Origin of the sequence: Dyella japonica DSM 16301 (assembly GCF_001010355.1) — a bacterium.
Lineage (GTDB): Bacteria > Pseudomonadota > Gammaproteobacteria > Xanthomonadales > Rhodanobacteraceae > Dyella > Dyella japonica.
The window spans coordinates 57,160-162,797 of record NZ_JPLA01000024.1 but is presented as its reverse complement, the minus strand read 5'-3'; the positions used below and the strand labels follow the sequence as shown (position 1 = coordinate 162,797).

Genomic DNA, 105,638 nt, shown 5'->3' with positions numbered 1-105,638 from the left:
CGGGCGTTCGACATCGCGCGTCGGCCCGTGTTCGTTTTCGGCGCCCACCGTAGCGGTACGACGCTGGTACGCGATCTACTCGACCATCACCCCGCCCTCTCGGTGCTGCCCGCCGAAGGCACCATGCTGACGAATTTCGCGTGGCACCTGAAACGGCTGGAGCCGGATCGATGGCTGCCATTTCTTGGCTGCGAGTGGTTGCGCAGGCTGGCGAACCCCATCAACCAGCAGCCCTACTGGCTGCTTGGCCGCTCGTCGACCGAAGACTCACCCTATGTTGAATTCGGTCGTGCGCTGCTCGCCTGGTGGCCCCTGGTCAGGTCGCGGCTCGCGCCTCGCACCACGTCCTGGCCGCTGGTCGCGATCGCGCTTGCCTATGCGCATGCCACGACCGGGTTTGGTGCCGAGTCGCTTTTGCACCGATGGGTCGAGAAAACGCCAACCAACGAGCGCCATCTGGCGCGCCTGATGGCCGAATTCCCTGAAGCGAAAATGCTCCACGTCGTTCGCCATCCCTTCGCGGTCTATGCGTCGAGCTGCCAGGCCCTGCGCAATGCCGGCCTCCCATCGCGCGAAGAGGCACGCATCCTGCGCCAGATGCGCTTGTCGTACCGGGAGGCGGCCCGTCGCTCCGATCAGCCGGCGTCGGACTCGTACCTGCTGGTGCGCTATGAAGACCTGCTCGAAGACACGGCAGGCGGGGTCCGCCAATTGGCCTCCTTCCTCGGCATCCAGCCACTGCCCGTCATGACCGAGCCAACCGCCAACGGCATACCCACGCCGAGCAACAGCTCGTTCGACAGCAACAAGGCGGCCGGAAAACTGGATCGCCGCCCGGCGGATGTCGCGTCCCACGCGCTCTCCGCGCGCGATCGCGAGCGACTGAGTGCGATTCTCGCCGACGATGCCGGCAAGCTCGGTTATCCCCTGGCGCCGCCGCCTGCATTGCGCCGACAACTGCTGCAAATCCGCACACGCAGCGGCTGGCTGATCGATCGCTTCAGGGCACGCTGGGTGCGCCTGCGATCCGCATATCAGAGGCCTTGATGCCCTGAGTTCGCGACCCACCGACCCGTGTAGGAGCGCACCCTGTGCGCGACCCGCCGCCCCGTGTAGGAGCGCACCCTGTGCGCGACCCGCCGACACGATGAGATGAGCAGTGATGATTGCGGTGCCTCTCGGCACCGCGTTCGCGCACAGGGTGCGCTCCTACTCGCCGATCTTCTATCTCACTACGCCCGACTGGAGGCGCCCGGTCGCAAGTAGACGATCAGGCAGAGGCAAATGAGCACCATCGCCGCGATGGGATGCCAAAGCGCGATGACGGCGGCCGCCACAAAGGTGGCCAAGGTGGCCAGCGCTCGTATCCTCATCACCCGCCGATCCGCGGTCGTGACCTTGTGCGCCCCTTGTCGATCGATCGCCTCCATGCACAGCATCACGTAGGTGACATTGATGAGGGCGAAGACCACGGCATAGAACAGCACAGGAACCGGTGCCAGGCCGGTGTCGGCGATCCACGCCGTGGTAAAGGGCACAAAGGACACGCTGAACAGGTGCGCAAAATTCGCCCATATCAACGAGCGCGAGGCCTCGGCGAGGTAGCGGCACACGTGGTGGTGGTTGACCCACACGATCGCGAGAAACAGATAGCTCACCGCATACGCGACACCCGCAGGCCAAAGCTTGCCCAAGGCCGCGAACGATGCCTCGTGAGGCGGACGCAGCTCAAGCACCAGGATGGTGATGATGATGGCGAACACGCCATCGGAAAAGATCACCAGCCGCTCAGGGCCCCTCGTGGGAACGGTCATGCAACGATCCTCGCGCGCCAACGCGTCCTTCGACTAGGCAATCAGTAAGCTTGCCGCCTGCGTAGAAAACCATCGACCGAGAACGGACCGGCGCCGCCGATGCACAGTGCCATCAATGCCGCCAGATAAAGCAGGTCGGTCTCATATCCCGGCTGACCAAAGTGTGCACCAGCGGCATCGTAGGACATCAGCTTGATCGAACTGAAGCCATTGGGCAGATGAACCGTGACGATGGCCACCAATAGCACGGCAATCATGGGCACGGCGGCAAGCGGCACGAACGCCCCGCACAGAACCAGCAGGCCGCCAACGATCTCGACCACGATGGTCGCCCAGCCCAACACCTCCGCGAAAGGCATGCCCATCGCATGCAGTATCGCGATAAAACCCTCCGGCCCGCGAGCCAGCTTGGCATAGCCGTGCTCGACGAAGCCAAACCCAACGATAAGCCGCAGCGGCAGCGCATACCACTGCGCGGGGATGGGCAGCGGCGAAATGGAATATTTGCGGAAGAAGGAAGAGATGAGTGTCAAAACAGGTTCCTCGATGCGAAGGACCGCCCTGCAATTCAGGGCGGACTCCTTGGTCCATTCGCCAGCGGGCCCCTTAGGGTTACAGCCATAGTAGAGACACCTGCCTCAACGCTGAACCGGCGACGCGCCTTGGGAATCCTCCCTGGCATTGCATTGCCAATCAGGGCCTTCGACTTCGTCCTCTGCTTCAGCCCTCCCTCACCACGTACGTATAGAACCGCACCCTGTCGCCTTCAGGCACCTGGTAGACACCCTGCACTTCATAGGAAAAACCGGGGAACCGGTTGCAGCTTTCTTCGAAGGCCAGGAAGTAGTCGATCATGGGCTGGGCGCGATCGTCGTAGCGCTCGCCTGGTATCACGATGCCAATGCCCGGCGGATAAATCAGGGCGAGCGTGGCTGCGATGCGGCCCTTGACCTGGTCCATCGGCACGAAGTCCACGCGGCCGCTGACGAGGGCTTCGTTCGCCTCGCGTGCCGACATGGCCTGTTCCGGGAACGATTCGTAGCGGAAGCTCAGGCGCTGCAATTCCTTGACGTTCTTTGATGCGTAGAACTCATGCATTTCCTGGGCGACCTGACGCACGGTGTAGCCGCGGTAGCGCTGCTGGTACTTGCGATAGAGGCCGGGCAGCACCTGATCGAGCGGGTGGTCTTCGTCGTAGTGGTCGCGGAAGCGCTCCAGCGCCGCGAGCAACATCGCCATCTTGCCCTCGCCCACGGCCGGCGTCATGAGGAAGAGGATGCTGTTGAGATCGTTCTTCTCCGGGATGACGTGGTTTTCCCGCAGGTAGTTGGCAATGACCGTGGCGGGAATGCCGCTGCTGGCATATGCGCCCGTCCTTGGATCGATGCCCGGTGTCGTGAGCATCAGCTTGGTCGGGTCGACCATCGCGGCATCGGCGCCCAGATGACGATAGCCGTGCCATGTCTCCTGCGGGTCGAGCTGCCAGTACTCCTGTTCCACGGCCAGTACATCGGTGGGCACGTCTTCCCACTTGATGCGTTCACCCTGGTACTTCACCGTGTCCGGCACGAACGGATTGAGGAAGCCGGCGAAGCGCTGGCGTATCGCCTTCCTGGCCTCGATGCCCAGCCGCACCATGTCATCCCACAGCACACGCCCTGCCTTGTCGGCGTGCATCTGCGCGTTGACGTCCAGGCTGGAAAACAGCGGGTAGAACGGTGACGTCGACGCCTGCAGCATGAACATCTCGTTGAAGCGCTTGTGGTTCACCCGAAATGCCTGTTCGCGGATATGCGCGTCGCGCACATGGATCTGCGAGGCCTGCGAAAAGCCCGCCAACTGCTTGTGCGTCGACTGGGTGGCGATGATGCCGGGGTCCTTGTCGGTCAGCGACAGGCTCATGCCGAAGTGATCTTTCATCAGCGGGTGGAACGCGCCAAAGCCCGCCCATGCCTCGTCGAAGTGGATGTATTCGCATAGATGGCCGATCTTCTCCAGCACTTTCTTCGCGTTGTACACGGTGCCGTCATACGTGCATTGCTCGATGATGGCCACGCGTATCGGCCGCTCGCGCTTCCAGGCATCGGTGTCCTTGAGACGCGGATGATGCTTGATCTTGTCGCGTATCGACTGCTCGTCGAACGCATCCCAGTCGATGGGACCCACCATGCCGAATCCGTTGCGATCGGCCTGCAGGTAGACGGGAATCGCCCCGGCGAAGATCAGCGCGCCGTGGTGATTGGACTTGTGATTGTTGCGGTCGAACAGGACGATGTCGCGACTGGTCAACAGCGCGGTATTGACCACTTTGTTCGAAGCCGAGGTGCCGTTGAGCACAAAGTACGTCCGGTCGGCCAGGAACACGCGCGCCGCGGCCTGCTGCGCGGCCAACGCGGGACCTTCGTGGATCAACAGGTCGCCCAGCGACACCATCGCATTGCAGATGTCATCGCGGAATACGTTTTCGCCCATGTGCTCGTAGAACAGCCGGCCCGCCGGATGGCGCATGAACATCTGTCCACCCTGGTGGCCAGGGCAGGCCCAGGTGCGGTTGGCATCGAAGTCGTACTGCATCAGCGTGCCGAAGAATGGCGTGAGCAGGCTCGACACATATTGCTCAACGGAGGCGACCAGGCGCTTCTCGTAGAAGTCGCGGCTTTCAAGATCGGCAATCACAACGCCGTCCAGCGACTTCAGGAACGGATCGTGGAAGGTTTCATCGTGGCGCTCGCTCATCATGAAGATGGGCATGCGCAAACCGCGCGCATCGCGCGTTTCAATCGCGGTTGGCGCCAATTCACGCGACACCACGATGGCGCCCAGATCGGCGCCGGATCGAATGGCTTCCGCCAAGTCCTGCGGCGCAACAGTCGCCGTCCGGAAATGCAGATCCTGCTCGATGATGCTGCTGACCTCGTCGCTGCGATCGCCTGCAACGAGGATGCGGAAATAATGGCTGAACGGGATGCTCATGACGACCACTCCCTTGTACGGGCGATAAAGGTCGAACCGCGTCTGCAGTGATTGCAGTGTCCAGAGAATGCAGGGGGAGTCTTCTACCCCGGCCTGCGCCGGCGATTGTCGGCGACATCGCGTGAATCGGTCGCGAAGCGAGCATGTCATGCATGCGCGTGCCTGCGATTGATGCCGACTCCCGGGCCTTGCAGAAGGCAACGCATGCACTACGGAGTGCAAACCACGCAGAACTACATAGGTAGGCGTGTGATCATGATCAATCGGAATGCACTAGTGCCGGCTAGCGTCCGAAGCCTGTCAATGCAACAACCAAAGTGGACTTAACTGCTGCATGCCGTTGCGGCCCGAGCTTAGTGGCTAGTGTCCCGCGATGGCTAAACAGGTTTTCCACTCCCCATCAGCTTGCTATCCCAACCCGCACGCTCAGCACCGGCGTTGTAGGCAGTACGAAAGAACGACAGCAGATCGCCATCCGGGTCTTTCGACTGGCGCAGATCGTCGTAATCCAGAATGAACTCGCCCATTGCCGAATCCCAACGGGCGCTTGCAGGGCTGATGTGTGCGTCTTCGATGCCCGCAGGTTGCGGGTAGGTAAACGAATAGAACGCCGGCTTGGGATAGGCGGCGCTGCCAGCCCACCAGCCCATCTCGATCAGCTCGGCGTTCATCGCATTGCGCCGGATGTAGTCGGACTTCGGCGGAGGTGCAACGGGCTTGCCGTTGTACATCACATCGCGGATGTCCAGCGTCCCCCACATCAGGCCGATGGGCTGCGTCTTGCCTTCGAAAGCACCTCTGAACACCTGCATCACGCGCTGCGTGCTCAGCATGATGCGCCACCAATCATGGGCCAAGGCAGGTTCGTAGGGGCGGCGCTCCTTATCCTGGTCGAAAGCAATGGGGTTGGCCACTTCCTGCGGCATCAGGTTGATCGATACGTCCACGCCCAACTTTTGCAGTAGATCGAAGAGACGTTGCACAAACTCCGCCACCGACATGGACGCCAGCTTGAAGCGCTCCACCCTGCCCCAGCTGGTGACGCCGATCAGCTCGTGAGAGATCAGGTCGATGTTGATCTCATACGCACCTCCCACATGGTCGATCGGCCCAGTGGTCAATCCCCGCGCACTCATCGCGATCACGATGGCGGACCATTGCGGCTGAAACGGCGCCTTGAGCTTCAACTTGCCGACGGCCTGCAGGCCCATATGCAGCAAATACTGCGTGCCGGCAAAGTCCGGATAGGAAAGTGCGGGCCACGGGTCGAGATGGCTATCGCTAGGGACAGACATGGCAGCGTCCTTATCGGAAGGGCGAGACATCGATGGCAACGAGACATCGCAGCGTTGCCCGGTCGACCGCTACGGCGAATTACGGCTCGCCACCCTGCTCCTGCCATTGCTTGAACTTCGCGCACATGTCCTCGGTCCAGCGAGGCTCGCCGCACGATGCCGGCGGCATGTGACCACTGACCACCGACTTATAGATTGCGTCGGCATGCTGGAAGACGCTGTCGCGATCACCCAGATCCATGCTCTTGATCATATGGGCGACATCCATGCCCGTGAACATGGGCAGGATATCGCTGGCGAAGCTCAGTTTGGCAGGCGCAGGCATATGTCATCTCCCAGAGGAAACACGAGGTGCCGGGCATTCCTGGCACGCCGACGCATGCTACGCCGCGTGACGTCAATGAGCTGTCGCTTGATCGGTGGCCGCGCCCTGCGCGCGGCCACTCTTCGTCGGCTTATTTGCCTTCGGGCACGAGATTGGCCAGCTTGCCCTTCTTGTCGAACTGGCAGGTGAAACTCTTCTTGCCATCCATGCCCGCATCAGCGACGCCGGCGATGGTGTAGCCAGCGTCAGCAGGTTGGATCGGCTGCAGCTGGATGTAGTCGTTCTTCACATCGAATTTCTTCGCGGCGGCATCCAGGCAATGCGTGGTCAATTTGCCGGGGTCGGGTCGATCGGAAGCAAAGGCGTGCGAGCTCAGGACAAGCGCTAGGGAAGCGGCCAGGAGCAAGGAAGAATGGCGCATGGGTCGATCTCCGTACAAGGCACAAGGCCGGATTCATTACCAGCCCGAGTTTGCCTTTCAATTCCTTGCGGTAGGATGAATCGCATGTGCGGACGAAACGTGTTAAAGCCAATTGTCGTCGTGAGCTGCGTGTCGAAAAATGGTGTAGATCATCATCTCCAGCCGCATTGCCAGTAAAAAAAGAGGATCGCATCAGCGATCCTCCCGTTGGAAAAGACGCCAGGAATTGACCCTGACACCTTTTCAAATTAGTGACGGCTTACAAATACTGCATGGTGAACACCATCGATGAGGTCGCCGTGCCAGGCTTGAGAACACCAGTTCGGTAGTAGCGTGCCTTCAAGGGAATGACGTAGTTGCCACCGGTGCTGGGGTTGTAGCCGCTAAATGTCTGGAACGTGGTCGTGCTCAGCGCGAATGGCGCGGTGCCTGCGCTATTGAGTAGCTGCACGCCTACCCCAGACGCCGAGGCATTGCCATCGAGCGACACCACGGACAACGCCTGGTTGACCACCGTCGTCTTCGGCTCGATACGATACTGGATAGCATTCATGCCAGCCGGACAATTATTGAGTTTGATATTGACGGCAACGGGCGTCGTCGTGGAGCCGATATTGGCCAAGTCGGTATCGTTCACATTGTGAGAGCCCAGATCCACCAGCACATCGGGGGTCGTGCAGGCGGCTGCTTGAATGGTCGCCGACGTAATATTGAAGCTGGCGCATGGAGCAGAGTCCAGAGGGACCACGCCTGATCCGGTGCTATACGGTCCGCCTGCCACAGCACATACCTGAGTCAACGAACCAGCGTAAGTCCTGCCACCGCTCGCCATTGGCCCGGCAATGCGTACTAGCCGCACGGCGGCTTGACCGCTAAAGCTGCCTGTAACCGGTTGGCCTTGATACACCCTGGTGTAACAGGGCGCACCTGTCCAGCCGGTAGTGGTGTTGGGTGTTTGTTGGCTAAGATCGTAATAGCGGGTACTGCTGCAGCCATATCCGCCATTATCGCTTTTGGAGATATACATGACCGCCATACCGATACCCGCCACGCCAGTACTGTAAAGATTGTAGTATCCGGTGTAGGAAGGATAGGTATTGTCGCTATAGGTTGTCCCTGCCGGCGCGATACTCGGTTTTTGCCCGGCCGTGCCGCGAGCATAGTAAGTATAGACATTGGGGTAAGGGCACGAATAGCTTGCAATGCCTGATCCAAGGATCCAGGGTGTGATTGGCTGACCCACTGCGAGGTCGCGCGGAACGACGATCGTCGCGGGCAGGTTGATCGCGTAGGTCCCGCCGCCGCCGGAACACGCCGCCGCCATCGCGCTATGGCTGCCGAGCAACAAAAGCATGAACGCAAGCAGCTGCATGAAAATGTTTCGGCAAGGCTTCGTGTTTGTATCATTCAACGTAGTCATTTCCATGTCCTCGATGCCTCACAGTCGTGAGGCGTGAGTTGAGTCATCCGCTAATCAGCGGCATACCGCATCGATGGCTTGCACGGCCGCACTTTCGCCCTTCTCGCGCGCCGGCAACTGATAGCTGACCTTGCACTGCTTGGCCTCGTCATCGCCCCAGCGCACCAGCAAGGTGCCGCCGTCTTCCGCGCCGCGCACAAACAACTGGCCGCCCTGGCCGACCATGCCCACGGTGTCGCCCTTCTCGTTGAGCACGTCCGCACCAAACGGCAACACTTCGCCATTGCCCTGCGTCGCACGAATCATCACGGCGCGACCGGACACCGTCTTGAACTTCAGTGGGATCACGGCACCGGCACGCGGCGCGGTCTGCTGACGCGTGGTCTGCAGCTCCACGTCCATCGACGTGCCCAGCGGGTCAAGCGTCACGTCGTTCATGCGGTAAGGCATGAGACCCGTGGCTACCGCATAGCCGCGACGGTCGATCCTGGACTGGCCGTTACTGCTGATCAGTGCGCCCTTGGCGTCAGGTGCTTCGACGATCGCAATCGGGCTATCGAGACTCAGCGACGGTGCCAACGTCACACCGCCCGGATGCACGACCACACCACCCGAAGCGCTGACGCCACCCTGCTGGTAGCGACTGGCGTAGGAGTAGTTGGCGTTGAGGTTGGCGTACGGCGCCTGCCAGCCCAGACTTGCGCTGCCCGTCGTCTGCGCGCCGTTCTGATCGTCGTAGCTCGCGCTGGCGTTGTAGTTGTACTGGCTGCGATCGCCAAAGCTGCCGGTGACGATGGCACGATCCGAATTGCCGGCGTAGTCGCTGTGCGTGGACGACAGCGTGAGGCTGGGGCGGTTGCGCGAGGGCGCGCCCAACGGGATGGTGACGTTGACGCCGAACTGGTTGTCGTAGCGGCTGCCCGCGTAGATGGGGCTGGACGAATAGGTTCGGCTGCCCGTCACGCTGTAGTTGATGCTGCGCCAGGCATTGGTGTAGCCCACCTGGTAGGTGGTCGCGGTGGACGCATTGTTCCAGTAGGTATTGCGCGAGCCGTTGAAATACAGCTGGCCCTTCTTGTCGCCAAAGTCCTGGTTGAGCGTAACCTGGAGGCGCTGTTTGGAACGGTAGGGCACACCCACGTTCACGTCGTGGCTGCGCAGGGTGGTCAGCGTGTCCTGGCCCTGCACCGCATCCTGCAGTGAGAGATAATCCGCGTTCGAATAGCGATAGGCGGCCACCGCGAAGGTGGTGCCGTAGGTAGGCACGTTCTTCGCGTAAGACAGGCGCGCGCTGTAGCCGGACAGCGATTCGGCGCCCGTGAAATTGGTGTGCGAATTGGTGATATCGACACCGAACGCACCAGCGGGTGTATTGACTGCCGCACCCACCAGGTAGCTCTTGTAAAGGGCACGATAGGTCGACTGCACGCCGCCGTAGACCGTCAGCCAGTTGTTGATGCCGCGCTGGTAGGTGCCTTCGACGAAGTACGGCTTGCCATTCAACAGCGAGTCGTTGCGGACCTGGCCATTGGTGATCACCCAGCGATCCATGCCCGGACGCAACAGCATCGGGACCGACGCGTACGGCACGACGAACGAATGAATGCTGCCGTCCGCTTCGTGGACGATCACGCTGATGTCGCCGCCGTAACCGGTGGCGTAGAGGTCATTGATGACGAACGGACCCGGCGCGACCGTGGTTTCGTACAGCAGGTTGCCGTTCTGGCGCACTTCCACACGGGCCTGCGTATTCGCAACGCCGCGCACCGTCGGCGCGTAACCCTGCTGCGAATCGGGCAGCATGCGGTCGTCACTGTACATGGTAAGGCCGCGGAACGACGTCGAGTCAAAATGACGCCCTGGGTGTAGCTGTCACCGATGGTGAGCTGCGCCTTCCACAGGTCGATGTCGTGCGAGGCCGTGGTGTTGACGTTGTTGTAGTGCGTGCGACCGGTGTTCTGGTCCCAGGTGATGTTTTCCTGGCTGCGCAGGCGCCATCCGCCGACGTTCAATCCGAGATTGACGCCCAGATAGGCATTGATGTTGCTGCTGTTGCTGCCGCTACGGGCCGCAAAGCTGTCCTTGATGACGGGTACGTACGCGCCGCCGGTGGACAACATGTAATTGCCGTCGGCATTGGCGCGATAGGTGCCGTCGGAGGCCAGCGCATAATGATCGCCGTTCTGCACGGTGATCTGGTTGCCGTCGGCCCCCAACGCGGTACCCGCGCCCAGGCCGCGACCATTGGGATAGTCCTGCTTGCTGGAGTACGCGTTGAAGTTGTAGCTGGCAACGAACGCGGTTTCGCCCTGATCCCATAGATCCGGGCTGACATAGCCGCGCGCGCGACGGTTCAACGAGGCCTGGGGTATCGACACGTCCAGGTGCAAGGTGCCCGTATCCATCGTTGCGTGGGCGTCAGGGCTGACCGCCTCGATGCCGATGCAGGCATTGCCGGGATGGACCACCGCCGGATCGAGCTTGGCAACATCCACGCCCATGCTGACCAGCATCTCGTACGAGAAGCACGGGCGGGCGATGTCACTGCCATCGACCGCAACAAATGTGACGTCCTGCACCGCCATGCGGATGTCGTTGACGTAGATGTCAACGCGATAGACGCCCGCCAATACGGGGTTTCCCCTCTCGAAACGCGAGACGTCCACGTTCTTCGAGCCACTGGTGAATGCGCTATTGAACTCAACCGCGCCACCAGCCGCAGGGTCAACGGCAGGGCTCGCCGCGGCAGGACTGGCCGCGCTCCAGCCCAGGCTGGGCAGCAGGCCCAGCGAGACGGCGACCAGCATGGCGAGCTGCTTGCGCTGCAAGCCATCCAAATTGTTCGGGCGTTCGTTATCCATAGTGAAGCAATGCCTAAGCTAAACGTTGTCAGGCGGTTGACGGTGACGATCCTTGCTCACCGAACCATGATTTCCAGCCAAATTTAGGGCGAACCATCCCGAGCACCTGTCGTAGGCGCTTCAAGACAAGAAGAGATGGACTAGCCGATGATCGCTAAGACGTGCGCTCTTCCTGAGGCCCACTGCGCATCAGCGAATCAGCGCGTAAAGGCGACGTCGTGTTTGTCGAAGCCGCCGAAATCATTGATGACATCGACGGTGAGCTTGCCGCCGGAAGCATCCAGGTTGCCGTTGAGCGGAAGCGTCGCGGTGCCTTTGGCAGGACACATGCCGCCCTTGGATTCGATGGTCTGCGGCACGGATGAGCCTTTGGCGATCACCGAACCGATATTCACGTTGAACGCCGTGGGGTTAGTGCACTGCGCCTCATAGCCATTGCCTTTGGCCACAACGCGCCAGGTGACCTGATCGGCCGCATCGAACGCATTGCCTGGCAAACCTTTGGGGCGATAGAAGATCTTCATGCGCGAACGTATGGCGAACTGCAGATAGTTGCCGGACTCCTCGCCTTCGCTGATCTTCGGTTTGGCGGGGATTTCCAGCACGTTGAGCCAGAACACGCTCTCGCGATCCTGCGGAAGATTCGCACCGGTAAACATGATGCGCAGCGTCTGACCCTTGCCGGCATCCACGCGTGCCATGGGCGGCGTGAGCAGGAAAGGAGCCTTGGTGGTTTCCGGACTTTCCTTCATGTCGCCGTCGTCGACCCATGACTGCAGAAGCAACGGCGTGGTGCCGTTGTTGACCATGCTGAGGGTGACTTCGCGCTGTTCTGCCGGGTAGATCACACGCGTTGCGTTTATCTGGATACCTGCGTAGGCACTACCCACCCCACCGATAACAAGGGCGAGCGCGCAGGTAATGCGGGCGAACTTATTCATGGCGTTTTCCAGCACAAGCATGGTTCAAAGAAGTGTTGTGTGTGGCGAGGGCGTCTAAACGCCCTCGCCTTTTGATGCACCAATCGCAGAGGATTAGTTGTACTGCACCGAGTACATCACGGCGGTCTTGACCAGACCCACGGTCGCAGCGCCACCGGTGGCGACGTACTGGGACACGTAGTTGAGCGTGGCCTTGCCACCCGCAACGGTAGCGACCGGCGAACCCGAGCTGGTCCACATGTTGACCGGCGAACCGTCAACGTTGAGCACGGCAACTTCCACATTCGTTGCCTGGCCGGCGCCGGACAGATTCTTGAGGCGGCCGGTGGCCGAATTGACCAGCGAGGCGCCGAGCGTGGTGCTGGCCGTGCCGTCGAAATGCAGGCTCACCTTGGTGCCGTCGGCGCAGGTGCCCGACGAACCGCCCGCAACCGTCAGCGTGAACGGATGGTCGCCGGCCTTGGCGCCGTCGGCGGCCAGCGCGGTGGCCTGGATCTTATCCATCTTGACGGTGATGTCCTTGGTGGCGCCGTCGGTGCCGGCACCGCCGGTCACGGTGCAGGTGCCGTCGGTGATTTCACCGGTAAAGGTGATCTGGCCGTCGGACGCGTTGGCGGACAGGGCGACGAAACCAAAGGTGGCTGCCAGAACGGCGGAGAAAAGAGTCTTCTTCATTTTATTTAGTCCTTGAGAATGTAATTGCCTTCCGGGGGATCAGCTGGAAACTTGTGTACTCGCCTCGTTGATCCGATTACCCACCAATGGGTAAGGCGCACAGCCTGCAAAGATTCGCTACTTGCTGGCGCCTTACATCTTCCTGAGCTCGCACGCCTAGCGGAATCAGAGCGCTCTCAAATTAACTGAGACCTTACAAATTGGGAGTAGTCATTACGCCCATGGCGAGCGTCACCAAGGCAGCCACAACGCGTGGTGTTGCGCCGCGTGCAAATGCCGTCAGGTATGCAGAAATCTGCTTTGCGGCTTGAACTCAATCGGGCGCAGGGCGAAGTCAGAGCTGCTTCGCCAGGAGAATCCGAGCCTGCTTAACCGCGAAAATTGAGAGGGTTCTGATGGCACCTGATGCGATGTTCGATGTCGCAGGTGGTCATCGTCATCGCGGCTTTGCGTGGACAGATTGGCGTCATCGAAGACAGCAATGCCGGCCTAGCTATCGACGAGGCAGAGCTGCCTTTCGATCTCCACGCCAACTGCACGCGCGAAGCTCTCCACCGTCTGGATCGTGGCGGTATCCAGTTGCCGCGGTTGCGGATCGACCGCGCACAAGGTGCCGAAGAATTCTCCGTAGGCACGATAGATCGGCACGGCGATATAACTCTCGAAGCCGTAGAGCGCCGGCGTGGGATGGCTGGAAAAGACCGGGTGCGTGCTCGCATGGTTGAACGTGACTGTTTGGCCATGCTGGCGGATGTCGTTGCAGATGGTGGTTTCGAGCACCAGGTCCTGCCCTGCCCGCAGGCCGAACTGGATCGCGTCGTAGACCGCGCATGCGGTCCATCGCGTGTCCGACACCTTGGCCACGGTGACGAAGCGCATGCCGGTTTCGCGCGATACGGCTTCGAGGATGGCGGCCACGCCAGGCATGCGCGCGATCAGGGCGACATCGCGATTGGTCGTCGCATTTTCTCCCTCACCGAGGCTGGAGCCAGGAGCCAGGCGTTCGCGCATGCGCCGTTGCAGGCTCAGGCGCGAGACGCGATGCACGAAGTCGCGCAGGTCGCTGGTGACGCTGCGCAGCTGCGCGGCGGGTCCTGTCACGACCAACTGGCGCGCATCGATGCGCACATCGTGCAGCTGGTGCAGCGCCTTGAACTCGTCGACTTCGGCGGCAAAGGCTTCGATCCAGTAGTGATCGGGCCTTGCATCGAGAAAGGCAAGCATGAGCGGCTCGGCCCTGCCCTCGCCATCGACGCAGGGTGCCGGCATGTCGAATCCCGCCACGGCCGGCGGCCACACGTATTCGGAAGCGTCCTGTGATGCCATGACGTCGCTGATTCCCCGTATGCGCCACCCGGGGATCAGTATGCGCCAAGTGATGACGGTGTGAGGTGCTACTAAGGTGTAACACCTGCGCTACCGACACCCCTCCGAGGAGGTTTTCAACAGCTGCAGGCTGGTCAAGCACTCCAACGACCCGTCATCCCTGCGAGGAGCTTTTCAACAGCCGAAGGCTGGTCAAGCAGGGATCCAGTGTCTTTGCTTCGAGTGACCCTACAGGCGCTGGATCCCTGCTTTCGCAGGGATGACGAGCAAAATGGGGACGCGGCGCCTAAGAGGCAGCAGCCACCGGCGCCGTCACCGGATGCAGGTCCTGCAAGGTGGTCGGCAACAGCTCGCTGATGGTGGGGTGGATGTGCACCGCGTGGGTCACCGTACGGTACGGCGCGTCGGCGTACATCACGTCGAGCAGGCAATGGATCGCCTCGTCGCCACTGGCGCCCAGGATCGCGGCGCCCAGCAGGCGTTCGCTTTGTCCATCGACGATGACCTTCATGAAGCCCAGCGTCTCACCCCGCTCGATGGCGCGACCCACGCGGGTCATCGGCCGCACGCCGACCTGCACGTCGTGGCCCTTCTGCAGGGCTTCCGTCTCGGTCAGGCCGATTCTTCCCAGCGGCGGATCGATATACAGCGCATAGGCGGTGATGCGGTCGGAGATGCGGCGTGGTTCGTTGTCCAGCACGTTGGCGGCGACGATCTCGTAGTCGTTGTAGGAGGTGTGGGTGAAGGCGCCGCGACCGTTGCAATCGCCCATGGCCCAGATGCCCTCGACATTGGTGCGGCATTGGTCGTCGACCACGATGTAGCCGTTCTTGTCCATCTTCACGCCCGCACGATCCAGGCCCAGGTCGTCCGTATTCGGACGCCGGCCCACGGCCAGCAGCAGGTGCGTGCCGTGCACTTTCATGCGCGGCTCGGCGCATTCGGCGATCACGCAAATCTCGCCAGCCGAACCCTCCAGCTCGATGCACTCGGCGCCCAGATGCAGCGTGATGCCTTCGCGCTCCAGGATGTCGACCACGGCGGCGGAGACATCGGGATCTTCGCGCGGCAACAGGCGCTGGCTGCGCTCCACGATGCTGACCTCGGCGCCGAAGCGGCGGAACATCTGACCGAATTCCAGCCCGATATAGCTGCCGCCCACGATCACCAGGTGCTTGGGCAGCTCTTGCAGTTGGAGGATGCCGACGTTGGTGAGATACGGCACCGTGCCCACGCCGGGAAAATCCGGTTCGACCGCGCGGCCACCCACGTTGATGAAGAACTGATCGGCCTCGATCAGCTCATCGCCGACCCGCAGTGTCCGGGGTGATTCGAATCGCGCATGCCCGCGGAACAGGCTGACGTTGGCCATGCCTGCCACCCAGTTCTCGACGTTTTCGCGCGAGCGTCCCGAGATGCCCTGCGTGCGCTTCCAAACCTGGGCCATGTCCACCGTGATGTCGCCAGTGCCCACGCCATAGTCCGCGGCGCGACGCCCCATATGAGCGACTTCCGCGCTGGCCACCATCGCCTTGGTAGGAATGCAGCCGGTGTTGACGCAGGTGCCCCCCATCAGCTTGCGCTCGATCAGGGCCACTTTGCGACCGGCAGCGCCCAGGCGTTGCGCCAATGACGGGCCGGCCTGCCCTGCTCCAATCACTACTGCATCAAATCGCTTGCTCATGACGGCGGCCCTGGAGATTTCGAAAAACGATAGCGTGGCACCGTGACACGTAAGGGCGCGTCAAGGATGGGGCTTGAATTAGCTCGTCATCCCTGCGAAAGCAGGGATCCAGTGCCTCTGCTCTTCGCGGCACGGAAGTCGCTGGATCCCTGCTTTCGCAGGGATGACGAGCGAAAAGATCAGTGCGCAGCCAAGCGTGCAGCGTGGATCGCCATGACGCGATTTTCCTGCGCCGGCAAAACGCGTGTCTGCAGCAACGGGAAGCATGGCGCGAGACGCGCCTTGACGCTGTCGCGCGTCGGCTCGTCGTGCTCGCCGATGCCGCCGGTGAAGACCAACAAGTCCACGCCTCCCAGCACCACCGCCATGCCAGCCGCAGTTCGCGCCACGGACACCGCGAACTGCTCCAGCGCCAGTGCGGCGAGCGGATGATTCTTCGCGCCGCGCAGTTCGCGCACGTCGGCGCTCAGGTCCGAAATGCCGCGCAGACCCGAGCGGTGTTCCAGCAGGTCGTCCAGCTCGCGGGGGCTGGTGTGTCCCTCGCGCAGCAGAAACAACATCACGCCAGGATCGAGATCACCCGGTCGCGTGCCCATCAGGATGCCGCCGGTCGGTGTCATGCCCATGCTGGTGTCGACCGAATGACCGTCGCGCACCGCGGTGAGGCTGGCGCCGCTGCCCAGGTGGGCAATGATCAGCCGTGCCGGCACCGGGCCAAGCTGCGCGAGGATCGACTCGCACGACAGGCCGTGAAACCCGTAGCGCTGCACGCCCTTGGCCAGCAAGGCGTGCGGCAAGGGCAGGATGCGTGACGTATCGGGCAGGTCGCGATGAAACGCCGTATCGAAACAGGCGACCTGTGCTGCCTGCGGCCAAACCTTGGTCGCATGCCTGACCCAGGCCAACGCGGCGGGTACATGCAGCGGCGCGAAGCTGGCGGCAGCCTCGATCTTCTCGATCACCGCGTGATCGATCAGACAGTGTTCCCGCAGCCATGGACCGCCATGCACGATGCGGTGGGCGACCGCATCGATCGTGGTGTGGGTCGCCAGTTTTCGCAGCGCGTCCCGTGCCGCCTCGTCGCCCTCGCCCGCCAGATCCTGTTCGACTGCGCCCGACTCATCGCGATAGCTCAGCTGCCGACGTTCGCCCCGCGTATCGATCTCACCCTCTGCGACCGCTTTCGGCTCACTCGAAGTCACGTCGTAGATGCCGAACTTCAGCGACGAGGAGCCGACATTCAGGGTCAATACCTTCATGCAGGCTGCCATTGCCAGTTGAGGATATCCGGCAGATCCACGCCATGCTCACTCACGTAGAGGCGATGGCGTTCGATGTCGCTCCAATAGCGTTGCGCCGCTTCAGCGCGCAAGGGCTCGAGCCCGGGCACGCGATTGACCACGTCGAGGGCGAGCTGAAAACGGTCGAGGTTGTTGAGCACCATCATGTCGAACGGCGTGGTGGTGGTGCCCTCCTCCTTGTAGCCGCGCACATGGATGTTGTCGTGGTTGTGCCGGCGATAGGTGAGCTTGTGGATGATGCCGGGATAGCCGTGGAAGGCGAAGATGACGGGCTTGTCACGCGTGAACAGGCGATCGAACTCGTCGTGATCCATGCCGTGCGGATGCTCGTCGGAGGTCTGCAGAGTCAGCAGATCGACCACATTGACCACGCGGATGCGCAGATCGGGGATGCGCTGCCGCAGCAACATCACCGCCGCCAAGGCCTCCACCGTGGGCGCATCGCCGGCGCAGGCCAGCACCACGTCGGGATCGTCGTCGCCATGGCCGGCCCAGTGCCAGATGCCGGCGCCGGCCGTGCAATGTGCGATGGCCGACTCGATATCCAGCCACTGCCAGTCAGGTTGCTTGCCGGAGATAATCAGATTGACGTAGTGGCGGCTGCGCAGGCAGTGATCGGCCACCGACAGCAGGCAGTTGGCATCCGGCGGCAGGTAGATGCGCACGATCTCGGCCTTCTTGTTCGCCACATGATCGATAAAGCCCGGATCCTGATGCGAGAAGCCGTTGTGGTCCTGGTGCCACACATGCGAACTGAGCAAATAGTTGAGCGAGGCGATCGGTGGTCGCCAGGCCATGGTGCGCGTGACCTTCAACCACTTGGCGTGCTGGTTGAACATCGAATCGACGATGTGGATGAAGGCCTCGTAGCAATTGAACAAGCCGTGTCGACCGGTGAGCAGATAACCCTCCAGCCAACCCTGGCATTGGTGCTCGCTGAGCATCTCCATCACGCGGCCGTCGGGCGCCAGATTCATGTCGGTATCGACGGTCTCGGCCATCCAGGCCTTCGGCGAGACTTCGTAGACCGCTTCCAGACGATTGGAAGCGGTTTCATCCGGACCGAACAGACGGAAGTTGCCGGCCTCGCGATTGAGCGCCATCACGTCGCGCAACCAGCGACCGAGATTGCGCGTGGCCTCGGCCTTGAGTGCGCCGGGTCGTTCGAAGCTCAGCGCATGGTCGCGGAAATTGGGCATGCGCAGCGGCCTGAGCAAGCTGCCGCCGTTGGCGTGCGGATTGGCGCTCATGCGTCGATGACCGGTGGGCGGCAGTTCGGCCAGCTCGTCGATCAGCGTGCCGTGACGATCGAACAAGGCCTGCGGCTGGTAGCTCTGCATCCACTGCTCGAGGATCTGCAGATGCCCCGGCTTGGACATGTCCGACAGTGGTACCTGGTGCGCGCGCCAGGTGCCTTCGACGGGCAAGCCGTCGACATAGGCGGGTCCCGTCCAACCCTTGGGAGAACGCAGCACGATCATCGGCCAACGAGGCCGGGCGGCAGCGCCCGCACCCGCACGACGGGCGCGACTCTGGATGCGCCGGATCCGCGATAGACAGGCATCCATGGCCGCCGCGAAGGCGACATGCATCTGGGCGGGATCGCTGCCCTCGACAAAGATCGGGTCATGGCCATAGCCCTGCAGCAGATACTTCAGCTCGCGATCGCCGATGCGCGCCAGCACCGTGGGATTGGCGATCTTGTAGCCATTCAAATGCAGAATCGGCAGCACCGCACCGTCACGCGCGGGGTTCAGGAATTTATTGGAGTGCCAGCTGGTGGCGAGCGGCCCGGTTTCCGCCTCGCCGTCGCCGATGATGCAGGTGACGATCAGATCGGGGTTGTCGAACGCCGCGCCATACGCATGCGACAAGGCATAACCCAGCTCACCGCCTTCGTGGATCGAGCCCGGCGTTTCGGGCGCCACATGGCTGGGCACGCCGTACGGCCAGGAAAACTGGCGAAACAGCTGATGCATGCCTTCGCGGTCGCGACCGACGTGCGGATACACCTCGGTATAGGAACCTTCCAGATAGCTGTTGGCGACCAGTCCGGGACCGCCATGGCCCGGCCCGATCACGTAGATCATGTTCAAGTCGTGCTGCCGGATGACCCGGTTCAGATGCACGTAGATGAAGTTGAGCCCGGAGGTGGTGCCCCAGTGGCCCAGCAGACGCTGTTTGACATGCTCCAGCCGCAACGGCTCTTCCAGCAGCGGGTTGTCACGCAGGTAGATCTGTCCGACGGTGAGGTAGTTCGCTGCATTCCAGTAGCGATGCATCCGGTCCATCAGGACGGGATCGAGTGACGGCATGGCGCGCATCCTTAGGTCCGGAACTCAAGGCCCCGGATCGTGCCAATCGCTGCGTGCAGGCGCCGTCATCAGCGCCCAGGGCGTCGCTTCAGCGCACCCTGGGCATCACATCGAGCTCGTTGGTGACTTCCTTGACGCCGTTGACCTGCCGCGTGAGCGTCTCGACCCGCAACGCCTCGGTATCGTTCTTGACCGGGCCGCGCAGCACCACGGCGCCATCGGAGACGATCACTTCCACACGATGTCCCGCATCCGACAGCGATGTGTCGTTGGCAAGCACCTTGCGCACGGCGGCCTGCAGCTGCGCATCGGCGGAGCTATGCACCTGCGATGCCGCCTCCTGTGGCGTGGATGCCTGAAAAGCCATTGCCGGGCCGGCAGCGAGCATCACCAACCACCCCATGACATGAGCTTTCATACGGTTGCCTCGTCGCTTATCGGGCGTGATCTGTGACTTTATTAATCGTCGGCCGCCGTGAAACGCACGTGCATTTTGCCTTTGGGGATCGCCGACCCGATGGCCACGGGATCACGGCACTAGCACGGAAAAAGACCGCCCCTACAAGAGGGGCGGTCAGACATCCCTGTTTTTTCTGTCCATCCAGTGACAGAACGCCATGTTTACAGGATTCGGCCTACAGGAAAATCGGATGTGTCTGAGATTTTCATGACCGCTACCTGGCGTAGGAAGCCATGGCGCCGTTGACCCAGCTGGAGATGCCTTGCGAAGCGCAGATCACGCAGCCCGACCGCTGACGCTTCCCGTGAGAGTCCTCTGATTTACGGCTGGCTTTCGCCGAATCATGCGCCGCACAAACTAAAGTGCTCGCAAGATCCTCACCGCGAAATGTTTTCTTATGTCTCTGCGTACCATCGTTGCCGATGACCATCCGATCGTTCGGGTCAGCGTCATCGCGGAAATCCAGAAGATCGCCGGCGTCAGCGTCGTTGCCGAAGCACACTCGCCGCAGGAACTGCTGGCGACCCTTGAGCGCACGCCGTGCGACCTGGTCATCACCGATTTCAGCATGCCGGGCCCGGCGGGCGACGACGGCATGGAGCTGCTGGAGCAGATCCGTGGCCGCTGGCCGGAGACCCAGGTGATCGTGCTCACCATGTTGTCCAACGCCGGCCTGCTCAATGCCATCCGCTCCAAGGGCGTTGCCGCCCTGCTGAGCAAGGCCGACCGGCTCGACGACATCGCCAGCGCGATACGCGCAATCAAGGCGGGCGAAACCTATATGAGTGCGTCCGTTGTGCGCCTGCTTGGGCTTGCCGCCGGCGCCGTGCGCCAAGACGGACTGCTCGCCCTGACCGAAAAGGAAATCGAAGTGCTGCGGCTGTTTGTCTCGGGCTCCACGATCTCGGAGATTGCCGCCAAGCGCGAGCGCAGCGTCAAGACCATCAGCCATCAGAAGATGAGCGCGATGCACAAGCTCGGCATCCGCAACGACCCTGAGCTGTACAACTACGCGCACGAACACGGGCTGGGCTGAGCACCGCGGTGACCCGCCGAGCGCAGGCTCGGCGGGTCTTCTGGCTTACTTGCCGAAGTCATACCCCACTTCGAGATACACCGAGCGACCCAGCGCGTTGTACAGGGTCACATCGTAGTACGGCCAGTTGCCGTTGGTCGTATCGGTCGGCGGACGCTTGTTGGCGATATTGTTGACCACCAGCGAGATCGTTGTCTTCGGCATGACCTTGTAGTTCACGCTGCCGTTGAAGGTGATCCACGGGCCGATGTTCTTCAAAGTGCCAATGGAGTTCCAGGAACTGCCGTTGCGGATGCCATACAGCGTGCTGCTCCACTTGCCGATGTTCCAGGTGGCCGTGCCGCTGACCCTGCTCTTGAATTCGTTCGAGTTGGCGCAGCACAGGTAGTTGGTCACCGGATCGCCGGCCTTTTCCTGATAGGTGTGCTTGAGCTCGTCGTAGTAGTCCAGGCTGAACAGGAAGCTGCCGATGGACGACGTCTTGAAGTGATAGTTCAAGCTGGACTGGATGCCGGTCTGGTATTCCGTGGCCACATTGATCGGATAGGTATCCACCTCCGATATGCCGCCCGGATTGACCGGATCGGTGGACGGCAGGCGCTTCACTTCGCCCAACACTTCGCGACAGGTCGGCGAGTTGATGTCGAACGCCTGCTCACCGTTCTCGGACGTGCCCAGGCGGCAGTTCGCTTCCTGCTGCAGGATCTCATCGCTGCTCAAGGTCACCACTTCGTTGGAGATGCGGATGGCGTTGTAGTCCACCGACCAGCTCAGGTTGTTGTCCGCGGTGGACCAGACGAAGCCATAGGTGAACGACTTGGCCGTGATGTCCTTGAGGTTGGTATTGCCCGAAGACACTGCCAGCATCGACGTGCCCGACTGCGCGCAGTCGCCGTAGTTCTGCGAGTTGTAGCCCTCCTGGCGGCACTTGTAGTAGTCGGTCGACTGCGAATAGCCGCTGCTGCGCGAGGAGAACAGATAGAACATGTCGGGCGCACGGAAGGCCGTGGCGTAACTGCCACGCAACAGCAGCGTATCGATCGGACGGTATTCCAGGCCGAGCTTGTAGGTGGCCTTGCCGTTGCCAGTGCCCGCGTAGCTGTACTTGTCATAGCGCGAGGACACGTTGGCGACCAAGGTCTCCAGCAACGGGATGCGCATCTCGCCGCCAAAGGCGTACTGGCTGCGCTTGCCCGATGCGGTGGTGCTGCCGGTCACGCCGCGGTAATAGCCTTCGGCAGCCGCCGGACTGGCCGAGCTGTTGTTGAAACGCTCGTTGCTGTTCTGCACGATGGCAGCGAAGCCCACGTCGCCCGCGGGGAGCGAGAACAGCGAGGTGGTGTTGGCGGTGAGCGTCTCGTTCTGAGTCCAGGCCATCGAGTCGGAGATGTTGGGCGCGGTGAACTGATCGTACTGGGCGCGCGTCAGCGGTTGATACAATCGATCTAAATTCGGCGCAAAAACGGGATAGCCTTCGGAGGTACCCAGCTGCGGCCCGAGGTAGTAGTCGTCAATGCCGTTGGCGGCGAGGAAGTCGGTCGACTTGCGCGTCACATTGGACTGCGAGCGGTTGTAGTAGCCGTCGTAGTTCCAGCTGGAGTTGCCGATGCTGCCGCGCACACCCAGGCTCACGTTGTAGGTGCGCGTGAACACGTGCTGGTCCTGCGCGTCCGAACCCACTTCTTCAGGCGCAAAGATGCGCTGCCATTCTTCGTACTGGCCGCTGGTCTTGTTGTAGAACGTGTTGTTCCAGAACGGACTGCCGCCGTTGTAGGTTGGATTGCTGTAGCTGTACAGCATGTCCGCGTACAGCTCGGCGCTGTCGTTGAGGTGATAGCGCGCGAACAGCGAGCCGTTCGCATCCGTGCTCTTGTTGGCCAGCGTGGCGTAGCTCACGTTGTTCGGGCTGCCGCAGTAGTAGCCCAGGCTGGAGCCGGCGCGGTAGCTGTACGCGGTGGTGCCGTTGTACAGGTAGCTCAGCGGCGCACAGGTCGCCGAACCCGGATCGATGTAATGCGGGTTGTCGCCTTCGGCCAGGCGCAGGAAGGTGCGCGACGGCACGCCGGGCTTGCCGGTCGGATCGTCGTTATAGGAGTCGATGTAGCTGCGCTGATAGGCCCAGATCGGGTCTTCCTTGGACAGCTGCAGGCCGCCGCTCAATTCGAAATCGCCCCACTGGTGACCCGAACTCAGCTGCAGTCGCTTGCTGGCGCCGCCGCCGTCGCTGTAGTCGCCATAGCGGAAGCTCACATGCGTGCCGTCGATGTGATCCTTCATCACGATATTGACCACGCCGGCGATCGCCGCCGAGCCGTAGATCGAGGACTGGCCGCCGGTCAGCACGTCGATATGGTCGATCAGACCCACCGGAATATTGGCGATGTCGGTGATGTTGTTGTTGCCGTTGTACGCGAGCGGGTAGCTCGCCATCGGCTTGCCGTTGAGCAGGGTCAGCGTAAAGCTGGGATTGAGGCCGAACAGGCTGACGGTCTTGGCGCCGGGCGTATAGCCACCGGTGAACTGCGGGTCCTGCACGGAGCCGTTGGCAATCGGCAGCGAACGCAGCGCATCGAACGTATCGGTAAAGCCCTGCTGGTCGATGTCCTTGGCGGTGATGGTGGTGATGGGCGAAGGCCCTTCGATCTGCGCGCGCGGAATCAGCGAGCCGGTCACCGTCACGGCTTCGAGTTTCTTGGTCTTCTTTTCATCGGTGGCCGTCGCCACGGGCGGCGTGCTGTTGTCCTGCGCCGAAGTCGACTGGGCGACGGGCGCGGGCGCGGCAACCTCGTTGTCCCCGGCCAGCGCCTGTCCAATCGACAAGGCCAGCAAACTGACTGCAAATGCACTTACAACGTGAGCTTTCATGAACAGTGGTTCTCCCCGGAATGTGCTCGCCGCCCGTCAAAGACGGCTTGCTAAGACAAACCTCGCCACCGTCGCTGGTGGACGGCAAAACGAAGACGCAAAACTCCCCTATGCCGCGGAAGTCAGCCTTCCGCGGTCCAGGCCTTTCCTTGCTGGATCAACTCAGGGTGTAGGCGCTAACCCAAGCCACTCCACCTCTGACAATGCAACGCCTTGCAAAGCGTCAACGTGTTCCGCACGCCACCGGTAGTGCGCGTAATTCCCCTGGTGCGCCACACCGAATGCGCGCGTCTGTCGACGCCATGGAAATGCTTCGCCGCGACGTTCATCCAGGGTGACCCAGTGAACGCCATCGGTTGAACCTTCAAACTTCCAACTCTTGGGATCGTGCCCCGCCTTCGCCGACGAGGTGAGCGTGTACATCGCGATTTCGCGCGGCTGCTCGAGGTCCAGTTGGACAGCGGGCTGCGAACCCTTGAGCGACGCCTCGGTATCAGAGGTGTTGTCGCTCAGCGCATGCGCGGCACTGTCATCGCTTGCGACCACGACGTGTGCACTCTTGCTGTCGGCAAGATCGACCAGCGGCGCGGGCGTCGCGGAACCGGACGTCTGCGATGGCAGGCGCGCGTCACCATCGGCACTACCCCACTGCGAGGGCGCTGCACCCATACGGAAGTCCAGCACCGCACCGTTGGCCAGATCGGCATGCGCCAGCCAGCTGCGATCGTAGGCCTTGCCGTTGAGCGTCATGCCCTGGATGTAGCGATTGCGATCGCTCACTTCCGGCGCACGGATATCGATGGTCTTGCCGTTGTCCAGATGGATGATCATGTGCGGGAAATACGGTGCGCCGATCGCATAGGTGGGCGTGCCCATGCGCAGCGGATAGAAGCCCGCCGCACTGAATACCCACCACGCGGACATCTCGCCGTTGTCTTCGTCGCCCGGATAGCCCTGGCCAATCTCGCTGCCCACATACAGACGCGACAGTGCATCGCGCACCTTGTCCTGCGTCTTCCACGGCTGGCCGACCAGGTCGTACATGTAGAGGATGTGATGCGAGGGCTGGTTGCTGTGGCCGTACTGGCCCATGCGCACGTCGCGCGCCTCGAGCATCTCGTGGATGATGCCGCCGTATTCGCCCACGTTGAAATCGGTACCGGCGTCGAAGAACGCGTCGAGCTTCTTGGCCAGCCCTTCGAGGCCGCCGTAAAGATTGGCCAGCCCCTGCCCGTCCTGCACGCCCTCGAAGGTCATGTTCCAGGCGTTGGTTTCGGTGTAATCGCCACCCCAGGCCTTCGGATCGAAACGCTCTGCATCGATGCGCCAGGACCCATCCGGCTTGCGGCCCACGAAGAAGCCGACGGCACTGTCGAACAGCTTGACGAAGTTGAGCGAGCGGCTGTGGAAATAACGGGCGTCGTCGGCGTAGTGCGCGGCATAGCTATCACCCGCCTCGTGGTTTGCCGCCAGCGTCTGCGCCAGTTCGCCGATGCCGAAATCATTGAGATAGCCGGCCATCGACCAGGACAGACCTTCGTCCGTGCTGTTGTCCACATAGCCATTGAACACCGAGCGCTCGATGCCCTTGCGGCCTGCGCCGGGTATCTCGCTCACCACGGTCGCGTCCTTGAGGGCTGCCTGATAAAACGAGTGCACGTCAAAATTGTGGATGCCCTTGTTCCAGGCATCGGCAAAAGCGACATCGGCACTGGTGCCCACCATCAGATCGGCATAGCCGGGTGAGGACCAGCGTGCGATCCAGCCACCATCGCGATACTGCTGCACGAAGCCGTCGATCATCTCGCCCGCCTGCGTGGGCGTCAGCAAGGCATAGGCCGGCCACGCCGTGCGGTAGGTGTCCCACAGGCCATTGTTGACGTACGGCTTGCCGGCGACGATGCGCGCGCCGGTCTGGGTCGGCGTATTGGCGCCGGTCGCTGCGGAGAACGGGCTGGCGTAGCGATAGTCCGGCTTCGCCGCCGTGCCGACGTTTTCGTAGGCCTCGTTGGGATAGAGGAACAGGCGATACAGGTTGGAATACAGCGTCACCTTGTCGGACGCGGCGGCACCGGGAATCTCGATGTGGCCAAGCATCTCGTTCCAGCGCGACGCGGCACGTGCCTGCACGCTGTCGAAGGTGTCGTTGTCGGCAATTTCCTGGGCGAGATTGCGCTTGGCCTGTTCCAGGCTGATCAGCGAGGTGGCGATACGCATCGTCACGGTTTTGTCCGTCGCCGTGTCGAAGCCGAACCACGCGCCTACGTGATCGCGCCCCTGCCCGCTCAGCCGGCCGCTCTCGGCAACCGGTCGATCAAAGCTCGCGTAGAAGAACAAGCGCGTCGCACCCGTGGACAGATGGCTGGCCACATCGGAATAGCCGCTGATGCTGCCGTGCTGCGCATCCAGCTCGATGCCGCCCTTGTCGTTGCGGTTGTCGAACACCAGCTGCGAGCGATCACCCTTGAAGGTGAAGCGCATCATGGCCGCGTGACTGGTCGGCGTCATCGCCGCGCTGATGCCGTTGTCAAAGGTGACCTGATACAGATCGGCGCGCGCGGTTTCGTGATCGTGGGTAAAGCTCAGCGAGCGCGCACCGCGATCGAGCGGCGGCGCACCACTGGCAACCGCGGCCGGCATGATCTGGAAGGTCTGGCGATCGCCCATCCACGGACTGGGCTCGTGACTCAGCGCGAACGCCTGGATGCGCGGATGGTTGTCCGGGCCGTTGCGGTCCTGGTATTGATAGATCCAGTCCGAGCCAGCCTGGGTCGTGGGCGTCCAGAAATTGAAACCATGCGGCAAAGCCACAGCGGGGAAATTATTGCCACGCGAGAAATGCGCGTTCGCATTGCTGCCGCGACGCGTGTCCACATAGGTGTTCGGTGATGCATCCGCCGTCGCGGCGACATCACCAAGACGAAGATCGTCGATATAACCGTGGAAAGCGTCCGTGCCCTTGGGCGCCGCCTCCACCAGCTCGATCGCGGCGACAGTCTTGCCGGCCGCCACCGCACCCACGTCGATATCCAGCGCATTCCACTGGTTGTCGTGCAACATGCGCGCCGCTCCCTGCGCGGATGCGCTGGCGGGCACGCGGTGCTGATCCTGGGCGTGCAGCGACGACAATCGCGTGCCGTCGGTGAACAGCAGATCCACCGCCACGTATTGCGCCAGGCCGCGGGCCTCTCCCGTCGGATCGGCGGGAAACACCACATAGGAAAGATGCGAGGCCGCCGTCAGGGGCTGCTTCGCATGAAACAGCACGATGCGACGTTCGTGCGTGTCGCTGACCGCGTCCGCGTCGTAGCGGAGGCTGCGTGTGCCGGTGAAACCGACACCCGGCTTGGAGGTGAGGGATTCCTCCTTGCCGGGGCCGGACACCACACTCATGCGCCAGCCTTTGACGCTGGCCGAATCGGGCTGGGCATCGCCGGTTTCGAACGAGGTGGCAAAGCCCTGGGGCGGCGTGGTCGCTGCATGCGCCGCCGACGCAAGGCCCAGGGCGACAGCGAGACTCATCAGCTGACGACGCATGCCCTGCGTCGCCGTGATGCCATGCATAGCCGTCTGCTTATTCATCCACACTCTCCGCCATCCAGTCCGCCCAAGGTTGGGTCACGCACGCTCGTTGCCGCTTACGCCTTGGGCGGCGGGAACGACGGCGGCGCCTTGGCGATGTCGCTGCCCCAGGCCTTATTGGCCTGCGCACCCAGGGTAAATTCAAGCTTGCCGCCATGCTCGGCGAAAACCGCCGGCAGCCACGGACTGTCATGCGACTTGCCATTGACGCTCAGCGACTGCACGAACGGGGTCTGCGCCGAGGCCGATGGTGCGGCAATCACCACGTCGCCCTGTGTGCGATGAATCACCGCATGGGTGAACAACGGGCTGCCGAGGATCAGCTCGGCGCGGCCCGGAATAGCCGGATACATGCCGAGCGCGGACCACACATACCAGGACGACATCTCACCCAGGTCGTCATTGCCGGGGATGCCTTCGGGCGTGTTCTTCCACAGCGTGTTCACTACGATGCGCACCGCTTCCTGCGTCTTCGACGGCTGGCCGACAAAAGCGTACAGCCACGGCGTGCCCACCGAAGGTTCGTTGTCGAGCTCGGCATGCAGCGGACCGGCTTCGGTCAGCGCCCACTTGCCCTTGTCGTCGTGGAAGAAGCGATCCAGCCGGGCCGATGCCTTGTCGATGCCGCCCATCTGGTCGAACAGGCCACGCACGTCGAACGGCACCATCCACAGATAGACCGCCGCGCTGCCTTCGACAAAGCCATCGTCGGCTTCGGGCTTAAACGCAGGCCAGCTGCCGTCGGCGTTGCGGTTCTGGATATAGCCGCCGTCCGGCGCCGCCTTCGGGTTGAACAGATTGCGCCAGTAGCCGGCACGGGTCAGGAATTGCGCTTCGTTCTTCTTGTCGCCGACGCGCGCCGCCAGCTGCGAGAGCGCAAAATCGGCCGTCACGTCTTCCAGCGTTTCCGCCGCGCCGCCCCAGGCATGCGAGGTGGTGGCGATGTAATGCAGCTTCAGCCACTGGTCGAGCGACGGACGCTGGCCCACGCACTCTACGTTGCAGCCGTCATCGGAGAGATCGTTGGCGGTCGTCTCGGTGGCGGCCTTGAGCAACGAGGCGTAGGCGCCATGCAGATCAAAATCGTGGCCACCAAAGGCATCGATCGCAGCCAGCGCCGGCACGGCCGGATCGCCGCTCATCACGTGCGTGCCGCCGTTGTTGTGCGTCCAGCGATCCCACTCGCCGTTATTCTGCTTGGCCTGGTTGAACAGCGACTGCGCGATGTCGCTGCCCACCTCCGGATACAGCCAGGTGACCAGCTGCAACTGCGAGCGGTACACATCCCAGCCGGAGAAGTTCGCGTACTGCACGCGCTGCTTGCCTTCGACGCGATGCACCTGCTGGTCGAAGCCGCGGTATTCGCCGTTGACGTCGCTGAACACATTGGGATGCAACAGCGAGTGGTAGAGCGCGGTGTAGAAGGTGGTGCGCTCATCGGCGCTGCCGCCGGTGATGGCGACCTTGCCGAGCGCATCATTCCACGCCTGGCGGGCCTTGGCCTGCACCTGCGCCACCGTCTGACCCGCAGGAATCTCCGCGGCGAGGTTGGCCTTGGCGTTGTCGAGGCTCACGTACGAGATGCCCACGCGCACGTTGACCGCGCCCTTGGCCGGATCAAAGCCCAACCACACGCCCGAGCCCTTGCCCGCGGTGGGGAAGCCCTTCGCGTCATAGCCCGTGCCGCCCTGTGCCGCCGTCTTGCCGGGCTGCACGTCACCGTCATGCCAGGCGCCGGTGGAGGCGAACGGCTGATCGAACTGCGCCACGAAATACAGCGTGTAGTAGCTGCGCTGATCGGCCTTGGCCAGATAGCCGCAGAAATTGCCGCTGGTCACCGAACCGGTGACCGTGTGCGTGGCGCGATCGATGCTGACATTCGCATCGCTGCTGCCCACTTCGGAATCGGAAGTACGGATCAGCAGATTGGCCGGCTTGTTGGCAGGAAACGCAAAGCTGCCGATGCCGCTGCGCGTCGCCGCTGCCAGTTCCACCTGCACGTCATTGGCCAGGCGCACGCGATACGCGCCGGCCGTGGACTGCTCGTTGGCGTGCGTGTAGTCGCTGGCGTAGGTGGCATCGGTGAGATCAGCCGACGGCGAACTCTGCACCGAGGTGGTCACCGGCATGAACGGCACATCGCCGCTGGCACCGGCACAACCGGCGCCGGAAATATGCGTGAGGCTCAAGCCGCGGATGCGCGGCGCGTCGTACAGATAGCCGCTGGGCGAAGCGGTGTGGGGGTGCTTGCCGCGCGTGTTCTCCGGGCTCCACTGCAACATGCCAAACGGAACCACCGCACCCGGGTAGGTGTTGCCGCCATGGCGGCTGCCGATCAACGGATTGACCTCGTCCGCCGGCTGACTCGCGCCCTGCGCGAGCAAGGGCGACGCGACCGCCATCGACACGCCACACGCCAACGCCGCGAACCACGCGCGCCGACGCCCCTGCCCAACCGACAAGCCCTGCCCCATGCCACCTCTCCCCGACGGACGTCTAGCCGTCTTCACGTATTTAGATCGATCTAAATTGAGCATCTAAAAAAAGGCCACGAAGTGATGGACCCGGTTCCCGGATGACAGCGACTTGTGCCTGTCCCCAACTCTAACCTGCTTTGCCGCCGGGATGCTTGCTGCAACGCAAAAGACTTTTGGCGATCACAACTTGGCCCGTTGCAAGATGCTGGCGCCGGCAGAGCCTTCGGCGATACATGAAATCGCGCGCCTTTTTCTTTCGGCATCTCCGCATATCGAGACGGACGGACACGCCTTCGCTGCGCATTACGATCAGGTGATCGAGCCGCGCGGCCCTAAATGTCGCCCCTGATCGAGAGCGGACCGTATCAACGTCCCCGCCCTGGCGTGACGCATGCTTTCGAGGGACGACCTTACGGGGAGGGCAACGCGCTTACCATGACATAGTAGCCATCGAGATCGATGAGCGAAAATTCCATGGTGCCAGTGGCTGGATTTTCGTTGGGCTCCTCGGTCAGCTGGTCGACCAGTGCACGAGCCCTGGAGAGCGCTGCGTCAAAATCGTCAACACGGAAAAAGAGAATAAGCCCGTTACCCGGCTTCGCCAGATCGGCGCTCGTCAGTGTGGGATGCTCATGCGCACCCCAAGCGTGGAGACACAAAAGAACCGCTCCATCGGTGTCGAGAATCTGGCCGAAATAGTCGTGGCCGGGTTCAGATGGTTCCTGCCCGAAAAGTGTCTGGTACCACTTGAAACTCGCAGCGACGTTCTCTACCCCAATGATCGTCCAGAGGCGTTTCATCGAAGGCACCTTCCAGCTCGTTGGTATGAGGCGGGTTTATGCCACGAGCAATGTCTGCTTGGGGTCGAAAGCGGACCTTACCGGTTTAGCAGGCTTGTTGCTGACCACCATACGGACATCAGACCGAGCGTCAGCGAGAACCACGCCTGCACTACGGTTGACCACGAGGCTTCGTCGCGCTTGCAACACACCGCCTGAAATCTCCGTGGCCCTACGTTAGCCAGAAAATAGACCGCCATCAAAGAGCCACAGAAGCCGAGCAGAGCCAACTTGGTGTCGCCGAAGGAAGGCAAGTAGCTACCGTTGCGTCCCGGATTCAAAAGCAGCGCGACGACCAAGGGAGCCCAGAAGAACGACACGGCGAACCATGTTTTGTATTGCCGCATTTCCCCTCCGCTTTCCGCCCACTCTGCCCTAGAAGACCCCACGCCGAAAAAAAACGGGACAGAGGTAGTTATCGTCAATTAACCGCCTCCGCCCCCTTTTGGGTAACGAAGTTATGGCTCGGACGGCTCCTCGGATGCTGCGAGAATGTCACCCCCTTTGGGGATCTGCACCAACGCAGCGGTCAACAAACCTGGCGACGACGTGGGCGGCAAGGCGAACGAGAGCGGCGCTCCGTTCCAAGTTCCCAAGTGAACGAGCTCGTGTACAACATTGCGATGTAGCAGCGTACGGCCACTGTTCTCCCCCGCACGAATATGGACACTGACCGCACGAGGGTTATAACGCACCAGCCACACGTCGCAGGGTGACGTTGCCTGGCCGGCGCCTATCGCAAGTTGGCCTTTGTCCCAACTCATGGAGGGACCGTGGCTGGAGGCGTGGTCAATGGCCTCGTCGAGTTGACGGCGATTCGTTCCCACCAGGTCGACCTGACCGTTGATATAGATCTGTGGCGTCCAGACGTTATCGTGCTTCTTGTCATGCGCGTAGTCCCACTGCCTTTGCGTATAGACGTCCCGAGCAAAAGTATCTTTCCAGCCGAGAGTGTCCCAATAGGTCACGGCGAAGGACAGCGCAAGAATCCCTGGCTTTCCGGCAATGGCATTGAGGTTGTCCTGCGCTGGTGGGCACGACGAGCAACCTTGGCTTTGGAATAGCTCGACGACTACCAGTGGTCCCTGCTGCGTCGGCGGCCCGTCCTGTGCGTGGCTTAGGGCTACGCCCCCTCCTACCCCGATGGTGGCGACAAGCAACTTGAGTAGAACCCGAGCAATCATGGCTACGCACCCCTCCGAGTCGATTGTCACGTCAGCTGCGCCTAGTGTGTGCCTGCGTAAGGTACTTCGTTGCGGCCGGGGGCGAAGTTACGGGGAGTTGGATACGCGAATCCGGCTGTAACGTGTAACGGCGTGTAACGGGGTCGGGTTCACTTCTCGCACCAAAAGCCGGGCCATCTCAATCTGACCCCGTTATTGGCCTCGATTCAACCTGTTCCTACACTCCTTCGGTCCGCTTCGAGTCGAAAGCGGACGTTAGCTTGAACCTTTCAAAGCGGCTACAGCGGGCTTGTAGCCTTGAGCCGCGGCCCGCTTCAACCAGAACTTTGCACGCCTCACATCGTCAGGGGACACTCGGGCATGAAGAAGCGCGTAAGCCGTGAACGCGCAGTTCGCGTCCCCGTTCTCCCCTCCAATGACTGCCCACCTCAGCGCCTCATCTAGATTGACGGTCACGTTTGAATAGAAGCGCGAAAGCCGAAGAGCTGAGTTACCCGATCCGTCGAGCGCCTGACCGGCTAGCTCCTGTACCTGAGAGGGTGTCAGGACAAACTCTTGCTCGGCAAATGTTCGCTCGGCAGCAATAAGACCTTGGGCGGGGCACACCAAGATCATCAAACCGAGCAAGAACCCATAGTGAAGCCGACGAATCACGGTCCATTCCTTGCGTAAAAGGGTTGTGGCTACAAACGAGGGGCTGGCTAATGTCCGCTTTGGGTCGGAAGCAGACATTGCGGTTCCTCAACCCACTACCCGACTGTCTTTAGCAGATTCATCGCTTCGCAGGATGCTGATGACATGCCTTGCCTGAAACCAGACTTCCAAACCGGGAGCGATGTCGTCAGTGCAACAAGGCTGGTTGTCCAACTCGCCGCGATACCATCCGTCGAGGCGCCCCGTTACTTGCACCCACATACGCTCGCCATGATCAAATACCTGGCCGTCTTCTTCCGCAACGCGGATGTAGAACCGGATTTTCGCCAGATCCCCGGGTCCAATTGACAGGCGGTCCGCTAGAGAGGGTATTGAGTACGTCTCCGGAGCTGCGGCGTGCGCCACCTCGCCGTCGTCGATCATCCAGCCGTCCACATCTATGGATGCAAGTCGCGGCAAGTTCATGAGGTATCCCCTTTGCTTGTGGCTAGGTCCGCTACGGGTCGAAAGTGGACATAGCTATCTGGCCTTTGCCACGATCAATTCTGGACCATCGCTCCAGTCAGGAAGTCTATCGGTCAGATGCACATGGTCGAAACCATCGGCCTCCATCTCGACCGCCAGATCCGCCAGCACTTTCGCAATGGCCCTCAGCTCTTCCGGGCTCGCCAAAATGCTCGCCTCAGCAAGCTCCAGCGGCGCCCCGCGACCATAGCTCCCTTCTTCATATCCAAACAGCTTCATGCCAGCCCCTGCTTTGCAATTTCAGCGTCCAAGAAAGGTCCGCTTTGGGTCGAATGCGGACCTTATGACGTTAAACAATAACTGGACCGCGCGCGTGCAGCGCCAAAGCTCCGGAAGGCGCGTAAACCGGGGCCCTTTCTCATTGCCTACTTTCTCTTCGGCAAACAAGAAAAAGTGACCCGACCCCGGACGGAGGACGGACGCCCGCGGCAGGCAGGTCAGGTCACGAAAATGCGACGACCGAAGACCGACGCTACTGGATGACCAGCTTCACTGTTGAGTAGCGGCTCCGGCCTGCGCCGGATGACGAGCTGAAACATTGCCTCACCTTGCATAGTTCCGTATCTTTGAACTACGGAACATCCATTCTCCCCTCCCCCAATCCCACCCATCCCAAAGAGACCCCTCCCCATGGAATACCGTCACTTAGGCGCATCCGGCTTCAAAGTCCCCGTACTCAGCTTCGGCACCGGTACCTTCGGTGGCAGAGGCGAATTCTTCGGCGCCTGGGGCAACACCGACGTGGCGGAAGCCAAGCGCCTGGTCGATGTCTGCCTCGATGCCGGACTCACCATGTTCGACAGTGCGGATATCTACTCCGAAGGCGCTGCCGAATCGGTGCTTGGCGAAGCCATCAAGGGTCGTCGCGATCGCGTGCTGATTTCGACCAAGGCGACCTTCCGCTCTGGCGACGATCCGAACGACGTGGGTTCGTCGCGCTTCCACCTGCTCAAAGCCTGCGACGCTGCGCTCAAGCGCCTGGGCACCGATTACATCGACCTGTTCCAGCTGCATGGCTTCGATGCGATGACGCCGGTCGAAGAAACGCTGTCGACGTTGGACGATCTCGTGCGCGCCGGCAAGATCCGCTACATCGGCGTCTCCAATTTCTCCGGTTGGCACCTGATGAAATCGCTCGCCGTGGCCGATCGTTACGGCTATTCGCGTTACGTGGCGAACCAGGCGTACTACTCGCTGATCGGTCGCGACTACGAGTGGGAACAGATGCCGCTGGGCCTGGATCAGGGCGTGGGCGCGGTGGTGTGGAGCCCGCTGGGCTGGGGCCGCCTCACCGGCAAGCTGCGTCGCGGCGCACCGCTGCCCGCCACCAGCCGCCTGCATAAGACGGGCGACATGGGTCCGCAGATGTCGGACGACTACCTCTATCGCGTGATCGATGCGCTGGATGAAGTCGCCGCGGAAACCGGCAAGAGCGTGCCGCAGATCGCGCTGAACTGGCTGCTGCAGCGTCCGACCGTGTCGACCGTGGTGATCGGTGCGCGCAACGAGGAGCAGCTCAAGCAGAACCTCGGCGCGGTGGGCTGGAACCTCAGCAAGGAACAGGTCGCCAAGCTCGATGCAGCCAGCGCCGTGACGCCGGCTTATCCGTACTGGCACCAGGCCGGCTTCCAGGAACGCAATCCCTCGCCGGTCTAATGCGCAACGCAAAGAGGCGCGCCATGCTGTGCGCGCCTCTTTGGCTACATCAGTGCGAATGCATCAGCTTGCGTGCAGCGCCGCGTCCACCATCGCCTGCGCTTCTTCCAGCAGGCGCTGCAGATGCGCCTCGTCCTTGAAGCTTTCGGCGTAGATCTTGTAGATGTCTTCGGTGCCCGACGGGCGCGCGGCAAACCAGCCGTTGGCCGACGCCACCTTGATGCCGCCGATCGAGGCGCCGTTGCCGGGCGCACGATCGAGCACGACTTCGATCTTCTCGCCGGCCAGTTGCGTGCTCTTGACCTGATCGGGCGACAGCTTGGAAAGCCTGGCCTTCTGCTCCGTATTGGCCGGCGCATCGACGCGTTCCGACAGCGGCGTACCCAGGGCACGCGTCATCTCGCGATACAGCTCGCCCGGGTCCTTGCCCGTGCGCGCGGCGATCTCCGCCGACATCAGCGCGGCGGCGATGCCGTCCTTGTCGGTGCTCCATACGCTGCCATCGCGACGCAGGAACGACGCGCCTGCACTTTCCTCGCCGCCAAAACCCAGCGAACCATCGAACAGGCCGTCGACAAACCATTTGAAGCCGACCGGCACTTCGTAGAGCCGGCGACCCAGCCGCTTGGCCACGCGATCGATCAAACCCGTGCTCACCAGCGTCTTGCCCACGGCGGCATCGCTGCGCCAGTGCGGACGATGGCGGAACAGGTAATCGATCAGCACCGACAGGTAGTGATTGGGCAGCAGCAGGCCGGTGCTGCGCGTCACGATGCCGTGGCGGTCGTGATCGGTATCGCAGGCAAAGGCGACGTCGTAACTGTCCTTCAGGCCGATCAGGCGCTGCATGGCGTGCGAGGAGGAAGGATCCATGCGGATCTTGCCGTCCCAATCCACGCTCATGAAGCGGAAGGTGTGATCGACCACATCGCTCACCACCGTAAGGTCGATGCCGTAGCGCTCGGCAATGGGCGCCCAGTAGTGCACGCCCGAGCCGCCCAGCGGATCGACGCCCAGGTGCACGCCGCTGCCGCGGATCGCATCGAAGTCGATGACGTTGGCCAGATCGGTGACGTAGGCATCGAGAAAATCGTGCTGATGCGTCGTCGATGCGCGCCTGGCTTCGGCGAAAGGCACGCGGCGCACATCGCGCAAGCCGTCTTCGATCAACGCATTGGCACGCTTCTGCACCCAGCCGGTGATGTCAGTGTCGGCCGGACCGCCATTGGGCGGGTTGTACTTGAAGCCGCCACCATCGGGCGGGTTGTGCGACGGCGTGACCACGATGCCATCGGCAAAGCCATGGCTGCGGCCGCGATTGTAGGTGAGGATGGCGTGCGAGATGGCCGGCGTCGGCGTGTATTCGCCGCCCTTGGAGACCATGGTCTCCACACCATTCGCCGCGAGCACTTCCAGCGCGCTTTCCAACGCGGGCTGCGACAAGGCGTGCGTGTCGATGCCGATGAACAGGGGACCGTCGATGCCCTTCCCCGCGCGGTACTCGCAGATGGCCTGGGTGATGGCCAGCACATGCCATTCGTTGAAGCTGCGCTCGAACGAACTGCCGCGATGACCGGAGGTGCCAAACGCGACGCGCTGGCTGGGCACGCCCACGTCCGGGCGCAGATCGGCGTATGCGTCACGCAGGCGACCCACGTCCACCAGTTGATGCTCAGGGACCAGCTTGCCGGCCAGCGGGCTGAGGCGGCTCATCGGCGCGTCCCGGCAGTAGCGGAACGGGCGAACGGGCACAGGCGGTAGGACATGGTCATGCGAGGGCGCATCCTGGTTCGACAGAAAGGAACCATTGACCCTCGTCGCGGCGTCGCGTGTCAAGAGCAAAACCACCGCAAATGCGGCTGCGGACGTGCATAACGGGTAAAACGCAGCAGCGCCTTCGGACGCCGTTCAGCGCAGCTGGCTGTCCTTGCTGCCGCGACGGTTATAGCCGCTGAAGGCGGCCTCTTCCTGGTCGTGCGCCGCCTGGCAGTTCACGCACAGGCGCACGCCGGGCACGGCCTTGCGCCGCGCTTCGGGAATGCTTGCGTCGCATTCTTCGCAGTGGGTGAGACCAGGACCGCTCTGCATGCGGCTGCGCGCACGCTTGACCGCGTCGTCCACGGTCGCGTCGATCTGGTCCTGTACGGCGCCATCGCCGGCCCAACCTGTTGCCATTGCTCTCGCCTCCCGGGCCACTCATGCGCCATCGGCGCCGGCCCTGCACATCCCCACGTGGGGGTTGAAAGCCGCGATCCCAAGCATACGCCTGGCCGGCTTGGGAGGCCCAGGTCAGTCAAAAACGCTTGCGCAGGAAATACCTCGCGCCGCCCACCGGATGATCGGGGATCTCGCCGAAGACGCTATAACCGAGTTTCTCGTAGAAGCCGCGAGCCTGGAACGCGAACGTGTCCAGCCAGGCGCCGACGCAGCCGCGCTCGCGGGCGATCTCTTCAGCGCGCAGCAGCAGCGCCGTACCCACGTCCTGCCCGCGCATGGACTCGGGGATACCGAGCAGGTCGATGTGCAGCCAGTCCAGCGCGGTTTCGCCCCACAGTCCGCCGATGGTGCGGCCTTGCGCGTCACGCAGCGCGATCACCAAGGGCTGGATATCGAGCGTCGGCACCTTGCTGAGGTTGTAAGCGCGCAGCGGCGCTGCGATGGCTTCGCGATCGGCGGCGTCGGGTGCGTCGACAGCGTGAAGTTCGTAGCTCATCGGCGCGTGGCATCCGGCGTCGCCGATGCCTGCGGCGGCGCGCTTGCTTCATTGATCTGGGCAACATCGTTGACGCCGTCAAAGCCACCACCCAGCGCCTCGATCAAGCGGATCGAAATATCGGCCTGCTGGCTTTCCAGCAACGCCAGGCGTTGTTGCGCGGTCAGCAGTTGCTGGCGGCTGGTGAGCGGCGTGAGCGGGCCCCGCAGCCCACCCTCATAGGCCTTGATCGCGTCATCCCAACTCTTCTGCGCATCGTCCGCCGAGCGCTGCTCCAGCACGATCTGCTGGCGCACGGAATTGAGCGCGGAGACCTGGTCGGATACCTCGTTCAAGGCACTGACCAGCAGGCTGTTGTAACGCGCCACCATGGCGTCGTACTCGGCATCGGCGCCCGCCAGATGCGCGCGGCGGCGACCGCCGTCGAACAGCGGTAGACTCAGCGCAGGACCGAACACGTACTGACGCGCCTGCAGCGACAACACATTGGTGCTGCCGCCCACGGCGATCAGGCCAGCCATCGCGCTGACGCTGATATTGGGCAGGAATTCCTTCTTGGCCGCGGTGACGTCGCGGTTGGCCGCTTCGATTTCCCAGCGCGCCGCGACCAGATCCGCGCGACGTCCGAGCAGATCCACCGGCAGCTTGTCCGGCAGCACGGCCGGGCCGCGATCGACCAGATGCGGCCGCTCGATGCTGAGGCCGCGATCGGGTCCCTGCCCCAGCAACACCGAGAGCGAGCTGCGCGCCGCGTCGATGGCGCGGTCGGCGGCGACCTTCTGCTGCTCGGCGCCGGCGGCCTCCGAATCGGCCAGATGCTCCTGCTGCGGCGTGCCGAGGCCGCCGCGCACCAGCTTGCGCGTAATGTCGAGCGAGCGGCTGGTGCGATCGCCTTCGGCATCAGCGACGTCTTTCTGTGCAAACGCATAGCCAAGCTGCACATAGGCGCGCGCCACGTTCACCGACAACTCGATGCGCGCCGCATGCGCTTCGATCTGTGCGGCGCGGCTGCGGCCCAGCGAGGCTTCCCACGCCGCACGCTTGCCGCCCCACAGGTCCAGGTCCCAGGAGAAATCGGCGGTGAGCGCCTTGCTCCAGGCGAACGTGCCGATCGCGTATTCGGGATAGATCGGGTTCTTCTTCGACAGATAGGCGCCGGTGATCGATGCGTCGAAATTCGACTGCGGCTTGCGCCCCGCGTTGATGCTGTCTGCCACGGCCTGCGCCTGGCGTGCACGCGCCTGCGCCTGCTCGAGGCTGGGATTGTTCCGCAGGGCCTCCTCGATCAACGCGGTGAGCTGCGGGTCGCCATAGGCCACCCACCAATCCTGCGCCGGCCACGCCGTGGGGCTCAGCTGCACATCGGCCAGGCTGCGTTCGGATTTCAGCGTGCCCGGATCAGTCATGCTGCCCGTGGTGTGCAAGCCGCGACTGGTGGTGCAGCCGGCAAGAACCAGGCTGAGTGCGATGGCGACAGGAAGGGCAAGGGAACGCATGGCGGGGTCATCCGGAAAGAGGAGCGCGAAGCTGCGCGTTGTCGCTGCCTGCCAATGCATGAGTCGACGGCAGGCGCGTACGCAACGTGCAGGAGCCTGCACGTATATGCCGATTATATCGCCCTGTCTCAAGCACGCGCAGCGCTGCGAGGCCGCGATAAACCACCGGACAGGGGCGACTTTTGTCCAATTGCCAGATCGAAGGCGCGTTGCATCGTGCTTGGCGTCGAGCGCAGCGACGCTTACGCTGCACCTCTGTGCTCATCGTCGTTAAGGATCAACAGCTATGTCCCATGTGTCATCTGCCAGCATCGTTTCCACCGACAGCCACTACCTTCATCACATCGACACCGCCCACTTCAAGCTGGACACCGATGAGCCGGTCAAGCTCGGCGGACAAGGCGCAGCGCCCGCGCCGTTTGATTACTACCTGGCCGCCCTCGCCGCCTGCACCGCGATCACCTTGCGCATGTACGCCGAACGCAAAGGTTGGAACCTGGGCGAGTTTCGCGCCGAGCTGCAGCTGGAGCGCGACGACGATGGTCGCCTGCACGTGATGCGGACGCTGCACGCCACCGGCGCGTTGAGCGATGAGCAATGGGCCCGCCTGCTGGAAATCGTCGCCAACACCCCGGTGACCAAGGCCATGCGCGAGGGCGTGAGCATCTCCAGCCGTCGTGGCGACGCCGCTTAAGCCCCTGATTTGTCGATCTGATCGTGAATTTGCGTGAACGGCGTCGCAAGTATTTGCACTGCGTCACACTGCGACACCCTTCACCAGAACATCACCGGCTTTTATGAGAGAGTCCGCGCTGGTGTCACACGGCCGCGCCTGATTGCAGAGTGAAAACGTGGCGCAGCCCAACAGGTGATTCAGGGCGGCAGCAAAGCAAACCGATACCCGACCTGATGATGGGGGTGCCGGTGCACGACGATATCGCACCGAGCACATAAACCCTGGCCCACGAGAGCCAGGGGAGTCACGGCAGCCAAGGGGAAGAACAGCATGGGGGAAGCTATCGCGCCACGCGCCTGGGGCCGTCATGTGGCTGTTTGCATGGCGTACGCCGTCAGCTATGCGTTGCTACGCGACGTATCCGTCTCTCACTGGAATCTGCCGGCCGGCCTGCGGGTCGCCTGCCTGTTGCTGTTTCCCTATCGCTATTGGCCCGCATTGCTGGTCGGCGAGATGGTCCCGGTCGGCTATCACGCCTGGCACTGCATGGCCGACTTCGGCTGGCGCTGGTCGGCACTGGCTGCGGTACCGCCGATCCTGCCCTTGATGGGCGCGGTGGCCTGGGCGCGCCGCCATGCGCGCCTGCTGCTCGGTGCACACCAGATCAACATGCCCATGCTGCTGGGCGTAATACTCGCTGGTGCCGTGCTCACGGCGATCGGTGACGCCTTGGTGCTGATGGCGGTGGAAGTGCCTGCTGGCGTGCCGCTGCCCCCGCTGGACGTCCAAATCATCTTTGGCTATTTCCTCGGCAATTATCTTGGCGCGCTAGCCATCGCGCCCACGGTGATTGCGATCTATCTGTGGCAGACGCGCAAGCCGGCCAATCTGCGCGATGCCGAGTTGTGGCGCAGCCGCCTGGTCAAGGACACCATGATTGGCGTGGTGACGCCTCTGCTGGTGCTGATGGGCCTGGTGTTCAGCAGCCAGGGCGACAGCATGCAGGTGTTTCGCATCGCCATGTTCCTGCCGGTGGTCTGGCTCACCTCGCGCCACGGCTGGCAAGGCGCGGCGCTGGGCGGCACGCTGGCCAGCCTGGCGGTGACCATGACCTCCTCGATCGTGCGCGACCCGGGCGTCATCCAGGCCCAGGCGCTGATCGCGTTCGCCATTACCACCTTGCTGATGCTGGGTTCACGCATCGCCCATCAGACACATGCGGAACAGGCCACGCAGATGGATACCTTGCGCGGCTTCCAGCTTGCGCAACAAGGCCTCTATCTGGAAGAGCTGCGGCTGCGCCAGGCGGCCGACACGCTGGAAAACATCGGCCTGACCATCCGCGACAACCACAACCGCCTGCTGGACCGTCTTCGACATGTGCTGCCCACCAGCGAAGAACGCAGCTACGCCAAGCAGGTAGCGCTCGCCCAACACGAGATGCATCGCCTCGCCAATGCGCTGTACCCGCGTGGCTGGCGCGAGCGCGGCGTGCCGGCCACGCTGCGCGAAGGGCCATTTGCGCAGGCCATCCAGATGGCGGGCGCCACTTACCAGTGTGAACTGTCCGGACGCGGCCTGAGCCAGCTGGCCCCCGACGTGCACATGGCGCTGTATCGGCTGGCCTGCGAAGTGCTGGTCCATGTGCTGTCGCGCGGTCCGATGCAGGATGTGCAGCTGCAGCTGCGCGGCGGACACACGCGCGGGCGACGCTGGGTGGTGATGCGCCTGGTCGGCACGCGCGGCATGGGTTACGCGACGCCCCACGCGGAGCTGGACGAGGAACCCTGGAAGCAGGCGATGACGCTGCTGGGCGCCAGCGGGCTGGGCATCTCCTCGATCCGCGACCGCACGCATATCTACGGCGGCGATGTGCATCTGCGCGACATCGGATCGAACGTCAGCGTGACCTTGCTGCTGCACGACTCGCTGCGCAGCAGCGCGATCCACCGGAGCGCTTCACGCTAGAAGCGCTCCGGGGATTTACCGCACGATCAATTGACGCGCGAGCTGCATTCCACCGGATCGTGGCAATCGCCGGACGAGGTGGTCGCGTTCTTGGTGGTGGCGGGAGCCTGCGGTGTCACCACCGCGTTGCTCGACGGACCCTGGAAACGCGAGCTACATTCGACCGGGTCGTGGCAGTCGCCCGCAGCGACATACGTAGCCGTCGAACCATCCGCCTGCGGCGCCACCAGCACCTTCACCGTGCTGTCCTGATAGACGATGTCGCCCTTGGTGTTGCCGGCAGCCGGCAGCGGCTCGTCAGGCGTGGCCACGCGCGCGGCATCGGAGCCCACCGGCAAGGCGAGGAAGCTGCCCGAGGCCGTGGCGAAGGCAGCACGCACCTTGCCGTTCAGATCGTTGATCTGCACATAGCGCACACCGTTGCGCTGGAACACATAGACATGCCAGTGCGGACTGGCGCTGACGTCCGTGGTGTTCGGCCAGGACTGGCCCAGGCCACTGGACGGCACGCTGTTGGCGGCCATCGCGCCCATCGATGTCAACGACATCGCCAAGGCGCCCAGGGCCAACCAACGAAACCGACGGTTCGATGCATGATGCATATGTTTTTCCTCCATGTTGATCCCCTATTCCGAGATGCCGGTGGCATCACTCAAGACCGATCATCACTGGCGCAGGCCGTTGCGGCGTATCGCCAGCCGGGAGACTCTGCACCAGTCTGCGCGCGGGCGGTAAGTGCCGGCAGCGCGGCGCGCGGCACGCTTTGGCGCGTCCGGTTGCGCTGCATTCATCGCTTTCACGCAATCGTCACAAAGTCACGCTAGCTTCCAGCGCACACCCTGGCTCATCAGCCGACGACCGCGTCGACGGCGCTGCGAGTGCACGTGACCGCCGATTCCACCACCGGCCTGGCGCAGTTGTTCGAAGAACAACACGACACGCTCAACCGCTATTTCCTCAAGCGCACGGCGCATGCATGGGATGCGCAGGATCTGGTGCAGGAGCTCTACCTGCGCCTGCTGCGCACCGATCGCAGCGGCGCCGAGCTGATCGAGAAGCCCGAGGCTTATCTGTTCACCGTCGCGGCGAACCTGGTCAAGGAACACGCCGCGCGCAAACAGCGCAGCCCCAAGACCGGCGATGAAGTGAACGACGTGCTCGAGCGCCTGTTCACGCCGTGCAACGCCGCCGCCGACGTGGATCGCGACCTTCGCCGCCAGCGCCTGGCTGCCGTGATCATGCGACTCACGCCCAAGTGTCGCGCCGCCCTGGTGATGCATTACCGCGATGAGCTGGGTTATCGCGACATTGGTGAACGACTGAACATTTCCACGCACATGGTGAAGAAGTACATCGTCAAGGCGCTGGCTGTATGCCGCGTCGGGATGGCGCGCTATGACTGAATTCGCCCGCCACCGCGAAGCCGCCGAGCGCCAGCGCCGCGCCACCGAAGAAGCCGCCAGCTGGTACCTGGATCAACAGGAAGGCTTCGACGAGACGCAGCAGCAGGCTTTCATGGCATGGCTGCGCGAGTCGCCGCTGCACGTCACCGAATATCTTGCGATGGCGCATCTGCACGGCGATCTTGGCGCCGCCAGCGCGCTCGACCCTTTGAATGAAGCCCAGCTTTGCGCGCTGGCCGCGGACGACGCCGCCGTGGTGTCGCTGCCCGTGCCGCGGCCTTCCAAGACACTGCCCACCGCCCAGCCTCGACCGCGCCGCATCGCCTGGCTTGCACAGGCAGCGGCTGTGGTCATGCTGGTGGCCACGGGCGTCGCCGCCTGGCTGCCGTCCGCGCCGCAAGCCTGGGACAGCTACGCCTCGGCCAAGGACGCCGTGCGCAGCGCCACGCTGGCCGACGGCACCGCCATGCAGCTCGATCGCGACAGTGTCGTGGTGGTGAGCATGGATGCCGGCTCGCGCCGCATCGATGTGCTGCGCGGCGGCGCCTTGTTCGACGTGGCGCACGATCCGGCGCGCCCGCTGCGCGTGCAGCTGGGTGCGAATGAGCTGCAGGACATCGGCACGGTGTTTGATGCGCATCACTCCGCCGATGGCGGCCGCGTCACCGTGATCAGCGGCAAGGTCAAGCTGTGGCAGCGCCGCGAGAAGTCGTGGACGCCGGAAGGTTTTGCGGATGAGCAGTCGCCCTTGGCGGAACTCACCGCCGGCCAGGAAGCGACCATGCACATGGATGGATCCTTGGACGTCGTCGATCACCACGCTGATCTCGCGCGCAGCACGCACTGGTTGCCGGCCGACATCCATTTCGAAAGCGCCAGCGTCGCCGAGGTCGCCCGCCGCTTCAATGCGTACAACAGCCGGCCCCTGGTGATCGAGGATGCACGCATCGGCGCCACGCTTATTTCAGGGCGATTCCACGCGCGCGACATGGATGCGTTCGTGGCCTACCTGCAGACCTTGCCGAATGTGCAGGTGATCCGCAGCGTGGACGATGTGCGTGTCGTGCGTTCGGTCGCCAGCTTGTCGCGCGTTCGCGCTGTAAGAAAAAATTCATGAAGAAAGCGGTACCCAATGGCTCCGCTCGGCACTCGTAGTGAGTCATGCCGCGGCGAGGAGTGAACTCCTCCCGCTCACATGTCACTCCATCGAAGGTCAGACGCACCATGCGGAAACTGCTTGCTCTCCAGATCGCGCTGCTGCTCGGCAGCACCTTGCCCGTTCATGCCTTCGCCCAGGCGCCCACGTCGTCAGCAGCGCCGGCGATTGCGCCGATGCCGCTCAATCAGGCGCTCGATCAGTTCTCGCGCAGCACCGGCCTGCAGGTGGTGTACGACCCCGCGGTGGCCGACAGTCTGCGCAGCAGCGGCGCCGCCGCCGGCGCCGACGCAAAACAGCAACTGACGCAACTGCTCAAGGGCACCGGCCTGAACTACCGCTACGTGACGCCCACCACGGTGACCATCGTGCGGGACCCCAACGCGGGAAAGGCCCTGGCCGCGGACGCTGACGCGTCGCGCGGCCTGCCGCCGATCAACACCAACGATGGCACGCGCGACCTGGCGCCTATCAGCGTGCACGCCAATGCAGTGGATACGCTTGCGCCAAGCGCCGCGCCGCTGGATGCGACACAGCCGACGTCCGTGATCGACGAGCGCTTCATTCGTGACGGCCTGCGCTTCAACGCCAACTTCGACGACATCATCAAGTACGCGCCCAGCGTCACCGTGACCTCGCCCGAAGGCCCGGGCTTGGGCAAGAACGAAGGCATCAGCATCCGCGGTTTCCAGGATGGCCAGTTCAACATCACCTTCGACGGCATTCCGTTCGGCGATGCCAGCGACCTGCATCACACCACCTCGGCCTACTTCAACAACCACGTGCTCGGCCAGGCGGAAATTGACCGCGGCCCGGGCGGCGGCTCCACCATCGGCAACGCCACCTTCGGCGGCACCGTGGGTCTGCGTTCGCGCGATCCCAGCGATGTATCGGGCATCACGCCCTATCTCACCCTCGGCAGCTGGAATACCCGCGCCGGCGGCGTCAGCGCGGACGAACAACTGGGCGACCACACCAAGCTGTTTGCCGATGTGTCCAAGGAAGCCAGCGATACCTATCTCAAGGGTACCGACGACAAGCGCGAGCACATCTTCCTCAAGACCATCACCGAGCTGGGCGCCAATACGCTGCTGACCTTCGTGACCAGCTACAACCGCGAGCACCAGAACACCGTGCAGGGCGCGACCAAGGAAGAGATCGACGAGTTCGGCTGGCGCTATGGGCTCACCAACGACCCGACCCTGCAGTCGTACCAGGGTTACAACAACGCCGCCTACTATTCGAGCTTCACCTACGTCGGCATCACCAGCCGCCTCGGTGACTGGGACGTGGACAACAAGGTCTACCTCAACACCTTCGATCACTGGGCGCGCAAGACCAGCGATGCCAGCGACAATGATCCGGCCGACAATGGCGTGACGTTCTACGACGCCAACGGCAAGAAGCTGAAGAAGGTCAACGCCGATGTGCCGGGCAAGCTGTCCGACTCGGGCTTTCATGCGTTCGGCGACGTGCTGCGCCTCGCCCGCGACCTGGGCCCCGGCTCGCTGCAGACGGGCGTGTGGCTGGAGCGCAACCTGGACGCGCGCTACCAGTATCCGATCGACGAGACGACCGGCCAGCTGACCGGCACCAAGTATGGCCCGACCTACAACTATCAGCTGGACGACCGCACCGACACCGTGCAGCCCTATCTGCAATACGACTGGAACGTCACCGATCGCTTCACGTTGAGCCCCGGCGTGCGCTATTCGGAAGTGACGCGCCAGCTGGACGCGCCGCTCAACAAGGTGTCGCCGCCGGTACCGTCGTATGCCGAGGCCACCTATCACGCCACCCTGCCCTCGCTGAGCGCGCACGAAAAACTCAGCGACGAGTGGAGCGCGTACGCACAGGTGGCGAAGGGATTTCTCGCGCCGCCCATCGACGTGATCGAAGTGAACGGCTCGCACGGACTCGATCCGGAGCAGACCACCAACTATCAGCTCGGCACCGCCTACGCCACGCGTGAATTCACCTTCGGCGCCGACGTCTACTACATCGACTTCTCCAACTACCTGACGACCACCGAAGTCGCCACCTCGAACGGCAACGAGAGCACCTACATCAACGCTGGCGGCGCCATCTATAAGGGCGCGGAAGCCGAAGCGACCTACGCGCTGACGCAGACGCTGAGCCTGTACGGCAATGCCAGCTACAACAAGGCCACCTACAAGAACTCCGACGTGCAGGTCGCCGCCACGCCCAAGGTCACCGCCGCGCTCGGCCTGCTCTACAGCAGCCCGCTGGGCTACTTCGGTTCGCTGATGGGCAAATTCGCCGGCGAGCAGTACGGTGTCGACAATGTCACCGACAGCAACGGCAATACGGTGTTCCACAACGACCAGCGCATCGGCGGCTACTTCACCACCGACGCTGCCCTGGGCTATCGCGCTGCCTCCGGCCCGTGGGGCGCCAAGGGTTATTCGGTGAGCGTGGACATCAACAACCTGTTCAACGTGCACAAGATCACCGCGTATGCCGGCACGCAGGCCGTCAGCGGCGCGCCGTTGTTCTTCGGACTGCCGGGTCGCGGCGTGTTCCTCGACTTGTCGGTGAAGCTGTGATGGGCGCGACGCGTTTGCTACTGTTGCGTGCCTGCCTGCTGGGTGCGGCGCTGGCGGGTTTGCCGGCGCTGGCGCAAAGCGAAGACGTGGCCGCCCGCATCATCGTGCTGCGCCACGGTGTGCGCTCGCCCACCAGTTCGCCCGAGGAGCTCGCGCCTTATGCCAGCCGTCCGTGGACGGCCTGGCCGGTCGCCCCCGGCGTGCTCACCGAACACGGTGCCAAGGGCATCAGCGCGCTCGGCCAGCGCATGGCGCGCATGCTGGCCGCCGATGGCCTGGGCCACGGCGGCTGCGACGATCCGTGGCTGGTGATCGCCGACAGCACGCCGCGCAATCGCGCCAGCGGCGCCGCACTGGTGCAGGGTTTGCAGCCCGCTTGCCACGCCGGCTATCTGGCGCTGGCGCCGGAGCAGAACAATGCGCTGTTCCACTTCGTCGGCAAGTCCGGCGCGAAGGATGACGACGCGGCGGTCGCACCGTCGACGTGGCCGCCTTCCGCCTTGGCGGAACTCCAGTCCGTGTTGCTGGGCTGCCGCGGCGACGCCTGCCTGCAGGAAGCGGGCAAGCAAGGTCGCAAGCTGCTGCTCGATCCCGCGCACGACGACGACGCGGCGCACGCCAAGTCGCTCAAGACCGCCGGCAGCCTCAGCGAAAACCTGATGCTGGAATACGCCCAGGGTTTTGCGCCGGCGCAGGTGGCCTGGGGCAAGGGTGACGCAACGACGATTGGCCACATCATCACGTTGCACAACCTGCAGTTCGCGCTGGCCAAGAAGAGCATGCCCGCCGCCGCAAAAGCAGGCTCCAACCTGCTCGCCCATATCATGGCCACGCTGCAGCAGGCAGCAGGCGTCAGCACCACCGTGGCGCCACTGGCGTCGGCCAGGACGCGCACCATCCTACTGGTGGGACACGACACCAACCTGGCCAACCTGGCCGGCGTACTGGGCGTTGACTGGCACGACGAACGCCAGCCCGACGACTACCCGCCCGGTGGCGCCCTGGTGTTCGACCTGCTGAAGCTCAAGGATGGCTACGCGCTGCGCGTATCCAGCTGGATGCCCACGCTGGCGGCGCTGCGACAGGCGGACTTCCACAACGAAAACGCCCTGGTCCGCCATGCCCTGCCCCTGGCGCCCTGCCACGGCCAGGACAGCTGCCCGCTGGCCACCGTCGCCGACTGGCTTAAGGGCCGGCTCGACCCGGCATCGATCGATCCGGCGATCCCCGCCATGCCGGTCAACCAACCCTGAACGGAAGGCCGCTGCCCGACGGCAGCGGCCTAAACCTTCATGCCCTCGCCGGCATCGGACCCTCCGTATGCGCGCCGCACCGGTCGCGCCCGGTCCGTCGAGGCAAGGATGAGAATCGCATTGATCGTGCTGTGCTGCGTGGCGGCCCTATGCGGCGCCCCAGCGGTTGCCCAACCGGTGCCGGGCGACCTGAAAGTCCATTGGGATGCCGGCGCGGCCGATTGCCAGGCGCATCCACCCCGCCCGCTGCAGGTCCACCGCTACGACGAGCGCACCTACATCCTGCGTGAGAGCCTGTGCCAGACCTACGAAGGTCCTTTCATCTACCTGCTGATCGGCTCGACCCGCGCCCTGCTGATCGACACCGGCGATGTCGCTGACGCCAAACAGATGCCGCTGGCATCGACCGTCCTCGGCTTGCTCCCCATGGTGAACGGCCGGCGGATACCACTGCTGATTGTTCATACGCACGGACATCTGGATCACCGCTCGGGCGATGTGCAGTTTGCCTCGGCGCCCGATGTGTCCATCGTCGGCACGGATCTGCCGCAGGTGATTGCCGGCCTTGGTTTCCAGCTATGGCCGCATGATGTGGCGCACATCGATCTGGGCGATCGCACGATCGATGCCATTGCCACGCCGGGCCATTACCCTTCGCACCTGTCGTTCTACGACGCAGCGACCGGCCTGGCGTTCACTGGCGATTTCTTCCTGCCTGGCCGGCTGATCATCGACGATCCGGCGGCGGACCGCGCCAGCGCCACGCGCATCAACGACTATCTGCGCGATCGGCCGGTGACGGCCGTGCTTGGCGGACATGTCGAACTGGACGCGCGCGGCCAGGTCGAGCCGATGGGTTCGAACTGGCATCCGGACGAAGCGCCCTTGCCGCTGAGCAAGCAGGACATTGCCGGCCTGCCCCAGGTGCTTGCGTCGTTCAATGGCTTCTACGGACAGTCCGGGCGATACGTGATGTACAGCCAGGCGCGCATGCTGCAGGTGATCAGCGTGGCCGGCATTCTTCTCTTAATCGTCATCGCGCTGTCCTTACGCTGGTGGTTCAAACGCCGACGTCACGCCCGCGCCGGCCACCCCTGAACACCTGCCAGGAGCGCTCCATGCGTCCATCGCTCCCGGCCGTCATGACGGCCATCCAGATCAGTGCGCCCGGCCCGGCGGATGTGTTGAAGCCGCTGCAGATGCCGGTGCCCGTGCCCCAATCCGGTGAAGTGTTGATCCAGGTAAGAGCGGCGGGCGTGAATCGCCCGGATGTGCTGCAGCGCCAAGGCAACTACCCGATTCCACCCGGCGCCAGCCCCCTGCCCGGCCTGGAAGTGGCCGGCACGGTGGCGGCGATCGGCGGGGGCGTAACGACGCATGCAGTGGGTGACGAGGTCTGCGCCTTGACCAATGGCGGCGGCTACGCCGAGTACTGCGTCGCACCCGAAGGACAGGTGTTGCCGATACCCCAGGGGGTGTCGATGCTGCAGGCCGCAGCGATCCCCGAAACCTTCTTCACGGTGTGGGCCAATCTCTTCCAGCTCGGTCACGCGCGGCGCGGCGAAGTGGCGCTGATTCATGGCGGCACCAGCGGCATCGGCACCACGGCACTGATGCTGTGCCGCGAATTTGGCCTGCGCGCCTTCGCCACCGCCGGCGGCATCGAGAAATGCGAGGCCATCCGCGAAATGGGCGGCGAGCCGATCAACTACCGGCAGGAATCGTTCGTGGAAGTGGTGCTTGCGCGCACCGAGGGACGCGGCGCCGATGTGATACTGGACATCATGGGCGCGGCCTATTTCGCCGACAACCTGGCCACGCTGGCGCGCGACGGACGTCTGCTGCTGATTGGCTTTCTCGGCGGCGGCATCGCCGAGCATGTGAACCTCCATGCCATCATGACCAAGCGCGCCGTGGTCACCGGTTCGGCCATGCGCCCGCGTTCGGCACAAGAAAAGGCGGCCATCGCCGCCTCGCTGAAGGAATATGTCTGGCCGGTGCTGGCGCAGGGCCGTTGTCTGCCGATGATTCACGCCAGCTACCCGCTCGCCCGTGCGGCCGATGCGCACCGCGAAATGGAAAGCAGCCAGCACATCGGCAAGATCGTGCTGGTGATGTGAGCCTTAGAAAGCTGCCATCTCTTGCTGAGCCAGCGGCAGCGGCGTGTGTCCATGTGCCGCTTCCTGCCATTCGCCCATCTGGCGACGCGCCTCGCGAATCTGCAGCTCGCCGGTCGGATGCCGGCGCAGCTGGGCGCGTAGCAGCTCGATCTCCTGCTGGAGCAACGCGTTCTGCTCGATCAGCTCGTCGCAGGCGCGCGATAGCAAGTCGTTGTCGCGATCCCATTCCATAAAGCACCGCTTGTCGTCATGGGGGTGGGATACAAACGTTGCCTCCGAGGCCGTTAATGCGCCGTGAGACTTTGGCTAAGTCCTTTGCGCGGCCTTGACGGACCTTGAGCGTAGGCTCGATGCATGGCCCATACGCATGCGCAGCTTGAGCAAATGTTGGAGGCACTGGACGAGTCCGTCCCGCGACTGGTGCAGACCACCCCGGCGCCGGGCGACTTCTGGAACAGCTTCACCCGGCTGGCCCAGGCCATCCAGGATCGCGCCCAGCCCAGCGACCGCGCCTGGGTGTGCGACCGGCTGGACGCCATCCAGGTCAAGCATCACCTGGTTCCGCCTGCCGATCAGATCTGATCGACCGCCTCGCTCACTGGCAGATCAGCACCGGAGTGTTACAGCAAAGCATCACTTTGTGCGGCACGCTGCCCAGCAGCACGCGCTCCAGACCCTCGGACCCGCGTGACCGCATCACGATCAGGTCGCAGTGATGTTTGGCCGCGGCAGCCACAATGGCCACGTCCGGACGCAAGTCGAACACGAACTCCGTTTCGCAGGGCACGTTCAGCGCGATGGCGCGCTTGGCCACTTCATCCAGATAGCTCTGCGCCCGCGTCTTGGCGACTTCGCGGTGGCAATCACTGTGCTGCAGCAGCTCGGACATGAAGGACACCGTGGACAGCGGCGGCATCACGTGCACGGCAAAGACCTTCGCCTCCAGCTTGGCCGCCAGTTCAATGCCTGTCTCCACCGCCTTCAACGCTCGCTCGGAACCATCCACCGGCAGAAGAATGTTCTTGAACATCACCTGGCCTCCCTTGGATTCCGGGTACCAGTTTAATCCTGTTGCGTTGCCCTGATGTGCAGAACCCGGCGGGCCCTCAACCCGCCGGATCCTCACCCTGTAGGAGCGCACCCTGTGCGCGACCACAACCCGCCTCACCCACCCCTCAAAGACTCAACTTCACGTCCGCCACAAACGTCCTCTGCGGAAACGGGTGGTACAGGTAGTACTTCTCGTTGGTGAAATTATCGATGCCCAACGACGCCGCCAGATGCTCGTTGATCTGGTAATGCGCGCGCACGTCAAACACCGTGAACTTGTCGAACGCGCCAAACACGTGCGGCGTGTTGTCGGAGTTGTCCAGCGTGGAGTACTGCTTGCCGCTGTAGCGCCCCGCCAGCGTGAACGCCCACTGCGCATCAGGCCGGTACGTCGCCACCGCCGTGGCACGCCAGCGCGGCACGTACGGCGCGTGCCTGCCCTCGGACGTGCTGCCTGTGGTGCTGACAAAACTGTCGTTGGACAGCACGGTGGAATCGACAAAGGTGACGCTGCCGGAAAGCTCCAGCCCGCGCACCAGCACGTTGTCCTTCTGCGCCACGAACTCGATGCCGCGATTGCGCAGCTCGCCCACGTTCATCACATAGCTCACCGGCACCGCCACGCTCGGCAGCGTGGCGGTTTGCGAGATCAAGGCGTCCTTCGTGTTCTCCTGGAACAGCGACACGCGCAGCATGCCCTGCTCGATCGAGTGCTCCACGGCCAGCTCACCGCTGCGCGCGGTTTCGGGCTTCAGGTCGGGATTGGGCACGCTGAAGGTGGAACCGGTGGACACCAGCTGGTACAGCTCGCCCACGGTCGGAAAGCGGATCGCCTTGGCCAGCGAACCGGTGATACGCCAGTTGTCGGCCACGTTCCATTGCAGCGTCGCCTTGGGCGAGAAGCCGTCGGCCTTCTCCACCGGCTGCTGCACCGCCGTCTTGCCGCTGAAGTTGTAGCCGTCGCTGGCTTTCCACCACTCGTAACGCCCGCCCAGGGTGAGCATCCAGTCCGGCGCGAAGCACCATTGATCCTGCAGCCACAGCGCCTGTGTCTGCGTCTTGCCGCGCCCCGTCGAATACAGCGTGGTCAGGCTGTCCGTGTCCTGCCAGTTGCTCAGATTGGTGGTGGGATTGTTCAGTTCGTACTGATCGGCATGCGCACCGATCGACACTTCATGCGCACCGCCGTATCCCTGCGGCCGCCAGATGCCGGTGGCATCGGCCGTCGACCACTGCGTGCCGCCGTAACTCGCCAGCCGCCCGTTGGTGGTCACGTTGGTGCCGCTGGTGACGCCTGCCGGCTGCCACTGGTTGTCCTTGAGAAAAGCGTAATGCGTGGCCACGAACGAGGCATCGTAGTCGCCCTTGGTATCGGACTTCAGCGACAGGCCCTGCATCAGGTGATGCGCGCTGAGCTGGTAGATGTTGCTGGCGAAGCCCGCAACCTTGCCGTAGGTCGGATTGCCCGCGCCGTCGGTCAAGTAGGTGTCCGTATCCGACTGGCCGTGATTGCTCCAGTAGCCGACCAGGTAACTCAGCTTCCACTGCGGCGTGATGTCGTAAGTCAGCTCGCCATTGAGATCGAGCATGCGCGTATGCAGCAGGCCGCCTGCCCCGTAGACATTCGCCACCTGCCCCATCTTGTTCAATGCGGGAATCGTGCCGCTGGTGCCCGCCGGCGTTGTGCCGCCGGTGATGATGGATAGCGGCTGGCTGAAGCTGTTGGTCGCGCTCGCGCCGAAGAACCAGCCGAGCTTGCCGCTATGCCCGCCGGCGGTGAGGCTGGTCTGGCTGGTGCTGAAGTGGTCGTGCGTGCCATACAGGTCGAACGACTGCACCGCCTCGGTCTGCTTGATGGTGACTTCGGTCTTCTCCGGCATGCGCGTGACGATGTGCATCACGCCGCCCATCGAGTTGCCTGCATAGGCTGCCGAATACGGCCCATACATCATGTCGATGTGATCGATCGCCTCCGGCGAGGTCATGCCCCAGCGCGGCGCACCGATCGTATTGTTGTTGGCGATCAGCGCCGAGATCGGAATATCGTCGATATAGACCAGAGTGCGCGCACTGGAATTGACGCCCCAGTTGCGCGTTGCCAGCACCGGCTGGGTGTCGCCGTAGTTGCGCTTGCGGATGAAGATGCTCGGCAGGTATTTCGCGGCATCCTCCACATCCACCGCATTGATGGTGGCTTCCACGCGCTCCGCCGGCACCGACGCCAGCGTGGCGGGAAAACCCGGCGCCGCCAGCTTCTGCGCGGCGGCGGTGACCTTCACCGGGCCAAGACTGGTGACATCGGATTCCGGAATCGGTGCGTCCGGCTGATTGCCGGGGCCGCTTTGTGCCCAGGCGATGGATGAAGCAAGCAGCGTGAGCGGCAATCCAAGAGCCGCTGCGCGCAGGTGAGAAAAGCGCATGACAAGACATCCGTTGTGGCCAGCGTCGCGAGGCGACGCATGGCTGGGGCGCGGGCAAGCACGAGGACGCAGGCACGTGCGCGCGATCCCGCGCGCCTACGCACCGTCCCCTGTGTTTGCCGTCGATAGCGATGGGCGCGCCAGACAGGCGCCCACCATCAAGCCGTCATCCCAGCTGGATGGACGGCGGTCCCCGCGGATGTGCGCTGAGCACGGGCTGCGCATGCCAGGTGACACTGGAACGCGCGACAGGTGCGACCGCCGGCAGCGGTGCGGCGAGCAGGAGAGCCAGCACCGCGCCCGACAGCAGCGGGGTATGGGCCAGCATCGTGCAGTAGGCGCAGTGGTCCAGATGCTGGGCCGGATCGCCCGGCATCTCCGGCATGCCGGGCATGCCAGCCATATGAACCATGCCAGGCATGTCTGCCATGCCGGACATATCGCCCATGCCCGGCATCGACGCGTGGTCCATGGCCGCATGGGCAGCCATGTCCGTCGACACCAGTGCGGGAAGCACGCGGGAAACCGTGGGCGCAGCCGCCAGAAGCCACATGGCGGCCACTGCCAACCATGCCACCAACCGTCGTGATGTCCTGCGCCGAATCAAACTGCTTCCCAACCCTTGAGTAGGCTCCAGAGATGATCGCATTTCGCGGCGCCCGTGGCACGCGAAACATGCTGCGGCGTGGCGTCACGCCACCTTGCGTTGTCGATCCATACCCGGGTCCGGCGTGGTTTATTCCCTGCCGCGGCGGGACCTACACGCCAGCAGACTCCCCCGACCTCGCGCCCTGACGTCGCAAGCCTGGGCCGCGTCATTTCCCCCGGCGCGCGCCTCGGCAGCGAACTTCGCCAGGTATCACCCATATCGAGCACATGGGCGCGATGAAGCCCGACAGCCTGCCGAAACCTGCTTTGTTATGTTGCTAAACGCCGCTACGCGTGGTGCCTGATGGTAGACGCGAGCGGCCTCGGCAATCCTGCCGTGAGTAACGCGGGCCGCATGGGCTGCCACCCATGACGACCCGCTCACCATCAACAACTAACGCAGGAAGTTGATCATGGCTGCGCCGGATCATACGGCACTCATTCGCCCGTTCTTCGCCATGGATGGCACCCTCACCGCCCCTCCCTCATGCCCGTATGTCGCGGGCACGAGGGAGTCCATGCAGCGCCCGCTCACCTCGCAAGACGGCATCTCGCAGGTAGCGGACACCCTCGCCAACCGCCTTGCCGATAGCCAAGCCCGCCTCCACGCGCAGTACCTCGAATGGCCCACGGATCCCAGCCGATGGCCGTTTCCCCGGGTCTACGCCGACGGCATCGGTACGGCGATCCGCCATTCGCAGCCATACTCCGGGTTACTCGATCGCATGCCGAAGTGAACGCACCGCCCTCTCGTTGAGCGTCCCCGCCGCCCATCGAACGCTGGCGTCGGCCGGTCCCGACCGGATGCCCTCTGACAGTAACAACAGATATTCACCGACACAGATGGCTGTAGTCGCCTAGCCAGCATGCCGCCGTGTCCGACAGGAAAACTCTTATGTGCCTCACCCAACTCGATCCGCGCCTGGATGTGGATCCCGACACCCCGCTGCGACGCCCCGGCGACGTACTGCTGCACGACTACATGCTGCCGCGCGATCTCAGCGCCGCCCAACTCGGCCGCCGCACCGGTGTGCGGGCCAGCCATCTCAAGGGCATCACCCTGGGCACCCGGCGCATCACGCCGGAAATCGCCCTGCGCCTGGCATGCGCGCTCGAACCCACCGCCTTCTACTGGATGGCCTTGCAGTGGCGCTTCGACCTGGAAAAGACCCAGCAGCAGCTCACCTCGCGGCGCGCCAGCCCTAAGCGGGCCAGCGAATAACCCTTACGCCTTGGTCTTGGCGGCTTTCTTGACGGCCTTCCTGGTCGCTGTCCTGGTTACCTTTTTGCTGACTGTCTTGCCAGCCTTGGCCGCCGGTTTTGCGGCAGCCTTGCGCGATGCTGGCGCCGGCTTTTTTGCCTTGGACTGGTTATAGGCAGTGGCCGCCTTCACCAGTTTCTTCAGGGCGGTCTTGTTGACCTTGTCGCCCTCGAGCAGATCGATGGCGCGCCAGGTACTGCCGCCCAGGCCGTTGTTGAACAGCTGATCGGGATCATCCAGCTTCGCGCCATGCGAGAAGGTGACCTTCACCTTCTCCTTGTGCGCATTGGCCACCGCGATGATGCCGTCGCGATACCAGGTGGGGCTGCCCATCCACTTCCATTCCTCCACGATCTCCTTGTCGGCATCGAGAAAGGCCTTGCGCACATCGGCCAGCGTCTTGCCACGCCAGTCCGTGATGCCTTCGATCAGTGCGTCGATGCGTTCCGATGGATTCATGGGGTCCTCCCGCTCATCAATGGATGGGCTGCGTGATCAGCGTAGCTGCTGGATACGAATCATGTTGCCGGCGGGATCGCGCACTGCACAGTCGCGCACGCCATAGGGCTGATCGGTCGGCTCCTGCACGATGTCCGCATCGCTCGCCTGCAACTTCTCGAACGTCCCGGCCAGATCCTTGGTGCCCAGCAGGATGATGCCGAAGGTGCCCTTGGCCATCATCTCGGCAATGGTGCGGCGCTCGTCGTCGGTAATGCCGGGGCTGGCTTCCGGCGGATACAGCACCACGTTGATGCCCGGTTGCCCCGCCGGCCCCACCGTGATCCAGCGCTTGCCGCCGTAACCCACGTCGTTGCGCACTTCGAAGCCCAGCGTGTCGCGATAAAAAGCCAGGGCGGCGTCCGGGTCGTTCTGCGGCAGAAAGCTCGAATGTATGGAGATATCCATGGCGTTCCTCTCGGTGGTGGTGATTGCGTGGCCTCAGTCTAGATCGGGCTCACCCGCCGATACTTCTCGATTCCTGATCGGCCGCGTCACCTGCCTGGCCACACACGACGGCATACCTGCCGTGGCCTGTGATTCCCGCCGTTTGTAGACGCCCGGCGACATCCCCACCAACTCCGTGAACCGCGTGGTGAACGTACCCAAGGACTGACAACCCACCGTGAAACAAACGTCAGTCACGCTCAGATCCCCACGCCGTAACAGCGCCATCGCGCGCTCAATGCGCCGCGTCATCAGATACGCATAAGGCGACTCGCCATAAGCCGCGCGAAACTGGCGACTCAGATGACCGGCAGACATCTGCACCCCGCGCGCCAACGCCTCGACATCCAGCGGCTCCGCATACTCGCGATCGATGCGGTCGCGCACGCGGCGCAGGCGGGCCAGGTCGTGCAGGTTGGCGGGCGTCGTGGTCACCCTGGGATCGTGGCACGGCGGGATGGGAGGCTCAAGCCGGGCGGCTCTCCCGCAACGACAGGAACGTCACGCGGGCGCCGAACTTTCTTCGGCGCTACCGCCATAACGCCATCGCCACCGCTGACCCCGCATTCACAATGTTGTGCGCGATCAATGATGGCTAAATGCTACGCGTAGATAGGCGAATGCACATCAAAATGCATCCGCCAACTCCCGCCAGACCAAACCCCTGCAAGCTACCCGTGCCACACGCAACTGAATATCGACGAGTAGCATTCCCAAGCCATCGAGGCCTATATTCGATCCATCGCAACCACCAAGATCGGTGCCGATATGCACCCCTGGGTCTCCTCGCTGATGGGCGGTGTCTTGATCGGCATTTCGGCGGTCTTGTTGATGGCGTCGATGGGTCGCATTGCCGGTATCAGCGGCATCGCCAGCAGTCTTTTGACCGGCGCACGGGATCGAAGCTGGCGCGTCGTTTTCCTGGTCGGCCTCGTTGCAGGGCCGTGGCTGCTATTTCTCTTGCAAGGCGAGAGCGCCATCGGCGTACCCGTGGTCTCGTGGCCCTGGATGGCGGCAGCGGGCTTGCTGGTTGGCTTTGGTACCCGGCTCGGCAGTGGCTGCACCAGCGGTCATGGCGTGTGTGGTGTGGCAAGACTGTCACGGCGGTCGCTGCTGGCCACAGCCCTGTTCGTCGCCGCCGGCATGGCGACCGTCTTCGTCATTCGACATCTGCTGGGAGGCCTGGGCGCATGAAGCTTGGCATCGCATTGCTGGCCGGCCTGCTGTTCGGCTTGGGTCTCAGCCTGGCAGGCATGACCTCGCCTGCCGTCGTGCTTGGCTTCCTCGATATCGCCGGCGCCTGGAATCCTCGCCTTCTCTTCGTGATGCTGGGCGCCGTACTTACAACGGCCATCGGTTACCGCTTGGTGTGGAGCGGTCCGCGGCCCTGGTTCGACGACGCATTCCACGTGCCTGATGCAACACGCTTCGATAAACGCCTGGTGATTGGCGCTCTGCTGTTTGGTGCCGGCTGGGGTATCGCCGGTTACTGCCCGGGGCCGGCGTTGGCGTCGTTGAGTGGCGGCTACGCGTCGGTGTTCGTGCTGGTGGGCTGCATGGTGTTGGGCTGGTGGCTTGGGGCGCGGGTGCCTGGGACTAAGAGCTGATTGGAAGTGGTCCCTGGCATCGTTCTTCCGCCGTAATGGTGAGGTTGATGCGGAAAGCCTTGCTGCTCAACTTGGCCAGATCCACCTCAGCGAACGCCCACGTCCAACCCTTGAACTCTTTGCGACGCCGCAATGACTCAACGGTGGACGGCTTCGGCACCGCCTCACCACGTTCGATGTAATCCTCCGGCAGCAGCATCGCCTCTTCGCCGTGGGTGATTGCATCGTCGATATGGTCGCCCTCGCTAAATGCCCCCCCGGAACATCCGGAACAACGACGCCAAAAGCGTACTTCTCGTCGCCGTACTCGATGGCAACGGGAAAACGCAGGGTCTAAGTCCTTCGGGCGCGAGATGCCAGCGACAACTTCACGACTTACACAGATCGATCGCACGGCCTACGCAGAAATTCGAAGATTGCAATTGACCCCGAGTCCAACAGCGACTGATTGTCCGAAAGCTCGGGGTGCCTCGTCCTCTCCATTCGACGCTCGCCATCCAAGTCCCCCGAGCATCGCGATGAATCCGCGGGCCCCATACCGTTTCGCTTCTGGTTGTTCAAACACAGCTGGCGATGTCACAGCGATACCTCGGGCCTGTACTCAGCCATTGGACAAGGAGAATGTTTGATGAAAATGAGGAATGTCATGCTTATAGGTTTAGCCTGCCTTGGAACGATCACTGCAGTGAATGCCTGGGTCACGCCTGCAAGCTCCAACGTCGCCTCCTATGGAAAGGTCGTCAACACATTCGATATTCCGCGTGGATCGCCCGAATACGACCAGATTCGCGCATGGCTTACTGAGGCAATCACTCGCACCGGCGATCGCGTTGGCTCTCCGACCAATCTCTCAAGCGACAGCCTCGGCGCCAACATCCACGTCCAGGTCGTGCATCAGGTCACCACGAAAGGGAGCGTCGCCGCCATGGGCGCGCCGATCATGCCACCCCCTCCCTGGACACCGGGGACGAGTGGCTACAGGGTTGGTGACTCGGCCATCGTCAGCCTCACGAACGGAGGCTGGACCCAGATGTGGTCCTTGTCGCTGCAAAACACCAGCACGGGTTTGATGTGGCTGACGACTGAATACCACGCAACGAGGGATGCTGTGGATCAACCGCCGTTGCCGCACTGAGGTTGCGTGACTGGGCGCCAAAGCTTCACCGGGAAACGGGACGTACTGAGCCAAAGAGAACGGAGGATGATTTGACTGCTTCCGTCTCCTGTTCCGGGATTGGGACACCAGCCGGATCAGGCCGCGCGCGGATGGATATGGGCTAGCGCATCACCCAACTGATCCTCAGCCGTTTCAATGTCGAACTGCTGCTGCAAATTCATCCAGAACGCAGCCGACGTGCCGAAGTAACGACCAAGGCGCAACGCCGTATCTGCCGTAATGTTCCGCTTGCAGTTGGCAATCTCATTTACCCGGGTAGGCGTCACCCCAAGCTCGCGCGCCAGCGCATTCGCCGAGAGTTCGAGCGGCTCCATAAATTCCCCGCGCAGGATCTCCCCGGGATGGATGGGAGGAAGTTTTTTCTTGGTGGTCATGGTTTTCACTCCGGCCTTATTCTGGTGCGAGCGCGATACTCTGATTTAAGCGAATGGGCGCCTGCCTAGTGGTAGTCACATATTTCTACGTCGTAAGCGTCGCCATCCCTCCAGCTGAAACACACGCGGTATTGAGCATTGACACGGATGCTGTGCTGTCCTTTGCGGTCGTCTTTCAGCGCTTCGAGTCGGTTACCGGGAGGCGATCGGAGATCTTCCAGCGTGGTCGCCGCATTGACCATGTTGAGCTTGATTCGCGCGGCGGCCTCGATGTTGACCCAGCGGCGCATCCTTGAACGACTAAATAGGGCTTCCGTGTCTTTGTCCGCAAAGGTCTTGATCATGGCTTATCGTATCCCGAGATGCGATATACTTCAAGGTTAGTGCCGCCAGCAAACAGCGCGGCAAGTGCCGGATGTCGTCGCGCCGAAATTTGGCCTAGCGAAATGGCGCCGTGCCCCATTTCATGCGCCAGCGTGCACGTTTTCAAGCGCGCGCACTACCTTCAGACCATCTTAGGGAATGCTGCTGACATTCGGCCAGCCTTGGGCCGTCATCCATCGCCTCGCCTAGGTGGACACCCATCTCACCGATCCCTGACAGACGATGCCAACCCTGCTTGTTAGGGTCAGTCAGTCATTCGCGCCGTCGTGTTGCACAGCCTCGCGAATGATCATGACCACCAGGTCATGAGGCGCGGGCCGTGAGTGCTACTAACACCCACGACCCGCTAACCATCAACAACTTTCTGAGAGTTGATCATGGCTACCCGCGATCATACGGTACGCATTCGCTCGTCCGTTCCCCCTGGCGACACCCTCACTCCTCCGCCTTACGACGCGCCAGCCATGGCGGTGGCACGGACCGAATCCCTGCGTCTTAGCACTCGCGGCGACATCGCCCTGGCGGTGCTCGCCCTCACGCGCCTGCGTGTCGACAGCGAGCAGTGCCGCCACGCGCAGGCGCGTGGGTTCCCCGGCAGAGCGCTGCCATGGCCGCTTCCCGTGGCCGTCACGGCCAGCCTGGGCGCGGCCATCCACTGCTTGCAGCGGCACGCCCGCCTGCTCGGTGACGAGCCTCGAGTGAACACCACACGCCTCCGATGATCACCATTTTGGCGCATCGGCCGGCATGGCGATGCGCCGCATTCGGGCGATCACCGACAAAGCTGCCAAGCATTCACTGACACGGAGCGCTGTAAGCGCCTATCCGCAGTGCGGCCGTGTCCGACAGGGAGGAACCACCATGGAACTGATCCAGCTCACCCCGCACTCGGAAGTGGACCCCTCGCAGCCCCTGCGAGCCCCAGGCGACATCCTGCTGCACGCCTACCTGATCCCAAGCGCCCTCAACCCCGCCCAGCTCGCCCGACGCACTGGCATACCCGCCAACGCCATCAAAGCCTTCATTGCCGACACCCACCCCATCACCCCAAAGATCGCCATCCGCCTCTCGCTCGCCTTCGACACCACCGCCTTTTACTGGCTGGCACTTCAGGCTCGATACGATTTGGAAAAGGCGAAGCCTGTGGTGCGCGCTTATCGTCCGCTCGTTGATTGAGCGGGTAACGCGGTGAGGTTCACCTACTCGTGAGTTTGGACTCGAGAGGTGAACCTGACCCCGTTTTTTTTGGAGCGCTTCGGTTCAAACGTGGAATGATTCAATCGCTAACGGAGACATGGTCCAGAAGGACAAAAACACCCAGTGTATCTCCCCGCTGCGTCATAGTAGTCGCCGTTATCACAAGGCCTCGACAGGGATAGCCGGAGCAACGGTCCTGGCTGAAGCTCGTTGATCCGAGTTCTGCTCCCGGTTCGCGAAGTACTGTGAATACGTCGCCATCTCTTTGTAGGAGGCCAGGTCAGCGAGGGTCTTAGAGGCGCATTTCAGGCGAATATTCATGAAGAAAAACATTCCAATCATCGCGGAGAAGAGTGCCGAGATGACAGAAAGCACCGCACCCTGAAGGGAAAACAGGGTGTTCCAAAATTCCGAAAAAGCGAGATCCGGCACCCAGTTGAGCCGCAAGGGCATGAAGCTGAGCGGATAGACAACACCCGCGAAGAACAGCGCCATGATTAGGATGAGCGCCGCTGTGATCACCCCGGACGATTCGGGATTGGCGCTGGCGGACTTTAGAACTTCGGACACTACCCTGATGTGGTGCCTAGCGTCGCTAAAAAGGGTGTCCATGTCTTCGCGTTCAGCACTTAGCTTTGGTTCTAGGAAATGCGCAGTACTGAGAAGGGGTGTTCTAGGCGCTACCGAATCAAATAGCGTGTGCGAACGCGCCAGGATTGAAGAGAGGGAAGCCAGTGCCTGGGCATCTTCGCGTTCCTTTTCGATGCGAGCATCCCGTTGTGACCTCGCGCGATCAATCAGCGCCACCGCATCAGCTCTCGCGATATATGGAGAAAACCGGACCTTGTCGTAGATGTCCTCAGAGTCCAAGGAGCCCCCGTCTTCCAGAATCTTGTTGACGTCCGCCACCGCATCTTCGTTCTTGTGTCGGTGGTACCACTCGAAGGACAGCCGGGCAGCGGCCTCGGCAATCTTTTGCCCTGAGGTCATCAACTCCTGCATTCGCCGCTGCCTCTCCGAGAACGTCGCTTGGTTCGCCAAAATTTTGGTGACAATGAAGGCACCAAAAATGCCGACGATTGCGGCGGCGGACTGGGCTGCCGAGCTGAAAAACCAATTCCAATCGACTGTATTCATCGACAACAAGCACCCCTGTTCGGATTTCTAGTGCGCCAGAAACGGCTCCCTTAGCCTGGCGACAATTGCAATTTGTCACCAGGCTAATGGGGGCGGGCTCACTTTTCAGATGGAAGTCCATCGATAGAAGTGAACCTGACCCCGTTTTCCGACCCCGTTTTCCTTGCGCGGCGTTTACTAGGCGCGAGGCGTCGCGGCCGAAGCATCAAGCATCGCCAAATCACAACCTCCGGGAGAAGGGACTCGGCGATGCCGGAAGCTCCGGCATGGAGACGTGCTCACCGGTGTGAAATTGCTTATTGCAAATGGGGCAATCGATGGAGATGGCACCCCATCGGTTGTGACGCTGTAGGACGGCCTTCGTCCCCTTGTCGAAGCATGGCTGACAAAGGTGGTGCACGGGCTGTTCCCCTTCGCCACAGCGGTAAACAAAGACTCCCGGCGACAGCTCGTGCAGATGGTACTTGCCGCGCTCAGCCAATGCTTCGTTTGCCTTGCGCAGCTCGTCCGACACTTCGCGGTATTTGGCCTGCAGCTCGTGCATTTGCGCACTGTGTGCAAAGAGGCTTTCCTGCGCCTTGAGGAGCTGGGAATTGATCTCTGCCACTTGCGCAGCCACTAGATTGAAGTCCCGGATGTCCTTCATTGCCTCGCCAAGCTGGCGAATGTGGGCGAGCGATGTAACAGCTGTATTGATCAGCGCAAGGTCCATGGCCGTTCCTGGCGATTCCCGAAAGTGCGCCAATATTAGCTCGGCATTGGCCGCCACAGCTTCCCTAAGCCGGGCCTGGTGAGCCGCTTACAGGCGTTGATGCATAGGGGTCGTATACACATGCCGGACGCGCTATCGCTAGGGTTTGATTGGCGGCGTATTCAATCGCACCACTAAAAGGGTACGTCCCTTCCGATGCGGAATGGTCCACTGTACTTATAGATGTCAAGAAATGCCTTTGCTAAACGGGCCCGAACTCGCTCATCTTGATTGGCCTCATCTATCGCAGAATCAGGTGCGTCCGTAAAAACGGCGACCTCCACACCATCGCTATTGTTTAGCAGATCGACTTCGTCGGCTGCGATTTTGCCGAGCTGATCCGCCCAAATGCTCAGCACCATGGCAGCTCTCTTCGCAAATACTGGCAGGAGAACCTTGCGCTTCGCAGAATCCGAGATCACCTCACTATAGAACTTAGAATGAAGCTCATTCAAATGCTTCGCAGAAGCAGAATGGGCCTCTCCGCAGGCGGCAACCACTTCCTCTATTGCCTCTGGAGAAACAAAGTTTATTCGCGAAAATTGCTCGTTCCTATTGATGATGTAGTGCGCAATGTATGGTTGACGATCGATGTCCCGAGCCACCGGCGGTTCGGCATCGTAGTCAACCTCGATCATGTCACCCTCCATTACCGAAAGCAGGCTGAAAACGTAGACTCGCGGTCTGTTCAGGCGATCGCCTAACCGATTGAGCTCATACGCTTGCGATTTCATGAGGGTAACAATAGAGGCGAAGAACGCGGAGTCATTGCCAGGGTTGTAGCTGGCGACTTCAGTGGAAGTACCGTTGCCCTTGTAAATCGGCACAAGCTCCTGAGTCGCGAACACCTCGCGCTTGGGGGCCTCCCACAAGAGTGGCGCTACCTTAGATAGGCTGGCCTGGTACGCGCGCTGTTCGTCATGCTTCTCTAGCATGTAACTCAGAGACGCAATGTTCGACCAGTAGTGAAGCGGAGCAAGATTCTTATTCGGGTTCTTTGTGATCTGCCTGGTGAGGAACGTCCACTTTCTGTCCGTGGTCTTCTTGCAGCTGACAATCACACCAGATACGACACTGAATTCTTTCGACTCGCTGACTTTGTAAGCGATCAGGTCGATCTCTCTCGCATCCCCCGACACATTGTCGACGTAGTACTTATTGGTGAACAGTGTCCAGCCGGCGTCTTGAAATGCTCGCCCGGTACGGTGCTCCAAAGGGAACCCTGTGCGCTCTAGCGCGTCGGCGATTAGCTGGCTGTCTTTACGCGGGGCGGATGCCATCACTTGGTCTGAAGCAGGGAGAGTGCCCCAACGCTATCGACAGGCGGGGAGCCTGTCGAGACCTCGGCGAATCGTTAGGCGGATTGTTGGGTTGACCCAAATAATCGCCACAACACATTGAAAATACTGATGTAATGGCGGAGAGAGTGGGATTCGAACCCACGGTAGGCTTACACCTACGGCAGTTTTCAAGACTGCTGCCTTAAACCGCTCGGCCATCTCTCCGTGTTTTGTGGGCCCGGGTTGCGCCCTAAGGCACTGGATTCCTGCTTTCGCAGGAATGACGAGCTTTCATGACGAGCTTTGAGGGGCGTCATCCTATCAGGAATGCGGTGCCGCTCCCTGCCCTTTTTTCGACAAGGCCATCATCGCCCACAGCATGATGGCCACCGGAACGGCCGCCCCCAGCAGCGGGAGCAGCAGGATTGGTTGGCGGATCACCATCGGCACCAGCTGGGTCGCGGCGGCGAAGGCGATGATGGCGAAGCGGAGGTTGCGGCTGTGGCGGGCGAACCAGAAGGAGCCCACCACCAGCACGGTGGCGATGGCGCTGAGCACCAGGTCCACCGTGGCCATGGGGAACATGGTGACCAGGCCGAGACGGGTGAGCAGTTCGGTCGCCAGGATCACCAGCAAGGTGTAGCTGGCGGCGAGTTCCACTTTGTCCCAGCGCTGGATGCTCATGTCCGATGCCTCAGGCGATCTGCGTGAGGTTGCGCAGGTACGGGCGCAGCACCTCGGGCACGGTGATGGAGCCGTCGGCGTTCTGGTAGTTCTCCATCACGGCGACCAGGGTGCGGCCCACGGCCAGGCCGGAGCCGTTGAGCGTGTGCACCAGCTCGGGCTTGCCGGTGGCCGGGTTGCGCCAGCGGGCCTGCATGCGGCGGGCCTGGAAGTCGCCGCAGTTGGAGCACGAGGAGATTTCGCGGTAGGTGTTCTGGCTGGGCAGCCACACTTCCATGTCGTAGGTCTTGATGGCCGAGAAGCCCATGTCGCCGGTGCACAGCAGCACCTTGCGGTACGGCAGGTTCAGCAGCTGCAGCACTTTCTCGGCGTGGCCGACCATTTCTTCGAGCTGGGCGTGCGAGTGCTCGGGCGCGGCGATCTGCACCATTTCGACTTTCTCGAACTGGTGCTGGCGGATCATGCCGCGCGTGTCGCGGCCGTAGCTGCCCGCTTCGGCGCGGAAGCACATGGAGTGCGCGGTGAGGCGCATCGGCAGTGCGTCCGCTTCGATGATGCTGTCGGCGACGAGGTTGGTGAGCGCCACTTCCGCGGTGGGAATCAGGTAGCGCTTGCTTTCGTTGACCTCGGTGGAGAACAGGTCTTCCTCGAACTTCGGCAGCTGGCCGGTGCCCTTCATGGTGTCGGCGTTGACGATCAGCGGCACGTTGCATTCGAGGTAGCCGTGCTCGCCGGTCTGCAGGTCGAGCATGAACTGGGCGAGTGCGCGATGCAGGTGTGCGAGCTGGCCGCGCAGCACGGTGAAGCGGGCGCCGGAGAGCTTGGCGCCGGCGTCGGCATCGAGCCAGCCGTGGCGGGCGCCGAGGTCGACGTGATCCTTGACCGGGAAATCGAACGTGCGCGGCGTGCCCCAGCGCAGCTGTTCGGCGTTCTGGGTTTCGTCGTTGCCCAGCGGCACGGACTCATGCGGGATATTGGGGATGCCGAGCGCGATGTCGGCGAGCTTGGCCTGCACGTCGGTCAGGGCGTGTTCGTTGGCCTTGAGTTTGTCGCCGATGCCGGCGACTTCGGCCATCAGCGGCGCGACGTCCTCACCCTTGGCCTTGGCCTGGCCGATCGCCTTGGACCGCGTATTGCGCAGGTTCTGCAGCTCCTGCGTCTCGGTGGACAACTGCTTGCGCTGGCTCTCCAGCGCCTCGATGGCGGCCACGTCGAGTTCGTAGCCACGGGTGTCCTTGAGGCGCGCGGCGGTTTCGGCCAGGCGCGAACGCAGCAGTGCGGGGTCCAGCATGATCAATCCAGATGAGGGGCTTGGAACCTTGGATTATCGCTGGGGGGCGTGCTGGGGGGCAATGTTGGCCAGAAATGAGGCCTGAGGCGGGTTGTGTCGCGCACAGGGTGCGCTCCCACAGAGGTTGCCTCCCACAGAGGTTGCCTCCCACAAGGATTACCTCCCACAAGGGCTGCCTCACCCTTGTGGGAGCGCACCCTGTGCGCGACTTGGGCTTGCCTCGGTCTACAAGCGAGACCGCTGCACACCCCTGCCCAGCCACCACGCCATCACCGCGCCGGCCAGCAGCCAGCCGATCACCTGTTCGATCAGGGCGGCCAGGGTGAAGTTGGTGGGGAAGCGGTACCAGTTCCAGTACGGCACCAGGGTGCTCAGCCAGGCGAACACCGAGGCCGCCAGGGCGATGCTCAGGCGGGTCATGAAGCTGAAGGCGGCCAGGCCCATCACGAAGGCCAGTGCGAGGGCGGACAAGGTGTCCGAAGCCCACTGCCGGGGCAGCTGGCCGCTCATATCGGAGAGGTCTTCGCCCTGGGGCATGTAGACGATGAAGGCGTACGGTGAGGTCTTGGTCTTGGCCGAATAGGCTTCCATCACGGCCTTGTCGCTCATCTTGGCGGGGTCGACCGAAGGAACAATATAGACGCCGGTCTGATCACCCAACCCGGGTCGCAAGCTGGCCAACACTGTGTCTTCAGCCACCGGCTGATGCATGCCGACATTACCCAGCCCCAGCGCCATATGTGCCACGGCGCCCCAGATAAACATCACGATCCCGCCCATCAGTGCTGCTACCAGTACTCGCATGGCTCGCTCTCCCTCGATACCTACGGTGCGGCGAATCTATGCCCGCCATGCGGGGTGCCGCAAGGTCGGTCGCAGCAGCGATCAGCCGGCACGTGATACCCCGACCGGAAGCGCGCCAAGGCGATGCATCTCCGGCTCATCCCATAGCGAGGGATCATCCAGGCAGGCCAAGGCGAACGCGTGCGCGTCGTCACCCCAGAACAGACGGCCATCCAGCGAAAGCGTCGGCACGCCGAATACGCCCTCGGCCATGGCCTGGTCGAAATTGGCGCGCAGCTGCGCCTTCACGGCCGGATCGGCGATTGCGGCGGCAGGATCGGCGATGCCCAGGCTAGCGGCCACCGGCGCCAGCGCGGCGATGCTGTCACCCGCATTTCCCTGGGCCCAGATCCAGTCGAAGATCGCATCCGTCGCGGCCACCGTGCTGCCGGCCGCGATGCACAGCCGAAGCGCAGCCAACGGATTGAACGGATGCGCCGGCGGAAAACGCAGCGGCTGGCCGTTCTGCCGTGCGCGCCACAGCGCATGGCGATAAGTGAATTCACGCTTGCCCGGGATTTCAGCCGGGCCCTTCTGGCCGTGCCGCTCAAGCACACCGGCGAACACGATGGGCCGCAAGGCCACCGGCCTGGACGTTGCCAGCCGTTTCACTTTGGGCCATTGCAGCCACGCAAACGGCGAGATGAAGTCGAAATACCAGGTGACGGACATGCTTCAACTCCACGTGCGGGAGGGTGGGTTTATTCGCCGCGCGCCTTGCGCCGCGCCGCGCGCAGGCCCAGCAGTTTCTCGCGCAGTTTCACTTCCAGACCGCGATCGACCGGCTCGTAGAACACAGTACCGTCCAGCGCATCGGGCAAGCATTGCTGATCGAGCGCCACGCCGCCTTCGCTGTCGTGGTCGTACTGATAGCCCTGCCCGTAGCCCAGGCCTTTCATCAGCTTGGTGGGCGCATTGCGCAGATGCATCGGCACCTCGAGCGTGCCGGTCTGCTGCACCACGGCGCGCGCGGCGTTGTACGCCTTGTAGGCGGCATTGCTCTTGGGCGCGATGGCCAGCCAGATGGCGAGCTGCGCGAGGCCCAGCTCACCTTCGGGACTGCCCAGGCGCTCATAGGTATCCCATGCATCCAGCGCCATGCGCCAGGCGCGCGGCTCGGCGAGGCCGACGTCTTCCACCGCCATGCGCGTCATGCGGCGTGCGAGATAGAGCGGATCGACGCCGCCATCGAGCATGCGCGTCAGCCAGTACACCGCCGCATCCGGGTCGGACGAGCGCACCGATTTGTGCAGCGCCGAGATCTGGTCGTAGAACTGCTCGCCACCCTTGTCGAAGCGGCGCGTGCGGTCGGCCAGCACCTGGGTGAGCGTGGTGTCGTCGATGCGGTGGTCTTCGGCCAGTTCCGAAGCAATTTCCAGCAGCGTGAGCGCGCGGCGCACATCGCCATCGGCTGCCTGGGCGATCAGCTTGAGCGACTCGTCGGCGACATCGAGCTGCATGCTGCCCAGGCCGCGCTCGTTATCTTCGAGTGCGCGCTTGAGCGCCATCACGATGTCGTCCACCGTGACGGCTTCCAACACGTGGACGCGGCAGCGCGACAGCAAGGCGGAGTTGAGCTCGAACGAGGGGTTCTCGGTGGTGGCGCCGACAAAGATGATCACGCCGCGCTCGATATGCGGCAGGAAGGCATCCTGCTGGGCCTTGTTGAAGCGGTGCACCTCGTCCACGAACAACACCGTGCGACGACCCTGCGCGAAATTCACCTCGGCCTCGGCCAGCGCCTTGCGCACATCGGGCAGGCCCGACATCACGGCGGAGATGGCGCGAAAATCCGCATCGGCATAGCGCGCCACCAGCAAGGCCAGCGTGGTCTTGCCGCAACCGGGCGGGCCCCACAGGATCATCGAATGGACGCGGCCGGCCTCCAGCGCGCGGCGCAACGCCTTGCCGGGAGCCAGCACGCGTTGCTGGCCCACGATTTCATCCAGGGTGCGCGGCCGCATGCGTTCGGCCAGGGGTTTGAGATCGTCGGGCTCGGCAAACAGGCCCGGCGCATCGAACATATCGCTGCGTGACATGCCGGGCATTCTAGGACATCGGGCCGCGGGGGCGGCATGCCCCCGACTGCATCAGGATTTCGATGCGCCCTCGCGCCCCTGGCGCAGCAGGCTGAAGGCCATGCCCGCCACCACCAGCGCGCCCAGCGTCAGCACCACCCAGAGCAAGGGCTTGGTCCAGTCGTAGGGCACCTTGGGCGCCTCCAGCGCCGAGGGGCCGGCTTCATCCGCGCGCGGGCCCAGCGATGCCAAGGGCGGCTGCCATTGCGCGCCGTGCTCGCTGCGCAAGCGGTTCAGGGCCTCGTTCACCGGATAGTCGCCACGCCGGGCCGCATGGCTGCCGGCGAGCAGTCGATAAGGTGCGCTGCCTTCGGGCAGGAACACGTACTGCGCCGGCAGCCAACCCACGCGCACCGCGGGCGGATCCGCTAGCGGCGTGTCGCTGTGCACGCGCAGATGCTGCACGTTGCGCTCGCCGATGGCTGCCGTGGCCTCGCCGCTCTTGCCGCCGGTGCGAACCAGGTCGAGCGCCGCCACTTCCATCCACGAGGACGCGCCTGCGCTCTGCACGAGCACATGCACGCGTGCGGCGTTGTTGGCCGCGGGCAACGCAACGATCACCGACTCGACCGGGAGCGTCGCAGGCAGCTCGTAGTCGTAGTCGGCCGCGCCCTGCCCGCTTCGCTTGGCCACCAGCCACTGCAGTTTCGACGCGCGCTCGGCAGCGGCGTCGGTGATGCTCCCGGACAGCTTGGCGATGGGCGCGTGGCCGGCGCTCCAATCCACCTGGCCATCGGCAAGCCGTACGCGGAAATAGCGATACGCATCGCTGCTCGCCACATCCGCCGCCAGCTGCTCGACCTCGTCCTGCTCGCCGTGCACACGGGTCAGGCTCAGATCCGTAGCGAGCAGGCTCCACTGGCGCAGATCGCTGCTGCCCTCCACCGTCACGTGCAGCTGGAAATCCTGGCTCAGCGAGGCCGGATCGAGCGCGAGTTGATCCAGGCTGATGGTGCGGCCCGCATCGATCAACCATGCATCCGGATGCTGCACGGGCGCGGCGCGATCGGTCTGGCTGATCACGATCCCGCCATCGGTATTGCGCTCCACCCTGACGCTATCGGCCAGGGCAGCCGACACCGGCAAGGGGAGCAGCCGTGCCGTCGTCTCAAAGCGATGACTGATGGGTGGCGACGGCGGCAGCGGTGCGAACGGCACGGGCCGCCCCAGTGCGTTGACCACAATCACATCGTGCAGATCGGCATTCGGATGGACCGAGGCGTAGACCTCGGGCGTGAACGCCACACGATAAGCTTCGGCCGACACCTTGGTATCGAGTGCAAATGCATAGGCGTAATCCGCGTTGCTGTCTGCCCGGGCCACGGCCACTGGCAACAGCAAGGCGAGCGCGATCCAACGCATATCAAGGCGCATGCCCGGTCTCCTCCATCGACGATGAACGGCGCGGCGGAGCCGGCGCCAGGTATCCAATCACACTGCACAACAGGCCGAAGGCGATGAACGAGCCGATGCCGAACAGATTGCCCAGCTGGCGACGGTCGATCAGGATCAGCTTGGCCAGCACCACACCCATCAGCACCGCGCCCGCCAGCCAGAACAAGCGGTGGCCATGGCGCGAGCCCCACACCCAGGCAAACAGGCCCAGCACACTCCACACCACGGTGAGCGACATCTGCGCAAGGCTGGAATCGGCCAGATCCCAGCCCCACGACACGCCACCGAGCTGATGTACGGCACGCAAGGTGAAGCTGGTCGCCAACGCCAGCAGGATGCCGCCCAGCACCGGGCCGCGACTGCGCCGCAACGTTGCGGGCAGCGAGGGTTCGGCCAGCCATGCGGCATAAGCAAGGGCGATCAACAGCAGCAGCAGCTCCAGCGGGTTGAGCAGCGGCACGTAGTGCAAGGGCGTTGCATCGCCTGCCTGGAACAAGGCCACGCAACCGACCACACCGAGTACCACAAGCAGCGAATACTTCAGCGGTGCCAGCCACAGGGGCATGACTTGCGCCATCGGCGCGGCGAACAGGCGGGGACGCGCATGCGCCACCGCGAACGCGATCAACAGCGGCGCAAAACTCAAGAGCACGCCCCAGCTATCGGACATCCAACGCAGGCGGTCCAACGACACCGCCACACCGACCGCTGCCAGCAGTATCCATCGCCAGAGCCACAGCCGGTGCGCCGTCGCGCCGGCCCACGCGGCGTCACGCAAGTTCATCAACGTGCGCCAGCCCAGGGCCCCTGCAAACAGCACGGACAGCAGATTCCAGCCGCGCCATGGCTGCTGGTGATAGCCGGCGGCAGCCAGAATCAGTAGCAGCATGGCTGCCATGAAGGCCACCGGCGTCCAGACCAGGGCTGCGCCAAGCTCCGCCGTGGAACGGTAACGCGCCGCTTCGGCAAGCGCCCACGCAGTGAATGCAAGCCACGCCAGCCACGCTGCAAACAAGCTCGTATCCGGCACGAAATGCGCGATCTCCTGCGCGCTGGCTGCCAACCACCAAAGCAGCGCCCAGGCGAACAACACCACCGAGCACACGCGATACAGCACGCGCCCCGCACTCCATCGCGAAAGCAGACCGCAGCTGGCGAAGCCCGCGAGCACGATCATCAGCGCACTGATGAATTCGCGATTGAGCACCGGCCATGCGCCGTAGCCCCCGTGCACGGACTTGTCGATCAGCAAGGCAAAACCGGCGAACAGTTGCAGCGCCACGCCGCTCCATGTGGCCAGCCAGCGCTGCTGGCGCAGGCCCAGCCAGATCAGGCCGGCGCCTTCGAGCGCAAAAATGCTGCCCGTCACATCGGCACGCAACGCCAGCGGCACGGTAAGCGTGGCCAGTGCCACCGCCAGCACGGCCCAGGTGTCGCGCAGCAGGCGCATGGCGGGTTGGCGACGGGAGACGTAAGCCACGCCCAGATAAATCACCGCGGCCACCAGCGTGGAAATCGCCAGCGCCTTGCCGTCCCAGTGCAACAGCGCACCCTGCAGCAACAGGCTGATCAGCGGATTGCCGAACATCAGGCAGCCGTCGATCACCAGGCGTCGATCCACCGGTGCGCGCATCACATGCAGCCAGGGAATGACCAGATAGAACAGGAAATTCAGCACCAGGAACGGCTCGGTGCTGGCGAACAACGCAGGCTCGTAGCGCAGCACACCCCACGCGGTGCCCACGCCGAAGGTTGCGATAAAACCCAGCAGGTTCAGTACGCGCCACGAGCGCTTCCACGCGATGCCCAGGATCGCGAGATTGAGCACGGCGTAGTAACTGAACAAGGCCACGTGGTTGCCATGGCCGGTGGAGACCAGGATCGGCGCCGCAAAACCGGCCACCAGACCCAGCACCGCGAGCGCCAGCGCATCCTGGGCCACGGCGAGCACACCGATACCCGCCACCAGCACGACCAGCAAGGCGAACGCAGCGCCTGCAGGCAGCAGGTCGTAAAGACGGAAGGCGGCGAACACCGTCATCACCAATACGCCGATGGCGCCGCCTTGCACCGACAACGCGAACACACGCTGGCTCTCGCGCTTTCTCCAGCCCAGCACGAGTCCTGCCATGGCCGCCAACGCGACCAATGCCACGCGCAAACCGATCGGCACACGCAGCATGCCGGCGTCCGCGGCGTACTTGAGCAAGGCGGCCACGCCCGCGAACAGCACCAGCATGCCGATCTTCACCGGCACATTGCCTTCGGTGAACCAGCGCCACACGCGACTGGTCAGGCGGTCCAGCGCCGATGGCGTCGGTGGCGCGTGAGGCGCCTCGTCAGCCGCAGGCCATGCGACGGACCCCACTGGCGCAGGCGCATCTGCTGTTGGAACCGGTGGAGGCGCTGCAACCGCCGGCGTAACCGGCGAAGGAGCTTGCACCGCCTCGCTCACCTCCTGGCCAGTCGTCCAGGATCGATCAGCGGCGACCGTTGGCGACGGCGTGGCTTCGCTGAGCTGGGCCCGCAGGCCTTTCAGCTCGCGCGACAACTGCAGCTGCTTGCCCCAGATCAATCCCAGCGCCGCACCGCCCACGATGCCGGCGAGACCGCCCTCCGAGGCCAGTCCGCCCAGCACCGCACCGATCACTATCCATAGAAAAACCATGACCATCCATCTCCAGCCGCGCCGGGTTGTCATGGCGCCAGTGTGACACGGACGGCCCTGGCGCCGCCGTGTCACCCATGGCGGCAGGAACCGTCCTAGGGATGGGCGCGGCGCGCCTGCGCCCGCTGTTCCATCCAGTCGTAAAGCACGGGTAACAACAGCAGGGTCAGCAGGGTCGAGGTGATCAATCCGCCCACCACCACGGTCGCCAATGGTCGCTGTGTTTCCGCGCCCACGCCGCTGGAAAGCAGCATGGGCACCAGTCCGAGAATTGCCACGCCGGCCGTCATCAGCACCGGCCGCAGGCGCAAGGCCGTGCCGCGCAACACGGCCTCTCGCACCTCCATACCCTTGGCCCGCTGCTCGTTGAGAAAACTCACCAGCACGATGCCGTTCAACATCGCCACGCCAAACACGGCGATGAAACCGATTGCCGAAGGCACGGACAGGTATTGCCCGGTGATCGCCAGCGCCACGATGCCGCCAATGGTGGCGAACGGCACGTTGGCGAGGATCAGCGCCGCGTACTTCATCGAGTTGAAGGCGGTATAGAGCAGGATGAAGATGAAGAAGATCGTGGCCGGCACGATCAGCGACAGCCGTTTCAAGGCGCGTTGCTGATTCTCGAACGCGCCGCCCCACTCAATGTAGTAGCCGCTTGGCAGCTTCACCTTCTGCGCCAGCGCCGCATTCGCCTCCTGCACGAAGCCGTCGATATCACGGCCACGCACATCCATCTGGATCACGGCATAACGCTGCAGTTGTTCGCGCCGGATAAACGAGTAGCCCTCTGCCTCGGTGACCTCGGCCACCTGCGACAATTGCACGATGGCGCCACCCGGTGCCTGGATCGGAATGCGCTGGATCGCCTGCAGGGAGCGCTTATCGCTGTCGTTCAAGCGGACGGCGATATCGAACCGCTTCACGCCATCGATCAGCGTAGTCACCGGCTCGCCGCCAATGCCGTTGCGAACCACGGCGAGCACATCGTCGGCATTGAGGCCGTATCGCGCCAGCGCGTCGCGATCCACGCTGACGCGTATCTGCGGCTTGCCCATATTGGGCTCCAGCGCGAGGTCCGCCACGCCGGTCACTTCGCCCAGCACATCCTTGATGCGTGCACTGAGGCGATCGAGTTCGCCCAGGTCCTCCCCGTAGAGTTTCAACGCCAGCGTGGCGCGCACGCCGGAGATCAACTCCTCGATGCGCATTTGGATAGGCTGGGTGTAGCTCACCACCGCCGTAGGCAATGCCGCCGACAGTTCGCGCTGCATCTCCGATTCGATGCTTTCCAGCGTCTGGCCCTTGCGCCATTGATCGCGCGGCTTGAGCGGCGTGTACACCTCCATGTAGTTCACGTCCGCCGTCTCGCCCTTCTCCGCCCGACCGATCATCGCGAGCGTGGTCTCGACTTCGGGAAACGATGCCTTGATGCGCGCGGCCACCTGCCGCGAGATGCCGATGGATTCATCCAGCGAGGCCGACGGAATGGAGGTGATGCGCCACATGATCGCTCCCTCCTTCAGATTCGGCATGAACTCCTTGCCCAGGAAGGGAAACAACGCAAGGCTGCCCAGCAGCGCGCCACCGGCCATGCCCAGCACCCAACGGCGCCGACGCAACGCCCACGCCAGCACAACGCCGTAGTGTTTCTTCAGGAAGGCCACAAGGCGGGTGTCGCGCTCGTCCTTGGGCTTGAGCGCAAGCGCGGCAAGTACGGGAACGAGAGTCAAGGCCAGCACGAGCGAACCGGCCATGGCGAAACTGATGTTGAAGGCCATCGGCTTGAACATCTTGCCTTCCAGGCCCTGCAGGCTGAACAGCGGCAGGAACACCACGATGATGATGACGATGGCGAACGCGATCGGACTTGTCACTTCCTTGGCCGCCGCAAGCACGGCGGCACTGCGATCCACCGGCAAGCCATGCGCCTTGCGCTCGGCCATGAGGCGGAAAGCGTTCTCCACCATCACCACCGCACCGTCGACCATCATGCCGATGCCAATCGCCAGTCCCGCCAGCGACATCAGGTTGGCGGACAAACCGGCCTGCTCCATGCAGATGAAGGCGATCAGCATGGCCAGCGGCAAGGTGACGACCACCACCAGCGCGCTGCGCAACTCGCCAAGAAACAGGAACAGCACGATCGCCACCAGGATCGATCCTTCCACCAGCGCGCGCACCGCCGTACCCACCGCCTTGTTCACCAGATCGGTGCGCTCGTAGACCGGCTTGACGACCACGCCAGCGGGCAAGGCTTGCTGCACGGTGGCGAGCTTGCCCTTCACGGCATCCACCACGCTCTTGGCGTTCTCGCCGATGCGTGACAGCGCCTGACCCATCACCACCTCCTTGCCGTCGCGCGTCACGGCGCCGGTGCGCGGTGCGCCGGCTTCTTCCACGGCGGCGACGTCACGCACGTAGACAGGCGTGCCGTCCTCGGTCTTGAGCACGATCTGTTCGATGTCACGCGCGCTCTGCACCAGACCCAGACCGCGTACGAGATACTGCTCGCGACCGACATCGACGAAGTTGCCGCCGACCTGCGCGTTGTTCGCCTGCAAGGCCTCGATCACGTCCTTGAAGCCGAGCCCGTGCGCAATCAGCTTCATCGGATCGATGCGCACCTGGTATTGCTTCTCCTGCCCGCCCCACGAGGTCACGTCGTCGACGCCAGGGGCGGTGCGCAGCAGCAGGCGGATATTCCAGTCCTGCAGCGTGCGCAGGTCGCTGTCGCTGGGTGATCCCTTCAGGGTGTCGTCGGCACGCTCGACGGTGTACCAGAACACCTGGCCGAGGCCTGAGGTATTGGGGCCCATTTCCGGCTTGCCATAGCCCGCGGGCAAGCGGTCGCCCACCTGCTGCAAGCGCTCATTGACGAGCTGGCGGGCGAAGTAGATGTCCATGTCATCGTTGAAATACACCGAGACGTAGGACAGCCCGAACAGGCTGACCGAACGCACTTCTTCCACCTTTGGCAGACCGGCGAGCGCGGATTCCACAGGCGTGGTGAGCAGCGACTCCACATCCTCGGCAGCCAGCCCGGGCGCCTCGGTGTACACGTTGACCTGCACCGGCGTGACATCCGGAAACGCATCAATGGGCAGCTTGCGCAGCGCCTGATAGCCGAGCGCGGCGATCACCGCGAAGGCGATCAGCACCAGCAGCTTGTAGCGCAGGGAGAGTTCGACGAGACGCGCAAGCATCAGTCTTCTCCCAGCTGCGAGCGCAACAGACGCGCCTTCAGCGCGAACGCGCCCTTGCTGACGTACGACACACCGGGCTTGAGGCCTTGGCGTATCTCCACCCAGCCGTCACGACTCTCGCCTACCTGCACGGCCACCGGCTCGAACGTTCCACCGCCGCCGGCCACGAAGACGGTGGACTGGTTCTGCAACAGCACCACCGCTTCGCTCGGCACCGCGAGCGCACTGCGCCCGCCGACGGCAATCCGCGCATCGACGAGCTCACCGGGATGCAGCAGGTCGCGACTATTGTCCACGGCGATGCGCACGGCCACGGTGCGGGTCTTTTCATCGGTCTGGTGCGAACGCTGCACAACCTTGCCGGACAGACTCTGCTGGTGAGCAAGGACGCGTGCCGTGGCACCTGTCGCGACACGCTCGGCCTCGAACGGCGGCATCTGCGCCTCGACCCATACCGAATCTTCTTTCACCACGGTGAACAGCGCACGCCCCGCATCGACGCGCTCACCCACCAGGAACTGATCGGTGGTGATGCGTCCGTCCGTTGGCGAGAGCAAGGCGTAGCTTCCATCGGCCCTGGCCGAACCGGCGCGCAGGACGCCCTGGATCTGTCCATCCGACAGACCGTAGGCGCGCAGGCGTGCGCGGGCCTGGTCGCGCTGTACCTGCACTTCGGTGTAGCGGCGACCGGAGACCGCCTGCGAGCCCAGCGCGGACACGCGGCGCCATTCCTGCTCCGCCACGATGAGCGCGCCCTGGGTTTCCGCAACCTGCACGCTGGACAGCGTGACCAGCGGCTGCCCCGCCTTCACCACGTCGCCCAGTTTCGCCTGGCGCGACAACACCATCGATTCGATGCGCGGCGACACCAGCACGGTCGAGTACGCATCGACCTTCACTTCGCCGGGCGCCTTGATTTCTTCGGCGAGTTCGCGTGGTGAAAGTTTGGCTACGACGATGCCGGCGTCCCGTATCGCACGGGCATCCAGCGTCAATGGATTGGGCGCCTGCTGCGCGAAGGCCGCACTCATCGCAAGCGAAAACATCAGCGCGCAGGAGGCGCGTTGGAAAAGGTGATTCATGGGGAGACATCCTGTGTGCGGCCATCCAGCCAGTCGGTCAGGCGACCGGCGGCGGCGAGGTAGTCGAACCAGGCCTGCCAGGCCTGGCTTTCGAGTGCGAGCGCGGACAGCGCGGTGTCGAGACTTTGCTTGAGCTGGACGAGGTAATCGGACGTGCTGATCTCGCCGGCCCGCCAGAGTTTTTCGAGCAGCGCGCTGCGATCGTCGAAGGCAGCGGCGCGGCCCTGGCGGAAAGCGTGGCCGGCAGCGAGCAAGGCGTCATAACGCGACTGCGCTTCACGCAGCGCGGCTCGGCTCGCCTGTTGCTGCGAGCGCGTCAATGCGGCAGCCGCGCCCGCCTCGGCGAGTGCGGCGTCGATTTCCGCGCGACCGCTGTTGAGCACCGGCAAGGGAATCGACACGCTGAGGCCGATGACCTGATCGGTCCTGGCGCCCGTGTCCACGCGTCCACCGGTCAGGCTAACGGTGGGATCGGGCAGACGCGCGCGCCGTGCCACGTCGATGCCCGCCTGCGCGACATCCTCATCGGCGCGAAGCTTGACCAGCTCCGGCCGCTGCTCGATTGGGATCGGCGAGATGCTGCTCGATGCTGGCGGCAGGCCCGCAGGCAACGGCGGCTTTGACACCGCGTCGCCGGCCACCGCCTCGAGCGTGGCCAGTGCCGCCGCTTCCGCACCCACCAGCGAGGCCTGCTGGATCTGCGATTCGCCCAGGGCCAGCGCGGCCAGATCCCGTTCGGGACTGCTGATATCGCCCACGCCGAGGCGATCCGCGGCGAGCGCATCGAATCGGTGCATCAAGGCCACCCGGCGCTCGCCCAGCTCACGTTGACGGGCGGCCAGGGCCGCAGCGGACCAGGCCTTCAGCCAGCGCGACGCGATATCCCGTCGCAGCACGTCATAGGCAGCCTCACGGCTGCGCCACTGAGCCTGCGCTTGCGACGTGCGCGCAGCGCGCTTGCCGGACATGTCCAGCGGCAGCGATATCCCCGCCGTGCGCCGGTTGACGTCGGCGTTCTCGGCATCGAGCGACAGCGAGGGGTTGTAGACCGGCTGGGCCGCCGCGCGCACTCGCGCCTGGGCCGCCTCCAGCTCGGCGCGAGCGGCCTGCACGTCGGGGTTGGCAGCCCAGACGAGCTGGACTGCGTCGCCGATGGGGGATGCAGCGGCCAAGCGCGGTGCATCGCCCTCGTTCGGCGATGCCGCGGCGCTGGCGGCATAGAACAGACAGGCAGCCCCGATCAGGGCTGCACGTAGAACAGACATGGAACCATCTCCTGACAACGATCACGAGGAATGCGCCCCGATGGGCGCAGCACAGGCGTTCGTGGTCAGGCGATAGGTGGTCGCAACAGTGAGCCCGCGATGGCAGGCACACGTCCGGCGTCGACGGATGAAACAAGGAACGGCGCGTCGGGTGCGTCCACCGCCAGCGCGACGGAAGTCGGCAGGCCCGCGGCGTGGGGACAAGCGCAATGACAGGAGGCGCCCTCGCCGAGCAGGCAGTCGCCATCGCCCGAGGGCGCTGGCGCGGCGACCACCATGGTCACCGACGTGGCCGCATCACCAAGCCCCGCGCCGGCAGCGCGCCCGCCGCCATCGGCCAGGCAGACCGAGCCACTAACCAGCTTGATCAGCAACACCGCCACCACCAACGCCCACAAGCCGCGATGGCGGCGCAGGCGATGGAGCAGTGGCAGGGGGCGTGGGGACATCTTCGGGATGCTAGACGGCGGGCCGCCTGTTAGACAATTTCATCCGCCGTCGCCCGCCCGTGGCGTCGGCTTTTACGCAAACGGTGTCGGAAATACCCTGACTCCACCCCTACGGCGCCTGTCGCCATGGCTATCATGTGCCCCACACGACGGGACGGAGTCGGCACGTGGCGCAAGGGACGGGGCGAGCTAGCAAGCAGGATGTCGGCCGTAGCACCTGGTTGCCCGCGATCCGGCGCGGCAGGCTGCTGCGTGCGTTTGCCCTGCTCTGCCTGCTGGTCCTGCCGTCCCTGGGCGTGGCGCGCGACGGCGACCCGTGGGCTCCGTTCGACATCCCCTGGTTCGATCGCCTGGGGGTAAGCGACGGGCTGCCGCACTCGATCACCACCACCATCGAACAGGACAAGCGCGGCCTGATCTGGATCGGCACGCTGTCCGGCCTGGTGCGCTACGACGGTTATCGCATGCAGGTGTTCACCGGCAACGGTGGCAGCAAGACCGATATCCCCGACGCCTATGTGCGCTGCCTGCTCACCCTGCCCGACGGCAGCCTGCTGGTGGGCACCAATGCCGGCGGCCTGAGTCGCTTCAATCCGCTCGACAACACCTTCCACACCTATCCCGTGGGCAAGGGCGGCACCAGCGACCGCAAGATCTACGCGATGTCGCCCGATGGCACGCGCGGCATCTGGATCGTGACGGAACACGGCATCGACTATCTGGACCTGCGCAACAACCGCATCGCCCCGGTGCCGCTGAGCGAGGGCATGGCCCCGCGCAGTTTCAGCGTGCTGCAGGATCGCGCCGGCAATCTGTGGGTCGGCAACACCAATGGATTGTTTGTCCGTCGCAAGGGAGAAACCGCGTTCAAACGCCCTGAGCGTCCGACCGACACCAGCGGCATCGACGTGGTATTGAACGACGGCATTTGGTCACTGCTGGAGGATCGCGAGGGACGCCTGTGGGTCGGCAGCACGCAATCGGGCGCGGTATATCGCGACGAGACCGGCCAATGGCATGCGATTCCGGGTTTCAGCGGTTATCAGCACGATCACTCGCGCCGCGCGACCGTGCGCGCCTTCACCGAGCTGGCCGGCGACGTCCTGTGGATGGCCACCGATGGCGGCGGCGTGCTGTCGTATGACGTGGCCACGCATAGCTTGCACGCGGTCGCCCACGACACCGCGATGCCTTCGTCGCTGCCCGGCGACTCCGTACGCGGACTCCTGCAGGACAGCACCGGCAACGTATGGGTGGCGACCGATCTGGGCGTGGCGCGCTACGACCCTAACGCCCGCAAAGCGTTCGCCTTGCTGCCCTCTACCAGCGACCACCGCTCGCTGGCCAACACCAATGTGCGCGGCATTTTTGTCGATAGCCGGCAGCGCGTGTGGCTGGGCATGAGCGCGGGGCGCGTGGACGTGATCGACCTGTCCGGCGCCAGCATTCGTCATCTCGAACTGGGCGGCGTGCAGACGCGCCGCGATGTGCAGGCGTTTGCCGAAATGCCCGATGGCACCATCTGGGTGGGTACGCAGGGCCTGGCGCGCGTCGATCCCAATACGCTGGCCATCGTCGGTTCTGCCGTCCCCGAGCTGGACGACAAACCCGTGCTGCACCTGCTGCCGGACGGCCAGCGGCTGCTGATCGCCACGTACGACGGTGTTTATCGTTACGACACGCGAACACACGCACTCACCCATTTCAGCCACGACGCCAACGACCCGACCAGCCTGGCCAGCGACACGGTGCGACGCATCGCGCGCATCGGCGCGGACCTGTGGTACGTCACCGGCCGCGGCATCAGCATCGCCACCAGCACCACGCAGAACAAGGGTTTCGAGAACCTGCTCAATCGCCCCGGCGACAACACCAGCCTGCCCAACAACCTGGCCAGTTCGATTGCGATGGATCCGCAGGGCGGCCTGTGGATCGGCACCTATGGCGGCCTGGCCATGCTGCAGCCACACAGCCCCGGCGAACCCTATCGCTTCACCACCATAGGCGCGGCCAATGGACTGCCCAGCGAAAACATCAACGCCGTGCAGCCGGACGACCTCAGCAATCCCTGGGTCAGCCTGTCCAACGGACTGGCGATGATCGACGGCAATACGCACGCCGTGCACAACCTGGGCGTGCGCGACGGCCTGCGCATCTCCAGCTACATCTACGCGGCGGCGGCGCGCGCACCCGGCGGCGAACTGCTGTTCGGAGGACTGGGCGGACTCACCGTGGTCCGTCCGGAATGGCAGCCATCCGATCAGCCCGACCCGCCGCTGGCGATCACCCATGCCGCCGTCAACGGTGTGCCGCTGTCGTATGGGCGACTGCCGCGCGCTGGCGAATCGCTGAAGATCCGTTCGCGCAATCGCAGCCTGCGCGTGGACTTTGCGCTGCTGGACTACGAGGCGCCCGCCGAAACCAGCTACAGCTATCGGATGGAAGGCTTCGACGAAAGCTGGATCGACATTCCGCGCGGCGGCCTGCCCACCGCCATCTACACCAACCTGCCCCACGGCGACTACAAGCTGCGCCTGCGCGCGCAGACGCACGGCATGCAGCCGCGAACGATCGAGTCCACCGTCGACGTCAGCGCCGAGCCGCGCTGGTACGAAACGGTATCGGCCATGGTCGCAGCCGGACTGCTGGCGCTGGCCGCCATCTTCGGCGTGATCCAGCTGCGCACCATGTACCTGCGCCGCCAGGCCAAGCAGCTGCAGCACCAGATCGAGCTGCGCACGCGCGACCTGGTGGTGGCCAACAAACGGCTGGACGAGCTGGCCAATACGGATGCCTTGACCGGCGTGTGCAATCGTCGGCGCCTGCTGGAGCTGGTCGAAGAGATGCGCGCGCAAACCAGCGATGGCAGCGCCTGCATCGCGCTGCTGGATCTGGACCGCTTCAAGCGCATCAACGACACCCATGGCCATCTGGCCGGCGACGCGGTGATCCGCCACGTGAGTCAAATCATGCAGCAGCAATGCCGCGACAGCGATTGCGTGGGTCGCTACGGCGGCGAAGAGCTGGTGGCCTGCCTGTCGGAAAGCACGCTTGAGCAAGGCCTGGTGATCGCCGAACGCATCCGCGCCGCCGTCGCAGATCAGCCGCTGGTCTATGAAGGACAGCCCATCGAAGTCACCGTGAGCATCGGCGTGGCCGCCTACCAGGCCGGCGAGACGCTATCGCAGTGGCTGTCCCGCGCCGATGGCGCGCTGTACGAGGCCAAGAACAGCGGACGCAATCGGGTCGTGGCGGCGCAGTAATAGACACACGACACTCAAGCGTCAGTCGAAGTGCCGATGCCGGTAGATGGCATAGCCCAGGCCCACCACACCGGTGAGCGTTGCCGGTGCCAGCAGCACGCGCTCCTGCCAAAGCATGAAGCCGAGCGCGCCTAGCGTCGCGCCCACGATGAAATGACTCGCCACCAGCAGGCAAATATTGATGCGCAGCGAGTCGACCTCGAGCCCGCGCAAGCGATGGCCGAGATAGATGCCCAGGTCGGTGAAGATGCCTGAGAGGTGCGTGGTGCGCACCGTGGCGCCGCTATAGGTGCTGACCATGGCGTTCTGCAGTCCGCACGCCGCCGAGGCCAGGTACAGCCCCAGATCGTGACCGCCATGGATCAAGGGCGTGGCGGCAAACAGCAACGCGGACTCCAGCATCAGCACCACGCCGTAGCGCCGGCCGAGCCGCAGTGCACCCTGTTGCACGATAAATCCACTGAGCATGGCGCCCAGCAGGAACGCCAGTATCACCAAGCCCCAATGCGCTATCTCGCCCGCATCGCCACGAGCCAGCGCCAGGCCGAATTCCGTGCTGGTGCCGGTGAGATGGGTGATCGGCTGGTGACGGAAACACAGATAGCCAACCACGTTGATGCAGCCCGCACCGAGCGCGAGCAGGCCGCCGCCCACCCATGCCCAGCGCGGGAGCTGGCGCAGCATGGCGCGCTCAGTTCTTGATGGGTTGCGTCTGGATCACCGGCAGGTCGCCGATCACATCGGCACCCGGCGGCGGCACGAAGTTGAAGGTTTCCGGCGGGATCGGCACGTTGCGCTGCCAGCCCGAGAAACGAATATCCGTGACGGCGCCCAGCTGGTCACGAAAAATCATGCGCGCCAGGCCATTCGCGTCGAATCCCAGGTCGGCGTAGTCGAACTGCGGATCCTTGGCCTTGGAGGTGAGGCGCAACCAGCTGAGGCCATCGTGGTCGCCCTGTTCGGCCACGTTGAAGTCCTTGTCCATCTGCTTCACGTCGGTGAGCACGGTCAGCGGGCTATGCGATTCCTCGGAACTCTGCACGCGCACCGTGACCTGCTCCAGATCCGGGTCGTACAGCCATACGCGGCTGCCGTCGGCGACGATGGTTTGTTTCGAAGGGGCCAGCGTCTCCCAGCGGAACTGGCGCGGCGCCTGCAGCGCGAGCGTGCCGTTGCTGGCCTTGCCGCTGTTGCCGTTCGCATCTTTCAGCGTCTGCGAGAACTTGCCGGTGAGCGAGTGCAGGTCGCCGGCGAAGGCGTCGAGCTTGGCGCGGGCGGCGCCGGCGGCCATGGCCAGGCTGCTGATGGAGAGCGCGACGGCGGTGGCGGCGATAAGAAGCAGGCGTTTCATGGGTGCCTTGTGGGTGATGCTGGAATGCGAATAGTGGGCGAGCACGGCTTAACGAAGGCGATCAAGACTCCCTCATCGTCATTCCTGCGAGGCGGTCCTCAACAGCCGAAGGCTGGTCAAGCAGGAATCCAGTGCCTTTCGAACGGGCCGTGCGCCTTTAAAGTCACTGGATCCCTGCTTTCGCAGGGATGACGAGCAAAAAGACAGCACGCAGAAACTCAATTCTTCGGCGGCGGAGGCGCCAGCACTTCGCGGTTGCCATTGTGCTGGGGCGCGCTTACCACGCCGTCCTGCTCCATCTGCTCGATCAGGCGGGCGGCGCGGTTGTAGCCGATGCGCAGGTGACGCTGCACGCCGGAGATCGATGCGCGGCGCGTCTCGGTCACGATGCGCACGGCGCGATCGTACAGCTGTGCGTCGGCATCGCCACCCTCTTCGCCTTCCTGCGGCAGGCCGGAGTCGTTGATGAACTTGCCGTCGGAGGTGGCCTGCACCTCTTCCAGCACGCCCTCGATGTATTGCGGCGCACCCTGCGAACGCAGCCAGTTCACCACGCCATGCACTTCGTGATCGTCCACGAAGGCGCCATGCACACGCTCAGGCGTGGCCGTGCCGGGCGGCAGGTAAAGCATGTCGCCGTGGCCGAGCAGCGCCTCGGCGCCGCTTTGATCCAGGATCGTGCGCGAGTCGATCTTGCTCGACACCTGGAAGGCGATGCGGGTGGGGATATTGGCCTTGATCAGGCCGGTGATCACATCCACCGAGGGACGCTGCGTGGCCAGCACCAGGTGCACGCCGGCCGCACGCGCCTTCTGCGCCAGGCGCGCGATCAGTTCTTCGACCTTCTTGCCGACGATCATCATCATGTCGGCGAACTCGTCGATGATGATCACGATGTACGGCAGCGGCTCAAGCGGCTCGGCCGCCAGATTGGGCATCTCGGGGTTCGGGCGGAACAGCGGATCGAGCAGCGGCTGACCGGCGTTCTCGGCGTCCCTCACCTTCTTGTTGAAGCCGGCGAGATTGCGCACGCCGACCGCAGCCATGAGCTTGTAGCGGCGCTCCATCTCGGCCACGCACCAGCGCAACGCGTTGGCGGCTTCCTTCATGTCGGTCACGACCGGCGCGAGCAGATGCGGGATGCCCTCGTAAACCGAGAGCTCCAGCATCTTCGGGTCGATCATGATCATGCGAACGTCTTTCGCGCTGGCCTTGTACAGCAGGCTCAACACCATGGCGTTGACCGCAACGGATTTACCCGAACCCGTGGTGCCGGCCACCAGCAGATGCGGCATCTTGGCCAGATCGGCCACCACCGGGCGGCCGGCGATGTCCTTGCCCAGCGCGAGCGCCAGCGGCGACTTCATCGCATCGTATTTGTCCGAACGCAGGATCTCGGAAAGATAGACGATCTGCTTCTTGGCGTTGGGAATTTCCAGGCCAATCACGTTCTTGCCCGGGATCACGTCGACCACGCGCACGCTGACCACCGAGAGGCCTCGGGCGATGTCCTTGTCCAGGCTCGACACCTGCGAACCGCGAACGCCGGCGGCGGGCTCCAGCTCGAAGCGGGTGATCACCGGGCCCGGATAGACACCCATGACCTTGGCTTCGATGCGGAAATCCTTGAGCTTGAGCTCGACTTGGCGCGACAGCACCTCGAGTGTCTCTTCCGAATAACCCGGACCCTGCTCCGGCGCCTCGTCCAGCAACGACAGCGGCGGCAGCTCGCCCGGCGCCGAGGCGCCAGTGAACAGCGGGATCTGCGTTTCCAGCTTGGCGCGCTCGCTCTTCACCACCGGCACGGGCGCGGTCTCGATGCGTACCGGCTCGCGCTTGGCCTGCTTCACGGCCTCGGTCTTCTTGACCACTTCGCGCTCGGCGCGCGCCTGGCGGGCGGCCAGCACTTCGGGCGCCTCGCGCAGCTTGCCGCCGAACCAGCCAGCCAGGCGCAGCACGCCCTGACCGGTCATGTCGGCGACCTTGAACCACGACAGGCCGGTGGCCAGCGTCACGGCGATCAGGAACATCGCCAGCAACAGCAGCGGCGCACCCTTGTCGCCCAGCGCATGCAGCAGGCCGCGACCCACCCACATGCCGATGATGCCGCCCACGCCCTGCGGCAGGATCGGCTCATCGTTGAAATTGAGATAGAGCAGCGCCGGCGCGGTGATGAAGAAGAACACCGAACCGATCAGGCGCAGCGACGGCTCCCACGGCTGCACGGTGCGCTCGCCGCGATGGCGCAGCACCTGCACGCCCAGGAAGAGCAGCAGCAACGGGAAGAAATAGGAGACCAGACCGAAGATGTAACGCAGCACATTGGCGATGTTCGCGCCAATCTCGCCGCCGAAGTTACGCGCATGCTCGGCGCTGCCCGCATGCCCCCAGCTGGGGTCCTGGTCGTTGTAGCTGAACAGGCAGACCAATAGATACAGCGCCAGCGGCAGCAGCAGCAGCGCCCCGGCTTCGCGCAGACGGCGCTTCAGTTCTTCACTGAGGCCTTCGCGCGCCTGCTTGTCCTTCTTGACGTTCGCGGTACGCGGCACCGTGATCCTTATCCTGTCTTCAAGCGTGAGTCCGGCCGCCAACGAGGCGGCCGGACGGTACAACATCCGCCTAAACGGCAGGCAAGACCTTAGATCATGCCCTTGAGCGCCGGATGAACCAGCTCGCCGCCGTCGACGTTGATGCCCCCGCGCAGCGGTTCGAACTGACGCCATTCGTTGCCGGCGGCCAGACGCTGCACATACGGCAGGATAGCGGCAGAAATCGCCACCGACGAGGTCTGCGGCACGGCACCGGGCATATTCGTGACGCAGAAGTGGGTTACACCGTGCACGTCATAGGTCGGTTCCTTCCAGGTGGTCGGACGCGAGGTCTCGAAGCAGCCGCCCTGGTCGATGGAGATATCCACCAGCACGCTGCCCTTCTCCATGGTCTTGACCATCTCTTCGGTGACCACGCGCGGCGCCTTGGCGCTGGGGATCAGCACGGCGCCGACCACCAGGTCGGCCGTGGCGACTTCTTCGGCCACCGAGGACTCATAGGCGTACAGCGCAGTGACGTTCGGGCCCATGGCCATCATTTCGGCCAGGCGATCCTGGCGCTTGTCGAACACCACCACGTTGGCGCCGGCAGCGGCGGCCAGCGCGGCGGCGTTGCCACCGGCAGCGCCGGCGCCCAGCACCACGACCTTGCCACGCGGGGTGGAGGCCATGCCGCCCAGCAGCTTGCCCTTGCCGCCCTGCGGACGATGCAGCAGCGTGGTACCGATCTGGGTGGCGATGCGGCCGGCAATGACCGACATCGGCAGCAGCAGCGGCAGGCCGCCGTTTTCTTCCACCGACTCGAACGCGACGCCGGTCAGGCCGATGTCCAGCAGGCTCTTGGTCAGCGCCGGCTCGGCGGCCAGGTGCAGGTAGCAGAACAGCAGGTGATGCTTCTTGAGCAGGGCGAGGTCGCCGGCGACCGGCTCCTTCACCTTCACGATCAGCTCGCCCGCCTCGTACAGGGCAGCGGCGTCGGCGGCGATCTTCACGCCGACCTTGGCATAGGCCTCGTCGGAGAAGCCGCTCTTTTCGCCCGCGCCGGCCTGGATGAACACCTCGTGGCCACGGCGGACCAGGTCGGCAGCGGCGGCGGGGATGAGGGCAACACGACCTTCGAGGGTCTTGGTTTCGGAGGGAATACCAATACGCATGGGGAGTGGATCCTGTGGGAAAGCTAGGTGGCAACGACGCCAGGCCGCACCCGGCCCGGCAAACCTCGAGGCCGGCAGTCTTGAATCGTCCCGGCGTCTTCCCCATCCTTCCGGGTTCGGACGCCTCGTCTCCGTTCGTGCCTTGCCGGCGGGTAGGAAACCGCCGAAAGGGGTGGAGCGAATGACGGATGCAAGCAGCCAGCAAACCCGAAGGATTATAACCAAGATGGGCAGGCCGTTTTCACATTCCAGCGACGCCGCGCGAGCAGACCACCTTTGCGCAGTTGCAGCAAAGTCAACGAGATACAGCCCAACCTGCTGAAAACCAGCCAACAGCCCATATATGGTGTGGATCGCCTGACCACCATGCGCCCGAGCATGGTTCCGAAGACGCCACCCCTGCCCTCACCATTCACGAACATCACCGCCAGCCACGGCGGATAGAAGGAACGCATGAACGCACCCACCAAGCACAGCCGCCTGCTGATCCTGGGCAGCGGCCCCGCCGGTTACACCGCCGCCGTCTACGCTGCCCGCGCCAACCTCAAGCCGATGATGATCACCGGCCTGCAGCAGGGCGGCCAGCTGATGACCACCACCGAGGTGGACAACTGGCCGGGCGACGACAAGGGCGTGCAGGGTCCGGAGCTGATGCATCGCATGGCGCAGCACGCCGAGCGCTTCGAGACGCAGATGGTGTTCGACCATATCCACAGCGTGGACCTGAAGCAGCGCCCGTTCCGCTTGAAGGGCGACTCGGGCGAGTACACCTGCGATGCGCTGATTATCACCACGGGCGCCACGGCCAAGTACCTGGGTATCGCCAGCGAGGAGAAGTTCAAGGGACGCGGCGTGTCGGCCTGCGCGACCTGCGACGGTTTCTTCTTCCGCGAGCAGGAAGTGGTCGTCATCGGCGGCGGCAATACCGCTGTCGAAGAAGCCCTGTACCTGTCCAACATCTGCAGCAAGGTCTACCTGGTGCACCGCCGCGACAAGCTGCGCGCCGAGAAGATCATGCAGGACAAGCTGTTCGACAAGGCGGCCGCCGGCAAGATCGAACTGGTGTGGAACCACAGCGTGGACGAAGTGCTGGGTGACGACTCCGGCGTCACTGGCGTGCGCGTCAAGGACGTGAACACCGGCGAGACGCGCGACATCGCAGCCACCGGCTTCTTCGTCGCCATCGGCCACACGCCCAACACGGGCATCTTCGACGGCCAGCTGGACATGCACGACGGCTACATCAAGATCCGCAGCGGCCTGGGCGGCATGGCCACGATGACTTCGGTGCAGGGCGTGTTTGCGGCCGGCGACGTGGCCGACCATGTGTATCGCCAGGCAGTAACCTCGGCGGGCTTTGGTTGCATGGCCGCGCTGGATGCGGAGCGTTGGCTGGATCAGCAGGGTCCGGCGAGCTGATTTTTCTTTGCTCGTCATTCCGGCGCNNGCCTGCGCCGGAATGACGGAATGGAAGACTGAGGTAACGTCAGGATGACGCTGTCTTTGCAGTACCTCTTTGGAACGCCGTGATCGAAGCCCGCTTCCACGACAGCATCGAACACATCCCCTCCGACGCCTGGGATGCGCTTCGAGCCGACGACAATCCGTTTGTCTCGCATGCCTTCCTCGCGCTGCTCGAGCGCACCGGCTGCATCCGCCCCGACTGGGGTTGGCAGGCGCATCACCTCGGACTGTATGAAGACGGCACGCTCGTTGCCGCCGCGCCGCTGTACCTGAAGGGCAACTCGCACGGTGAATTCGTGTTCGACTGGAGCTGGGCCAGCGCCTGGGAACGCGCGGGCGGCGACTACTATCCCAAGCTGCTCAATGCCGTGCCCTACTCGCCCGTGCCCGGGCCGCGCCTGCTGGCCGGCAATGACGCACGCACGGCAGAACGACAACAGGCCCTAACCACCGCCATGCGCAGCTTCGCCGAGCGCATGAACCTCTCCTCCGTACATGCCAACTTTTTGCGCGAGGACGAACTGGCGGCGTTCGAGAGTCCCTGGCTGATCCGTTCCGATGTGCAGTTCCATTGGCACAACCATGGTTATGCGGACTTCGCCCAGTTCCTCGCCGCGCTCAATCACAAGAAGCGGAAGAACATCCGCCAGGAACGCACGCACGTGGCGCGCAGCGGCCTGGTCATCGAGATGCGCAGCGGGGGCTCACTAAGCGTCGAGGAGTGGCGGCATATCCATGCGCTTTACGAATCGACCTTCGACGCCAAGGGCAACCACGCCGCGCTGACGCTGGCGATGTTCCTTGGCTTGCGCGAAACGCTGGGCGATGCCGCGCAACTCGCGCTGGCGCGCCACGGCGAGCGCATCGTGGCGATGGCGTTGTTCCTGCAAAGCAGCGACACGCTGTATGGCCGCTACTGGGGCGCGGAAGTCGAGGTGCCGGGCCTGCATTTCGAGCTGTGCTACTACCAGGGCATCGAGCACGCGATCCGTCGCGGCCTGCAGCGCTTCGAACCCGGCGCGCAAGGCGAGCACAAACTTGCCCGCGGCTTCCTGCCGGTGCGCACGCAGTCGCGGCACTATCTGGTCAACCAGAGTTTTCGCGATGCGGTGCGCCAGGCGCTGCAACACGAAGCCGAAGGCATGGACGACTATGCGCAGGAGCTGATGCAGCACAGCCCCTACGCACATCTCCCGGACGCCTGAGTCCCTAGCCGATGGAGATGCCGACCACCTTGCCGTCGGCATCCAGCCTCACCCCGAACGGAAGGCTGTTGCCGGGGCCGAAATCGATCCGGTAGTCGCTCCAGTTGCCGTCCTTGTCGTGGCGCTGCCCCTTGAAGATGAAGGACGACGGTTCGCCGAACGGCGACAGCTGCTTGGCCATGCGCCCGGACAGACCGGCGGCCAGCTTCGCCTTCAGCTTGTCGCCGAACGCCGAAGTGTCCTGCGCGCCCTGCTGCAGCTGACTGAATGCCTTGCGTACCGCCGCCGTCGTCGCAGCTTCTTCCCCGGCCGCAGGCTTGCGTGCCGACGCGGCAATCTGCGGATACAACGCCTCGAACGTGGCAGTGACCAGCATCTGGCCCGGCTCGGGATTGTCGCCCACATTGGTGAACGCGATGACTTGCAGGCCCTGCTTCGGGAAATACTGATTGGACGTGGTGAAGCCGAACGAGCCTCCGGTGTGGCCGATGCGCGGCTGCTCATCCAGCGTATCGATGAACAGGCCCAGGCCGTAGTCCGTGCTGCCAGGCACCGGCGTCGACATCAGCGCGTAGTCGGCGGGACGCACGATCTTTCCACTGCGCAGCGCCACGTTCCAACGCTCCAACTCATCGACGGTGGATACCAGATTGCCCGCCGCCCAGCCGACCGTGTCATGGATGGTGGGCGCCGGCTCAAGCTTGCCATCCGTATGCCGGTAGCCCTTGGCCATGCCGGCAAGCTGCGCTTCATCGGCAACGGTATACGTGTGAGTCATGCCGGCGGCGGCCAGCAGATGCGACTTCACATAGTGTTCGTACGATTCCTTCGAGGTGACCTCGATCACCCGCCCCAACAATGCGTAACCACTGTTGGAATAGGACCAGCGGCTGCCCGGCGGAAAATCCAGCGGCTTGTCCTTGATGCGCGCCATGATCTGATCGAAGGTCGCCGGTTTGACGGCCCACTGCTCGACGTCGGGCCCATCCAGATACTCCGGCATGCCGCTGGTGTGCGACAGCAGCTGCTTCAGCGTCACTTCCTTCGCGTGCGGCGCATCCGGCAGATAGGTCGCCAGCGTGGCGTTGATGTCGAGCTTGCCCGCCTCCTGCAGCTGAAGCACTGCCGCGGCGGTGAACTGCTTGGTGATCGAGCCGATTTCGTAGTGCGTCGACACCGTGGCGGGCGTTTTGCGCTCGAGATCGCTCAGGCCATAGGCATGGCGGTAGAGGACCTCACCATCGCGGTAGATCGCGATGGTGGCGCCGGGCGTGCCCGTGCGTTGCAGTACAGCCTGAACGTCGCTGTCGATCTTGGTCGACACGGCGTGATCGAGAGCCGCCGGCGACCCCATCGCCGCGGGTGCGAGACAGACCATCCACCAGCAAAAACGACGACGCATGCCCGATCCCTGGAGTTGTGAAAGTGAGGCATGCTAACCGCAAGCTCATGCCGGTAGCATGTACCAGAGATCCCGAATCGCTCCGACCCACGCCCCATGATTCGACTGCCCCTGCTCGACGCGACCAGGCCCGAACACTTTCCTGATCCGCGCAAGGCATTGAACGATCCGAACGGCCTGCTGGCGTTCGGCGGCGACCTGTCGCCCCGGCGGCTGCTGGCCGCTTACGCGCAGGGCATCTTCCCGTGGTTCAACGAAGACGAGCCACTGCTGTGGTGGTCGCCCGATCCGCGCTGCGTGTTCCATACCAGCACCCTGCTGCCCAACCGCACCCTTCGACGCCGGCTGGCGCAGGTGGACTGGCGGGTCACCGTGGATCATGCGTTTCGCGACGTGGTGGAAGCCTGCGCCGCGCCCCGCCCGGGCCAGAGCGGCACCTGGATCGTGACGCCGATGATCGAGGCGTATGTGCGCCTGCACGAGATGGGACACGCGCACAGCGTGGAAGTATGGGAACACGACCGCCTGGTGGGCGGCATCTACGGTATCGCCGTGGGCCGGCTGTTCTGCGGCGAATCGATGTTCAGCCGCGAAAGCGGCGGTTCGCGCCTGGCCCTGATCGCCCTGGCGAAACTGCTGCGTACCTGGGATTTCCCGTGGATCGACGCCCAGGTGACCAATAGCCACCTGATGCAGCTGGGCGCGGTGGAATACCCCCGCGCCCAATTCCTGCGCACCGTGGCCCAGCTGTCGCATCTGCCGGGACAGCCCGGCAGCTGGGCCCCGTTCACCGCGCTGGCGCAGTTGACCGATCAGGCTGCCGCGGGCTGACGCGACTGCTCAGCCTGTCGAGAAAAATCGCTGGCGCTCAACGAAACAGATGCGGCACGAAGCAGCTGGTGTTGCGCGTGATGGCGTCGACATCCTCGCGCATGCCCATGCCCACGGCGCAATCACCAACCACCCATGAGCCCACCAGCGCGTGCCGCCCATCGAACACCGGCAGCGGCGCAAACGCCTGGTAGATGCAGGGCTCGTCGGTAGGCCCGCCGGTCTCGTCACGACCCAGCACCACCACGCCGGCGCCTTCCCTGCCCCAGTACGGCTTGCGCACCACGGTGCCTTCGATATCCGCGCGGCGACGACTGGCGGGCAGCAGGTTCGGATGACGGGGAAAGTATTCCCACAGCAGCGGCAGGATCGCCTTGTTCGACAACACCATCTTCCAGGCCGGCTCGAACCAGCGCAGGCGCCTTTGCGGCAAGTGCTCGGCAAACGGCTCGGCCAGCATCCATTCCCACGGGTAAAGCTTGAACAGGCGCTCGATGGGTGCGTTGTCCAGATCGATGAAATCCGTGCCCGACCAGCCGATCTGCTCGATATCCAGCGCGGTGGTGCGATGGCCCGCCTGCATGCAGGTGTCGATCAGGTAATCGCAGGTCAGCGCATCCTCGGCGCTGTCGTAACACGCGGCAAAGTGCACGTGGGACGCTTTGGGCAACGCACCCCAGCGCTCCACCAGCGCTTCATGGATGGAGTTGAACTGGTCGGCATCGCCAGCAACATCCTCCAGCCAGTACCACTGGGCGACCGAGGCCTCGAACAGTGCGGTCGGCGTGTCGGCGTTGTATTCGAGCAGGTGCGGCGGCGAGTTGCCGTCATAGGACAGGTCCATGCGCCCGTACAGCGCCGGCTCGCGATCCCACCAGCTGCGTTCGATCAGCGTTGCGGCGCGATCATCCAGGCCCAGTTCCGCATAACGCCCCGTGCGCACCACGCGATCGACCGCCTCCAGGCAGAGCGCGTGCAGCTCGTTGGTGGCGGCCTCGATCTCGTCGACTTCATCGGCCTCGTAGACGTAGTGCACGTCTTCGCGCCAGTACGGCTGGCCGTCGATGGTATGAAATCCAAAACCCAGCGACTCCAGTCGCTGCCGCCAATCACCGCGCGGTACAGATGATTCCCGCCGCATCGATCAGCTCGCCCGCGCCGAAACGCGCCCCGACGAGCCGAAGCCGCCGCGAGAGCCAAGCTCCACGCTCGATGGCGCGCTGAAGGACGCGGCACTGCCCGGCGAACTGCGCATCCGCCCCGGCCCCGGGTCCTGTGCACCACCAGCTCCGCCGCTGCGATACCACGGGCCGTAGTAATGCAGGCCGCCCGTGCCGCTGACCGACGTATCCATCTCGCACTGCCCGGTGGAATAGTCGTGCACGCAGTCTTCGTAGCTGCCATAACGATTGCGCTGCACATCCTGGCCATGTCCCAGCACGGACAAGCCGACCAGGGTGGCGCTGCCAAGCGCGATCAAGGGCACGGCCAGCGAGCGCTTCTGCTCACGCGCAGGCAGGGAACGGAACGTCGCGTCGGGACGTTGCGGCGGCTTCACGCCCACACGAAGTCCACGCAAGGGATCGTTCTTGTCGAAGTCGCTCATGGCCGGTCACCAGGTCATCGCTGCGGCGTTGACCAGGCCGACGGCGATGGCGACCACGGCCGCAAAGATGGCAACGGCGCGATTGTCTTGCTCGATCTGCGTGGCGAGGTTGCGGATCAGCAGATGGATGGCCTGGTGGGCGAGCCACTGCACGATCAGCGCCACCAGTCCCCACAGCGCCAGATCGATCAGGCTCACGCTGTGCGCCATGGCGCTGGCCAGGGGCAGCACGAAACCGATCAACGCACCGCCCAGACTGATCGCCGCGGCCTGGTTGCCGTGGCGGATCAGCGCGATCTCGCGCTGCGGCGTCAGCCAGATATGGACGGTGCAGAACACCACGAGAAAAAGCACACCCAAACCAAAATACGCTGCGAACGCGGGCAGCGTCGAAAGATCCGGCAACATAACTTCCCCTGTCCAGCCCATCCCGGGCGTCCGTGTCAGTGTAACGTGGCCATCATGACCGCCGCGCCCTGCCTCAGTCCAGCTGCAGCTGCTCCAGGCCGATCGCCTTGAGCTCGTCGTAGTGATCCAGGAATAGCCCCACGATGCTGGGGTCCAGCTGGCCGCCCGCCGCATTGCGCAGGTAGTCGATCACTTCCGGCTCCGGCCACGCTGGCTTGTACACGCGCGGGAAACTTAAGGCATCCCACACATCCACGACACTGAAGATGCGCGCGGCCAGCGGAATGTCTTCGCCGCGCAGGCCACGCGGATAACCGGTGCCATCCCAGCGTTCGTGATGCGCATAGGGGATATCGATCGCAGGCCGCAGGAAAGCGGTACGCATCAGCAGGTCCCGCCCCAGCACCGTATGCGTGCGCATCAGGGTGATTTCTTCCGGGGTCAGCGGACCGGGCTTGATCAGTACCGCGTCGGGCAGCGCGAGCTTGCCGATGTCGTGCAGCAAGGCCCCGAAGCGCACATGCCGGAGCGCATCGCCGTCGAGCCCGGCGCGCCGGGCCAGCGCGACGGTCATGCGCATGACCCGTTCGGAATGATCGCGCGTCTCCTTGTGGCGCACGTCCATCGCCGACACCAGGGCGCGCAGCGACTGCTCGTTGCCGCTGAACAGCTGGTGGTTGAGTCGATCCATGCGGCGCACGGTGCGCCCGATCAGCCAATACAGCAGCGCCCCCGTCACCAGCACGTAGAGGCTGCCCTTGAGGGTGTGCAACAGGCTGAGGGTGCGCTCGTCGAAGTTGAGCGACAACAGCAGGCGGTCCGAAAAGAGCACCCACAACAAGGCCACCGAGACATAGATGGCAACGATGCGAACTTGAGGCTTGACCGTCACTGCCACTCCTGCACGAGCCGCTACCGTATCGTCGGCGCGCGCTCCACCGGCCCGAGCATACCGTCCCGGTGTCTGCCGAGTTGCCGCACGGCGCACACTACTCAGGCATCCTCGGGCTCGATCAGCACATCGACGAACTGGCCGGCGACCAGGCCGACCAGGGCCGCATAGGATTCCTCCAGCTGCAGCCAGAAGGTACCCGAGCGCTCAACCACGGCGCCGCGGAAATCGCGTCCATTGACGCTGCCGCGCACGCGATGCCCGTGGCCGCATTTCCATAGCGGCCTGGCAGGTGTCGACCATTGGCTGACCGGATCAAACGGCAGCGGCACCAGCCACGGCCGCTGGTGATCATTCTGTACGGTGGCGCGAAACGCTACGGCGCGATGCCTGTTCATCCCCGTCCCCCTGACGTGCCCCTGCCAAGAAGATAGCGGACGCGGGCCGTCCGGTGTGAGGATGAATGGGTTCCTGTAGGCCAAGCAGGGTCAACCCGGCCGCCTCCAGGGTCGCCACCCAGCTGCCCAGGGTGCGGAAATACCAGGGCGCCGGCTGCTCGAAGCCGTCGCCGCAGCCCACCCAGGAGCCTTCGCGCCAGCCATCGGCATAGGGCCCTACCTCGGCCATCAGCGGATGCAGGGTCTGGATCAGCAGCACGCCACCCGGCTCCAGCAGCGCGGGCACGGCGCCCAGCAGCGCGTCGACCGAGGCGCCGCCCAGCAGGGAGAAATTGCACACGACCACGTCCGCGCGCTCGGTCAGCGCACCCGCGGCCACGTCGTCATAGGAGATCACGCGGAAGTCGCCGCCACCCTGCGCCTGCGCCGCTTCGACCAGCGCGGGAATGGCATCCACCCCCAACACCTGCACGCCGTCGCTGGCCAGCGTCCGCGCCAGCCAGCCTTCGCCGCAGCCAAGGTCGATCACTGTGCGCGGCGAACGCGACCGCACCGCCTCCACGATGGCCTGGTCGGTGACCAGCTTGCGACTGGCGATGCGCCCTTCGCGGACGGCACGCTCCCACGCCTGCGCGTTGGCGTGCCAGGCATCGAGTATTAGCGCCTCGCTGGTGCCCGCCGCCATGGCTGACTCAGCCGGCGCGGCTGGCGTATTTGCTGGCGACGTAGTTGTCGAGGATGCCGATGAACTCGCTGGCGATGTGATCGCCGCGCAGGGTCATGGCCTTCTGGCCGTCGATGAACACCGGCGCCGATGGCGCCTCGCCATTGCCCGGCAGCGAAATGCCGATATTGGCGTGCTTGGATTCGCCCGGACCATTCACCACGCAGCCCATCACCGCCAGCGTGAGGTTTTCCACGCCGTCGTATTTCACGCGCCACAGCGGCATCTGCTCGCGCACGTGATCCTGCACGGTGCGCGCCAGCACCTGGAAGAACTCGCTGGTGGTGCGGCCGCAGCCGGGGCACGCGGTGACCAGTGGCGTGAAGGCGCGCAGACCCATGGTCTGCAACAGCTCCTGCGCCACGATGACCTCGCCCGTGCGCGAGGCGCCGGGCTCAGGCGTGAGCGAAATACGGATGGTGTCGCCGATACCTTCCTGCAGCAGCACCGCGAGCGCCGCCGAAGAGGCGGTGATGCCCTTGGAGCCCATCCCGGCTTCGGTCAGACCCAGGTGCAAGGCGTAGTCACAACGTTCGGCGATATCGCGATACACCGCGATCAACTCCTGCACGCCCGACACCTTGCACGACAGGATGATGCGATCGCGCGCCAGGCCGATCTCCTCGGCGCGCTTGGCCGAGTCGAGCGCCGAGCGGATCAGCGCTTCGCGCGCCACGTGCGAGGCATCCCAGGGCTGGGCGCGCTGATGGTTTTCGTCCATCAGCATGGCCACCATGCTCTGGTCGAGCGAACCCCAGTTGGCGCCGATGCGCACGGGCTTCTCGTAACGCAATGCCATCTCGATGATCGAAGCGAACTGGCTGTCTTTCTTCTTGCCGAAACCCACGTTGCCCGGATTGATGCGGTACTTCGCCAGCGCTTCAGCGCAGGCCGGCTCCGCTTCCAGCAACTGATGACCGTTGTAGTGGAAGTCGCCGATGATCGGCACGTCCACGCCCATCATGGCCAGCTTGTCGCGGATGCGCGGCACGGCAGCCGCCGCGGCCGGTGTATTCACCGTGATGCGCACCAGTTCCGAACCGGCGCGCGCCAGCTCGGCGATCTGCTTGGCGGTGCTGGCCGGGTCTTCCGTATCGGTGTTGGTCATCGACTGCACCACGATGGGTGCACCGCCGCCCACCGTGATCTTGCCGATCTTGACGCCGACGCTGGGGCGGCGCGAGGCGGACTGGGCGTGACGCGGGAGGGAAGTCGGGTCGCTCATAAGCAGGTCATGGTTCGGGGGCGGCAACACGCAAAGGATACCCGAACGGCTGGGTGCTCCCTAGCAAGCGTCACACGGGTGGCTGCGATGCGGCAAAACCGCGCATTGGAACCACTCCTATGACTTGAACGAGGATCATGAAGCCCTGCCCCAAGCACGACAAAGGAGTGCCTTCCCATGCTTCAGACTCATCGCCAGGACGGTGCCCAGCGCATGGCTCCTTCACCCTCCTGCGCCGGCTGCGGCCACGCCGCCGTCTGCCAGGCCAGCGGTTACGACCGTCCGGAGCTGTCAGGATTGCGTCATATAGCTGAACGCATCGGGCCGCTGCGCACCGGCGAATACCTGTATCGCCCGATGTCGCCGTTCCGTGCGCTCTACGCCGTGCAGACCGGCATGGCCAAGACCGTGGCGGTGGATGTGGCCGGCCGCGAGCAGGTGCTGGCCTTCCATCTGCCCGGCGAAATGATCGGACTGGACGCGATGGAGCGCGAGGTGCACGACAACGCCGTGGTGGCGCTGGGCAAGACACAGTTCTGCCGCTTTCCCTACCCCGCCGTGCGCCATATGGCGAGCCTGCAGCCGGAAGTGCCGTGGCATCTGGTGCAGTCGGCCAGCCAGCGCATCTCCCGCCTGCAGCTGACCAGCGGCAACTACATGGCGGAGGAGCGCTTTGCCGCCTTCCTGGTCGACCTGCGCGACCGCCGCGTCATGCTCGGCCTGCCGGCGGACTATCTGCCGCTGCCGATGTCGCGCGCGGATATCGGCAACCATCTGCGCCTGACCACTGAAACGGTGAGCCGCTTGCTCGGTCGCCTGCGCGAGCGTGGATGCGTGCGCGCCGATCGCCAGGGTCTGCATCTGCTCAACCTGCCGGCCCTGCGCGAACAGGGTCTGTCGCTGCTGATGCACTGAGCGGGAAACTCAGGCCGTCCTGCGCAGGGCGGCCTTGAGCAGACGTTGCTGCAGGCGATCGGCGAAACGGCCAGGACGAGCCAGCCCCATGCGATCGAGCGCTTCATCCTCGCCACCGACCGGCGCTCCCGGCGCCATGGCCGCGCGAAGAATCTCGACCTTGCCACGCCAGGTGCTGCCGCGCAGCTTCAGCCACTGCAAGGCCGGCAGCAGGCGTTGCTCCACCTCGGTGAAATCACTGCCGAATGGAAACGGCGGCAGCAGGTTTTTCGACTGCCACGGCGCCAGCGCCTCCTTCAGCACCTCGGGCCGGTTGTCGCGCCAACGCTCGGGCACCTGGAAATCCGCTGCGAGTTTGCCGTGCGATTTCGCCTCCGCACACAAGGCATCGATGAAGCGCGCGTCGGTGATGGAAAGCATGGCCTCGATGCACTCGCTGTCCGTCTTGCCGCGCAGGTCGGCCACGCCGTATTCGGTGACGAACAGATCGCGCAGATGACGCGGGATCGTGGTGTGCCCGTAGTTCCAGCGGATATTGGTTTCCACGCCGCCACGTCCCTGCCGGGTGGAACGCAGCAGCAGGATGGAGCGGCCATCGGCCAGCTCATGCGCCATCGCCACAAAGTTGTATTGCCCGCCGACGCCACTGACCACCTCGCCGTCTTCCAGGCCGTCGGACACCGCCGAGCCCAGCAGGGTCGCCATCATGCAGGTATTGAAGAAACGCGCGCCGCGCCGCTGCAGCGAGGCGAGCATCTGGTGGTCGCCGTAAAGCTGGTTGACGTTGGAGACGCGGCACATGTCCAACGCATCCGGATCGCTCGCATCCAGTTCGGCCAACCAGCGATAGAGCTCGCGCGTGCCGAGAAAAAAGGCGCCGCGCAGATAATGGCCACCGGGCGTTTCGGGTGAAAGCCGGCCGCAGGCGGCGGCACGCTCCATCGCCATGTTGTCCCAGGCGCGACGCTTGAGGATGCCTGCGCGCTGCAGGTGCATGAAGCCATCCATCACCATTTCGCTGGCGCCGTACAGACCCGCGCGCAGCGGTGCGAGGCCACCCATGCGCGCCGCCAGTGCATGCGTGCCGCCGCGCGGATCGAGCGCCACCAGGGCACGTCGCCATTGCGTGTTGTCTTCCTGCCGCCAGCGCAGGCCATAGACCAGCGCATCGGACAGGGCGCCAATGCCGATCTGCAGGCAGCCGCCGTCGCGCACCAGCGCACTGGCGTGGATGCCCAGCGCGTACTCCACCAGGTCGATCGGCTGGCGCGGCACCGCAAACAAGGGCGGCGCCGTCGCGGTGTGCAGTTCGACATCGAAGTAATCGCGCTGCACTTCCGCATGCCCGGTGATGTAGGGCAGATCCGGATGCACCACGGCCACGCACAAGGGTCGCGGCTTGCCCGACTGCACCACCCGATCGATGAAGTCGAAGGTCAGATCCGGATTGCAGGACAGGCTGTAGCGCACGCCCTCGGGCGTCTCGCGCCGGGCCACCAGCTGCACCAGCAGATTGATGTCCTGCACAGCCAGGTCGCGCGCCACATGCGTGTAGTTCTGACTGATGTAGTTGCGCTGCGCCCCGCCCGCATGCATCAGCGCACCCGACTGCATGTAGAACTCGTGCACCGCCACGTTGGACGGTAACTGGTTGCGCGCCTGGTCTACCGCATACTCGGGGTCCACCGCATCCGCGCCGAAATGACGCTCCGCGAACGGCCCCACGAAACGCGCCTCCAACCCGGGCGCCGGATGCGGGCGCGTCAGCGACAAGGCCGTATAGAGGGCCAGCGAGCGGGAGGTATCGGACTTGGTCAACCGGTACAGCGCATTGAGCAGCTCATGCGGCTTGCCCAGCCCCAGCGGCGCGGCTACGCGCAGATCCGGGCCGATCCGCTCGGCGATCTGCTGCGCGCACGCCTCGGTGTCGGTGTGGCATTGCTCAGGCGACATGGAGCGAACATGACAGAGAGTTCATGGGAGCGACATGACCGGATGATGGAGCGTATTGGTCGCATGGCCCAAGTGAATGCGGCTTGAAGAAGCCCCGCCGGCATGCCCTACTGACGCCATGAACCGACCCTCCGCCTCCACCCACGCACGCCTGCTGGCCGAGCAGGCGCTCAGCCGCGCCGCCGGCGCTCCCTTGCTGGCGGGCAACCGCGCCGAGTTGTTGATCGACGCCGCCGCGCACTACGAAGCCTGGCTGGCGGCCATCCGCGGCGCGAAGGATCGCGTGCTGCTGGAGAACTACATCATTCGCGACGACGCAGTCGGTCGCGAGTTTCGCGAAGCGCTGGTGGCCTGTGCGCAACGCGGCGTGTTCGTGGCGGTGGTGTATGACTGGCTCGGCTGCAAGGGGCAGTCGCGCGATCGCTTCTGGGCGCCGCTGCGCGCCGCCGGCGGACAGGTGCGCGCCTTCAACCCGCCGCAACTGGGCAAGCCGTTCGGCTGGGTGAGCCGCGATCACCGCAAGCTGCTGGTGGTGGATGGGCAGCACGGTTTTCTGTCCGGCGTGTGCATCAGCGAGAAATGGCTGGGCGATCCGTCGCAGCAAGTGGAGCCCTGGCGCGACACCGGCGTGGCCCTGCACGGACCGGTCGTGGTCGAACTGGAGAACGCCTTTGTCGAAAGCTGGGCCAGCATCGGCACACCGCTGGGGCCCTTCAACGCTGCGCCTGCTGTCCACGAGGCCGGCTCGGTGGCCCTGCGCCTGATCGCCACCCAGCCGCAGACCGCCGGCATGTACCGCCTCGACCAGCTGATTGCCGCGATGGCGCGCGAGCGGTTATGGCTGACGGACGCCTACTTCGTCGGCATCGCGCCCTATGTGCAGGCGTTGGCAGCGGCCGCCCGCGATGGTGTCGACGTGCGCCTGCTGGTGCCCGGCAGCAGCGATATCCCGATGGTGGCGGGCATGTCGCGTTCGGGCTATCGCCCCTTGCTGAAGGCCGGCGTTCGCGTGTTCGAGTGGAATGGCTCGATGCTGCACGCCAAGACCGCGGTGGCCGATGGGCTATGGGCGCGCGTGGGTTCGTCCAACCTCAATGTGGCCAGCTGGTTGAGCAATCGCGAGATCGACGTGGCCTTCGAAGACACCGGCTTTGCCCAACAACTGGCGGCGCAATACGAGCGCGACCTGGAGAACGCCACCGAGATCGTGCTGGCACCGAGTCGCTGGCGTCGCCAGGGCGAACATGTGCAAAGCCATACCCGTCCGGCGCAGCGTCCGCGCCATGTCGGCGGCAGCTCCGGGCGTGCGGCGGCCGGCGCGCTGCGCATCGCCAACACGGTGGGCGCCGCGCTGACCGATCGGCGCGTGCTGGGCGACACCGCCTCCGGACCGCTGATCACCGGAACCCTGGCGCTTGCGGTGATCGCCGTGGTGGCTATCCTGTGGCCCGCGGTCATCGCCTGGCCGTTGGGTGTCGTGGCTGCGTGGTTCGCGCTCAACTTCGGCATCCGCGCCTGGCGCACGCGCCGTCGGCACCAGCAGCTGGCTGGCGAGCCAGATGACCAGACATGAACTCAAGCAGAACCATATAGATAGGCTGCATGCCTGAGTTCCAGGCTGCACTAAGTGACCCAAGCGAATGTAATCCCTGCATTCGCCAGCCGGAAACTCATGTTAGGCTCACCCCTTCATGCGCTCGCCAGATGACACCAGCAACGACCAGGCCGGCCCGCCGCCGCGCCACATCCTTACGCCCAGCACGCTCAACCGGCTGGTGCGGGACCTGCTGGAAGATGCGCTGCCGCTGATCTGGATCGAGGGTGAGTTGTCCAACGTCGCCCGGCCCGCCTCCGGACATATCTATTTCACCCTGAAGGACGCCGGCGCCCAGGTGCGCTGCGCCATGTTCCGGCCCAAGAGCACCTGGCTGAAGTTCCGCCCCGCCGACGGCATGCATGTGCTGGTGCGGGCGCGGGTCGGCCTGTACGAGCCGCGCGGCGAATTTCAGCTGGTGGCCGAACACATGGAGCCCGCCGGCGAAGGCGCCCTGCAGCGCGAGTTCGAACAGCTCAAGGCGCGCCTGGATGCCGAAGGCCTGTTCGATCCGGCGCGCAAGCGTGCCCTGCCCCGCTATGCGCGACGCATCGGCGTCATCACCTCGGCCACCGGCGCCGCTATTCGCGACGTGCTGAGCGTGATGTCGCGCCGCTGGCCGCTGGCCGAGGTCGACGTGCTGCCCGTGCCCGTGCAGGGGCGCGAGGCGCCGCCGGCGATCGTGCAGATGTTGCGCAAGGCATCGGCCAGCGGACGCTACGACGTCCTGCTGCTGACGCGCGGCGGCGGCTCGCTGGAAGATCTTTGGGCGTTCAACGACGAACAGGTGGCGCGCGCGATCCACGCCAGCGCCGTGCCGGTGGTGTCGGCGGTGGGTCACGAAATCGATTTCAGCATCGCGGATTTCGTGGCCGATCTTCGTGCACCCACGCCTTCGGCCGCGGCCGAACTGCTGGTGCCCGATGCGATCGCCCAGCGTCGTCATCTGCAACAGCTGCAGCAGCGGCTGACCACACTCGAGCAGCGTCGCCTGCAGGCGCGCATCCAACGCGTCGACCATCTGCTGGCCCGCCTGCAGGCCCAGCGTCCGCAGGCGCGGCTGGCGCGCGATCGCGAACGGCTGCTGCATCTGCAAAGGCGATTGCTCGGCGTGCAGCGCGAACAATCGCAGCGGCGACGCAATGCGCTGGAGCGCACACATGCGCGCTTGATTGCACAACATCCGCGGCTGCGCCTGATGCTGATCGAGCGACGGCTCGGCGAGTTGCGCCAGCGATTGCAGAGCACGATCGAACGACGGGTGGAACGTGACCGCCTCAACCTGCGGCAAGCCGGTCGCGCCCTGCACGCGATCAGCCCGCTCGCCACGCTGGAGCGTGGCTATTCGATCATTTTCGATGCAGACGGCGCAGTCGTGCGATCGTCCAAAGGTATCGGTGAAGGCACGCCGCTGCGCGCACGACTGGCCGATGGCGAGTTGCCCGTGGTCGTGCGCAAGGACGAGCCAAACAGCAAGCGCTGAAGGCGCTTCGCCACCTCACGCGACGTGAACGATCCCTGCCGCATGCTCAAAGCCTTCAGCACGAGGAGCCAAGCATGAAGGCGGCGCAACTGTTCGTGAAAGCATTGGAAGCCGAGGGCGTGCACAGCATCTTCGGCGTACCGGGTGAAGAGAATCTCGACTTCGTCGAAGCACTACGCGACTCCTCCATTCGTCTGATCGTGACCCGCCATGAGCAGGCCGCCGGATTCATGGCCGCCACCTGGGGCCGGCTCACCGGCGAAGCCGGCGTCGCCCTCGCGACGCTGGGACCCGGCGCCACCAACCTGGTGACCGCTGCGGCGTATGCGCAGCTCGGCGCCATGCCGATGATGATGATCACCGGCCAGAAGCCGATCCGCGAACACAAGCAGGGCTTGTTCCAGTTGGTCGACGTGGTCGACATGATGCAGCCGCTGACCAAGTACACCCGGCAGATCGTGTCGGCCCAGACCATACCGGCACGCATCCGCGAAGCCTTTCGCCGCGCCGAGGAAGAACGTCCTGGCGCCGTGCATCTGGAGCTGCCCGAAGACATCGCCCGCGACACCGTCGAAGATGCCGTGCTGCTGCCCACCGAATATGCGCGACGCCCTGCCCCCGATGATGCGGCGCTGGTGCAGGCGGCCGAAGCGATCACCCGCGCCAGGCATCCCATCCTGATGGTCGGCGCCGCCGCGAACCGCCAACGCACAACCGTGGCGCTACGCGACTTCATCGACAAGCTGGGCATCCCGTTCTTCACCACCCAGATGGGCAAGGGCGTGATCGACGAGGATCACCCGCTCTGGCTCGGCAATGCGGCGCTCTCCGATGGCGACTTCGTCCATCGCGCCATCGATGCCGCCGACGTGATCATCAACGTCGGCCATGATGTGGTGGAAAAGCCGCCGTTCTTCATGCGCAAGGGCCGGCGCACGGTCATCCACATCAATTTCTCCAGCGCGGAAGTGGACGCGGTGTATTTCCCGCAGATCGAAGTGGTCGGCGATATCGCGCACACCGTCGAACGCCTCACCGATGCGCTGCAGCCGCAGGAGCATTGGAACTTCAAGTACTTCGACCGCGTGCGCGACGCCTTCCACAAACAGCTGGAAGACCACGCCTGCGACAACCGCTTCCCCATGCACCCGGTGCGCGTGGTCGACGACACGCGCCGCTTCATGCCCGACGATGGCGTGCTCTGCCTGGACAACGGCATGTACAAGCTCTGGTATGCGCGCTACTACCGTGCCCGCCAGCCCAATACCGTGCTGCTGGACAACGCGCTCGCCACCATGGGCGCCGGCCTGCCATCGGCGATGGCGGCCAAGATGGTCTATCCCGAGCGCAAGGTGCTCGCCATCTGCGGCGACGGCGGCTTCATGATGAATGCGCAGGAGCTGGAGACCTGCGTGCGCCTCAAGCTGGACCTGGTGATCCTGCTGCTGCGCGATGACGCCTACGGCATGATCCGCTGGAAGCAGGCCGAGATGGGTTACGCCGACTACGGCATGGTGTTTGGCAATCCGGATTTCGTCGCCTTCGCCGAAGCGCACGGCGCACGCGGCCATCGCCCAGGCAGCGCCGAGGAATTCCTGCCCACGCTCGAGCGTGCGTTCAATGCCGGCGGCGTGCACCTGATCGATCTGATGATCGACTATTCGGACAACCACCGCATTCTCAACGAAGAAATTCCGCAGCTCAGCGCTGCGGTCTGAGCATCCACGCACCGGGGTCATTCATGCTTGCAAAGCGTTATCCGTACTACCTCGCCAACCAGCCGCAGACGTCCAAGGAAATGATGGACGTGCTGGACAAGTACAGCGGCAAGGTCGCCACGCGCGTGTGCGTGCCCGACGCCAAGGCCACCGAGAAGGCCATCGCCGCGGCGGTCAAGGCCACCCGTCCCATGCAGGACTTCAAGCCCTGGGCGCGCCAACAGGTGTTGCAGCATTGCGCGCAGCGCTTTGAGGAGCGACGCGAAGAACTGGCTTATGCGTTGTGCGTGGAAGCAGGCAAGCCGATCAAGGATTCCGATGGCGAATTGC

General features: G+C 63.9%; 94 protein-coding genes, 1 tRNA gene and 1 pseudogene (1 of these 96 running past the window's edge). 27 read left to right on the top strand and 69 right to left on the bottom strand.

The features are described from left to right. The coding region (locus tag Y882_RS09920; RefSeq protein WP_156171388.1) for a sulfotransferase family protein at positions 1-1,047 on the top strand (1,047 nt) is incomplete at its 5' end. 185 nt (positions 1,048-1,232) lie between these two features. Here the strand turns inward: Y882_RS09920 and Y882_RS09915 are convergent. From Y882_RS09915 to Y882_RS09845, 16 genes and pseudogenes are all read right to left on the bottom strand, one after another. Further along, positions 1,233-1,835: a TMEM175 family protein gene (locus tag Y882_RS09915; protein WP_211259158.1), complete on the bottom strand. Its 603-nt coding sequence runs from the start codon at positions 1,833-1,835 to the stop codon at positions 1,233-1,235. A 20-nt stretch (positions 1,836-1,855) separates the two neighbouring features. Further along, positions 1,856-2,347 carry a DoxX family protein gene (locus Y882_RS09910; protein WP_244466312.1) on the bottom strand — a complete coding sequence of 164 codons (492 nt, stop codon included), beginning with the start codon at positions 2,345-2,347 and terminating at the stop codon, positions 1,856-1,858. Between the two features lie 187 nt (positions 2,348-2,534). Next, entirely contained in the window at positions 2,535-4,787 is a 2,253-nt protein-coding gene (gene speC, locus Y882_RS09905) for an ornithine decarboxylase (protein ID WP_046971732.1), read from the bottom strand. 377 nt (positions 4,788-5,164) lie between these two features. Next, on the bottom strand, positions 5,165-6,112 hold the full coding sequence (locus tag Y882_RS09900) for a DUF5996 family protein (protein ID WP_156171387.1): 948 nt from the start codon (positions 6,110-6,112) through the stop codon (positions 5,165-5,167). 49 nt (positions 6,113-6,161) lie between these two features. Continuing rightward, the gene (locus tag Y882_RS09895) at positions 6,162-6,407 is read right to left on the bottom strand and encodes a hypothetical protein (protein WP_046971730.1); all 246 of its coding nucleotides are present in this window, start codon (positions 6,405-6,407) and stop codon (positions 6,162-6,164) included. A 130-nt stretch (positions 6,408-6,537) separates the two neighbouring features. Further along, positions 6,538-6,828: a hypothetical protein gene (locus Y882_RS09890; RefSeq protein ID WP_046971729.1), complete on the bottom strand. Its 291-nt coding sequence runs from the start codon at positions 6,826-6,828 to the stop codon at positions 6,538-6,540. Positions 6,829-7,087: 259 nt separating this feature from the next. Beyond that, on the bottom strand, positions 7,088-8,248 hold the full coding sequence (locus Y882_RS20795) for a fimbrial protein (protein WP_244466311.1): 1,161 nt from the start codon (positions 8,246-8,248) through the stop codon (positions 7,088-7,090). A gap of 54 nt (positions 8,249-8,302) precedes the next feature. Beyond that, positions 8,303-8,554, bottom strand: a complete 252-nt coding sequence (locus Y882_RS20790) for a FimD/PapC C-terminal domain-containing protein (RefSeq protein WP_244466314.1) — start codon at positions 8,552-8,554, stop codon at positions 8,303-8,305. A gap of 84 nt (positions 8,555-8,638) precedes the next feature. Beyond that, positions 8,639-11,055, bottom strand: a pseudogene (locus Y882_RS19310) (fimbria/pilus outer membrane usher protein); the annotation flags it as partial. 251 nt (positions 11,056-11,306) lie between these two features. Beyond that, complete coding sequence (locus Y882_RS09875) at positions 11,307-12,050, bottom strand: fimbrial biogenesis chaperone (RefSeq protein WP_046971754.1); 744 nt, start codon at positions 12,048-12,050, stop codon at positions 11,307-11,309. A gap of 93 nt (positions 12,051-12,143) precedes the next feature. Continuing rightward, positions 12,144-12,725: a fimbrial protein gene (locus Y882_RS09870; RefSeq protein ID WP_046971728.1), complete on the bottom strand. Its 582-nt coding sequence runs from the start codon at positions 12,723-12,725 to the stop codon at positions 12,144-12,146. 489 nt (positions 12,726-13,214) lie between these two features. Continuing rightward, complete coding sequence (locus tag Y882_RS18875; RefSeq protein ID WP_052949869.1) at positions 13,215-14,051, bottom strand: GAF domain-containing protein; 837 nt, start codon at positions 14,049-14,051, stop codon at positions 13,215-13,217. A 286-nt stretch (positions 14,052-14,337) separates the two neighbouring features. Then, entirely contained in the window at positions 14,338-15,735 is a 1,398-nt protein-coding gene (locus Y882_RS09860) for an FAD-containing oxidoreductase (protein ID WP_046971727.1), read from the bottom strand. A gap of 179 nt (positions 15,736-15,914) precedes the next feature. Next, positions 15,915-16,994 carry an acetate/propionate family kinase gene (locus Y882_RS09855; protein ID WP_052949867.1) on the bottom strand — a complete coding sequence of 360 codons (1,080 nt, stop codon included), beginning with the start codon at positions 16,992-16,994 and terminating at the stop codon, positions 15,915-15,917. Further along, complete coding sequence (locus Y882_RS09850) at positions 16,991-19,351, bottom strand: phosphoketolase family protein (protein WP_082121049.1); 2,361 nt, start codon at positions 19,349-19,351, stop codon at positions 16,991-16,993. The genes Y882_RS09855 and Y882_RS09850 overlap by 4 nt, the downstream gene beginning before the upstream one ends. An 88-nt stretch (positions 19,352-19,439) precedes the next feature. Further along, a complete protein-coding gene (locus Y882_RS09845) occupies positions 19,440-19,769 on the bottom strand; it encodes a BON domain-containing protein (protein ID WP_082121048.1) in 330 nt (109 codons plus the stop codon). 439 nt (positions 19,770-20,208) lie between these two features. Here Y882_RS09845 and Y882_RS09840 point away from each other — a divergent pair, with 439 nt between their 5' ends. Further along, positions 20,209-20,847 carry a response regulator gene (locus tag Y882_RS09840; protein WP_046971724.1) on the top strand — a complete coding sequence of 213 codons (639 nt, stop codon included), beginning with the start codon at positions 20,209-20,211 and terminating at the stop codon, positions 20,845-20,847. Between the two features lie 45 nt (positions 20,848-20,892). On the opposite strand, the gene Y882_RS09835 is transcribed toward Y882_RS09840, so the two are convergent. From Y882_RS09835 to Y882_RS09795, 9 genes are all read right to left on the bottom strand, one after another. Further along, positions 20,893-23,712, bottom strand: coding sequence for a TonB-dependent receptor domain-containing protein (locus Y882_RS09835; RefSeq protein WP_082121047.1), 2,820 nt, complete (start codon positions 23,710-23,712; stop codon positions 20,893-20,895). Positions 23,713-23,874: 162 nt separating this feature from the next. Then, complete coding sequence (locus tag Y882_RS09830; RefSeq protein ID WP_425479432.1) at positions 23,875-27,294, bottom strand: GH92 family glycosyl hydrolase; 3,420 nt, start codon at positions 27,292-27,294, stop codon at positions 23,875-23,877. 56 nt (positions 27,295-27,350) lie between these two features. Then, positions 27,351-29,768 carry a GH92 family glycosyl hydrolase gene (locus Y882_RS09825; protein WP_046971723.1) on the bottom strand — a complete coding sequence of 806 codons (2,418 nt, stop codon included), beginning with the start codon at positions 29,766-29,768 and terminating at the stop codon, positions 27,351-27,353. Positions 29,769-30,181: 413 nt separating this feature from the next. Beyond that, entirely contained in the window at positions 30,182-30,571 is a 390-nt protein-coding gene (locus tag Y882_RS09820) for a VOC family protein (protein ID WP_046971722.1), read from the bottom strand. Positions 30,572-30,648: 77 nt separating this feature from the next. Further along, a complete protein-coding gene (locus tag Y882_RS09815) occupies positions 30,649-30,957 on the bottom strand; it encodes a hypothetical protein (RefSeq protein ID WP_046971721.1) in 309 nt (102 codons plus the stop codon). Positions 30,958-31,068: 111 nt separating this feature from the next. Beyond that, positions 31,069-31,794 carry a DUF1223 domain-containing protein gene (locus Y882_RS09810; RefSeq protein WP_082121054.1) on the bottom strand — a complete coding sequence of 242 codons (726 nt, stop codon included), beginning with the start codon at positions 31,792-31,794 and terminating at the stop codon, positions 31,069-31,071. A gap of 255 nt (positions 31,795-32,049) precedes the next feature. Then, positions 32,050-32,526 (bottom strand): SEL1-like repeat protein, encoded by a 477-nt coding sequence (locus Y882_RS09805; protein ID WP_156171386.1) that lies wholly within the window; start codon positions 32,524-32,526, stop codon positions 32,050-32,052. Between the two features lie 9 nt (positions 32,527-32,535). Then, positions 32,536-32,913, bottom strand: a complete 378-nt coding sequence (locus Y882_RS09800; RefSeq protein WP_046971719.1) for a hypothetical protein — start codon at positions 32,911-32,913, stop codon at positions 32,536-32,538. Positions 32,914-32,967: 54 nt separating this feature from the next. Further along, a complete protein-coding gene (locus Y882_RS09795; RefSeq protein WP_046971718.1) occupies positions 32,968-33,192 on the bottom strand; it encodes an Imm32 family immunity protein in 225 nt (74 codons plus the stop codon). 411 nt (positions 33,193-33,603) lie between these two features. Between Y882_RS09795 and Y882_RS09790 the strand changes: the two genes are divergently transcribed. Next, on the top strand, positions 33,604-34,629 hold the full coding sequence (locus Y882_RS09790) for an aldo/keto reductase (protein WP_046971717.1): 1,026 nt from the start codon (positions 33,604-33,606) through the stop codon (positions 34,627-34,629). Between the two features lie 63 nt (positions 34,630-34,692). Here the strand turns inward: Y882_RS09790 and pgm are convergent, their stop codons facing one another. The 4 genes from pgm to Y882_RS09770 all read right to left on the bottom strand — a co-directional run bounded on the left by pgm (position 34,693) and on the right by Y882_RS09770 (position 38,838). Continuing rightward, positions 34,693-36,342, bottom strand: a complete 1,650-nt coding sequence (gene pgm / locus Y882_RS09785) for a phosphoglucomutase (alpha-D-glucose-1,6-bisphosphate-dependent) (RefSeq protein WP_046971716.1) — start codon at positions 36,340-36,342, stop codon at positions 34,693-34,695. A 195-nt stretch (positions 36,343-36,537) separates the two neighbouring features. Then, positions 36,538-36,804: a DksA/TraR family C4-type zinc finger protein gene (locus Y882_RS09780; RefSeq protein ID WP_046971715.1), complete on the bottom strand. Its 267-nt coding sequence runs from the start codon at positions 36,802-36,804 to the stop codon at positions 36,538-36,540. Positions 36,805-36,922: 118 nt separating this feature from the next. Continuing rightward, positions 36,923-37,342 carry a GNAT family N-acetyltransferase gene (locus Y882_RS09775; RefSeq protein ID WP_046971714.1) on the bottom strand — a complete coding sequence of 140 codons (420 nt, stop codon included), beginning with the start codon at positions 37,340-37,342 and terminating at the stop codon, positions 36,923-36,925. Further along, on the bottom strand, positions 37,339-38,838 hold the full coding sequence (locus Y882_RS09770; RefSeq protein ID WP_046971748.1) for an efflux transporter outer membrane subunit: 1,500 nt from the start codon (positions 38,836-38,838) through the stop codon (positions 37,339-37,341). Before Y882_RS09770 ends, Y882_RS09775 begins: the two co-directional genes overlap by 4 nt. Positions 38,839-39,133: 295 nt before the next feature. On the opposite strand from Y882_RS09770, the gene Y882_RS09765 reads away from it, so the two are divergent. After that, positions 39,134-39,532 carry an OsmC family protein gene (locus Y882_RS09765; protein WP_046971747.1) on the top strand — a complete coding sequence of 133 codons (399 nt, stop codon included), beginning with the start codon at positions 39,134-39,136 and terminating at the stop codon, positions 39,530-39,532. 312 nt (positions 39,533-39,844) lie between these two features. Next, positions 39,845-41,482: an MASE1 domain-containing protein gene (locus tag Y882_RS09760; RefSeq protein ID WP_082121046.1), complete on the top strand. Its 1,638-nt coding sequence runs from the start codon at positions 39,845-39,847 to the stop codon at positions 41,480-41,482. Positions 41,483-41,508: 26 nt separating this feature from the next. Here Y882_RS09760 and Y882_RS09755 read toward each other — a convergent pair whose 3' ends face one another. Beyond that, a complete protein-coding gene (locus Y882_RS09755) occupies positions 41,509-42,084 on the bottom strand; it encodes a hypothetical protein (RefSeq protein WP_052949862.1) in 576 nt (191 codons plus the stop codon). A gap of 282 nt (positions 42,085-42,366) precedes the next feature. Between Y882_RS09755 and Y882_RS09750 the strand changes: the two genes are divergently transcribed. The 6 genes from Y882_RS09750 (at position 42,367) to Y882_RS09725 (ending at position 49,981) form a co-directional block, all read left to right on the top strand. Then, on the top strand, positions 42,367-42,885 hold the full coding sequence (locus Y882_RS09750; protein ID WP_046971745.1) for an RNA polymerase sigma factor: 519 nt from the start codon (positions 42,367-42,369) through the stop codon (positions 42,883-42,885). Next, entirely contained in the window at positions 42,878-44,002 is a 1,125-nt protein-coding gene (locus tag Y882_RS09745; protein ID WP_052949860.1) for a FecR family protein, read from the top strand. Before Y882_RS09750 ends, Y882_RS09745 begins: the two co-directional genes overlap by 8 nt. Before the next feature lie 107 nt (positions 44,003-44,109). Continuing rightward, a complete protein-coding gene (locus Y882_RS09740; RefSeq protein WP_046971712.1) occupies positions 44,110-46,608 on the top strand; it encodes a TonB-dependent receptor in 2,499 nt (832 codons plus the stop codon). Next, on the top strand, positions 46,608-47,861 hold the full coding sequence (locus Y882_RS09735; RefSeq protein ID WP_046971711.1) for a histidine-type phosphatase: 1,254 nt from the start codon (positions 46,608-46,610) through the stop codon (positions 47,859-47,861). Before Y882_RS09740 ends, Y882_RS09735 begins: the two co-directional genes overlap by 1 nt. A 108-nt stretch (positions 47,862-47,969) precedes the next feature. Continuing rightward, on the top strand, positions 47,970-48,959 hold the full coding sequence (locus Y882_RS09730; protein WP_162207409.1) for an MBL fold metallo-hydrolase: 990 nt from the start codon (positions 47,970-47,972) through the stop codon (positions 48,957-48,959). A gap of 20 nt (positions 48,960-48,979) precedes the next feature. Continuing rightward, positions 48,980-49,981, top strand: coding sequence for an NAD(P)H-quinone oxidoreductase (locus Y882_RS09725; protein WP_046971710.1), 1,002 nt, complete (start codon positions 48,980-48,982; stop codon positions 49,979-49,981). A gap of 3 nt (positions 49,982-49,984) precedes the next feature. Here Y882_RS09725 and Y882_RS09720 read toward each other — a convergent pair whose 3' ends face one another. Beyond that, positions 49,985-50,212 (bottom strand): hypothetical protein, encoded by a 228-nt coding sequence (locus tag Y882_RS09720; protein ID WP_046971709.1) that lies wholly within the window; start codon positions 50,210-50,212, stop codon positions 49,985-49,987. Positions 50,213-50,335: 123 nt separating this feature from the next. Between Y882_RS09720 and Y882_RS09715 the strand changes: the two genes are divergently transcribed. Continuing rightward, positions 50,336-50,563, top strand: coding sequence for a hypothetical protein (locus tag Y882_RS09715; RefSeq protein ID WP_046971708.1), 228 nt, complete (start codon positions 50,336-50,338; stop codon positions 50,561-50,563). A gap of 13 nt (positions 50,564-50,576) precedes the next feature. On the opposite strand, the gene Y882_RS09710 is transcribed toward Y882_RS09715, so the two are convergent. From Y882_RS09710 to Y882_RS18870, 3 genes are all read right to left on the bottom strand, one after another. Next, on the bottom strand, positions 50,577-51,011 hold the full coding sequence (locus tag Y882_RS09710) for a universal stress protein (RefSeq protein ID WP_046971707.1): 435 nt from the start codon (positions 51,009-51,011) through the stop codon (positions 50,577-50,579). A 145-nt stretch (positions 51,012-51,156) separates the two neighbouring features. Next, the gene (locus Y882_RS09705) at positions 51,157-53,451 is read right to left on the bottom strand and encodes a TonB-dependent receptor (protein WP_046971706.1); all 2,295 of its coding nucleotides are present in this window, start codon (positions 53,449-53,451) and stop codon (positions 51,157-51,159) included. Between the two features lie 166 nt (positions 53,452-53,617). Beyond that, positions 53,618-54,100 carry a DUF2946 family protein gene (locus Y882_RS18870; RefSeq protein ID WP_082121044.1) on the bottom strand — a complete coding sequence of 161 codons (483 nt, stop codon included), beginning with the start codon at positions 54,098-54,100 and terminating at the stop codon, positions 53,618-53,620. A 412-nt stretch (positions 54,101-54,512) separates the two neighbouring features. On the opposite strand from Y882_RS18870, the gene Y882_RS09695 reads away from it, so the two are divergent. Both Y882_RS09695 and Y882_RS09690 read left to right on the top strand, forming a co-directional pair. Then, positions 54,513-54,836 carry a hypothetical protein gene (locus Y882_RS09695; RefSeq protein ID WP_046971705.1) on the top strand — a complete coding sequence of 108 codons (324 nt, stop codon included), beginning with the start codon at positions 54,513-54,515 and terminating at the stop codon, positions 54,834-54,836. 158 nt (positions 54,837-54,994) lie between these two features. Further along, complete coding sequence (locus Y882_RS09690; RefSeq protein WP_046971704.1) at positions 54,995-55,321, top strand: HigA family addiction module antitoxin; 327 nt, start codon at positions 54,995-54,997, stop codon at positions 55,319-55,321. A 3-nt stretch (positions 55,322-55,324) separates the two neighbouring features. Here the strand turns inward: Y882_RS09690 and Y882_RS09685 are convergent, their stop codons facing one another. Genes Y882_RS09685 through Y882_RS09675 form a run of 3 tightly spaced genes read right to left on the bottom strand, consistent with a single transcriptional unit; the run spans position 55,325 to position 56,740 of the window. After that, entirely contained in the window at positions 55,325-55,819 is a 495-nt protein-coding gene (locus Y882_RS09685; protein ID WP_046971703.1) for a DUF1801 domain-containing protein, read from the bottom strand. A gap of 36 nt (positions 55,820-55,855) precedes the next feature. Continuing rightward, a complete protein-coding gene (locus Y882_RS09680) occupies positions 55,856-56,266 on the bottom strand; it encodes a VOC family protein (protein WP_046971702.1) in 411 nt (136 codons plus the stop codon). Positions 56,267-56,299: 33 nt separating this feature from the next. Next, a complete protein-coding gene (locus Y882_RS09675) occupies positions 56,300-56,740 on the bottom strand; it encodes a helix-turn-helix transcriptional regulator (RefSeq protein WP_046971701.1) in 441 nt (146 codons plus the stop codon). 306 nt (positions 56,741-57,046) lie between these two features. On the opposite strand from Y882_RS09675, the gene Y882_RS09670 reads away from it, so the two are divergent. Then, the gene (locus tag Y882_RS09670) at positions 57,047-57,499 is read left to right on the top strand and encodes a YeeE/YedE family protein (protein WP_342018542.1); all 453 of its coding nucleotides are present in this window, start codon (positions 57,047-57,049) and stop codon (positions 57,497-57,499) included. Further along, positions 57,496-57,912 (top strand): DUF6691 family protein, encoded by a 417-nt coding sequence (locus tag Y882_RS09665; protein ID WP_046971699.1) that lies wholly within the window; start codon positions 57,496-57,498, stop codon positions 57,910-57,912. The genes Y882_RS09670 and Y882_RS09665 overlap by 4 nt, the downstream gene beginning before the upstream one ends. Here the strand turns inward: Y882_RS09665 and Y882_RS20785 are convergent. Further along, positions 57,902-58,111: a type II toxin-antitoxin system HicB family antitoxin gene (locus Y882_RS20785; protein WP_052949853.1), complete on the bottom strand. Its 210-nt coding sequence runs from the start codon at positions 58,109-58,111 to the stop codon at positions 57,902-57,904. The two genes, Y882_RS09665 and Y882_RS20785, sit on opposite strands and share 11 nt — an antisense overlap. Positions 58,112-58,540: 429 nt before the next feature. Between Y882_RS20785 and Y882_RS09655 the strand changes: the two genes are divergently transcribed. Further along, positions 58,541-59,047, top strand: a complete 507-nt coding sequence (locus Y882_RS09655) for a hypothetical protein (RefSeq protein ID WP_046971698.1) — start codon at positions 58,541-58,543, stop codon at positions 59,045-59,047. Positions 59,048-59,163: 116 nt separating this feature from the next. Here Y882_RS09655 and Y882_RS09650 read toward each other — a convergent pair whose 3' ends face one another. Together Y882_RS09650 and Y882_RS09645 are read right to left on the bottom strand one after the other, a co-directional pair. After that, positions 59,164-59,463 (bottom strand): HigA family addiction module antitoxin, encoded by a 300-nt coding sequence (locus Y882_RS09650; protein WP_046971697.1) that lies wholly within the window; start codon positions 59,461-59,463, stop codon positions 59,164-59,166. A 65-nt stretch (positions 59,464-59,528) separates the two neighbouring features. Beyond that, entirely contained in the window at positions 59,529-59,807 is a 279-nt protein-coding gene (locus Y882_RS09645; RefSeq protein WP_046971696.1) for a type II toxin-antitoxin system RelE/ParE family toxin, read from the bottom strand. A 901-nt stretch (positions 59,808-60,708) separates the two neighbouring features. Between Y882_RS09645 and Y882_RS09635 the strand changes: the two genes are divergently transcribed. After that, the gene (locus tag Y882_RS09635; RefSeq protein WP_046971694.1) at positions 60,709-61,023 is read left to right on the top strand and encodes a HigA family addiction module antitoxin; all 315 of its coding nucleotides are present in this window, start codon (positions 60,709-60,711) and stop codon (positions 61,021-61,023) included. 180 nt (positions 61,024-61,203) lie between these two features. On the opposite strand, the gene Y882_RS09630 is transcribed toward Y882_RS09635, so the two are convergent. From Y882_RS09630 to Y882_RS09560, 15 genes are all read right to left on the bottom strand, one after another. Next, positions 61,204-62,181 (bottom strand): hypothetical protein, encoded by a 978-nt coding sequence (locus Y882_RS09630; protein ID WP_046971693.1) that lies wholly within the window; start codon positions 62,179-62,181, stop codon positions 61,204-61,206. 220 nt (positions 62,182-62,401) lie between these two features. Then, a complete protein-coding gene (locus tag Y882_RS09625; protein ID WP_046971692.1) occupies positions 62,402-62,893 on the bottom strand; it encodes a hypothetical protein in 492 nt (163 codons plus the stop codon). A 173-nt stretch (positions 62,894-63,066) separates the two neighbouring features. Then, complete coding sequence (locus tag Y882_RS09620) at positions 63,067-64,212, bottom strand: hypothetical protein (protein ID WP_046971691.1); 1,146 nt, start codon at positions 64,210-64,212, stop codon at positions 63,067-63,069. A gap of 135 nt (positions 64,213-64,347) precedes the next feature. Beyond that, positions 64,348-64,437: transfer RNA gene (locus tag Y882_RS09615), tRNA-Ser, on the bottom strand. A gap of 96 nt (positions 64,438-64,533) precedes the next feature. After that, a complete protein-coding gene (locus Y882_RS09610) occupies positions 64,534-64,896 on the bottom strand; it encodes a hypothetical protein (RefSeq protein WP_046971690.1) in 363 nt (120 codons plus the stop codon). Between the two features lie 10 nt (positions 64,897-64,906). Next, entirely contained in the window at positions 64,907-66,187 is a 1,281-nt protein-coding gene (gene serS / locus Y882_RS09605) for a serine--tRNA ligase (protein WP_046971689.1), read from the bottom strand. 225 nt (positions 66,188-66,412) lie between these two features. Beyond that, positions 66,413-66,991 carry a hypothetical protein gene (locus tag Y882_RS09600; RefSeq protein ID WP_046971688.1) on the bottom strand — a complete coding sequence of 193 codons (579 nt, stop codon included), beginning with the start codon at positions 66,989-66,991 and terminating at the stop codon, positions 66,413-66,415. Between the two features lie 81 nt (positions 66,992-67,072). Beyond that, a complete protein-coding gene (locus Y882_RS09595; protein WP_046971687.1) occupies positions 67,073-67,702 on the bottom strand; it encodes a 2-hydroxychromene-2-carboxylate isomerase in 630 nt (209 codons plus the stop codon). Positions 67,703-67,731: 29 nt separating this feature from the next. Further along, a complete protein-coding gene (locus tag Y882_RS09590) occupies positions 67,732-69,078 on the bottom strand; it encodes a replication-associated recombination protein A (RefSeq protein ID WP_156171385.1) in 1,347 nt (448 codons plus the stop codon). 42 nt (positions 69,079-69,120) lie between these two features. After that, positions 69,121-70,482 carry a DUF3999 family protein gene (locus Y882_RS18860; protein WP_052949851.1) on the bottom strand — a complete coding sequence of 454 codons (1,362 nt, stop codon included), beginning with the start codon at positions 70,480-70,482 and terminating at the stop codon, positions 69,121-69,123. Next, the gene (locus Y882_RS09580; RefSeq protein ID WP_046971685.1) at positions 70,472-73,177 is read right to left on the bottom strand and encodes a DUF2339 domain-containing protein; all 2,706 of its coding nucleotides are present in this window, start codon (positions 73,175-73,177) and stop codon (positions 70,472-70,474) included. Before Y882_RS09580 ends, Y882_RS18860 begins: the two co-directional genes overlap by 11 nt. An 89-nt stretch (positions 73,178-73,266) precedes the next feature. After that, positions 73,267-76,377, bottom strand: a complete 3,111-nt coding sequence (locus Y882_RS09575) for an efflux RND transporter permease subunit (RefSeq protein WP_046971684.1) — start codon at positions 76,375-76,377, stop codon at positions 73,267-73,269. Further along, positions 76,377-77,459 (bottom strand): efflux RND transporter periplasmic adaptor subunit, encoded by a 1,083-nt coding sequence (locus Y882_RS09570; RefSeq protein ID WP_046971683.1) that lies wholly within the window; start codon positions 77,457-77,459, stop codon positions 76,377-76,379. The genes Y882_RS09575 and Y882_RS09570 overlap by 1 nt, the downstream gene beginning before the upstream one ends. After that, a complete protein-coding gene (locus tag Y882_RS09565; protein ID WP_082121041.1) occupies positions 77,456-78,724 on the bottom strand; it encodes a TolC family protein in 1,269 nt (422 codons plus the stop codon). Before Y882_RS09565 ends, Y882_RS09570 begins: the two co-directional genes overlap by 4 nt. Before the next feature lie 65 nt (positions 78,725-78,789). Then, positions 78,790-79,173 (bottom strand): hypothetical protein, encoded by a 384-nt coding sequence (locus Y882_RS09560; RefSeq protein ID WP_046971682.1) that lies wholly within the window; start codon positions 79,171-79,173, stop codon positions 78,790-78,792. 167 nt (positions 79,174-79,340) lie between these two features. Here Y882_RS09560 and Y882_RS09555 point away from each other — a divergent pair, with 167 nt between their 5' ends. Then, positions 79,341-82,436: a ligand-binding sensor domain-containing diguanylate cyclase gene (locus Y882_RS09555; RefSeq protein WP_244466310.1), complete on the top strand. Its 3,096-nt coding sequence runs from the start codon at positions 79,341-79,343 to the stop codon at positions 82,434-82,436. 21 nt (positions 82,437-82,457) lie between these two features. Here the strand turns inward: Y882_RS09555 and Y882_RS09550 are convergent, their stop codons facing one another. The 5 genes from Y882_RS09550 to Y882_RS20010 form a co-directional block, all read right to left on the bottom strand. Continuing rightward, a complete protein-coding gene (locus Y882_RS09550) occupies positions 82,458-83,120 on the bottom strand; it encodes a YoaK family protein (RefSeq protein WP_046971680.1) in 663 nt (220 codons plus the stop codon). A gap of 7 nt (positions 83,121-83,127) precedes the next feature. After that, a complete protein-coding gene (lolA, locus tag Y882_RS09545) occupies positions 83,128-83,787 on the bottom strand; it encodes an outer membrane lipoprotein periplasmic chaperone LolA (RefSeq protein WP_046971739.1) in 660 nt (219 codons plus the stop codon). A 218-nt stretch (positions 83,788-84,005) separates the two neighbouring features. Further along, complete coding sequence (locus Y882_RS09540) at positions 84,006-86,336, bottom strand: DNA translocase FtsK (protein WP_046971679.1); 2,331 nt, start codon at positions 86,334-86,336, stop codon at positions 84,006-84,008. A gap of 89 nt (positions 86,337-86,425) precedes the next feature. After that, positions 86,426-87,490 carry an alanine dehydrogenase gene (gene ald / locus Y882_RS09535; protein WP_046971678.1) on the bottom strand — a complete coding sequence of 355 codons (1,065 nt, stop codon included), beginning with the start codon at positions 87,488-87,490 and terminating at the stop codon, positions 86,426-86,428. A gap of 215 nt (positions 87,491-87,705) precedes the next feature. Next, positions 87,706-87,945, bottom strand: coding sequence for a hypothetical protein (locus Y882_RS20010; RefSeq protein WP_156171384.1), 240 nt, complete (start codon positions 87,943-87,945; stop codon positions 87,706-87,708). Between Y882_RS20010 and trxB the strand changes: the two genes are divergently transcribed. Together trxB and Y882_RS09525 are read left to right on the top strand one after the other, a co-directional pair. Continuing rightward, positions 87,944-88,909 carry a thioredoxin-disulfide reductase gene (gene trxB, locus Y882_RS09530; RefSeq protein ID WP_046971677.1) on the top strand — a complete coding sequence of 322 codons (966 nt, stop codon included), beginning with the start codon at positions 87,944-87,946 and terminating at the stop codon, positions 88,907-88,909. The genes Y882_RS20010 and trxB overlap by 2 nt on opposite strands. 107 nt (positions 88,910-89,016) lie before the next feature. Next, positions 89,017-90,159, top strand: a complete 1,143-nt coding sequence (locus Y882_RS09525) for a GNAT family N-acetyltransferase (protein ID WP_046971676.1) — start codon at positions 89,017-89,019, stop codon at positions 90,157-90,159. Positions 90,160-90,163: 4 nt separating this feature from the next. Here Y882_RS09525 and Y882_RS09520 read toward each other — a convergent pair whose 3' ends face one another. Beyond that, positions 90,164-91,561: a serine hydrolase domain-containing protein gene (locus Y882_RS09520; RefSeq protein ID WP_082121040.1), complete on the bottom strand. Its 1,398-nt coding sequence runs from the start codon at positions 91,559-91,561 to the stop codon at positions 90,164-90,166. Positions 91,562-91,657: 96 nt separating this feature from the next. On the opposite strand from Y882_RS09520, the gene aat reads away from it, so the two are divergent. Next, on the top strand, positions 91,658-92,392 hold the full coding sequence (gene aat / locus Y882_RS09515; RefSeq protein WP_046971674.1) for a leucyl/phenylalanyl-tRNA--protein transferase: 735 nt from the start codon (positions 91,658-91,660) through the stop codon (positions 92,390-92,392). A gap of 37 nt (positions 92,393-92,429) precedes the next feature. Here aat and Y882_RS09510 read toward each other — a convergent pair whose 3' ends face one another. The 7 genes from Y882_RS09510 to ispG all read right to left on the bottom strand — a co-directional run bounded on the left by Y882_RS09510 (position 92,430) and on the right by ispG (position 97,645). Next, a complete protein-coding gene (locus tag Y882_RS09510; RefSeq protein ID WP_046971673.1) occupies positions 92,430-93,533 on the bottom strand; it encodes a glutathionylspermidine synthase family protein in 1,104 nt (367 codons plus the stop codon). A gap of 3 nt (positions 93,534-93,536) precedes the next feature. Next, entirely contained in the window at positions 93,537-93,998 is a 462-nt protein-coding gene (locus Y882_RS09505) for a hypothetical protein (protein ID WP_046971672.1), read from the bottom strand. A 6-nt stretch (positions 93,999-94,004) separates the two neighbouring features. Then, a complete protein-coding gene (locus Y882_RS09500) occupies positions 94,005-94,406 on the bottom strand; it encodes a DUF350 domain-containing protein (protein WP_046971671.1) in 402 nt (133 codons plus the stop codon). A gap of 73 nt (positions 94,407-94,479) precedes the next feature. Beyond that, complete coding sequence (locus tag Y882_RS09495; protein WP_046971670.1) at positions 94,480-95,298, bottom strand: HD-GYP domain-containing protein; 819 nt, start codon at positions 95,296-95,298, stop codon at positions 94,480-94,482. Positions 95,299-95,399: 101 nt separating this feature from the next. Further along, positions 95,400-95,696 (bottom strand): DUF1905 domain-containing protein, encoded by a 297-nt coding sequence (locus tag Y882_RS19300; RefSeq protein WP_082121039.1) that lies wholly within the window; start codon positions 95,694-95,696, stop codon positions 95,400-95,402. Beyond that, positions 95,650-96,381, bottom strand: a complete 732-nt coding sequence (locus Y882_RS09490; protein WP_046971669.1) for a class I SAM-dependent methyltransferase — start codon at positions 96,379-96,381, stop codon at positions 95,650-95,652. Before Y882_RS09490 ends, Y882_RS19300 begins: the two co-directional genes overlap by 47 nt. A 7-nt stretch (positions 96,382-96,388) precedes the next feature. Beyond that, positions 96,389-97,645, bottom strand: coding sequence for a flavodoxin-dependent (E)-4-hydroxy-3-methylbut-2-enyl-diphosphate synthase (gene ispG / locus Y882_RS09485; protein WP_046971668.1), 1,257 nt, complete (start codon positions 97,643-97,645; stop codon positions 96,389-96,391). Positions 97,646-97,822: 177 nt separating this feature from the next. On the opposite strand from ispG, the gene Y882_RS09480 reads away from it, so the two are divergent. Then, on the top strand, positions 97,823-98,560 hold the full coding sequence (locus Y882_RS09480) for a Crp/Fnr family transcriptional regulator (RefSeq protein ID WP_052949849.1): 738 nt from the start codon (positions 97,823-97,825) through the stop codon (positions 98,558-98,560). A gap of 9 nt (positions 98,561-98,569) precedes the next feature. Here Y882_RS09480 and Y882_RS09475 read toward each other — a convergent pair whose 3' ends face one another. After that, positions 98,570-100,513, bottom strand: a complete 1,944-nt coding sequence (locus tag Y882_RS09475) for an acetyl-CoA hydrolase/transferase C-terminal domain-containing protein (protein ID WP_046971667.1) — start codon at positions 100,511-100,513, stop codon at positions 98,570-98,572. A gap of 118 nt (positions 100,514-100,631) precedes the next feature. On the opposite strand from Y882_RS09475, the gene Y882_RS09470 reads away from it, so the two are divergent. From Y882_RS09470 to Y882_RS09455, 4 genes are all read left to right on the top strand, one after another. After that, the gene (locus Y882_RS09470) at positions 100,632-102,086 is read left to right on the top strand and encodes a phospholipase D-like domain-containing protein (RefSeq protein ID WP_046971666.1); all 1,455 of its coding nucleotides are present in this window, start codon (positions 100,632-100,634) and stop codon (positions 102,084-102,086) included. A 118-nt stretch (positions 102,087-102,204) separates the two neighbouring features. Then, a complete protein-coding gene (gene xseA / locus Y882_RS09465) occupies positions 102,205-103,590 on the top strand; it encodes an exodeoxyribonuclease VII large subunit (protein ID WP_046971665.1) in 1,386 nt (461 codons plus the stop codon). A 74-nt stretch (positions 103,591-103,664) separates the two neighbouring features. After that, positions 103,665-105,308, top strand: coding sequence for an acetolactate synthase large subunit (locus tag Y882_RS09460; protein ID WP_046971664.1), 1,644 nt, complete (start codon positions 103,665-103,667; stop codon positions 105,306-105,308). Positions 105,309-105,331: 23 nt separating this feature from the next. Beyond that, on the top strand, positions 105,332-105,638 hold the 5' end (the start) of the coding sequence (locus Y882_RS09455; protein ID WP_046971663.1) for an aldehyde dehydrogenase family protein. 1,124 nt of this gene lie beyond the right edge of the window; only the first 307 of its 1,431 coding nucleotides appear in the window; it begins with the start codon at positions 105,332-105,334; its stop codon lies beyond the right edge, outside the window.

What these genes read in the sequence shown, in the direction of transcription:
- speC (WP_046971732.1), bottom strand. Translation starts at nt 4,787, where the DNA reads ATGAGCATCCCGTTCAGCCATTATTTCCGCATCCTCGTTGCAGGCGAT.
- Y882_RS09900 (WP_156171387.1), bottom strand. Translation starts at nt 6,112, where the DNA reads ATGTCTCGCCCTTCCGATAAGGACGCTGCCATGTCTGTCCCTAGCGAT.
- Y882_RS09895 (WP_046971730.1), bottom strand. Translation starts at nt 6,407, where the DNA reads ATGCCTGCGCCTGCCAAACTGAGCTTCGCCAGCGATATCCTGCCCATG.
- Y882_RS09890 (WP_046971729.1), bottom strand. Translation starts at nt 6,828, where the DNA reads ATGCGCCATTCTTCCTTGCTCCTGGCCGCTTCCCTAGCGCTTGTCCTG.
- Y882_RS20795 (WP_244466311.1), bottom strand. Translation starts at nt 8,248, where the DNA reads ATGACTACGTTGAATGATACAAACACGAAGCCTTGCCGAAACATTTTC.
- Y882_RS20790 (WP_244466314.1), bottom strand. Translation starts at nt 8,554, where the DNA reads ATGATTCGTGCGACGCAGGGCAATGGCGAAGTGTTGCCGTTTGGTGCG.
- Y882_RS09875 (WP_046971754.1), bottom strand. Translation starts at nt 12,050, where the DNA reads ATGAATAAGTTCGCCCGCATTACCTGCGCGCTCGCCCTTGTTATCGGT.
- Y882_RS09870 (WP_046971728.1), bottom strand. Translation starts at nt 12,725, where the DNA reads ATGAAGAAGACTCTTTTCTCCGCCGTTCTGGCAGCCACCTTTGGTTTC.
- Y882_RS18875 (WP_052949869.1), bottom strand. Translation starts at nt 14,051, where the DNA reads ATGGCATCACAGGACGCTTCCGAATACGTGTGGCCGCCGGCCGTGGCG.
- Y882_RS09860 (WP_046971727.1), bottom strand. Translation starts at nt 15,735, where the DNA reads ATGAGCAAGCGATTTGATGCAGTAGTGATTGGAGCAGGGCAGGCCGGC.
- Y882_RS09855 (WP_052949867.1), bottom strand. Translation starts at nt 16,994, where the DNA reads ATGAAGGTATTGACCCTGAATGTCGGCTCCTCGTCGCTGAAGTTCGGC.
- Y882_RS09850 (WP_082121049.1), bottom strand. Translation starts at nt 19,351, where the DNA reads ATGCCGTCACTCGATCCCGTCCTGATGGACCGGATGCATCGCTACTGG.
- Y882_RS09845 (WP_082121048.1), bottom strand. Translation starts at nt 19,769, where the DNA reads ATGAAAGCTCATGTCATGGGGTGGTTGGTGATGCTCGCTGCCGGCCCG.
- Y882_RS09840 (WP_046971724.1), top strand. Translation starts at nt 20,209, where the DNA reads ATGTCTCTGCGTACCATCGTTGCCGATGACCATCCGATCGTTCGGGTC.
- Y882_RS09835 (WP_082121047.1), bottom strand. Translation starts at nt 23,712, where the DNA reads ATGAAAGCTCACGTTGTAAGTGCATTTGCAGTCAGTTTGCTGGCCTTG.
- Y882_RS09830 (WP_425479432.1), bottom strand. Translation starts at nt 27,294, where the DNA reads ATGAATAAGCAGACGGCTATGCATGGCATCACGGCGACGCAGGGCATG.
- Y882_RS09825 (WP_046971723.1), bottom strand. Translation starts at nt 29,768, where the DNA reads ATGGGGCAGGGCTTGTCGGTTGGGCAGGGGCGTCGGCGCGCGTGGTTC.
- Y882_RS09820 (WP_046971722.1), bottom strand. Translation starts at nt 30,571, where the DNA reads ATGAAACGCCTCTGGACGATCATTGGGGTAGAGAACGTCGCTGCGAGT.
- Y882_RS09815 (WP_046971721.1), bottom strand. Translation starts at nt 30,957, where the DNA reads ATGCGGCAATACAAAACATGGTTCGCCGTGTCGTTCTTCTGGGCTCCC.
- Y882_RS09810 (WP_082121054.1), bottom strand. Translation starts at nt 31,794, where the DNA reads ATGATTGCTCGGGTTCTACTCAAGTTGCTTGTCGCCACCATCGGGGTA.
- Y882_RS09805 (WP_156171386.1), bottom strand. Translation starts at nt 32,526, where the DNA reads ATGTCTGCTTCCGACCCAAAGCGGACATTAGCCAGCCCCTCGTTTGTA.
- Y882_RS09800 (WP_046971719.1), bottom strand. Translation starts at nt 32,913, where the DNA reads ATGAACTTGCCGCGACTTGCATCCATAGATGTGGACGGCTGGATGATC.
- Y882_RS09795 (WP_046971718.1), bottom strand. Translation starts at nt 33,192, where the DNA reads ATGAAGCTGTTTGGATATGAAGAAGGGAGCTATGGTCGCGGGGCGCCG.
- Y882_RS09790 (WP_046971717.1), top strand. Translation starts at nt 33,604, where the DNA reads ATGGAATACCGTCACTTAGGCGCATCCGGCTTCAAAGTCCCCGTACTC.
- pgm (WP_046971716.1), bottom strand. Translation starts at nt 36,342, where the DNA reads ATGAGCCGCCTCAGCCCGCTGGCCGGCAAGCTGGTCCCTGAGCATCAA.
- Y882_RS09780 (WP_046971715.1), bottom strand. Translation starts at nt 36,804, where the DNA reads ATGGCAACAGGTTGGGCCGGCGATGGCGCCGTACAGGACCAGATCGAC.
- Y882_RS09775 (WP_046971714.1), bottom strand. Translation starts at nt 37,342, where the DNA reads ATGAGCTACGAACTTCACGCTGTCGACGCACCCGACGCCGCCGATCGC.
- Y882_RS09770 (WP_046971748.1), bottom strand. Translation starts at nt 38,838, where the DNA reads ATGCGTTCCCTTGCCCTTCCTGTCGCCATCGCACTCAGCCTGGTTCTT.
- Y882_RS09760 (WP_082121046.1), top strand. Translation starts at nt 39,845, where the DNA reads ATGGGGGAAGCTATCGCGCCACGCGCCTGGGGCCGTCATGTGGCTGTT.
- Y882_RS09755 (WP_052949862.1), bottom strand. Translation starts at nt 42,084, where the DNA reads ATGCATCATGCATCGAACCGTCGGTTTCGTTGGTTGGCCCTGGGCGCC.
- Y882_RS09745 (WP_052949860.1), top strand. Translation starts at nt 42,878, where the DNA reads ATGACTGAATTCGCCCGCCACCGCGAAGCCGCCGAGCGCCAGCGCCGC.
- Y882_RS09740 (WP_046971712.1), top strand. Translation starts at nt 44,110, where the DNA reads ATGCGGAAACTGCTTGCTCTCCAGATCGCGCTGCTGCTCGGCAGCACC.
- Y882_RS09735 (WP_046971711.1), top strand. Translation starts at nt 46,608, where the DNA reads ATGGGCGCGACGCGTTTGCTACTGTTGCGTGCCTGCCTGCTGGGTGCG.
- Y882_RS09730 (WP_162207409.1), top strand. Translation starts at nt 47,970, where the DNA reads ATGAGAATCGCATTGATCGTGCTGTGCTGCGTGGCGGCCCTATGCGGC.
- Y882_RS09725 (WP_046971710.1), top strand. Translation starts at nt 48,980, where the DNA reads ATGCGTCCATCGCTCCCGGCCGTCATGACGGCCATCCAGATCAGTGCG.
- Y882_RS09720 (WP_046971709.1), bottom strand. Translation starts at nt 50,212, where the DNA reads ATGGAATGGGATCGCGACAACGACTTGCTATCGCGCGCCTGCGACGAG.
- Y882_RS09715 (WP_046971708.1), top strand. Translation starts at nt 50,336, where the DNA reads ATGGCCCATACGCATGCGCAGCTTGAGCAAATGTTGGAGGCACTGGAC.
- Y882_RS09710 (WP_046971707.1), bottom strand. Translation starts at nt 51,011, where the DNA reads ATGTTCAAGAACATTCTTCTGCCGGTGGATGGTTCCGAGCGAGCGTTG.
- Y882_RS09705 (WP_046971706.1), bottom strand. Translation starts at nt 53,451, where the DNA reads ATGCGCTTTTCTCACCTGCGCGCAGCGGCTCTTGGATTGCCGCTCACG.
- Y882_RS18870 (WP_082121044.1), bottom strand. Translation starts at nt 54,100, where the DNA reads ATGCGATCATCTCTGGAGCCTACTCAAGGGTTGGGAAGCAGTTTGATT.
- Y882_RS09695 (WP_046971705.1), top strand. Translation starts at nt 54,513, where the DNA reads ATGGCTGCGCCGGATCATACGGCACTCATTCGCCCGTTCTTCGCCATG.
- Y882_RS09690 (WP_046971704.1), top strand. Translation starts at nt 54,995, where the DNA reads ATGTGCCTCACCCAACTCGATCCGCGCCTGGATGTGGATCCCGACACC.
- Y882_RS09685 (WP_046971703.1), bottom strand. Translation starts at nt 55,819, where the DNA reads ATGAATCCATCGGAACGCATCGACGCACTGATCGAAGGCATCACGGAC.
- Y882_RS09680 (WP_046971702.1), bottom strand. Translation starts at nt 56,266, where the DNA reads ATGGATATCTCCATACATTCGAGCTTTCTGCCGCAGAACGACCCGGAC.
- Y882_RS09665 (WP_046971699.1), top strand. Translation starts at nt 57,496, where the DNA reads ATGAAGCTTGGCATCGCATTGCTGGCCGGCCTGCTGTTCGGCTTGGGT.
- Y882_RS20785 (WP_052949853.1), bottom strand. Translation starts at nt 58,111, where the DNA reads ATGCTGCTGCCGGAGGATTACATCGAACGTGGTGAGGCGGTGCCGAAG.
- Y882_RS09655 (WP_046971698.1), top strand. Translation starts at nt 58,541, where the DNA reads ATGAAAATGAGGAATGTCATGCTTATAGGTTTAGCCTGCCTTGGAACG.
- Y882_RS09650 (WP_046971697.1), bottom strand. Translation starts at nt 59,463, where the DNA reads ATGACCACCAAGAAAAAACTTCCTCCCATCCATCCCGGGGAGATCCTG.
- Y882_RS09645 (WP_046971696.1), bottom strand. Translation starts at nt 59,807, where the DNA reads ATGATCAAGACCTTTGCGGACAAAGACACGGAAGCCCTATTTAGTCGT.
- Y882_RS09635 (WP_046971694.1), top strand. Translation starts at nt 60,709, where the DNA reads ATGGAACTGATCCAGCTCACCCCGCACTCGGAAGTGGACCCCTCGCAG.
- Y882_RS09630 (WP_046971693.1), bottom strand. Translation starts at nt 62,181, where the DNA reads ATGAATACAGTCGATTGGAATTGGTTTTTCAGCTCGGCAGCCCAGTCC.
- Y882_RS09625 (WP_046971692.1), bottom strand. Translation starts at nt 62,893, where the DNA reads ATGGACCTTGCGCTGATCAATACAGCTGTTACATCGCTCGCCCACATT.
- Y882_RS09620 (WP_046971691.1), bottom strand. Translation starts at nt 64,212, where the DNA reads ATGGCATCCGCCCCGCGTAAAGACAGCCAGCTAATCGCCGACGCGCTA.
- Y882_RS09610 (WP_046971690.1), bottom strand. Translation starts at nt 64,896, where the DNA reads ATGAGCATCCAGCGCTGGGACAAAGTGGAACTCGCCGCCAGCTACACC.
- serS (WP_046971689.1), bottom strand. Translation starts at nt 66,187, where the DNA reads ATGCTGGACCCCGCACTGCTGCGTTCGCGCCTGGCCGAAACCGCCGCG.
- Y882_RS09600 (WP_046971688.1), bottom strand. Translation starts at nt 66,991, where the DNA reads ATGCGAGTACTGGTAGCAGCACTGATGGGCGGGATCGTGATGTTTATC.
- Y882_RS09595 (WP_046971687.1), bottom strand. Translation starts at nt 67,702, where the DNA reads ATGTCCGTCACCTGGTATTTCGACTTCATCTCGCCGTTTGCGTGGCTG.
- Y882_RS09590 (WP_156171385.1), bottom strand. Translation starts at nt 69,078, where the DNA reads ATGCCCGGCATGTCACGCAGCGATATGTTCGATGCGCCGGGCCTGTTT.
- Y882_RS18860 (WP_052949851.1), bottom strand. Translation starts at nt 70,482, where the DNA reads ATGCGCCTTGATATGCGTTGGATCGCGCTCGCCTTGCTGTTGCCAGTG.
- Y882_RS09580 (WP_046971685.1), bottom strand. Translation starts at nt 73,177, where the DNA reads ATGGTCATGGTTTTTCTATGGATAGTGATCGGTGCGGTGCTGGGCGGA.
- Y882_RS09575 (WP_046971684.1), bottom strand. Translation starts at nt 76,377, where the DNA reads ATGCTTGCGCGTCTCGTCGAACTCTCCCTGCGCTACAAGCTGCTGGTG.
- Y882_RS09570 (WP_046971683.1), bottom strand. Translation starts at nt 77,459, where the DNA reads ATGAATCACCTTTTCCAACGCGCCTCCTGCGCGCTGATGTTTTCGCTT.
- Y882_RS09565 (WP_082121041.1), bottom strand. Translation starts at nt 78,724, where the DNA reads ATGTCTGTTCTACGTGCAGCCCTGATCGGGGCTGCCTGTCTGTTCTAT.
- Y882_RS09560 (WP_046971682.1), bottom strand. Translation starts at nt 79,173, where the DNA reads ATGTCCCCACGCCCCCTGCCACTGCTCCATCGCCTGCGCCGCCATCGC.
- Y882_RS09550 (WP_046971680.1), bottom strand. Translation starts at nt 83,120, where the DNA reads ATGCTGCGCCAGCTCCCGCGCTGGGCATGGGTGGGCGGCGGCCTGCTC.
- lolA (WP_046971739.1), bottom strand. Translation starts at nt 83,787, where the DNA reads ATGAAACGCCTGCTTCTTATCGCCGCCACCGCCGTCGCGCTCTCCATC.
- ald (WP_046971678.1), bottom strand. Translation starts at nt 87,490, where the DNA reads ATGCGTATTGGTATTCCCTCCGAAACCAAGACCCTCGAAGGTCGTGTT.
- trxB (WP_046971677.1), top strand. Translation starts at nt 87,944, where the DNA reads ATGAACGCACCCACCAAGCACAGCCGCCTGCTGATCCTGGGCAGCGGC.
- Y882_RS20010 (WP_156171384.1), bottom strand. Translation starts at nt 87,945, where the DNA reads ATGCGTTCCTTCTATCCGCCGTGGCTGGCGGTGATGTTCGTGAATGGT.
- Y882_RS09520 (WP_082121040.1), bottom strand. Translation starts at nt 91,561, where the DNA reads ATGCGTCGTCGTTTTTGCTGGTGGATGGTCTGTCTCGCACCCGCGGCG.
- aat (WP_046971674.1), top strand. Translation starts at nt 91,658, where the DNA reads ATGATTCGACTGCCCCTGCTCGACGCGACCAGGCCCGAACACTTTCCT.
- Y882_RS09510 (WP_046971673.1), bottom strand. Translation starts at nt 93,533, where the DNA reads ATGCGGCGGGAATCATCTGTACCGCGCGGTGATTGGCGGCAGCGACTG.
- Y882_RS09505 (WP_046971672.1), bottom strand. Translation starts at nt 93,998, where the DNA reads ATGAGCGACTTCGACAAGAACGATCCCTTGCGTGGACTTCGTGTGGGC.
- Y882_RS09500 (WP_046971671.1), bottom strand. Translation starts at nt 94,406, where the DNA reads ATGTTGCCGGATCTTTCGACGCTGCCCGCGTTCGCAGCGTATTTTGGT.
- Y882_RS19300 (WP_082121039.1), bottom strand. Translation starts at nt 95,696, where the DNA reads ATGAACAGGCATCGCGCCGTAGCGTTTCGCGCCACCGTACAGAATGAT.
- Y882_RS09490 (WP_046971669.1), bottom strand. Translation starts at nt 96,381, where the DNA reads ATGGCGGCGGGCACCAGCGAGGCGCTAATACTCGATGCCTGGCACGCC.
- ispG (WP_046971668.1), bottom strand. Translation starts at nt 97,645, where the DNA reads ATGAGCGACCCGACTTCCCTCCCGCGTCACGCCCAGTCCGCCTCGCGC.
- Y882_RS09480 (WP_052949849.1), top strand. Translation starts at nt 97,823, where the DNA reads ATGCTTCAGACTCATCGCCAGGACGGTGCCCAGCGCATGGCTCCTTCA.
- Y882_RS09475 (WP_046971667.1), bottom strand. Translation starts at nt 100,513, where the DNA reads ATGTCGCCTGAGCAATGCCACACCGACACCGAGGCGTGCGCGCAGCAG.
- Y882_RS09470 (WP_046971666.1), top strand. Translation starts at nt 100,632, where the DNA reads ATGAACCGACCCTCCGCCTCCACCCACGCACGCCTGCTGGCCGAGCAG.
- xseA (WP_046971665.1), top strand. Translation starts at nt 102,205, where the DNA reads ATGCGCTCGCCAGATGACACCAGCAACGACCAGGCCGGCCCGCCGCCG.
- Y882_RS09460 (WP_046971664.1), top strand. Translation starts at nt 103,665, where the DNA reads ATGAAGGCGGCGCAACTGTTCGTGAAAGCATTGGAAGCCGAGGGCGTG.